Origin of the sequence: Litoreibacter sp., assembly GCF_039974535.1 — a bacterium.
Classification (GTDB): domain Bacteria; phylum Pseudomonadota; class Alphaproteobacteria; order Rhodobacterales; family Rhodobacteraceae; genus Litoreibacter.
In genome coordinates, this window is record NZ_JBDWIU010000005.1 from 1 (window position 1) to 109,518 (window position 109,518).

Here is a 109,518-nt window from a genome sequence, read left to right on the forward strand (position 1 = left end):
ATCATGACGGCTCATCCAATAATTGGGACACTAAATAGGGGTCAGCAGATCAGGCAACCCATCGAATGGCTCGCACAAAATTTGAGCGCAAAGTTGCTCGACGCTCCGAAACCGACGGCCAAATTGAGCCTTCAACCGCCCGGATGAAACAGTTTTGTAAAACTCGCAAAAATGCTGCTTCAGGTATCCTTCCCTTCCAATCTCTTGGCTGAGTGGTTTGAAGCACAGTTTTCTACGTGTCGCGCATTAAAACGGGTACCGGCGGTTCGACCCTCAATCCAAGCCGCACGCTTGAGCGCATCGAGCCGGACTAAGAGTTCCTCTTCCGGAAACTCGTTCCCAAAATTATGTCCCCTGCGAAAGAACACACAAAAGTTCGAACATGAGCGATGCGCCCAGCCAAGCCGTCGTTCCATTTGGATCAAATGGGGGGGATACTTCGACCAAATCGGCACCGATGAGATTGAGGCCAGCCAGTTCCCTGATGACCTGTTGGGCTTGATAGCTGGTCGGGCCGCCGATTTCTGGTGTGCCGGTTCCAGGGGCATATGCCGGGTCTACAAAATCAATATCGAACGTGCAGTAGGTCGGGTCAGCGCCGACAATCTCGCGTGCTTCGGTCATCACATCTTTTATACCACGGTCAAAGAACTCCTCGATCCGAATGATGCGAACGCCTTGCGCCTCGCCCCACTCGATATCCTCACTGTTGTAAGAGGTACCGCGAATGCCAATTTGAACCATGCGATTTGGATCAACTAGACCTTCTTCTATGGCGCGGCGAAATGGCGTTCCGTGAGTGAACTTGTTGCCATCGAAGTAGCTGTCAAACAGATCGGTATGTGAATCAAACTGGATGAGTCCAACGGGGTTGTCACGGGCTAGAGCACGCAAAACTGGCAAGCTAGAAAGGTGGTCACCACCAGCCGTCATTGGTGTGATGCCGTGGCTTTTCAAGACGTCATAGAAAGCTGTGATGCGAGCCATGCAATCGATAATATCAACCGGGTTTGGGGAAATGTCGCCAAGATCTGCACAATTTACGGCTTCGAACGGATTGACCCCTGTCACAGGGTTGCCTGACCGGATCATCGTGGACAGGTCTCGCAATTGGCGCGGACCATGACGCGGACCTGATCTGTTCGTCGTACCACTGTCCCACGGGATACCGACAATGCCAATCTGCACATCGGCGTACCGCGGATCAATTGGAGACAAATGAGGAAGGCGCATGAAGCTTGGAACGCCGGCAAAGCGCGGAAGGTCGATTCCGGAAACGGGTTGGAAAAATGGGTCGCTCATTTGGATACTCTCGATTTGGTTGCGGTATTTTCAGCGATCATCGAAATCATTTCGAACATGATAGCCGACGCGGTGAGCGCGGTTATCTGATTGGGGCTGTCTTTGGTCGGCATCATGCAGACGACGTCACCGCCGATAATGTTCATGCCACGCACCGCATGAAGCAACGCGATAGCTTCATCGATATCGAACCCTTTTTCACCTGCTTCGATGTTGGAAACCGCAGGTGCAATTGTAGGATCAAGGCAATCAAGATCAAACGTTATATAGATTGGACGCCCTTGCATCACGTGTTTGATCTGGGCTGCTACATCTTCGATACCGCGTTTGCGGAATTCACGCATGGTTACAACGTTATAGCCATAGTCGTACGACGGCTGTAGCCAATCCAGCGTCCGGGCGTGCCCGCGCAAACCGATTTGCATCGAGTGGGTTGGATCAACTTTGCCCTGATCTGCTAGGTACGCCCCCCAATGCGCCGCAGATTTTTGAGCGCCAAGAAAGTGGTCGACCTTGGTGAAGACATCCGTATGTGCATCAAGATGAAGGAAGCAAATAGGTTCACCCTCTGTGAGGTTTCCACATCCTAAGGCCTGCACAATGCCTCCCGTGATAGAATGATCGCCCCCTACAGAGACAGGGCGTGCTCCAGATTTATCGAGTTCTGTATAGAACCGCGTGATCTGCTCAATGCAGTCTTCATTGTCATTCGCTCGAGGAAACGGGACATCACCAATGTCTGCAATCTTTGCAGTTGTCCAAGGGTTCAGTTCAAATTGGCTGTGCACGCGGCGTGCGATTGCGGACACATTGCGCAGGGCACGTGGTCCAAGATGTTGGTCGCGCTCTGTCGTGCCATTGCCTGTTGAATGAGGGACGCCAACAAGTGCAATGTCCTTTCCTTCTGGCCCTTCGTTCGGGCATCGAAAGAAGGTCGGGATGCCCCACCAATATAGGTTGTCCATCATCGAATCTAGGTGTTCATTGGCCATTCTTTGCTCCTTTCGGTATCGCGTAGCCGCGCCGTCATGTTGGTTTTTAGAGGTCGTTAGCGCTGCTGTTGTGCGCTTTTGCGATAGGCGCCCTGTGCGATCCGGTCGATGACCATCGCACACAGCAGGATCGCCAAGCCGCCAAGAAGCCCCTGACCTTTTGCCGCGTATTGAAGCGCCTCAAGGATCAACGCACCAAGACCCTCAGCCCCGATTAGGGACGCGATGACGACCATGGAAAGTGACATCAGGATGGTTTGGTTGATGCCAGTCATGATGGATGGCAACGCAAGGGGGAGCTCCACGTTCGTCAATAATTGCCATGGCGAACAGCCAAAGGCGACCGCTGCTTCTTTGGTGGCGTCCGGCACGCCGCGCATGCCAAGGGCCGTCAGGCGGATAACGGGCGGCATTGCAAAAATTAATGTTGCTAAGACGCCCGGTGGCTTACCCGTGCCAAAAAATGCAATGATTGGGATCAGGTAAACAAATGCCGGCATGGTTTGCATGAAATCAAGAACTGGTTCCGCAAATTTATAGGCCCGTTTCGACTTTCCAAACCAAATGCCAAGCGGGATGCCTATGATTACACAAAGGAACGCTCCAGCCCCAATAAGTGCGACTGTTATCATGGAAAGTTCCCACAATCCCATACAGGCAAGATAGGCAAGCGACGCAGCTGTAAAGATCATCACGCGTAGGCCGGCCAAACGGTAGGCCATCACGATGATGACAAACATCACCACGGGCCATGGCGTTTGAATCAACAGGACTTCAAGCGCATCTAGGACCCAGCGGATTGTTGCGGTGACACCGTCAAAAACACCGCCAAACTTGATGGCAAGCCAATCAAACCCATCGTCCCCCTTGAGGGACAAGGCAGAAAAGTATTCCTTCCCAACCGGAAACTCCGTGATAGGAATCCGTTGCCCCAATAGCCCACCAGTCAGCCCAGCGACGACATTGTCGGGGTTTGCAACTGTGAAACGGATTAGTGTCAGCGGCCAAATCGCGAGAAGGCCAAGGACGCCAAACACGACACCGCTTCGTGTGACGCCGGATTGTTCACGGCCAGATGACCGCCAGCGCAGGAATTGGGCCTCATAGGCAATGTTTGCTGTGAACCCTTCGAGTAGCTTCAATAGGGCAAACAGGCCAAGACCTGCAATCAAAACCAGTGTCGCGAATTCATTCGCGGAATTGGCCTGTTCCAAAGCGATATCAGCCGCACCTCTTAGGTTTTCAGCAATTTGTAACTTTGCCATTGCACTTGTTGGATCACCTGCTGCGGTTAGATCGGCAGCCTGTTGTTCTCGTTGGGCAATATTTTCCAAAAGACGTTCGTAACGTTGAAGTTGATCTGCTCCAAGCTCGCCCCATAGACCACGCACGATCTGGACCAATGCAAAGAGTTCGAGAACGAGAAAGGTCCAGAAAAACCCCCAAACACCGCGAGATGCGGCCCACACCGGGCCAAAGATTGAAGCCCAGGTGTTCCAGGATCCTGAAAACCCCGTCTTGCATTGGATGCGTTTGAATTCGTAAATATAGTAGGGCGCGTTGACCCCAACAAAGTCTGAGATGGACTGATTTAGCGTATTCGCATCTGTTTTCGAACTCTGAACTGTCATGCTTTGCCCCCCTTGATGCCACGTAAAAGCGTCGACTTATCCACCACCCCGATGTCAGCCCCTTGATCATCCGTGATGACAACGGCGAATTCGGTTGTGGTCGAAATATCGATAAGTTTATCCAGATCGGTCCCGTGGTGCGCACGCGGGCTTTGGGACAGGTCTTCGCCCGGTGGGGGCACGTAATCCGCGATATCGATCATGACCGAATGGGCGAAAACGAGTTTCAGTTTGGAAATGCCGTCGACGAAGTCGCGCACATAATCGTCGGCGGGTTGGGTCACAATTTCTTCGGGTGTTCCAATTTGAACAATGCGTCCATCTTTCATGATAGCGATGCGGTGTCCGATACGGATCGCCTCGTCCAAATCATGCGTAATGAAAACGGTGGTTTTTTGTAGTTCAGCGGAAAGCGCCATGAACTGATCTTGCAGCTGGCGACGGATCAACGGGTCGAGCGCCGAGAACGGTTCGTCCATCAAAAGAACATCAGGATCTGACGCAAGCGCGCGGGCCAGACCGACACGTTGTTGCATTCCGCCTGACAATTCGGAAGGGAACCGATCTTCGTAGCCCGTTAGATTGACGCGATCCAAACAGGTTTGCGATATAGCCCAACGTATTCCTTTGGGTTCGCCGCGAATCTGAAGAGGAAAGGCCACATTGTCGCGCACGGTAAGATGCGGCAGCAGCGCCATATGTTGGAACACCATGCCAATGTTCTTGGATCTAATCTGGCGTAGCTCAGCCTTATCCAACGCCAGCACATCCTGTCCAAGTATCGAAATCCGACCCGCTGTAGGTTCGATTAGCCGGTTGAGGTGCCTGACCAAAGTCGATTTTCCTGACCCTGAAAGCCCCATAATGCAGAAGATTTCGCCTCGTTTTACGCAGAAAGAGCAATCCGCAATGCCTACAACACAGCCGAACTCGCTTAGCACATCGGATTTGCTTAATCCGCGCTCTTGAACAGCCGTCATAGCGGTATCTGCGTTGGCACCAAAAATTTTCCAAACGCTGTCCAGCTCGATCACTGTATCGTTCATGTTCATAACTTTCTTACGCGTCGCAGTTCGAACTGGCCGCCAGATGATGGAGAATGTGAAAAGCCTGCCAGCGTCGCGCAAACCACGCTGGCAGGGACGGGGTTACTGGAACCACGCGTCAACAAGGTCCGCGTTTGCATCAACCCAGGTTCGCGCAAATTCAGCCGGGTCTTGCCCCTCAACCGATAGGGCATAAACCATGCCGTTCACCTGTTCCGTGTTGAAAGAGACATTGGCGAGCATTTCGGCAGCCAGAGGCTGGGTGTTGGCAAGGGCAAGGGAGTAGAAGACGTGCAATTTGGTTGCATCCCAAGCCGTAGGGGCCGTTGAAAGTTCAAGCCAATTAGGATCATCCGTTGGTTGAATAACGTTCCATTGATCGGCGTCAAATTCTGGTTCGGTCAACGTTACAAGGTCATAAAGCGAAAACATGTGGTGAGGGGTGTAACAAAAGAACACGATGTTTTCGCCTTGGGCCGTCGCGTTGTCGACCTGCGCCATGGCCAGCGCTTCATCCATCTCAACAAGCTGCATGGTTTCATCATAGCCATAAGACTGTGCTCGGATTTTCTCTACGTTGGTTGAGGCCCAACCCGCACCACCGATCCAAACTTCGCCCATGCCATCGCCGTCTGTATCAAAATTGGCTGCCATCACGGGGTTGGACAAATCGCTGAGCGCTTCAATGCCTGTGCGTTCGGCGGTCTCGCGGGTCACGCACATGTTTTGGTCCGACAAAACGGTGTTCGGATTCATCGCCACTGTGCCCTTTTCGGTCACAAATGTGTCGTGTAGGTTCTGCTGGTTGGGCATCCAAACTTCAGGATGTACATGCATTGCGCCGGAATCCATCGCTTCGAAGATGATTGGATTTGTGCCGTTTTGCAGGGCGACTTCGAGGCCTAAATTATCTTCGATCGCGATTTTTAGAATGTTCGCAGTTGCACCAGCGGATGCCCAGTTCGGCACGCCAATGACGACGTCCTGAGCCATCGCAGTTGAGCTGAGTATCAATGTCGTTGCAGTGGCGAAAGGGATTACTGATTTGATCATATCGATCTCCTAGTTGGTTTTTCGTGTTGTTCTTGGGGCGAGGCTTCTGATGAACCTTTTTCCCGGACAATCAGTCACGGGCTGCACCAATACAGATCAAATCAGTTAGTTTCCTAAAACTACAAATTTCAGGAATTTACTTTGATGATGATACAAGTAATATTAGCTCAATGTTACCAAGCTATCTGTCCAAAGCGGATCTTCACCTGCTCTATGTCTTCATAGTGGTTGCTGACGCGCGTGGCTTTTCGGCGGCCCAAGTCGACTTGAACGTTTCGACGTCGACGATTTCGAGGCAGATTTCCGATATTGAGACGCGCCTTGGCATGCGTTTATGCTCTCGTGGTCGCGGGGGGTTTCAAATGACGGCTCAGGGGGACCTGGTCTATCATGCCGCAAAGAAACTGTTCCAATCGCTCGAAGAATTTGGAAACGAAGTAACAGGCGCCCGCGACAATATCGCTGGACATCTGTCAGTTGGTGTCGTCGACAATTGGATTTCAAACGGAACTTCAGCCATGGTGCGCGCGCTTTCAAAGTTTGCAAGAATGGCGCCTGATGTCAGCCTGGAGATTCATACGCTCGCCCCAGACGATCTTGAACTTGGGGTGCTCGATCGACGGATATCGTTCGGAATTGGCGTTTTCCATTCACATAAACCGGGGGTTGAATATGAGAAGATCAGTGAAGAACACGTTGATCTTTATTGTTCAACCGAACATCCGTTGTACAACTGTCGTAATCCGGCACGCCTCAGTGAAGGGATCGCCAATGCTGCTTTGGCCAAAAGATCTTATTTGAACGAAAGCCATGTTGCGCCAGTGACTCGCGGGATGAAATCTAATGCTGAGGCCCATCAAATAGAAGGGATCGCCACGTTGATTCTGACGGGGCATTATATCGGATACCTCCCGCAACCGTTCGCGGCCGATATGGTAAAGGACGGGCGCATACAAGCCATTTCGAACGGTGATTTTGCTTTGCCTGTTTCGATTGAACTGATCAATAAGCGTGGCCACGCGAGAAGCCTTGTAGAACGTACCTTTGTTGAGTGCTTAACTTATCAATCAACCTGACGCATTCGCGCCAGTTGTGCGGACCCCGTCTGATTGAAGGTTTCTTATTTAGATAAGATCATCGCCGCACTGCAACCTTAACACCGTAAAACTGGTTTTCGGCACGCTAGCGGTCGTGTTGAGTTCGACGTCCGCTGTTTGACCTTTAGGTTTGCGACGTCGCAAGTGCGGCGCAAGGCAACTTTGAACCGATGAAGTTTTTCTCTGTAAGCGTAACAAAGAGAAAGCAGCCACTGTCAGGAAAAGCCGCAAAGTCCGCTTCGTCCCTCAAAGCGGGCATTGATTTAGGTCGCGGGGAATGTCCGGTCTGGGTCAGAAATGCGCGACGTTTGGGGCAGTAGTTCGTGACCCGATCTATTGATTGGATTCAGAAGTTTGTCACGTTGAGGTGAACCTATCCAACGTTCTATACAACTAACGACGCGGCTTAGTCCGCGGCCCCGTCGCGGTACCACGCAACGATGATCTGGCGGTTCTTTGGTGTCATGGTTTCAATCGCATTTGGGGGCGGCATGGCGTTGGTGACCCCTGCATGCAGGAAGATGGATTCCGCGTGGCGCGTCACGTCGCCCACGGTTTCCAGCACCACGCCCTTTGGGGGCCAGTTGATCCCGTCCCAAGCCGGCTCGCGGGAATGGCACATGGAGCAATTGCCCAAGACCACATCAAACGCGTCTTCAAAGCCTTCGGCCTCCGCGAACTTCTGCTCATAGGGGGTAAGGGCGCGGGCCTCGGCGTCCTCATAGGTGTCGAGCATCGGGTTGGTGGACAGCCATGCGATGATGATCATCAAAATGACGGTCACGCCCCACGTCCAGTTTGGCCCCTTGCCGGTGGAGTGCATGGTGTTGAAGTAGTGCCGTATGGTGACGCCGGTGAGGAAAATCAGGCTGGCGATGATCCAGTTGTATTGCGTGGCGAAGGCCAGCGGGTAGTGGTTGCTCAGCATCAAGAAAATCACCGGCAACGTCAGGTAGTTATTATGGGTCGAGCGCAGCTTGGCGATCTTGCCATACTTGGGATCAGGCGTACGTCCGTTTTGCAGGTCCGCCACCACGATGCGCTGGTTCGGCATGATGATGAAAAACACGTTCGCCGTCATGATGGTGGCGGTGAAGGCCCCAAGGTGCAGCAAGGCCGCGCGGCCCGTGAATATCTGGTTGTAGCCCCAAGCCATCACCACAAGGATGACAAACAATAGCACCATCAACAGGGTGGGGGCCTCGCCCAGCTTGGACTTGCACATGAAGTCGTAGCACAGCCACCCGATGGTCAAGGACCCAGCCGAGATGGCAATGCCTTGCCACAGCAGCAGCTCGGCCTTGTTGGGGTCCAACAGGAACAACTCGCCGCCAACCCAATAGACGATCATCAGCAGGGCCGCACCCGATAGCCACGTCGAGTAGCTTTGCCATTTGTGCCAGATCAGGTGGTCGGGCATGTTTTCGGGGGCGACCATGTATTTTTGGATGTGGTAGAAGCCGCCCCCGTGAACTTGCCACTCCTCGCCCGTGGCCCCTGCGGGCATGTTCGGGGCCTTGCGCAGGCCGAGGTCCAGCGCGATGAAGTAGAACGACGCACCAATCCACGCCATGGCGGTGATCACATGGGTCCAGCGGACGGCGAACCCGATCCAGTCCCACATCACGGCAAAATCATACATGAGGCGTCTCTCCTTAGTGCGTCTTCTCCCCACACTAGTAGGGATTTTACTTTTCGGGTATTAGGGCTAATCGCCCAGCTGTGTCAAAAAAAGCAATAAAATGTCCTATCTCGATAATATCCGAACTTTCATCCGCGTCTATGAGTTGGGCAGCATGTCTGCCGCTGGTCGTGACATGAGGATTTCGCCCGCCGTGACCTCCTCGCGCATTGCGTCCCTAGAGGAACATCTTGGTGTGCGTCTGTTTCAACGCACCACCCGCAACCTGACACCAACCGAGCATGGAAAAACTTTCTATGACGGGGCGTGCCAAGTGCTGGAGTCCGTCGAGGCCGCAGAAGCGCAGGTCGTCAACATCACGGAGCAACCTCGCGGGTCATTATTTGTCGCGGCACCTTTGGGCATCGGGCGGCGTATCATCGCCCCGCAAGTGCCTGCGTTCTTGGATCTCTATCCAGACGTGAGCCTGCGGCTACGCCTCACGGATCGCAAGGTAGACCTGACGACAGAAGGCTTGGACTTGGCGATCTTCTTGGGCCAGCCGGAAAACAGCGACCTGCGGATGAAAAAGATCGCTGATGTGCCACGGGTTTTATGCGCCTCGCCCAGCTACATCGCGGCGCGCGGGCATCCATTTAGCGGTGCGCAGATCGTAGATGGGGGGCACGAATGCCTCAACCTGCGCTTCCCCGGGGCGGTTGATTTCCAATGGCCCTTGATTACCAAGAGCGGCGTAAAACGGTTCCGCGTCGGCGGGCGATTTGAATGCGACGACGGCGACACCCTAACTGATTGGGCGCTGGCAGGGCATGGCATCGCATTGAAGCCGGTGTTTGAGGTGGCTGATTACCTGAAGTCTGGCGCCCTTGTGGTCGTGGGGGAAGACACACCGCCAGAACCAATTCAGCTGGCTTGCCTCTTCACGCACCGCCGCCACCAAGACCCCAAAACGCGGTTGTTTATGGATTTCGTCTCTGAGCAGATCATATCGGTGATGAAGGGCTAGCTGCCCCGATAGGTGGAATAGCCAAACGGGCTAAGCAGCAGCGGCACGTGGTAGTGCTGCGCCTGCGACATGCCAAAGCGCAGCGGGATCACATCCAAGAAGCGCGGCTCCTCGGGTGGGGTGCCGATGCGGTCGAGATAGTCGCCGGCGTGAAAGACCAATTCATAGGTGCCGATTTCAAATTCAGCTTCGGGCAAAATTTGCGCGTCAGTGCGCCCGTCGTCATTTGTGGTGACGGTTTTTAGATGCGTGCGCTGCTCCCCTTCGATCCTGTAAAGATCGATGGTCATGCCGTTCGCAGGGCGGCCCTGAGCTGTGTCGAGGACGTGGGTGGTCAGAAAGCCGGACATGAAGTGCTCCTATCGTGTGTTTCGTGCACTGTCTCAACTGAGGCGCGGGAAAGCAAACCCTGTTAGGCGCAACAGACCTTCATCCTGAATTTGAAAAACCCACAAACCATTGACGCGGATGAGGGCTGCTGTAAGTGGGGTTCATGGCACAAATAGAAGTATTAACCGAAGACACCCGCTGGACTGACGCTGGCTTGCCCGCTTTGGCAGAAGTGGCTTGTACTGCGGCATTGGTCGAGCTGTCACTGGATGCGGACTATGAGATTAGCCTGCTGGCGTGCTCGGACGCGCGGGTGGCAGAGCTGAACACTGAATTTCGCGGCAAGCCGACGCCCACAAATGTGTTGTCTTGGCCCACGGAAGAACGCGGCGCGGCCATTCCCGGCATGATCCCGCAATTGCCCGACGGTGCCCCACATGAATTGGAATTGGGCGACATCGCCATTGCCTTTGAGACCTGTGTTCGGGAGGCTGAAGAGGCAGAGAAGCCATTTAACGACCATGTGACCCATCTTTTGGTGCATGGAACGCTTCATTTGTTGGGGTTTGATCACATAAATGATCCAGATGCCGCTTTGATGGAAGGTTTAGAGACCAGAATTCTTGCAAAACTAGGTATTGAAGACCCATATAGTACGTAGGGCTCCGCATTTGGGGCCAATTAATTGGAAAAGGACCGATGGGCGCAGAAATCGAAGGCTCGTCTACCGCAGCGCAAAGCGCGCAGGACATAGACCCTAACCAGACCGAAACCGCGATTGGCGGTGGGACGGAACCTGGACTTATATCACGAGTGATCGCCGCCTTCCGCGCGCCTGATCCTGTTGACACTTCTTCCCAAAGCAATGGAACAGTTCAAGCCCCCGTGCTTGGCCTTGGTAACCTGCGTGTAAAACGCGTGGAGGACGTCGCCGTCCCGCGCGTTGAAATCGTGTCGGCATCTAAGACCATTAGTTTGGAAGAACTTGTTGAGGTGTTTCGCGAAAGCGGACTGACCCGATTGCCGGTGTTCGAGGAAACTTTGGATACGCCCATTGGGATGATCCACCTCAAGGACTTGGCACTGCGCCACGGCTTCAACGGCAAAGGAACCAAGTTTGATCTGGAGGCGATGGTGCGGCCGGTGCTGTTCGTGCCGCCCTCCATGCCGATTGGTGTTCTGCTGGCGAATATGCAGACCACGCGTAAACACATGGCCTTGGTGATCGACGAATATGGCGGTGTGGACGGGTTGGTGACCATTGAGGATCTGATCGAACAGGTTTTGGGCGAGATCGAAGATGAACATGACATCGACGAAGCCGACCTGTGGAAGATGGAAAAACCGGGATGCTACTTGGTGCAAGCTCGCGCCCCTTTGGAGGAATTCGAGGCCGAGATCGGCCAACGCTTGTCTGACGACGAAATGGACGAGGAGATCGACACTCTCGGCGGATTGGTCTTCATGCTGTCGGGCCGCGTGCCGACGCGCGGCGAAGTGGTGGAACACCCATCGGGCGCCGAGTTCCAGATCATCGACGCTGACCCTCGCCGCATCAAGCGCCTTCGCGTCTTGGTGCCGCTTGCCAAGGCCGGTTAAGCCACATGATACGTCGCGCCTTCCGGCCTGAAGCAAGGCCAAGCTGGCGAACGCTTGGCTTAGCCGCGATTGCGGGGGCTTTGGGGGCTTTGGGGCAGGCGCCTTGGTCGCTTTGGCCCGTGGCTTTGTTGGGGTTTGCGGGGTTGTTTTGGCTGTACCGCGAAACGCTAAGCGCCCCGAAGGCTGCATGGATCGGCTGGGCGGGTGGTGCCGGATACTTCGCCATCGCGTTGTTTTGGCTGGTGGAGCCTTTCTTGGTCGACATCGCTCGTCATGGCTGGATGGCGCCATTCGCGCTGTTCTTTATGTCAGGGGGACTGGCGCTTATATGGGCCACGGCCTTTGGAGTGGCGCACCGAATAGGGGGCCTGATTGCCCTTGTTATCTTGTGGTGCGCCGCAGAAATGCTGCGCAGCGTTTTGTTCACGGGCTTTCCTTGGGCCACGGTTGGTCATATTTGGTCGGGCCACCCGATTTTGCAACTCGCAGCTCTTGGTGGCACACCAGTTTTAACTTGCGTCGCTTTGGCGATCTCGGCGGGACCGAGTTCTCGAAAACCCCTTGTGGGTATAGGCATGTCAGCGGCTCTTTTGGGCGGTAGCTGGCTATATGGTGCGCAAGTTCTCTCTACAAATGCTGCGCTATTCACCGATCAAACGGTGCGGTTGATCCAACCCAATGCTGCGCAGCATTTGAAGTGGGACCCAGAGCACAGCGGGCGATTTTTACAACGCGCAGTAGACCTGACGACGGAGCCTGCGGATGCCCCGCTTGACCTGATTGTCTGGCCTGAAACTTCAGTTCCCTATCCGCTCAACGGGGCCCCTGCGGTGCTGGAAGCCATCGCGAAAGCTGGGCGCGGAACGTCGGTAATCGTCGGGGGCAATGACCGGATTGAGGACGGCTGGCGTAACACGCTGACTTTGCTGGACCAGAACGGCCAGAGGACGCAGACCTATCACAAGTACCACCTTGTCCCCTTCGGTGAGTACATCCCGTTTGGTGAGGCTTTGTCGAAGCTTGGCATTCGTGGCTTGGCCTCGCGCGATGGCGGCGGTTTTTCTAAGGGCCCCGGTCCGCAATTGATGGATTTGCCAGGCATTGGACCCGCGCTGCCTTTGATCTGCTACGAGCTGATTTTTCCGCGCAGCTTTAGAGGGCTTGATCGCCCTAATTTGTTGCTGCAGATCACCAACGATGCGTGGTTTGGTAACATCTCCGGTCCTTACCAGCATTTGGCACAAGCACAGGTCCGCGCAGTGGAGCAGGGCTTGCCGCTGATCCGTGCTGCAAACACTGGCGTCTCGGCAGTGATTGACCCTTGGGGGCGTGTGTTGGCGCAGACGCAACTCAATGAGGTCGCGTTCTTGGATGCCAAGGTGCCAGCCCCAACAGATGCGACGTTATACAGCCGAGTTGATGATTGGCCGATGCGAGGGGGCTTGGCCGTGTTGCTGTTGTGGCTGATAATCGCTCGCCGGCGTGTTTCCATTGACCAGACAGCCCCACACAGGTAGGGCAGTGCGAACCTTCGCCGCCACAACGGCTTCCTGACGTGGCTGAGCACTTAAACCGGAGCAATTTCATGGCACGACAGAACTACCAATTTACCTCGGAATCCGTATCCGAAGGGCATCCTGATAAGGTGTGCGACCGCATTTCCGATGCCGTCCTAGACGCGTTTCTCGCTGAAGAGCCCGAAGCACGCGTGGCGGCTGAGACTTTCGCCACGACAAACCGTGTGGTCATCGGGGGCGAAGTTGGCCTGTCGGACCAAGACAAGCTGCATGACTACATGGAGCGGGTCGACGGCATCACCCGCGACTGTATTCGCGACATCGGTTACGAGCAGGATAAGTTCCACTGGAAGACTGTCGAAGTCACTAACCTGCTGCACGAACAATCCGCCCATATCGCCCAAGGTGTAGATGCGGCGAAGGACAAAGAAGAAGGTGCGGGCGACCAAGGCATCATGTTCGGCTACGCCTGCAACGAGACGCCAGAGCTGATGCCGGCCCCAATCCACTACGCCCACTCCATCCTGCGCCGCTTGGCCGAGGTGCGCAAAGACGGCACCGAGCCAACGCTCGGCCCAGACGCCAAATCGCAGCTGACTGTGCGCTATGTTGACGGCAAGCCGGTTGGCGTGTCTTCGGTTGTTTTGTCCACGCAGCACTTGGACGAAAGCATGACATCGCAGGACGTGCGTGCGGTGGTTGAACCCTACATCACCGAAGTTCTGCCAGAAGGCTGGTTGTCCGCTGACACCGAATGGTGGGTGAACCCAACGGGCAAATTCGTCATCGGTGGCCCTGATGGGGACGCGGGCCTGACAGGTCGCAAAATCATCGTGGATACTTACGGTGGCGCGGCCCCGCACGGCGGCGGCGCGTTCTCTGGTAAAGATCCGACCAAGGTTGACCGCTCGGCGGCTTATGCGTCGCGCTACTTGGCGAAAAACGTTGTTGCCTCAGGTCTTGCGCAGCGCTGCACGATCCAGCTGAGCTATGCGATTGGTGTGGCCAAGCCGTTGTCGATTTATTGCGACACCCATGGCACTGGCGAGGCGCCTGACGCAGCGATCGAAGCAGCGGTTGCGGGCCTCATGGACCTAACCCCGCGCGGCATCCGCGAGCATCTGGGCATGAACCGCCCGATCTATGCCCGCACCGCCGCCTACGGCCACTTTGGCCGCGCCCCAGAAGCCGACGGTGGTTTCTCGTGGGAGCGCACGGATTTGATTGAGGCGCTGAAAAAGGCGATTTAAGCAATCGCGTAATTTAAAGTTACCCAAAAAGGGCGGCCTTAACTGGTCGCCCTTTTTGGGTCTTAGGCGGGCTTTGAACAGCATCAAGAAGTTGCGTTGGATCGCGAGTCTTTGTGGTTGGGCTCCAATTGCGCCCGACTAGCTGCCACCATTCCAAAGATACCATGCCAACGTGATGCTCGCCGCGATGATGACGTAGGCGATTTTGGTCACTACGCCCTGCACCAAATCGTTGAAACTCGGCCTCAGCACGATTTCAGTGAGTGGCGCTTGTGATCCGCCTTTGGCAATTACGCGCTGCAGGGTTTTCGTGAAGCCGTCCCAAATGATCGGTTGCAGGCAGGCAAAGCCTACGCCGCCAAGCAAGGCAAATACCGCGAGTGTTGTCCGTCTGGCTAAGTCGCGATCCCCACCAAACAGACCAAGGGTCGCCTCGCCGATCACAGCGAGGACCACCAATACTGCAAAGCAAATGACGGATATGATCCACATGACGAAACCTTGAGCTAAAGAGGTTGGCAAACTTACTTTGCCGACTTTCTCGCAACTCAAGGTTCTGCGCCACCCAAAATGGGCCTTTCGTAAGCTACCTAACCCAGAAGCATAATATCTGATGACCCGGCGCCACGGCGGAGCGCATGCACATCGGCCAGTTCTGGGTCGTTGGCCCAACCAAGTGCGGATTCCTTGTCCGGAAAACTCAGCAACGCGGCCACGTTTGGCGGAGTAGGGTTGCCGTCCAGAGTGGTGAACTCACCTGTTGCGGTCTCAACCTTGCCGCCATGCTTCGCCAAGGCTGCGCCCGCGACTTCGCGGTATTGGGCCATGAGATCAGGGTCGGTGACGGTCAGATGGGCGATTGCATATATCATTGGTTTTTCCTGTGTGTTGAGATGTCTCGAACCTAACGCCAAAAGGATCAGGCAAAAACGCGTGTATTTGCAGTCTTCATGTGCGAAAATGCATGGATGGATATGGCTTGGGATGATCTGCGCACGGTGCTTGCATTGGTGCGCCACGGCTCGCTTGCGGGGGCGGGGGCGGCGCTTGGGGTGAATTACACAACCGTGGCCCGCCGCATTCGCCGCGCTGAAGGCACCTTAGGTGAGCCCTTGTTTGAGCGTTTGAGTGATGGCTACTCTCCTACGCAAGCGGCACAATTGATCGCTGAACATGCCCAAGACATGGAGCAGGCCGAACACGCTTTGATGCGCCGTATGAAAGGGGCGGAGACGCAGCTGTCTGGCCCCCTTGTTATCACGGCCTCGCAACTTCTGATCGCCAACTTTTTGACGCCAGTTCTGGATCAATTCACCAGTGCGTATCCGGCAGTGGAGCTGCGCATCCTCGCCACCAATGAAATGTTGGACCTGTCTCGACGTGAGGCCGACCTCGCGGTTCGGATCAGTCGATCCCCTGGTGATGAGCTGACAGGGTTGCGGCTCCTTAGTCAGGATACGGCCAGTTTTGCCACCGCGGATTGGGCGCAGCGTATATCCCAAGACCCAAATACGATGATCGATTGGGTTGTGTATGATGCAACTCCCGACTTGCCCAAGGGGGTAAGCCCTGATTACCCCAACATGCAGGTCAGGTTTCGTTTCGATGATATGGTGGCGTTAATCGGTGCCGCGCAAGCTGGCTTGGGCGTGTTGCGGATGCCGATGTTTCTAGGGCGGACGATTGCGGGCTTGGTGCAAGTGCCTGTCCTACCGCCGAGATCATACGCGGACATATGGGTGGTTGGTCACCCTGATGTGTGGCCGTCCGCCAAGGTGCGGGCGTTTCGGGAGGTGCTTGTTTCCCATTGCAAAGCCAACAAGGGGTTGTTCGTGGCGTAAGCTTTCGTTGCACAAGGCGTGCAGCACCGCTACACCGCCGCGCATGAGTATATCAGACACAGATTCCGCGACACCTCGGCGCAACTTTTATGGTCGCCTGAAGGGCAAGACCTTGAACGGGCGTCAACGCCAAGACTTCGACGAGGTCTTGCCAGACTTCCATCTGGAAAACATCAGCCGCGAAGACAACCCAGAGCGCGTGATGCTCGACACCGACGCTCTGCGCGCGGGCAAGCCCTTGTGGCTGGAGGTGGGCTTCGGCTCGGGCGAGCATATTTTGCACCAAGCCAAGGCCAACCCCGATGTGCAATTCATTGGTTGCGAAATCTACGTCAACGGCGTGGCGTCCCTGCTTGGCAAAATCCGCCGCGAGGGGGTGAATAACATCGTGATCCACCCCGGTGACGCGCGTGATTTGTTGGATGTCTTGCCGGAAAATAGCCTTGATAAGATGTTCTTGCTCTACCCCGATCCATGGCCCAAAGCCCGCCACCATCGTCGCCGCTTTGTGACGCCGGAGCATCTTGGCCCCTTGGCCGAAAAGCTGAAATCGGGCCATGAATTCCGCGTCGCCACCGATATCGTCGACTACGTGCGCCAAACCTTGGAAGAGGTCCCGCCTGCGGGCTTCAAGCTGACGCAAGACCCAGAGGACCTAAGCCAAGAATGGGACGACTGGTTCTCCACCCGCTACGAGCAAAAAGCCCTGCGAGAGGGCCGTACCCCGCATTACATGACGTTCATTCGCAACTAATACCCATAAGGATCACTTAGCCATGACTGCCAAAACCCGCATCGTTATTTCCAGTGACCACGCCGACATCGAGCTGCGCAAAGCCATTGCCGCTCATGTAGAGGGCCTTGGGTATGAGGTTGAAGACATCGGCCCGATGACGTCTGAGAGCACCCATTACCCCAAACACGGCGAAGCGGCGGCGCAGCGCGTGGCGTCGGGCGATTGCGATTTGGGCATTCTGTTGTGCGGCACGGGGCAGGGCATCATGATGGCGGCCAACAAGGTCAAAGGCATCCGCTGCGGTGTGTGCTCCGACACATTCTCGGCCCGCATGATCCGCGAGCACAACAACGCCAACATGCTGTCTATGGGTGCACGGGTGCTGGGTGATGCGCTGGCAATGGATGTTGTCGACGCCTTCTTGGGCGCCGAATTCGAGGGCGGTCGCCACGCCACGCGGGTAGATATGATCACGGCGATTGAGGGGTAGACGCTGCTTGAACTGGCTGCGGCCACCTCTATGAGCGGTGGGCGCAGCGAATGGCTGGTTTGAGCCCATGTTGACCGATGCCGCACCAAGAACAAGCGACCGCTTTTAATCATTCTGGCAAGTAGTCAACCGATATTCGGTTTGTTCAAAGCGCGCCCAGAAACTAACGTCAAGAGGCTGACGAGTGATAGTGCCAGTCCCAACGTGATCAGTCCGAATTTTAGAGCTGCAAAAGCGGAATACGGGATCGCGAGCCAGTCTGAAAAGGTGCTTGGATTCGCCAGCATGACAAAAGACCAGCCATTTTCAATCATGTCGCTTGTGCCACCAAAAACAAAAGCCAAGCCCGCCAAAACGCCAATTCTCCGTCCAATGCTCTCGGCGCGGTTGGATCGTGCAATGAGTGTGCAAACAAACAGACCGATCCCCAAAAAACCGAGAATAAAGCCGAAGTCGATCAGCTGCGTCTTAACATAGATGTCCAAGGTTCCGGCGTCGGTCATGGCGGCGTAATATTCTTTGACCGTTTCGCCGCTGAAGCTTGTTTGCCCGGTCATGTAATCGACAGGATGACGTGACGCGGCATAGCTGGCGTCCAACTTACCCTTCGCCCATTGGAACCAAACGACCGAAATAACGGCCAATGCCGCATGGATCAGAACAGGCATATCAATAATTTTCTTCATAACTTTCAACATCAAATTGATTCTCCATTTGTATTCCTGGGAATGTATATATATTCTTGAGAATGTAGTGCAAGGAGTTTTCTATGAGCGCATTAACGGGTCCCCTTATCGCCGAATGCTCAACTTGGCTTTCGATTGTGAGCAAACTTTTTAATACGCGCATGGGCGTATTACTTGCCCCTCATGATTTGACCCCCAGCCAATTCAGCATCTTGCACCACGTTACACGTCAACGCATAACGGGCGGCTGCAGCATTTCGCAGATCGCAGCTGCTGTCGAAGTTGAGCAACCAGCTGTTACAAAAACGATGGCTAAATTTCAGAATATGGGGCTTGTTAGGGTCGAACCCCATCCTTCTGACAATCGGTCCAAACTCGTTAGCGCAACACCTGAAGCAGACAGGCTATTGGGCACGATCTATCAAGATATGGGCCCTGACCTTTTCAAAGTATTTGGTAGCCTGAATGGTTCCGATATTGAGGCCTTTGCTGGAAACCTCAAAGCACTCGCTCAGTGGTTGGACGAGAACCGCCTTTGATATCGCTATATTGAGCCGCTTGGGACGAGATTAATCCGAGAAGGGAGAACAGACCTTGGCGCAACTGAAACGAAGGCCCTCTTAGTCCCGCACAACAGCCATTTATCCCACCACCGATACCCCAACACAAACGACGATGGACCCCCGCGCGCCACTGGGCTATCACGTCTGGGCTTTTGACTGACCAGAAAGAACTGCCCTATGTCCGGCCACGGTGACCCAATCCCAATGACTTCCCGCGCTGGTGGCGCATTATCTGGCGAGGCGCATGTGCCGGGGGATAAATCCATCTCGCACCGCTCCCTGATTTTTGGCGCGATGGCCGTTGGGGAAACCAAGGTCTCGGGTCTTTTGGAAGGGCAAGACGTCCTCGACACGGGCCGCGCGATGCAAGCCTTCGGCGCCGAAGTGATCAACCACGGCGACGGCAATTGGTCGGTGCACGGCGTGGGCGTGGGCGGCTTTGCTGAGCCGGAGCAAGTGATCGATTGCGGCAATTCGGGCACCGGCGTGCGGCTGATCATGGGCGCTATGGCGACCTCGCCAATCACTGCGACATTCACCGGCGATGCATCCTTGAACGGGCGCCCGATGGGACGGATCACCGACCCGCTGGCGCTATTTGGCACCCAAAGCTACGGGCGCAAAAACGGGCGGTTGCCGATGACGCTGATAGGGGCGGCAAACGCGGCCCCTGTGCGCTACACCGTGCCAATGCCATCGGCGCAGGTGAAATCTGCGGTGCTATTGGCGGGCTTGAATGCTGTGGGCGACACCGTGGTGATCGAGAAAGAAGCGACACGCGACCACTCAGAACGCATGCTTGTAGGCTTCGGCGCGAACCTGAGCGTTGACGAGACCAATGAGGGCCGCGTGATAACCCTGCAAGGCCAACCAGAACTGAAGCCGCAAACTATTACTGTGCCGCGCGACCCAAGCTCGGCGGCTTTCCCTGTTTGCGCGGGCATCGTGGCGCCGGGGTCAGACGTGTTGGTGCCGGGCATCGGCTTGAACCCAACTCGCGCGGGGCTGTTCACGACCTTGCAAGAAATGGGCGCGGAGCTGACATTCGAGAACATGCGCGAAGAAGGCGGGGAGCCTGTGGCAGACCTGCGGGCCAAGTTCTCTGACAACATGCAAGGCATCGAGGTGCCACCAGAGCGCGCGGCGTCAATGATCGATGAATACCCCGTTCTGTCCGTTGTCGCGGCCTTCGCAACTGGCAAAACAGTCATGCGCGGCGTCAAAGAGCTGCGCGTGAAGGAAAGCGACCGCATTGATGCGATGGCGCGGGGCCTAGAGGCCTGCGGCGTGACTATTGAGGAAGATGAAGATACGTTTATCGTGCACGGCATGGGCGCAGACGGCGTTCCGGGCGGCGGTACATGTGCGACGCATCTGGATCACCGCATTGCGATGTCGTTCATGGTGCTGGGGCTGGGCACACAAAAGCCGGTTCATATTGACGATGGGGGGCCGATTGCGACGTCCTTCCCGATTTTTGAAGGTTTGATGCGCGATTTGGGCGCGACTATTACAAGGGACTAAGGGATTATGCAGAAGTATTTTGCGAGTGTTGTGACCGCGGGCGAGGGTGAGTTGGACGCCAACTCGCGCATTTTCGTGGGTCATTCGGACAATGTGGCGCAGTTCTTGGCGACGCTGATGATGGCCTTTGACCAAGACGGAACGAAGCTGTTGCTGCTGCGCCGCGCGGCTTTGCTGGATGACTTCGAAGAGGCTGACTTTGACGCGCCGATCAACCTTGGCCCAGTGAAAGCGATGGACATGCAACCCGGCCGCCTGATTGCTGGCGATCCATACCCTGGTGCTTTGCCCGAGGCCTTGCCAGAAACGGGCTGCAAAATGGCGCTGGTTGAATTGGCCGTGCAAACGGGTGGCGGACAGGTGGCTTTGGTTGGCGTGAAGGCTGACAACTCGGTTCAAGGTTTGCGCATCATGCTCAGCGATGCGGAGCAGGGTGGCGCGACCATCACGTCCGTTGAAGGGCTGATGGATGCGGGCTTGCATGCGGATGATGCTTACGACTTCGACGCCAAGCCAACCGATCTAGCTGCGCGCGTGGCAGGTGGTGAGCATATCGCGATGAGTGATCCGATTGCCTTCGGCGCCTAAATCCTTGCTTTGGGCGTGGGCGGTTGTAACCGGCGCGCTTTATTGCGTTTTGGCCTACGGGTCCTACGTCACAATGCCCTCCCTCGCGGGGGGTATTGCGGGATTTGACATGCAGCCCTTTGGGATGAGCGGCGAGCAAGGGATTGCTTATCTTGCTGCCATGACCGAGGAGGGGCGGGACTACTACCTCAATTGGTTGAAGCCGGTTGATACGGCTTTCATTGCTGCATTGAGCGCTTTGCTGCTGTTGCTTGCCATAAGGATTAAGGGCTGGTCGGGGGGCATTACCGGACTGTCGGCATTGGCTTATGCAAGCTTTGACCTTGTGGAGAACCTGCTTGTATCCAGCCTGATCACCCATGGCACGAAATCGGACACGGCAGACTTTGTTGAAACCATTGCAATGTTTACAACCGCCAAGTTTCTAAGCTTGGGTGTTGTGGGGGTCGCATTGATTATCGGTTGGAGGCGCTCGAATGCCCAAAGGTAGCTGCCTATGTGGCTCAATCACCTACACGGTTAACGGCCCGTTGCGCCCTGTTGTTGCATGCCATTGTCAGCAATGTCGTAAAACCAGCGGCCATCATGTTGCAGCAACGTCGGCGTTGCGCGGTGACATTGAGATATCGGGAGAGGTAGCGTGGTACGCCTCCTCCCCCACCGCACGGCGCGGGTTTTGTGCCACTTGTGGCAGTCAGTTGTTCTGGGACGGGCCGGGGGTGAATATGTCGATATTTGCGGGCTCATTTGACGGGGATGCAGGTCTTCGACTTGCAGGCCATATCTTTTGCGCCGACAAAGGGGGGTATTACGATATCTCTAGCGATCTGCCATGTGCGGATACCGATGACCCAAAACTAACGACGCAGGTACTATGAAATTCACTGTAGCCATCGACGGTCCCGCAGCGGCGGGCAAGGGAACAATCTCTAAACGGGTTGCCGAGGAATTCGGGTTGGCCCATTTGGACACCGGCCTGCTTTACCGCGCCACCGGCGCGCGGGTGATTGCGGGGGAAGACGCGGTTGAGGCTGCGCAAAACCTAACGCCGGAAGATATGGCGCGCGATGATCTGCGCAACACCGACGTGGCGCAGGCCGCAAGCAAGGCCGCGGCCATTCCCGATGTTCGCGCAGCATTGGTCCAGTTCCAGCACGACTTCGCCCGACGCGAAGGCGGTGCGGTGCTGGATGGACGCGACATTGGCACGGTGATTTGCCCTGAAGCGGATGTGAAGCTGTTTATCACGGCCTCTGATGAGGTCCGAGCGGAGCGGCGCTATTTGGAGCTGGTCGTCAAAGGCGAGGACGTCACGCGCGAGTCTGTGCGAACAGCCATGGCCGAGCGGGACGCCCGCGATAGCGAGCGCGAAACGTCGCCCCTAGCGGCGGCACAAGATGCCATCGTGATCGATACCAGCCAAATGCTTATTCACGATGCGGTAGCCGCCGCAATTCGTAGGGTGCGACCACGTTTCAAGGACGCTGCTGGCTAAGCAGGGGTTAAGTGCATTTTCGCATTTCTTGCGAGATTTTAGCGATGAAATCCCGCTGCTCTTTCGTGTCTGGAACCTCGGCTCCTCTGGCGCGGGATACGGTGTCTATCGCGATTTCTGCCGATCCTAAAAATCCGGCGAGTGTGCAGCAGGTCAGCATGCCAGATCGGCCAATGCCTGCGCGGCAATGAACCGCGACGCCCTCGCCATTGCGCAATCGCTGTGAGATGTCACGCACGAGGGCCTTGAACCCTTCAGCTTCCGGCAGCCCGAAGTCCTCGATTGGGAAGTTGGTGAATCCCAATCGCTTGTCGGCGCAGATGCCGGCTTCGGCTTGAAGGTCCAGCTCTTCTACTTCCCCAACTGACAACATGGAAATGACTGTGTTCACCCCTTGTGCACGGTAATGCTCGATGCATGCTTCTAGATTGGTCGCTGACGGCATTGGCATGATGAACAACTGACCCGGGTAATGCGCGGCAATGGGGAATATTGAGGGCGTCATAAGCGATCTTTCAACGGGACGTCTGGGCAAAGAGGTATCTGCCCAAGGCATCATCCACCTAACATGTCTGCCTTTGGGGTTCCATGCACGTTGGGCCCGCACGGAATACCGGCGGGTCAGTCGTTATCTCTCATTGGGGATAGTTAGGCGGCCGCCCATTTCGGGCTGCGGTCGTCGTCATTGCGAGCGTCACCTCGCATCCCTTCGAGGGTGTTAGCCCCTATGTTGCCAGCAGTCGCGGGAGGCCCGTTAAAGGGGCCAAAGACCACAGATCGAATGCGACGCGTTGAGAGCGCCTCGCGTTTGGTTAACCAAGGGTGGGGTATAGAGGCGATGCGTTAAGGCTTGGTGGTGGCGGCGTTCGGTGGGTGCTAGTATCGCGCAGGGCAAAGGTATGAGGCGACATGCGAAACTTAGCGATATTCCTGGCCGGTATCTGTATCGTGGCCGCGTGGTCATTTGGGTGGCCAGCTTACCGCAACTATCAAGGTTATTGCGCTGATTTAGGGCGCCGGCTGGACAAGGTTGAGCTGCAAGCCGCAATGAAAATGGCTGCGTTTGAATTGTTTAAGGCGGATGTGCGTCGGGTCAAAAGGGAAACGGGCACCCCTGAGAAACTGACAGATATTGAAACGCAAGAGACGTTTTTCGCGCGACACGTGGATTGCTGCGAATTGGTCGATCCAGAGAGCCTGCGAGCGGAAGAAGCGATCGCCGCATATCCGCGAATGCGCGGCGACTTTCTGTCTTGGGTCCGTTTGGAAATCTATATGGTTGATGTGAGAGGTACTGAGCACCTGCAATCAAGAAAGCGGGCGATCAACAACTGTGGCCAACTCTCGTCTTATCCCTATTGAGCAACTCTTTGGGTATCAGACTTAGTTACATACCTTTTCACCGCAATGTGGGCAGAAAACCGATGCCGTGGCGGCCTGTGAGTTTTTTAGACTTTCTTTAACTTTGCTCGCGACGCGTTCCCTGACACCAAGCTCGCTGCGCAGCTCGTCGAATAGGCGTTCCTTTTCGCTGGCATCAATGTTGCGATCCCAAATGACCTGAAGCTTATCGGCGAACTCTTCTCGGGTGCGGTGAAGCCGGTCTGCCAAGCCACTGGCCAAAATCCCTGCAGGAAGAGCCGCCATACCGATCCCGATAACCGCGACGAGTGACCCAAAGATTTGCCCCGCAGGTGTGACTGGCGAGACGTCACCGTACCCCACGGTGGTCAATGTCGCGATGGCCCACCACATAGCAGCGGGGATGGAGCCGAATTTTTCGGGTTGGGCATCATGCTCCGCGAGATATGCGCCGCTGGAGGCAAGAACCAACAAGACGAATAGAATGAATAGCCCTGCGATAAGGGCCTCCGCTTCCTCCTTGAAGACATCAATCAGCATCGACATCGCCAGCGAGTACCGCGTCAGCTTCAAAATTCTCAAAAGCCGCAATACCCGCAGGAATCGCAGATCAATCTTTAGAATGAAACCAAGATAAAAGGGGGCGATTGTCAGCAGGTCAATGATCGCCATAGGCGAGCACATGTAGCTAAGTCTTGGATGCGGGCTGTTTTTGTATTTCGGATCTTCAGCGCAGGCCCAAACACGAACGATGTATTCCAAGCTGAATATTATCATCGAGACAACTTCAAGCACCAAGAAGCTCGTGCGGAACCGCGCATCCAAGCTATCAACCGTTTCCAAAATCACGGCAAGCACGTTGATCGCAATGAGGGCAATCAGGAACAAATCCAAGTACCGATCTTGCCAATCGGATTTTTGATCCGGGTCGAGCGCCTTATGCGCGATCTGACGAAACTGCTTCACGATATGCCCCTTTGGTGCGCCATTTCACGGGTATTTCACGACTGCTTTCGCAGCCCTCGCGTAGGATGGCCCCATTATTTTAGCAAAGGATAGATTGATGAAGGAAACATTTGAAGACTGGAAAATGCGCTTTCAACTCGCACTTTATGCTGTCTTGGCTTTTGTGGTGATCTCTTTGGTGGTGTACCCACCCTTTGTTGCCAAACGGGTCGGGGACACATTCAAGGCCTTGGCGGCAAATGGTTTAAATTTCCAGGTCGTGAATGGGAAGGTATCGATAGCGCAAAGTGAAGGGCAACTGGAGGCGATTGAAACAGCGGCGAAATTTGACGAGGTCAGGTTGAACGCGGTGTGCCTCGTTACGGAAGATTGCTCAGATGGTGAGCTTGAAACGATCATCCAAGGACTATCCATCAAAGGTGTTGCAAGTTACCAAACTGTGTCTGGGACATCTGCCGCAGGATTTCCAGAATGGGTTGTTGTGGTTGGGGCTGATAGAACTATCGAGGCCGCGCGCTACGAGCTACAAAAGATTTCAAATAAAAACGGCGTTGAAGATGCGGGGCTGGTACTGCGCGATGGTTGGTACCGCACAGTTGCATACTTCCACACCTCGGAGGCCGCGAAGTTGGCTTTGCCGGGATTGGAAGAAATTGTTGGGAATGAGGGGGCCTACATTCGGTCACTGACCTTGTGGTGCGAAGGCGAAATAGAGAAAAAGGATGCGGAGGTCGTGACCTGCGGATAGCCTTTAACGTCAATGCCCGCTTATCCAGCGCTCTTGCCCTTTCCCCCAAGTCGAGCTATACGCGCGCTTGTCTGAAGGGGCGAGAACAGTCTCAAGGCATTCATTCAAACGGGCAGGGTCGGTTTACCGGCCCTATTTGTTTTGAAAAATGCGCTTGGAATCGTTTTGTTGACGGCCCGACAGACCAACATGAAACCCAAAGACCGGCGGAGACAACCGCTCGGCCCGCATAAACATTAGATTAGGACACACACGCCTCATGGCTACAAACGCATCTATGGAGGAATTCGAAGCCCTCTTGAACGAAAGCTTCGAAATGGACACACCGGACGAAGGTTCGGTTGTCAAAGGTAAAGTCATCGCTATTGAAGCTGGCCAAGCCATCATCGACATCGGCTACAAAATGGAAGGCCGCGTCGAGCTTAAAGAATTCGCTGATCCAGGCGAATCCCCAAAAATCGAAGTGGGCGACGAAGTTGAGGTATACCTCGACCGCGTTGAGAACTCCCGCGGCGAAGCCTCCATCAGCCGCGACAAAGCGCGCCGCGAGGAAGCTTGGGACCGTCTGGAAAAAGCATACGCAGACGAAGAGCGCGTCGAAGGCGCAATCTTTGGTCGCGTCAAAGGTGGCTTCACCGTGGACCTGGGCGGCGCAGTTGCGTTCCTTCCTGGCTCCCAAGTCGACGTGCGCCCTGTGCGCGACGCTGGCCCATTGATGGGCATGAAGCAGCCGTTCCAAATCCTGAAAATGGACCGTCGTCGTGGCAACATCGTTGTGTCCCGTCGCGCCATTCTGGAAGAATCGCGTGCTGAACAGCGTGCAGAAGTCATCGGCAACCTTACTGAAGGTCAGGCTGTTGACGGTGTGGTCAAAAACATCACCGAGTACGGCGCATTTGTCGACCTTGGCGGCGTAGACGGCCTGCTGCACGTCACCGACATGGCATGGCGCCGCGTCAACGACCCTCGCGAGATCCTGACAATTGGCGAAACCGTCAAAGTTCAGGTCATCAAGATCAACAAAGAGACCCACCGTATCTCCCTCGGCATGAAACAGCTGCAGGATGATCCATGGGGCGAAGTTGCCGCGAAATACGCTTTGGACTCCACACACCAAGGTCGCGTTACCAACATCACTGACTACGGCGCATTCGTTGAGCTGGAGCCAGGCGTTGAAGGTCTTGTGCACGTCTCCGAGATGTCTTGGACCAAGAAGAACGTTCACCCGGGCAAAATCGTGTCTACTTCTCAAGAAGTCGAAGTCATGGTTCTGGAAATCGACAGCTCCAAGCGTCGCGTTTCCTTGGGTCTCAAGCAGACTCAGCGCAACCCATGGGAAGTGTTCGCAGAGAACAACCCTGTCGGCAAAGAGATCGAAGGCGAAGTCAAGAACATCACCGAATTCGGTCTGTTCGTTGGTCTCGACAACGACATCGACGGCATGGTTCACCTCTCCGACATCACTTGGGAAGGCCGTGGCGAAGACGCATTGGGCGACTTCCGCAAAGGCGACATGGTTAAAGCCGTTGTCACCGAAGTTGACGTTGAGAAAGAGCGCATCTCGCTCTCGATCAAAGCCCTCGACGGCTCGTTCGACACAGCAGTGGACGGCGTTAAGCGCGGTTCCATCATCACGGTTGAGGTTACCTCGATCGAAGAAGGTGGCATCGAAGTGGAATATGAGGGCGCTAAATCCTTCATCCGCCGCTCCGACCTGTCACGTGACCGTGCCGAGCAACGTCCAGAGCGCTTCGGCGTTGGCGACAAGCTTGACGTACGTGTAACCAACGTCGACGCAAAAACCCGCCGCTTGGGTCTGTCCATCAAGGCACGTGAGATTGCTGAAGAGAAAGAAGCAGTAGAGCAGTATGGCTCCTCTGACTCCGGCGCATCCTTGGGTGATATCCTTGGTGCGGCTCTGAAGCCCGGCGACGAGTAGTCGTAACTGACAAGAATTTTGGAACGGCCCCGCCAGAGATGGCGGGGCCGTTCCTGTTTTAGGGACCCCGAATCGGCGTGGATTGGCGGCCGTTGTTGTCCAAGCGCATCTGCGCTGGTTGCCCCATTTCTGGCCAAATGGGCGCAAGTGGATCATTTTTCACGCCCTTTTTCCTGCCAAGCATGGGCATGATCCGCTCTAAGCGCTTCCCTCAGTTGGATTATTCGGCCTATAGTTTGCTCAACAGCGGGCGCCACCCGCAGACAAACAAAATCCTGGGGAGGATATTTGATGATACGTTCTGAGCTGATCCAAAAGGTCGCCGATGAAAACCCGCACCTCTACCAACGGGATGTGGAGCGTATCGTGAACACCGTCTTTGAAGAAATCGTAGACGCCGTCGCCTCGGGAAACCGTGTCGAGCTGCGTGGTTTCGGTGCGTTCTCCGTCAAGAAACGGGATGCCCGTACCGGCCGTAACCCGCGCACCGGCGAGTCTGTGCAGGTCGATGAGAAGCATGTGCCTTTCTTCAAGACCGGCAAGCTGCTACGAGACCGGCTAAACGGAAACGAAAGCTGATCTAAATGCGCTACATTCGCTATGTCTTCTTGGCCGCCGTAGGCCTGTCCCTGATTTTGATCGCACTTGCCAACCGCGGCATGATCACCATCAAGCTGCTGCCCGAAGAGCTGGCCGCTTATTCGGGCCAACCGCTGTCCTATGAGTTGCCATTATTCGTGGTGATCTTTGGTGGGATCATCATGGGGCTGTTGATCGGCTTCGTTTGGGAATGGTTCCGCGAGCACAAGCATCGCGCTGATGGTCGTTTGCAAAAGCGTGAGAAAGAGAAGTTGGAGCGCGAGGTCAAAGGCCTCAAGCGTAAGTCCAACGAGGGCAAAGACGAAGTGCTTGCCCTGCTCGACGACACCACTGCCACGTCATAAAAGCCCCACATGTCCACACGCGTGAAAATATGCGGCCTTGGCCGGTCTAGTGACGTTGCTGCCTGCGCGGCTGCGGGCGCGTCTTATGTGGGCTTCGTCTTTTTTGAGAAATCCCCGCGCAACGTTAGCCTTGATGTGGCTCAAGCATTGGCCTTGGAGGTTCCGTTGGGTATCGCCAAGGTTGCGTTGACCGTAAATGCGGATGACGCGGCGCTCGATGCGTTGATGGACCGTGTGCCGCTCGATATGTTGCAGCTTCACGGCTCGGAAAGCCCTGAACGCGTGGCCGAAGTGCGCGACCGCTTTGGCCTGCCTGTGATGAAAGCCGTGGGCATCGCTGACGAAGGTGATTTGGCTGGGCTGAACGAGTACTTTCGCGCGGCGGACCAAATCCTGATCGACGCCAAACCGCCCAAAGGCGGGGACCTTCCTGGCGGCAACGGTTTATCCTTCGACTGGCGCCTGATTGCGGAGCGTCGTTGGGGCATTCCTTGGATGCTGGCTGGTGGTTTGACGCCGAGCAATGTGGCCGAGGCGATCCATTTGACCAAGGCCAAGCAGGTCGATGTCTCTTCCGGTGTGGAAGGTGAGCGTGGCGTGAAGGATGCCAAGCTCATTGAGCAGTTCATCACCGCAGCACAGGACAACACGCCGAAACTGTAGTTTCCGCGCCTCATCGCGGCCTTGCGCTTTACCCCGACCCGATCACGGGCTACATCAGCTGAGTTGCAATGGGAGTGTTCCAAAATGCCTGATGATCTGCTGAACAGCTTTAAAACCGGCCCCGATGAGAAAGGTCGCTTTGGCGATTTTGGCGGGCGCTTTGTCTCCGAGACACTGATGCCGCTGATCTTGGAGCTGGAAGAGCAGTACGAGCACGCCAAGACCGACAAATCCTTCTGGGACGAGATGGACTTCTTGTGGAAGCACTACGTTGGCCGCCCCTCCCCGATGTATCACGCCGAACGCCTGACGGAGCATTTGGGCGGCGCAAAAATCTACCTCAAGCGCGACGAGCTGAACCACACCGGCGCGCATAAGATTAACAACGTTTTGGGCCAGATCATCCTTGCTCGCCGCATGGGCAAAACCCGCATCATCGCGGAGACCGGCGCAGGCCAGCACGGTGTGGCAACAGCCACCGTGTGTGCAAAGTTTGGCCTGAAATGTGTCGTCTACATGGGCGCACATGATGTGGAACGCCAAGCCCCCAACGTCTTCCGCATGCGCCTTCTGGGTGCGGAAGTGGTTGCTGTGACCTCTGGCCGTGGCACCTTGAAAGACGCGATGAATGACGCGATGCGCGACTGGGTGACCAACGTGCGTGATACCTTCTACTGCATCGGTACCGTGGCTGGCCCACACCCATATCCTGCCATGGTGCGCGACTTCCAAGCGATCATCGGCAATGAAGCCAAAGAACAGTTGATGGAGGCCGAAGGCCGCTTGCCTGACACGATCATCGCTGCAATCGGTGGTGGCTCCAACGCGATGGGGCTGTTCTTCCCATTCCTTGACGACAAGGACGTGAACATCATCGGCGTAGAGGCTGGTGGCAAAGGCGTGAACAACAAGAATGAGCATTGCGCCTCGCTCACCGGTGGGCGTCCGGGCGTGCTGCATGGCAACCGCACGTACCTGCTGCAAGACGACGACGGGCAAATCCTTGAGGGCTTCTCGATCTCCGCTGGTTTGGACTACCCGGGCATCGGGCCGGAGCATTCGTGGCTGCACGAAATCGGCCGCGCTGAATATGTGGCGATCACAGATGTGGAGGCGCTTGAGGCGTTCCAGCTGTGTTGCGAGAAAGAGGGGATCATCCCCGCGTTGGAGCCATCTCACGCGTTGGCCCATGTGATGAAGATCGCGCCGACCCTGCCCAAAGATCACATCATCTGCATGAACATGTGTGGTCGCGGCGACAAAGATATCTTCACCGTCGCCCGCGCGTTGGACTTCGAGATGGGCGAGTTCGCCTGATTTCTTGAAATTTTGCGCAAGGCCAAAGGCTTTTAGAATGTTAAAAGGCGTCCCGTTACGGGGGCGCCTTTTGCATTTGTTGCGTACGAGCCGCAGCTGATAATCGTGCCCCAGAACCCGTGTGGTTTGAAATCCGGTCCCGTCCTAAACATCACCTCCCGATATTACTGTAACGGACCTTAGCGGATGTAGGTGATCACTGCTCCGGTGCACAGCGGGACAGACGGGTTGATGAACGACATCGCCCGTTTGCGTGACTAAAAACAGGGGCCGCCCGAGTGAATGCTCGGGCGGCTCTATTTGTATTAGGGGTTAATCCGCATCCAACGCATGTTTGACCAGTACGTCCAATGGAACGATGTCCAACGCGCGTTGATGGGTGGAGGCCAAGCGCACCTTGGGTGCTGCATCCTCATCAAAGGCCTGCAAGAAGCGATCGGCGCATAGGCACCATTGATCCCCTGGCTTCAACCCCTTGAAGCCGTATTCGGGGCGCGGGGTGGAGAGGTCGTTGCCTAGGTATTTGGAGAAGGCGAGGAACTCCGCCGTCATGACCGCGCAGACCGTGTGGCTGCCTTCATCCATTGGCCCCGTGTCGCAACACCCGTTGCGAAAGAAACCTGTGACGGGATCGTGCGAGCAGCTTTGCAGCTCGTCGCCCAATACATTGAGAGATGGGTCAGGTTTCGTCATTGCAGTACTCCAAATTTAAGCTGGCACATGTCATGTGGTGACCCCACTCAACATATTCGAGAACCTAAACGCCAGTTAACCCAACGCCCATGAAAATCGGCCCGTCCCAAGTCCAAAACGATCTCGCCCGGCCATAGCTTTAGGGTGAGCTTGGCCCCTTGTCCTCCCGCGCCATTGTCGGTCTCCATTGAGAACCATGCCAATGGAGCTGCGGATGTCGCGCGTTTTGCCGCCGCGAGGATGGCCCTTTCGCATCGGCTTTGTACTGCGTCGGGGAAGTATTGCCACGCTACAGAATGAAACAGAAAATGTGTGCTTCCACCGTAGGATCGAGACAAGCGATCCTCTAGCCAGTCGGCGGCATCTGCGCCGTCGATCGGTGGTAGCGGCAATGCGAGTGCCGCGTTGGTCAGGGTCAAACGTTCTGGCTGATCCGCCCACAGATAGGCGCGTAGGCGTTCGGCATCGCCAGCGCCGGTGAGCGGGTTTAGATCAACCCCGCGTCGTGTGCTGATGGATAGGGGCGCGTCGGGTGGTGGCGGGCCTGTCCAATCGGGCGTCAGGGTCAATGCTGGATTGGATGCACCGTAGCTATCCCCGTTGATGCGAACAGCGTAGCTGTCGAAGTTCAGGTTCAACCCCGCGCTTGCCCCCAGCTCTGACAGGGTCAGGGGCAGGCCGAAATGGTCGCTAACATGCAGGGCAGCAGGCAAGATGGCAGCGCTGCGACGGACCTCGTTGGTTTGAGGCGCGTTGTTGAGGAAGGCGTCGATGAACTCGGCCTCGCCCTTCAATGTGTCATTGATTGCCTCCCACAAGACGTCATCTTCTACGACGTGAGGTGGGTAGGCGTGGGCCAGCTTGCTGTCGGGGGACTTCAGCACATATGCGTGCAAGGCCCCTGCGAGGCGTAAGGGGACGGAATGCCCGCTTGGGCTTAGGTCACCCTCCCAACTGAACAGCCGTTCAGCTAAGGGCGCGTCGGGGCGCAGCCTGTCAGCGAGGAGCTGGAAGAGCCGCGCCATAAACGGCGAACCCAATGCCTCGCAATGAACGGCCTGATCAAGCAGGGCATCACGCAATCTCATAGAGCCGCCGCAATGGCGCGGAACATGGCCACGTTTTCATCCCCGACACCTGCGTTGCGGAAGTTGCGGTCCGCTGCATTGGTCGCGATGACCACACCCAAGGTGCGGTTGATGTAGATGTATTGGCCGTAAACGCCACGCGCCATGAACTCGCCCTCATCCGCGCCTTTGGGGATCCACCACTGGAAACCATACCCGATGGCATTCGGCGCGGTAGGGGCGGTGGCTTTCGTCGAGGCGTCCACCCAGTCGGCCGGGACAATTTGTTGCCCGTTGAGCTGGCCGCGTTGCAAGAACATCTGCCCCATACGGGCATAATCGCGAGTGATCATGTTTAGGCCACCAAGCACAAACGCCACACCGACGCCGTCGGTCAGGTAGTAAGGCGTGGTTTCCAACCCCATGGGGCCGATGATTTTCTCTCCCATAAGATCCGAGATGGGGCGACCCGTTGCACCGCGTATCACCATCGACAAGACATGGGTATCGATGGAGACGTATTTCCATGTCTCACCGGCTGGAGCGAAGGTGTCCGACAGGCTTTCCGCGAAACCGTCCATCGTGCCGCCCAGAGCCAAGACGCGGCCCATGCGGTTGATGTCGGAGGATTGGTCGAGATAATCCTCGTTGAATGTGACGCCGGACGACATGTTCAATACGTTGCGGATCGTGGCGCCGTCATAGGCTGTGCCAGTCAGGGATGGTGCGTATTTGGTGACGGGCTCGTCGATGGAGGCAATGTCGCCCTCCTTCAAGAGAATGCCCATCAATGCTGACAGATAGCTTTTCGCCACCGACCATGAGATGCGGCGGTCATCGGGACCAGTGCCCATGTGGTAGCTTTCATGCACGATCGTGCCGTTCTTCAGGGCGACCAATGCGGTGATATCGCGCGCATCAATCCAATCTTGGGTCTGAGGGGGAAGGGTAGCATCAGGCCCTTTTGGCAACGGGCTGGGCGCCGCATCTGGTAGGGGGATTTCCGTCGACAGGAACGCTTTGTTCATGTTGGAGAAGTTGTCCACGATCTTCTCGGCTGAGAACAGCGAATTCACGGCCATCAGGCGCGTCAACTCCTCGCGCTTCCAAATGCCGATGACCACCGCAACGACCGCCAGCAATACAACAAGGCGCAAGGCCCATTTCAGGAATAGTCGCATGAGGTGATCTCCGGTTGGGTATGGGTCAGTTGAAGCGGTCCATCAGCTTTTGCATCGCGCTGCGGGTGTCCGTTGGATCGAGGTCGGGGACCGTTTCGGTCTTTGGCTTGGGCTTTGGGTTGCTGGTCGAGGAGCGGGCGGGGGCTACGCGCAGCGCCACGGCGTTCAGAAACTTGGCAGTGTCACCTTCCGCCAGATGAGGCGCGCCGTCAGATATCCCGCGCATGACATCATCGAGCCAATCGGCCTCCGCCTTGGCAAAGTCGTTCAGCACGTATGAAGGTACCTTGTCCTTGTGGCCGGGGTGCCCGACCCCAAGGCGCACGCGGTCATAATGCGGGCTGATATGCTGATGGATGGAGCGCAACCCATTGTGCCCCGCGTGGCCGCCGCCGGATTTGCATTTGGTCTTGGCTGGGGCGAGGTCGATCTCGTCATGGAACACGGTCACATCGGTGCTGTCGAGCTTGAAGAAGCGCATGGCCTCACCCACGGATTGCCCCGATAGGTTCATGAAGGTGGTGGGTTTCAGGAGCATCACCTTCTCGTGGCCAAGGCGACCCTCGGACAGTTGCCCTTGGAACTTGGATTTCCACGGCGAGAACCCGTGATCTTCAGCAATGCGGTCCACGGCCATGAAGCCAATGTTGTGCCGGTTGTGACTGTATTTTGCGCCTGGATTTCCGAGGCCTACGAAGAGTTTCATCTGGGTGTTTTATCCTGCCTCAGGGCGCAGGGCCAGAGGGGGATAAATCACCAAGGGATACCGGCTCTGATTATGCCGAAACGGAAATAGACCCGTTGTCGATGTTCATGGAGGTCAAGGCCCTGCGTAACAAGGCGGCCTCATGTTTTTTCAACACGATCTCTGCTGTGTGACCAAAGTCTGCTTGGGCCGCGGCCAATTCCGGAAAAATTTCTTGTAATTCGCGTTGAGCATCATGATCCAAGCCAGATAATGCATTGATCGCCAAAAAGAAGCTTTCGCTCCAGCAACCGGCACCGAGGATGATTTGGTGTTTGTTGAAAAGTAGATGGTGATACGTGATTTCAGCAACATTTTCCTGTGTAATACCAGGCATCCCAACAAGGAGCTTTGCCGCGACCAAGGCAGAAGATGTGTCGCAAATAAGCTCGACCATCGGTCCTTCGACCATCATGCGATGCTCCGGCGATACCCATAAGGTTTCTGAATTTGATAAGGCACCAGTGGCGATACGGATCGGGGCAAATTTACCGCGACCTAAGACGCGGCGTTTTCCGGCCCAACGTATCGGTTGCGCGCCGTCATTGCGAGTGGTCACGAGATCGCCGGGCTTTAGGTTCTCGATTAATTTCGGGCCGTTCGGAGTGTCGATAAGGGTGCCTTTGGCAAAGCAGGTGACGAAGTCACCGTAAGTGCTGCTACCAAGGTTATTGCCGCCTGTTTTAACATAGGATGTTCCGCTGACTAACTCGGTGTCGCTGCTCAATCCCCAAACATCACTGAATGCGCCACCTTGCGAGAAGACCGTAATCGTAATGACGGGGCCTGTGGCGACGCCATTCGCATCCAGTGCTTGCAAAAAGATGAAAGATTCTGCTTCGACGGTTTGCCCATTAGCGACCAGATTGCCGCCATCAGTGATCACATGGCTTGCGGCAGAGTCATCTTCGAAAACAGCTACATCGCCGCCTGTGTCATCCAACGTGATGACTTCAGCACTGCCTCCAGAGTAGGCGAAAATGGTGCCATCGGGTGTGCTGGAGTTATTGATGACGCCGTTTCCAACAATCCCGGACGACGAGCTTGAAGTGACAACGAAGTTGTCGTTGTCGAAGGCAAGAAATGAAACTGCAACCATGATGTAAATCCGTGTCTAACTCGTTCAGAACCAGACAACAGGGTAGTTTTGGAGTTGGGGGAAGTTATGACTTCAAAAAGGTCAATTTAAGGCGTGAATCGAAAATATATAATACTTTCAATAGCCTATATTGTTCTTTATTCAGCATTAGGGAGGGGGTAGTGGTGCCTGACGCAAGGAACGTCAAAAAGTTGATATAAAAGAAAAACGCGCGGCCTTGTGAAAGACCGCGCGTAAAAATTTCAAACGCATGAAGCGTTGAGAAGATTACTCTTCTGCTGCCGCTTCTGCTTCCGGAGCTTCTTCGCCCTCGGCTGCATCGTCTTCATCGTCGCCGGAAGACTTCAGGCTGGATGGTGCAGACAATGTCGCGATCACGAAGTCACGGTCGATAGTGACCTTCGAGCCCTCAGGCAATTTCACCGAGGAGATGGTGACGTTTTCGCCAACTTCAGTCTCGGAGACGTCGATCGTGATGCTCTCAGGGATGTCGCCAGCAGTAACAACCAGCTCAACCTCAGGACGTACCAGCGTCAGAACGCCGCCTTTTTTCAGGCCAGGGGATACGTCTTCGCCAACAACTTCGACCGGAATGAACAGGGCGATTTTGGTGGTGCGGCGCAGGCGCATGAAGTCGATGTGTGTTGGCAGATCTTTAACCAGATCGCGTTGCACGTTACGGCAGATGACGCGGAAGTCGTCTTGGCCTTCGATTTTCATGTTTTGCAATGTGGACATGAAGCGTCCAGCGCGCAGCTGCTTGAGCAGCTTGTTGAACGAGATTTGGATCGCTTGTGGCTCTTCGCCACCGCCATACACGATACCTGGTACCATGCCATTACGACGTGCTTCGCGAGCGGCCCCCTTGCCCGTCCCCGCGCGTGTCTCAACTTCAAGATCAGGGATCTTACCAGCCATGACTATATTCCTTTATAAATGGGTGCGGCTGCCTCCAAGGGTGTCGGGCCGCGTGAAGAGTGCCGTATAGGAGGGAATCGCCCGCTTGGAAAGGGGTTTCCTGCGCTTTTGGCATTGCCTGCTTGCAGCTGTGTGACCGGTGCTTTGAACATCACTGCTACAGGCGCTCTTCGGATGCCGCAAACCCCTGCCTTCGCCTTCGCCGTTTTGGACCGCCCTTGTAGGCGGGAGAGGCTCTGCCACCCACGCTGCCCAGAGTGGCAACGGGGTGACAACATCGCGCACAAAGGCGCTTATCAGGCTAGGCCCAGTCCCCGTAGAAGTCGCGTGGCACCAGCAGGTTGTGCTTGCCCAAGTCTTGGACCTTCTGCTCGCCGCACAGCGCCATGGTGGTGTCCAGCTCGGTGTGGATGACGCGCAGGGCCTCCTCCACGCCGTGCTGACCCATAGCACCCAACCCATAGACGAACGCGCGCCCGATGTAGGTGCCTGTCGCGCCCATAGCCAAGGCTTTCAACACGTCTTGCCCAGAGCGGATGCCACTGTCGAGATGCACCTCTATCTTGTCGCCCACGGCGTCCATAATGGAGGGCAGCGCCTTGATCGATGACATGGCCCCATCCAGCTGACGCCCCCCGTGGTTCGACACGACAATCGCATCCGCGCCTACGTTCAACGCCATCTTCGCGTCGTCGGCGTCCAAGATGCCCTTGAGGATCAGCGGCCCGCCCCAAAGGTCTTTGATCTCTTTGACATAGTCCCAATCCAGCTTGGGGTCGAAGCTTTCGGCCGCCCAAGTCGACAAGGAACTCATGTCTGTTATCCCATCAATGTGGCCCACGATATTGCCAAAGCTGTGGCGCTTGGTTTGCAGCATCTGCAAGCCCCACCGCCATTTGGTCGCCAGATCGAAGATCGTGTGCGGGGCCAGCTTGATCGGGACCGACAGCCCGTTTTTGATGTCCTTGTGACGTTGCCCCAAGATTTGCAGGTCCAGCGTCAGCACCAAGGCGGAGCATTTGGCGTCCTTGGCCCGCTGGATCGCGCGTTTGGTGAACTCGCGGTCCTTCATAACGTAGAGCTGGAACCAAAACGGCGCGGTGGTGTTCTCGGCCACATCCTCGATGGAGCAGACGGACATGGTGGATAGCGTGAAAGGCACACCGAATTTTTCGGCGGCTTTGGCGGCTAAGATCTCGCCATCGGCATGCTGCATGCCGGTAGAGCCAACCGGGGCCAAGGCCACCGGCATGGCTACGTCTTGGCCGATCATCTGGCTGGAGGTGCTGCGCCCTGTCATATCAACCGCCACGCGTTGGCGCAGTTTGATCAGGTCAAAGTCGGAGGAGTTCTCGCGGAAGGTCTGCTCGGTCCAGCTGCCGCTTTCGCAATAGTCGTAAAACATCTTCGGCGTGCGCCGCTTGTAGATGCGTTTCAGGTCTTCAATTTCAGTTATTCTAGCCATCTCGCAGCCCTTAAAGTCAAAATTGGTTAAGTCTTATTACCAATTCAGGCGGTTTGGAGTCAATGCGGCGATGTGCGAATTGAATGTTTTAGAAACGACGCCCGCGCTGAGCGGCAAATACTTGCACAAAATAGGGACGCGTTTAAGTGTGACCCATCGCAAATAATCTTGAGAATTGAGGTTGCTTGAGGGGCTCGCGGTGGCAGGCGGCGCTCAGATCAAGTCACTGCTCTGGCTTGATGAGAAGGAGACCGCGCGGACGCGGACGTTGACGCAGTCGCAGAAGTTGCAAGAGCTGGCGTTTATGATGCCCAAAGATGTACTCACGGCACGCCTGACCGGCGGTGCCGATAGCGCCAACGTCATTTCCAACATTGCATCCGAGTTGCGGCACAGGCCGGCGTCGGTGCCGTCGCTCGCCTCGCGCTTGCTCCAGCTTGAGGTCCATGGACGTGACTACTTGAAAGTTGCCCAAGAGGAAGACAAGCAGCCTTTCTTGGTTCTACCTGCCTAAGCCCGGTGCGCGCCGTCGGCCAGTGACTTCACGAAGGCCAACACGTCAGCGGTGCTTTCGCCGTTCGCTATTTTGGACACGATGGCAGAGCCCACGACGGTGCCGTCTGCAACGCCTGCCACCGCTTCCGCCGTCTCTGGTGTCTTAACGCCGAAGCCCACGATGACGGGCAGATCGGTGCTTTCTTTGATGCGCGCGACCTCTGGGGCAACATCTGCCGCACTGGCCTCTGCGGCACCTGTGATGCCGGTGATCGAGACGTAATAGACAAAGCCAGAGGTATTTTGCAGCACCTTAGGCAAGCGCTTGGCATCTGTGGTCGGGGTGGCCAACCGGATGAAGTTCAGGCCTGCGGCTTGGGCGGGGATGCACAGCTCGTCGTCCTCCTCGGGCGGCAGGTCGACGATGATCATGCCGTCGATGCCTGCTTCCTTGGCCTCGGCCAGAAATTTGTCCACGCCGCGCGAATAGATAGGGTTGTAGTAGCCCATCATCACAATCGGGGTGGTGTTATCCTCGGCGCGGAAGTCGCGCACGAATTGCAGGAATTTTTCCAGTGTCATACCGGCTGCAAGGGCGCGTTGGCCAGCCAACTGAATGGTTTCGCCGTCGGCCATCGGATCGGTGAAGGGCAGGCCCAGCTCGATCACGTCCACACCTGCGGCGGGCAGGCCCTTGACGATCTCTAACGCGCGCGCCTCATCGGGGTCGCCAGCCATGACGTAGGTGACAAAAGCTTTTTTGCCCTCGGCCTTCAGCCGCGCGAATGTGTCGTCGATGCGTGTCATGTGGCGTCCCCTGACTTATAACTCACAGGGGTTTGCACCATGAAGAGGGGGGAGATCAACGGGCGTGGCGGAATTATTCTTCTTGCGAATGACCTTGATCACAAATCGACGTTTGAAATGAGCGTGGTGATAGTGCCTGCTGAAGACCACAGCCGAATGGAGGGCCTGATATGAATGTTCAAAGATTAGCCGCGTTTTCTGAATTGGGCGAAGGGGGCAACCCTGCGGGAGTTGTACTGGTGGATGTGCTTCCACCCGAAGAAAAGATGCAGCAGGTTGCCGCCGAAGTCGGGTACTCCGAGACGGTGTTTTCGGCTCCGGATGGTGATACTTGGCGCACGCGGTACTTTGCACCAGAAGCAGAGGTGCCGTTTTGTGGGCACGCGACCATCGCACTGGGCTCAGCCTTGAAGCAAGCCCACGGGGCAGGGGAATACGCCCTCACATTAAATGACGGCCAGATCAGTGTTGCCGCATCTGAGGACGGTGAAATCACGTTGGTTTCACCACCTACATCCTATGAAGAAGCCCCCGATAGCGTGATTGAGCAGGCGTTAGCTTTATTTGGCTGGAACAAAGATACGCTAAGCGCAGACGTGCAGCCTGCCATTGCTTATGCAGGGGAGGCTAAGTTCCTAGTCTTGCCCCTAGCACGAGAAGAGGATCTTCGCAGCATGGCTTACGTGCAAGCTGAGGGGGCTGCATTCATGCAATCGCATGGATTCATAACGTTGCATATATTCTGGCAGGAACGGGATGATCTTATTCACGCTCGGAATCCCTTCGCGGGTCATGGCGTTTATGAGGATCCAGCAACCGGTGCTTCGGCTTCTGCGGTAGCGGGATATTTGCGCGACGCATATGGAAAAACGAAGCCATACCAAGTGCTCCAAGGCGTCGATATGGGTGTGCCAAGCCGCTTGTTTGTCGCAGCGGAATCAGGGAAAGGGGCACCTATCCGCGTTGCAGGAGCAGCGCGGCCGATTACCGTCTAATATCCATATATGCTTGACCCGACCTGCTCCCAGCCCCTACATGCGCCCAACCAGATTTAGGAGAGTGTCATGGGTTTCAAGATGGGTATTGTCGGGCTGCCGAATGTTGGTAAGTCCACGTTGTTCAACGCGTTGACCCGCACGGCGGCGGCGCAGGCGGCGAACTTTCCGTTTTGCACCATCGAGCCCAACGTGGGCGAGGTCGCCGTGCCGGACGCGCGGCTTGATACTTTGGCGAAGATTGCAGAATCCAAGTCGATCATCCCGACCCGCATGACCTTCGTGGACATCGCCGGCTTGGTGAAGGGCGCGTCTCAGGGGGAAGGGTTGGGCAACCAGTTCCTAGCCAACATCCGTGAGACCGACGCCATCGCCCATGTGTTGCGCTGCTTTGAAGACGGGGACGTGACCCACGTGGACGGCCGCGTGGACCCTGTGGCGGATGCGGATGTGATCGAGACGGAATTGATGCTGTCCGACATGGAATCCATCGAGAAACGTTTGGTCAATATCGTGCGCAAAGTGCGGGGTGGCGACAAGGAGGCGGTCCAGCAGGAACGCCTTATGAAACAGGCCATGGAGGCGCTGGAGAGCGGCAAGCCTGCGCGGACTGTTGAGGTGGATGAGGACGACATCAAGCAGTGGAAAATGCTGCAACTCCTGACTGCTAAGCCGATCCTATATGTGTGCAACGTGGATGAGGCATCCTCGGCCACGGGCAATGAATTCTCGGAAAAGGTCGCTGTAATGGCGGCGGAGCAGGGGGCGGCGCATGTCGTGATCTCGGCGCAGATTGAGGAAGAGATTTCCCAGCTGGAAACCGACGAAGCCGAGATGTTCCTGAGCGAGATGGGACTGGAAGAAGCCGGTTTAGATCGTTTGATTAGAGCGGGTTACGAGCTTTTGCATCTGGAGACTTACTTTACCGTAGGCCCCAAAGAAGCACGGGCTTGGACGATTAAAGAGGGCACAATGGCCCCGCAAGCGGCGGGCGTGATCCACGGCGATTTCGAGAAGGGCTTCATCCGCGCCGAGACGATTGCTTATGACGATTTCGTCTCCCTTGGGGGGGAGCAGCCAGCCAAAGAAGCGGGCAAAATGCGCGCTGAGGGCAAGGGCTACACGGTCAAAGACGGCGACGTGCTGCACTTCCTATTTAACAATTAACGGATGGGCCGCCCGTGAGGTGACTCGCGGGCGGTGCGTCAGGTTAACAAGGGGTTTGGGGCCGAAATCCGGCATCTGCATTGCGTAGGCAACCCGTCTGCAAAACGTATGGCAACGATCTGCGGTCGTGCAGGGTTAACGCGGCGTGCGGTGAGGACTATTTAAGATCGACGGAATTGGATGGCGGCGATATTTTGGTCGATCATTATCACGTATTGGCTGGCCTGTGCCTCCACGAAAACCTCCCGTGCGGCGTTGGCGTAGCCCGCCGCACGATCAAGGTGGGCCGGATCGTTGGTGTTGTCGAAGAATGCCACTTCAACACCGGCAAGATTTCCTTGTGCCATGGCCCATTGCATCGAGTCGCGGTCGCGGGTGTTTTCCTTAAGGGCCTCTGTGTAGGCCACCACGGCCTGTGCAAAGTGGACTGAGCTGCTTTCACGCTCACCGAGTCTTGATAGCGCGTTGCCGAGGTTCAGCTTTGTCTGCGCCCATTGCATGGGAGCGCGGTCGCGGGTGATTTCCTTGAGGGCCTCGGTATAGGCCGCGACAGCCTGTTCAAGGCGACCTGTGCCGAGCTCACGCTCTCCTAGTTTTCGTAGCGCGTTGCCGAGGTTCATCTGTGTCATAGCCCATAGCATCGGGTCGCGGTCGCGAGTGTTTTCCTTGAGGGCTTCAGTATGGGCCGTAACGGCCTGTTCAAAGCGGCCTGTGCCGATCTCGCGTTCTCCGAGGCTTGCAAGCGCGTTGCCGAGGTTCATCTGCGTCATGGCCCAGTCCAACGGGACGCGGTCGCGGGTGCGTTCTTTTAGGGCCGCGGTGAAGGCTGTGACGGACTGCTCAAGGCGGTCTGTGCTGCTCTCTCGCTCTCCGAGGATTTTCAGTGAGCTGCCGAGGTTCATCTGTGTCATGGCCCAGTCCAACGGGACGCGGTCGCGGGTCCGTTCCTTTAGTGCCTGAGTGAAGGCTGTGATGGACTGCTCAAGGCGGATTGTGTTGCTTTTTCGCGCTCCGTAAACGGCTAGAGAATTGCCAAGGTTATTCCCCACAGCCCCGCGTTCTTCTGGAGTTTCGGCTCGGGCGAGGATCAGATGAGCGAGGTCTATGGCTAGGACGCTGTCGAGGTTGCTGCCCTTGTCGCGTCCGATCTCGTGATAGCGGTTTTGCAGGGCGTGGAGCGTTTTAAGCTCCGCTATGCCGCCTGCGTCAACGTCTGCCTTACACACCAGTAGGGCGGCGGCGGCGGCTGTGTCAGCGTCCAGCAAGGCGACCTCTGCGCCAGTGGCGAGAAGGCGGGATTTTTGCGCGTCGGCTTGAGCGAGGGCGTCGCGAATGGTGGCGCTCGCGCTGGTGTAATCACCGTCTTTGGCCAAATCCGCCACTTGGGCCAGCACGGTGTCGACAAAATCCCCGTGATTGGAGTGCTGCTTGCCCTCGGCCTGCACGCGGACGGCGATGTCCATGGCGTTTTGTAGCTGGAGCCATGCTTGGCCGACATCGTCCGTGTCACCGGCGATGCGCTGGGCGAGGGCAATAATCGCATTTTCCGTGATGCCAGCATCCACCAGTTTCTGAGCCACGTCAGATGACGGGACGAGTTCGAGCGTTTTGTCGGCAATGCGGTCTGCTGCGGTTTGCTCACCCTCTGGTGAGGTATCTGAATCGAGGAACTGGTCGATCCATGTTTCGTCAAGGTTGAGCGCATTGATCAGCTTCCCAACAGTGGGGCCACTGATGGAGCGTTTGCCCTTTTCAATGTCGGATAGGAAGGAAATTCCGCTGTTTCCGCGCATCTCTTGGGACAGCTCCTTGAGCTGCCACCCCTTCAAGGCCCGCGCACGTTTCACGGCCTCGCCGAACTTGGTCAAAACGCTCTGTGCAACTTTAGACAACTATCGACACCCCAATTTCACAAAAGGCAATTCTGTTTTGATGCAAGTCACCGTTTTAAATCCGAATATACCAATGTCGACAACGTCTTAACCCAAGGCGGGCCCGCCGCAATTTCAGAAGGATATCTGATTATGTGGCAACTTCAACCAATCCTTGAGTGGGTAGCAACCACGCAAGGCAGCAACCTAACCCTCGCCGTACTGTGCCTATTGGCCATATGCGGGGGGCCCAAGCGCGTGGTCATGGCGGTGACCCTTGTGGTGCATCTGTGCCTCGCGTTCATGTAGCGATGCTGCGTGCCCGTCGGGAGGGAAACCTTCCGGCGGTTTCCCATAACGCGGAGCCTCATGCGCCCCTAGATGTGGTGCAAAGGGGACCCGCAGTGACCGTGACACAGACCGCCGATTTTATGGATGCCGTTGACGGCGACGTGCTGTGGCAGCTGACTGGCAGCCGCTCTGGCCCGACGTTGTTGGTGACCGGGAGAATTGAGGAATTAACGCCCGCCGTGGCGCGCCTAACGATGCTTCCCTCGCTGGTTTACCTGCGCGGCGTGCTGGTGGTGGCTGGCGTTGAGGCGGCTTGTGAGGCCGATGACGTGCTGTCGCTTGATGGTTTGAGCGCGGACGATGTCTATTGGGGGATTTTGACCCGTGCGGCCGAGCTGGGCATGATCTCGAAGGCGCATTTTCCCGTCGGAATGCGCCGCGGCCTAGCCGACGGGGGCAAGCCACCCGAGGTTTGAACGAATCGTTCAATTTTTCGAGCAATATGCCCGTGTGTTTGCTATGCCAGTGTGTTCGCATTGAATTCACTACTTCCAATCTAGCAGGCATTCCCACGGCTGGCCCGAAACCTCGCCCCGATAACAGTCTCCGCTGCTTTGAAGCCGCAGGATACGCGTTCTGGAAGGCCATTGTGCAAGGGGTGTGGCCCACGGGCATGTCATCCTCGCCGGATGTTTGCCAGATTGACTAGAAGAAGGACATGTTTGCCTTGCAGGAAGTGAAAATGCACCCCGGCGATTACTCCGCTTCTTCGGAACCGTGTCTAAGAATGTGTACGGCGCGGGGTCTTCGATGGCCGGAGGCTGGTGGGTGGATTGCGACAATTTCCTGAAAGTTTGCGGCTTTGCTGAGAAAAACGACATGTCATCGGCGCGCGCGGTCCAAGCGCTGCTGGTTATTCCCAAGGATTGGCATGATTTTGGCTCGGTAGTACGCGCGCGGTTGAAGGCAACGATGAAGGCCTTGGTTGGGAAGGGAAAACCTGCAACCGGCTCCATCAGCCCAGACAGCCCGCAACGCGACAGGGAAACAACGTCGGTCATTATGGCGCCGGCGCAGTTGGAGCTTAAGCAGTACTTGGTGCTAGGAGAGAGACTTGCTGGGCAGCTGTTTCGAGTTGGTGAACATCCAACAGGTGATCCGCAAGGGCGCAAGTTTGCCTCATGCCTAAGGAATTTGAGTGGGAGGCCTATTTTCGGTTGCCGCCCCTCAAAGCTATCGCTAAACGGGTCGACGGAGACGTGGCCGAGTGGTCGAAGGCGCTCCCCTGCTAAGGGAGTAGGCCCGGAAGGGTCTCGAGGGTTCGAATCCCTTCGTCTCCGCCACAAATTCATATATTTTTCATTACTTTCAATGTATTATGTGTGTTTTGTGGGGGCTTGTCCCCCATTATGTGCCCCACCTCAAAAGGGCGGCTATCATTGATTAGTTCGAATTGGCTACCAATTAGAAACGCTGGGGCTTTATCTAGTTGGAGATTCCTTCTCAAGCTTTTCTGGGTGCCGCTCTGCCTCAGAGGCTAACTGAATGACCGCATCAACGGGCAGCATCCTGCAGTTTGGGCTCGAAGCGGGCTTTTGCCGCAATTCAGTAGAAAGCCGATTTTTATTCCCTCAGTAGACATGGGGTATATGAAAAACCCACACATAAATGCCGATCAAACTCAGCCCCCCAAACCCAGTTTTCGGCTAAGTTTTGACCCCAACGGCCCCGCCGACGCGCACGCTCGACCAAAGATCGATTATCTGACTGAGAACGAAGTCATGAAGTTAGTCGCAGGAGCGAAGCCGCCGTTCGGTGCACTTGCTGTCGCTGCGGGGGGCTTCCCCGAACCGGGTATTGGCGAGCAAGCCTAGTAATTCAGATGATTAAATGAATGGTATACGGACAACGCGGTCGTTAGCCTCAGCGAGGAAGTGCCAATGCTTTTCTCCACAAATTACGGCTTTATCGAAGCAAGTCCATTATAGTGGTTTGCGGATTGCCGGATTATCCCCTCCCACCCAATACGAGTACCGAGCTTTGCACTAGAGCCCGTCAATTACTTTGATGTCCATAGGGGGGGTATTGTACAGGCATTCCTTGCCATCGATTGACACAATTGGGAACGGTGCAAGGGAGAGGCGGTAGAGGCCTTCACGCATGGCATCAAGCGGAGCGATAGTAGCGAATGCTGCGTAAGAAATTTGACTGTAGAATACATCATCCTTTGCCGCGAATGCTACATCGCGCGGCGTAGGCTTGCCAGTGTGGTGCGGATCAATTTGGCCTTCGGTCAGATCATGAAACTTACCATCGCTACTCTGCAGGGAAATGTGAAAGAAAAACGCGAGAGGAGTTGGAGGCTGGAATTGAACTCTCTGACCCGCAGGACCACTCGCATTTATTATTTCAAACACAATACGGTACTGAAACGGATCAGCGTTGGTATCGCGAAAGTTTGCGAGGCTTGATTGCGGGGAGAAATAAGTGCTGACCTCCACTGGCCCACAGGTTTGGGTGTGATGTTTTTTCAGGCCTTCGATCATAGCAGAGTCTCCAGATTGTGGGGGCTGATCTGGCGGCATGCATGCCGCCAAGAATACGAAAAGGGTGGCGAGTAAATATTTAGTTGCTCTAGTCAATTTCCAACCCCGTCACGGTTATTCCATTGGTGGCGAAGATCGCGATGACAGCATAAGCGATGGTCAGACAGTATCTATCAGGTTGGGCGGTTTTTGTGCCCATGGTGCCCATCAGCTGTGTATTGCTAGCGTGGAGTGTTTTTGTGCCGTCAAAGAACTCGTACTGAACCCCGCCACGATCCAAGGCTACATCATGATACTCGTCTCGCAAGCCGATCATATGGCCATGCTCATGGGGTTCAAGCTCTGTTGTTCCACCATTTGTAGCAGATCGATTGTCGGCAAGGTTGAATTTCCCTTTGAACGAGCTGGGTAAAATGTACGAGCGCCCACTTTTGATGCCCTTGTAGTCGTCATTCGCGCCCATGTTGTTGGTTGCAGCATCGATAACATTCACGAAGTCGAGGCTGTAATGGTGCGAACTGGTAACCATCGGTGCATCAAATTTCACGGTGAAAGTGTTCTCGCCGCACTTTGAGTCCGTAACCTTTAACTTATACGGCTTTGCGTTCCACGCGCTCCGGATTGCGCCGGGGATTGCTGCGACCCTGTTTGCCAACACCTCATCGGTGAGTGTCGCGGTGTCTGGATAGCGCGCAGTATCAGCGGTTGCGTTGACTGCTTTTAGGCGTGTGACGACGTGAATTGTTTTTGGTGACCCGCCTTGGTCGATCAAGATTTCCGCCTTAAAGGCATTGTCTTTTGTGCCGTTGGGGGTGGTGCCGTCGGCTTTCATTTGGGCCAACTTTCCACTTGGGCCGTGGGTGCCATCCTTTCGGAAAACGCAGGTACAGCAACCCGCTGTAGCCGACGCGGCTTGATCACGCAGCCCCGTGAGCTCCTCTGGGCTGAGGGTCGGATCGGATGCTCCCTTACCCATGTGTTAGCCCCCCAGCATTGCGACTTGTCGCTTCAACCGTTTCAAGGCGTATTCCGTTAGTACCTTTACGCGTTTATCAGGGTCGTCTTGCTCGTCGGATTTTTCGCGTATCCAAGGATATAGCGGATCTTGATGCACCCCAAACCCAAGCCAATAACCAAGGCCCAAAGCAAGCGCCAAACCTTGCTGCCCCTGCAGTCCGAGGCCCGTAGCAACGGCGTTGGCACTTTGCACCATATTCGTGCGGGTCTTTGCATCTATTTTGTAGGCGCGTTCGCCGTGAGAGCGCAGTAACAGTGATACCATTTCATCCTCACCTAGGGTGTCGTTGTCGATGGCTGTTTCTAGCTCGTCTGTGAAGCGCGAGAGGTCCTCGCCATAGAACTCCATTTTGCGGCCTAGGAACATGTCAACGAAAGTCAAAAACCGTTCGCGGGCGCGTGTAATTCTGTTGTCGTAGCCCGGGGTTTGTTCTTGCAAGATATCGCTAATGTGTTGGTAGCGAAGGTCCATGTAGAAGTATGACCCAAGGTAGGTCATCAAAAACATGACGTATCCGATGTCGTTGATCGTATGAATTTTATGTGCATCGCAATATGTGATGGCATGTCGCATGAAGCGTTCGGTGTGGTCGGGGCCGAGGCCACGAAACCGCGTCGCATCGTGGCGCAACAGCATGCTGTGATAGGTTTCAAACAGAGTTTCGAAACGAATGTCCTGAATAACATTTTCTGTAAGAACAAGAGACATTACGCGGCCGTCTGTTTGCTAAAGATCCAAAAGCAATCGGACCCGTCAGCCGCAACATCTTGATGCATAAATTGGTGAGCCCCAATCAGATTGCGTGGTAATTCGTCTGAAAGGTTATTTTTTCGAATGTAGCGCAGGACGGGTACTTCCCAGAAGCGAAAAAATAGCCAGCGTCCGGTCTCGTCGCGTATACGTGTAAACTTACGAAAATGTGCACGAAGCTCGATAAGGGTAAACGCAGATTGCAGCAATAAGACCTTAGGTTTCCCCCAAATCTCCCATGGGGCGCGACCTTTGGTAAACAATGAGCGAGTGAAGTTGTTGTCTGATGATAGCTCAACAAGCCATGGGGCAACATCTTCTAACGCATCAGCGGTGTCGCTTTGGAACAAACACACATGAGGTAACCCGCTGGTTGATAACAGCCCTACGAGTCCTGGAATGGCCGCGGCATCGAGCACTGCATAGGTTTTAAATTCAGACGCGAACACGATGTCGCGCAATGCTTCTGGCACGCAGGTTTTCTTGATCTGACCGAATTGGGAGGTGAGCGGTTCTATTGGGCCATAACATTCCACGTCCAGTGAGAACTGGGGCGGTGACGCGACAGGAAGATCCGCGATGACGGTCTTTTGCATAAAAATAACTCTCAAAATATACCAACAGGCTAGTAGGTGAAGCTGGCTAACGTCAACAACTTTAGACTCAGCACTATCGTAACCATGCTTCGGCCTTGAGTGGATCTTCAGCCAGTTACATGATGCTGCGACGCGGCCCGTCAAACTGGAGTTTCGCTGTACTCCAAGAAGTGGAGGGTGGTTGAACTCACACACTGTGGACAAACGGGACTTGACGACGCTCGGGGCAATGGCCGCTTGCGGAAAGTACAGCTTCTGCCAGTGCTGATTTAGATGTTGTAAAAAACGATCGTTTTGGAGCAGGAACGCCAGCGGGTATTGGAACAGGAGTGGACGGCCGAGCGCGATAGGCCGACGCATGAGCGGTGATCACAGATCGCCAGAGCGTGCTTTCTGATCGAGCTTGGAGTCAACAGGGCCGATTTTGTCAACATCCTTTCGGAGGACCGCGATGAGTCCTTTGAGATCAAGTTTTTCCTTGCTCATATCGTAGCCTTTGCCGCCGCTCCCTTCCTCGCCGTTTGGGGTCGGTTGGGGTTGTACTAATCTCTGCATACGATAGCCTATGCGTATTACGTTACGTAGCATTTCATTGGTCAAAGCATTGAACACGAATACCGATCCAGATGATTGCTGGACCCAGCAATACAACGCTACGGAAGCGCCATCTGAGCATAGAGACTATCGAAGGCGTCAAGCCGCTGGATGCGCAGTTTGGGATTGCGGACCCCAAGACCGTGCCGGATGTGCTCTACAGGCCGTTGTTTGGCCAGCCAGAGTCGACAGATGCTGATCTAGAGCAGATCGGAGGTGACCCGAAGAAAGTACTGTCGCTGCACACCTACGCCATCCTCGATGCCGCCAAGATAACGGGACTGCCGGAACTGCTAGCCGCGTCAAGGCTGGAACACCGCTGTCTGTTCAAGGGCGACGCCTATGACGAGCTGAAGGATGTTGCCCCGTGGATTGTCCGCTTGAAAGATGGCGACGGCTTTACCCGCTATCTATTCACGCACTCGAATGCGGAATGGCACCTGTGGGACAAGGAACCGGGGATATATCGGCGCTCACGCGGAACGCTCGATGACATGTGGGGGCACTTCAGGAAGTTCACCAAAGTAAAAGACGAAGATGGGAAGTGGTACTATTTTAGGTTTTGGGAGTGTAGACCTGCTATAGAATACTTCACCCACGTTGCGGTCGACGCACCCAAGTCCCAGCTTTGGTTTCCGCACCATTTCGAGTATATGGCTGCAATAATTATCTTACCAAGATCAAAGACAGCATCCGTTTTCCACTCTGGAATCGGCGACGCGGAACACTCTTCAAAAGCAAGGTACTACTTGAGCCGATATGAGCAGCAGATACTATCTAAGCAACGGGAAATCGACTTTCGCACGCGACTAATTTCACATTTGGATAGAGTGTCTCAGAGCTTCCAGCTGCGTAATGATCTCCAAAAAGTGAAATACACTAAGAGTTTAATTCTGACGGCGAGGCGGTACGAAATTAGGATCGAACAGGCGGTAGCGGACTTCGCGGCAGCTGCGGTTCTGTTAGGTGGCCCAGTCGAGACCGACCCTGAATGCCTTGCAGTTCTTCAAAGCAAGAAGTTTGGGCAAGTTAAAAAAAGCCAACAAGCTTCTTGAAGCTGTTAGGATGCGCAAATGAGCTTAACGGAACCCACCTTTTCTGAATCGGCAGAAGTCGGCCAAATTGCCTGCAATTGCCATGAGTGCCGGGAGTTGTTCGAGGAAGCGACCGGCCCCATGCATAACGTTTTGGCCATGCGGGCGAATGAAGATTTGCTCCGTTGGTTGGAAAATGATGTCATCGGACTTTTCCCCGCTGACATGCGCGTTGGTATTGCCTTTCCCGAGGATCTTCAGAACGACGCAATTGTATATGGGGCCAAACTTGCCCGCATAAGACGGATTGCCGCCCACCATGGGCTTGCCTTTCGCAGGCTTGACGGTTTCGGCGTAACAATTCCATTTCTGGGAGTCGCGGCCTTTGCTGCCAATGTTGTGTACCATGAAACGAAACGGGCAATTCAAGGCTACTTGTTGGTCCGGCTGGTCAATGCCAACCCTCAGCTTGAAATAGCGTTGATCCCATTTCCCTACTTGTTCGTCCTATATACTGCCGGCCGCAGGGTGGGTGGGATCGCAGTGATACGGCCGATGAAACGCTGAAACCTATGATCGATGAGTATGTTTTCGAGAAATGCACACAAGATGTAGATCCATTAGAATAAAGTAATTAACCGACTTCCCTTATCGGTTTGGTATGTGGTCGCCACTCCCTATTTCAGCGGTTTCCGTGGGTTCTAAGGTCGAAGTGGTCCTGTTTGAGTTATTACAAAAGTTGGCGGCAGTTTGAACAGGGCCCATCTTTCACCTAGATCTCTCCTTTTCAACACGCACGCAAACCACCGCGATTAACGCTTCCCAAATCCCCGGTCAAAACCGAACCAGTTGTTGAAGGTTTTTGGCCCACGCATGATAGCAGACATCCACGCATCATGCAGCATCGGGGACTTTGGGCTCAAACCGGACCTTAGCTGTATCTGCGAACGATAATGGTTCAATTTCACAGGCCGAAGTCCGGTATACGGACAAACCCGACCTAGCGCATTTTTGAATGAACGGACGGTTTAGGCAGTTCGCAACTTCAGCTGAGTTGGGTTGTCACCGATTTACGATGTAACTCAGCCGCGATACACTGGTAAATGCGGCAGTTCGGTACAAATTGCAGCTTGAAAGGCCTTCAAATAACTGAACCGTGGGACTACAATTCTCCAACTTGGAGTTTAGGATGCGCTTACTCATGCGGTGACGTTCCCACCAAGCTCGAGCATTCACGGAGTTGGCCCATGTGACCTCAGCGAAATTGTGCACATCACTGGAAAAAATGGCGAAGTACGCGTGTCGGCCCTAGTGGAGCGTCAACATTTGCTGTTAATTTCCTTTGCGCCAGAGCAACGCTTGGTCGCCACCAAGCTTACTATGTTCCAATGGGCGGTAGCTATCCGCAAAGGTATCAAGCTCTGGGTTTGGTGAGAGTGTCAAATACGCTTCGATCCAAGCCAGTTGAAAACTGCGCAAATCCTGGGATCCGTCAAAATAGCTTTGCTGTTTGCCTGAATATGCTTCGCTGGCGCTGCCATCTGCCAAGTCGTTGAGAGCATATTCTACGATCCTGTCCAAGGCGTTGTCGCATACACCCAATATCGAGAAGCCTTGATCTTCTAACAAACGCGTTGTGAGCACCATTGGAGCGATGGCGTGCAGCTGATAGTGCAACGCGTATTTTCCGCGTCGCATCTCTTGGGGTAGGCTTCCATCTTCCAGTGCCTGACATTGTAGATACGTCATGGACCAAGCGGACCAGCGCAACGCGACGGGGTCATCGCGAATTTCGCCTGTCAGATTGATCGCAAGCGTTGCCCATGCCCTGAGGTTGCCGGTCTTGGCGCCAGCTGTTGCATCTTCTTCCCAGAAGGCCATCTGTTGCGTGGCACGTCGGCCGAGCCAGGCTTCGATTGTTGCGCGCGCAGCACTGTCGCTGGAGTAGGGGGCAACCTGACGGTAGACCATCGCGAAACCAGCCAGTCTCGCGCCGATGGCAAAGTTGGCTGTGATCGTGCCTAGATCAGAAAAGGCGTCAGCTTCGGCCCACACGTTCAATTGTTCAATGACGCAATCGGCTTGAGCGGCTTGATCCGCACCACCCGCAGTGACTTCATTTGCCATGGATGCAAGGTCGCGCAAGAACTGCTCGATCGGAGCGAGGGCTGCGTTTACGGCTGCATTACCTTCTTCGTCAATGTCGGATCGTGAGACACTTTCATCCTTATATCGGCTGCCAAAGTTCAACGAGACAACGGGTTCGACCGGAGTCTGGCAAGTCACTTCATCTTCTTGGGCCATTAAGGTTTGTCCGAGTGTTATCATGAGGCTCGTTGTTGTGAAGAGGATGATATTTCTCATTTAGATGTCCTCATTCAGGTTCAGCAAAGACGTGATGCTCGCGGCTTTTTCGGACCCTGCATCGGCGGCTTGTTCCAGCCAGTAGATCGCGTTGTCCAGATTGGCTTCGGTCCCCATGCCAAAGGCAAGGGCGTAGCCGTATTCGGTCATGGCCGTTACATCGCCACCTTCTGCGGCACGTCCAAACCACTGCGTGGACTCTGTCATGTCGGTTGGGGATGCTGCGTTGTCTCGACGGTAGATAGCGTAGGCCCGCATGGAAAATGCATCCCCAGATAACGCGCCAGTCAAAAGAATTGACGGGAAATCCAGTTCATCCTCGAGGGCGGCCTGAGCAAATTCATCTGCTGATCGAACACGGCTGAGAAGACGGGTTAAGACATCAGTGTTTTCAGTGTCTACCGCATCTAGGATCATCGTGGCTGCACGGGTGGGATCGTATACTGAGCTGGTCGAGTCCGTCAGTAGTTCAAACAGTGTTGTTTGTGCCATTGGATCACCCGTCAAGACGGCCTGCTCTAGGAGCGCTAGAGCTTCGGGTGCGCCTTCGTCGCCTAGCAAGTCTAGCTTAACGCGGGCGAGGTCGGTCTGGGCCCATGGGTTTTCGCCCGTCAAATGGGTGGCGATGTTTGCCCAATGTAGGGCACCTTCGGTATCGCCCAACTGTTGAAATGTGTTCGACAAAGACATGACGTTTTTATAGTTACACGGCACGATGCCAGCGGCGCGTTGCAAATATTCTGCCCGTGTCTGATCATCCACGAAAGGCACCGCAAATAGCAATGCGGCAAAGTCGCCGTTTGCGTCGATGGCGTCTGCATACTGGTTAAATGTGAGCTGCCCACCGGTTGCAGTATCGGTTAGGGACGCAAGAATACGAAGAGCGGAGCCAACTCCGCGGCTTGCAGGCTCTTGTAGCAATTCGATGACTTCATCGATGTTAGTGTTCGTTTCGTCAGCATAATCCAGCAAAGCACTGGCAAGCGACAGGGCTGCTTGTCCGCCAGATTGGGCATACTGATGACGTAGTAATTGGATCGCGAGTGCGCGGTCTTGCGGGTTTTGAGCGAGTTCGAGTTCGATCTCGGCTATGGCTTCAAGAACGAAGGCGTATTGATTGGAATACCCTTCCCAAAAGGCGAGGACTTCGGGGCCATAGCTGGTATCGATTTCAAGGTGTTTTAAGTAGTTCGCTAGGGCGGTTGGGCTCCCGTACAATGCGTGTGATTGTAGACGCGCAATTGTCAGCGGATCATCATTCCTGGACAATTGCCAGATGTCGCCCGCTTCAATCTCGACGTTGCGGGTGGCCATGGTTTCCTCGAGGGTGCTCCAGAACTGCGCCTCGGCGATCCGAGGGCTGTCAGTTGAGTGACACATGAACGCACCATATAGCAATTTCGCCGGTGTGGCGTTGCCGAGCAAAGCGACCGAGTTGGTTAAAATGCTTACGGCCCGTTCGAAATCGTGGGGGGTGTTGTTTTGCGCGATGAGGCCTGTTGCATATTGGATTGACCCATCTAAATCACCAAGAGTCGCTGCGCGTTCCAAGTATGTCATTGCTTGGTCACGTCCCGCCCATCGACCGTCCCGTTCGTAGATGTTGTTGGCAAGGCGCGTTAATACCCAGCCTGATACGTCATCTCGAGTGTTAAGCTGTTCTAGAACGCTTTGCTTTTCGGATTGAAGGTTTGGGTAGGTATCTTCATGTCTTTCAAGGAAGATCGCGAGCCGTGTGAGGGCGGGGCGCTCGCCAGCCGTCGCTGCGGCCCGATAGAGTGAGAGCGCTGTATCGAGGTCTTTGTCGACCAAGGCACCGCTTTCGTACAAGCGGCCCAATTCGATTTGAGCGTAAGGGAGTTGGGCATCAGCCGCTTGTGTAAGATAGTGCAGCAGCAGGTCGTTATCTTTTTCAAAGCCTTCAGCCTGAATGTGATATTCGGCGACCTTCCATGCGGAGTTACTGTCGCCTAAATCGGCAGCAAACCGAAACCAGTCGTGCGCAAGTTGAATGTTCGGTTCTACGATCTCGCCATTGCTATATTCCCGCGCAATGCGTGACGCGCGATCACAGATCGATGAATCCAGTTCACCAATCAATGCGCCGAACGCCATTGTGGTTGCCAAGTCAGGTGCCACGTCCCAGCCCGTTGGAGCTTCGCCTTCTAGCGTCATGTTGGTGAGGGATAGGAGGGCATCGGCGTTTCCTGCGTATGCTGCTTCTATCAACAAGTTGTTTGCAAACTCGATGTTCCGTTCTACGCCCACACCATCGCGATAATACCATGATAGCAAATTTTTAAAGCGAGGTGATAGGCTGTCAGATTGGGTTGCTAGTTGTGGGATCAATTGTAGGCTGCGCAATTCTTCGAATGCGCCGGCCGCTTCCATGGCCGAAATGCGTGAAATGAGCGCGTTGCTGCCCGCGAACCGCGGATCGACTTCTTCAAGGCGCGCAATCATTTGCTCGATTTTGGGGAGCCACGTAACCGCGTCTAGCTGCTTTAATCTCTTAATATCGCGGCGGACAATGTCTTGTGAGCCTTCTGGCAGGTGAAGCCCATCCCAGTTGCCCCACAGGGCGACAACTTCTGCATCCGGTGGGCGAGCAATGCAAATGTTTGTTGCATCAATTTGAGGAGGAACAAACTCAAGTGCGATGGTATCCGCGCGCGTAATGGACGGTACGCAGATGACTGGGACAACCAAAACCGCAAGCATCGAAAGAGCTTTTGATACATGAAACTTGGGGGCGATTTTCTGTCTGATCGAATTTGCGTAGCGAGCCATAAGACGTCTCCGTATTTTAACTTACTTGAAAAAGATGTTGGCTGTTGAAAGTGCGGTGAATCCATCTTCGCCATCCAGCAAGATGATCGACACACCGGCTTTACGCACGAGACTGATCTGTGGAATCTGCGCCAACACCTCCCCGTTTGCGTGGACTTCGAAGTCCAACGTAAGCGGTGCACGTACCGACACGGTTTGCGATTGGTTGGACGTAGTTTCGGCGATGGCCACCGCGTTTGCTGCAGGTACAAAAAGGTCAACGCTGTCGGCTGATGACAGATTATAGATAGAAATATCTGCCTTGGCTGGGCTGTTGGTAATTTCATCGTTGAAGACTGTCGGTTCTCCGGCATCATCAAATACAACTGTGTAATAAGTACTTGCGCCGACATTCAGGTCGATTGTGCCGTTGGGTAGGACGATATCAACATCACCAGGAAGCACATTTACGTAGGCTGAAATGCCGTTTTCCAGATCGCGCAGGGTATTGCCCTTGATGGAGGCCACTGTTTGGCCGAGTGCAATGACCCGTACATAGCTTGAGTTCGGGTCGGAGATATTTTCGTAAAGACCATCGTCTGCAGATGCGGCCGAGAGTGTGGACAACAAAATAACACAAGCACCAATGATTGAACGTTTCATGATTCATCCTTTGTAAATTTGGGGCATAAATAGACAGTTGGGGCGATAGGGAGGGGATGCTCTAGGTCGATACGCAGAGTCGCTGCACCATCATCCCAGAGCCCAGACAGAGGCATGTAGAACCGGCCTGTCCGGTCCAAACGTTCACCGCGTTCGATTGTTTTGACGCGCTCGAAACCTGTTGAAGAACCGAATGCAAACTCGGCGCGGGCATCAATGTTTCGCTGTGTGTCGATGAAAATTGTATCCTCGGCGGAGAGGTTATAGCCCGTCAGGTCAACCGCGACGGAAGCGCCTTCAACTTCCGTAGGCATTTCGATGAGGCAGGTGCGCCCCGCAGCGGCAATCAATTCACGCATGGGGGCGTCGCCGTATTGAGCTAAGTTGTTATAGATCGGGTTTTCCCAAACCAGAACTTTCGGTGGCGAGCTCTCGAATGCTGGAGAAGTGAGGTAGGATGTCATCGCCCCAAATTGGTTCCCACCGGTCATCGCGTAATTGATGACTTCGAGCTCGGAATATTCAGCTAAGAAACCAGGGAAATTATTGATGGGGCTGTCGGAAAATGAGGTTCCAAGAAGCGCGACTGGAATTGTATCAGTACCGCCACCAAACAAATCAAAACCACCTTCGCCGAGGTCTAATGACTGGTTTTGCGTCGTCTCGTAGGTGATGGAAACTGCTTCGGGTAGTGTCGTTAAACAGCTCTTTTGCAGAATGCGGCGCATTCCTGAAAATGCTACGCTCGTCTCTTGAGCGGTCGTTTCAAACTGCGATTTGGTCATGTCTGGGTAGTCTGGCAGAGCGCGAATTGTGTTTGCTATGGCGCGGGCTGTTTCGCGTGCGCCCGCCGCGGACCAGTGGAAGTCTGCTTTGAAAAAAGGCAGCTGACCTTCCGGCGTTTCCAGCATAGCAGCACGGGCATCAACAACAGTCACCCCAGCATTTGTAAGGCGTTGTAAAATATCCAAGTGAACATGTGTTGCTACGTCTAGATCAAAGCCATACAGGGCCGCGTTGTCCGGCAGGTGGTCTGGCATAGTCACACTTTTCGTCGGTATTGGGACAAAGATGAGTGTCGTTCCGTTAGCAGCCAAGGCCTTTGAAAGATCGGCCAAACTTTCAACGGTCTGGTCCGAAAAGGGGTGGTGCATTCGAAGGTCAGCATTGATGCGATAGAAAACGCCATCACGTCCTTCGATGGCGGACAGCTCGCCATTTTCTTGCAGGCCGCTACATCCGAAATTCGAGGTCGGTTGAGTAACTTGAGCGTGGGCTTCTACGGCCCAAAGAGAGGTGAATGCACAGGCGATTTGAACGGCGGAACGGATCATGGGGTCACCTCAAGTAGGTTGGTTGGGCGGATTTTAGGTGCGATTGATGTCAACGGTTGCGAAGCCAAAACGGCGCTTTGTTGCGTATTGAGCGCGTCTTCAAAGTCTGGGCGGGACTGCAAGTCTGCCTCAAGAAGTGGGGTGAGGTTTAGGGCGACGACCTTGGTTTCTAACGATGTCGCGGTACTGGCGACGGTCAGGTATCGCCGTGCACGCAAAAGTTCGGTTGTTGTGGGTGCTGGATCGCGCATGATTGTCACGGCCATCTGTAGGCCGAGTTGCGCGGCACCCTCGCCAGAGGCGCTTTCCATCAGGACGATCAAATCGCTGCTCAATTGGCCCAACGGATCCTCCGCAAGTTGGTACCGCATGACGGCGTCTAGCGCGTGGCTATTGCCTGCAAGCGCATAGGTGATCAAAATGTTCTTGAGCGTTTTGCGCCGACCTTCGGACAGGGTTTCTGGGTCGATGCTATCGAGTGTCCGGATCAGCCCCGTGATCGCGCCGCCACGCCCCGTGGCCGCTGCGATCCCGTAATAGTGCGCGGTATCTGCACGCAAGCTCTGGTTGTCACTTTGTGCAAGAGTTTGCGCGAAACGAAGTGCCGCGAAACCATCGCCTAGGTCTGCCAATTGACGAATGTTTGAAATGCTGATGTCATGACCAGCGGCCAAAGCCTGACGTGCATTTACCAGTGTTTGGCTTGGTAGCTGATGAGAGGAAGTGATACCGGAAACGACCTTCACGGTTATCCTTTCAGGGGAGACGTCTTGCGCTAGTGTGGCGTGGGGCAATAGCCCTGCCAACATAGTTCCGAAAATGAGGTTACGCATTTTCATCACCACTGTTGTTGAGTGTGTCTTTCAGCGAAGGATCGCTGAGATATCGGATGGGAAACTCCCAAATGACGACAGGTGGTGCATTGGCAGGGTCAAGCTTGTCGAGGAAGTCTTGCATTGGAGCAATTGGCCCTCGACCTTCCTGCGCGTAATTTACGATGTCTTGGGACAGCGAAAGCTTCAATGCTTCTAAAAAGCTCCAGTTCGGATTGGCCGAATAGCTGGTGCCAACCAAAACGGAAGGCGCCGCTGTATCGGCCCCGAATAGATCGAGCGACCCGGTCTGGGCATCAACGGATAGCGGGTTCGCGGCATATGGCGCCACGGTTTCGGCTGGCAGGCCAATGATCGGAGCCAGTCTTTCAGACGTAACAAAGGACACCAAGTCGCCTTCGAACGATAGGGGGGCGAGGGGGACGCGCTCGAACGAGTCAGAGCCCGACTGAACTAGCCCAGATTGAGAGAGGCTTTCAGCGACTGCTGCGGCGCCTTCGATGGTCCAGTGTGTATCTGTATGAAAAAATGCCAGTTCTGTAGACTCCAGTGCCGAACGTGTGTCGACTGTTTTGATGCCAGCTTGAATCGTATTCGAGACGAAGGTGTCGTAAGTTGCCGCAATTGCAGTGATCTGATCAGTATGGCTAGGCGTTTGGGAGAATTCGATCTTCGCTGGGATGGGGACCAAGACAAGCTCGGTCCCGTATGTTGCCAGATCCTGTTGGATCGTCACGATCCAATCCAAAGTTTCGGAAAGCCCCTGAAGCGCGATGTCTTGATCGCGGAATTCTTCGTCGGTAAACAGCCAGCCGCTTTCACCCGCGACCACGCCTTTTCGCCCCTCATTCAACGTGAGGTAACGCAGAGCCCCAACCAAACCAACTGCAGGCTCTCTGTGGGGGAGGTTGGCGCGATAAAGGCTATCAATCTCGCTCGTGAATTCGCCGTTCAGAAGCGCGTCAGGCACAGGTTTTTCAGCTTCGCCTGTAAACAAAGAGAGGTTGGCAAACGCGGCGTAGCCGAAGAACGTCAGCGGGACAGTTAATTTTGTAACAAGGCGAAACGACATCATACGCTCCGATCAGAATTGGAAATAAAGGAAAGGTGAGAAGCTTTGCTCGGCGAGCTTCAGGATCGTTACGGTCCCGATTATGAGGACGGCCACCGTCGCTGCGAACTGTAGCGATGTTACCAAAACAACGCTGCTGCCAGCCCCCGCGTGGGGCGATTGAGGGTGGGCTAGCTTGTCCATGAACCCATCAATTCGGGGTTCGATGTAGACGACACAGGCCGCAAGAAATGCGAGGGCGAGGCTTTCTCGTGTAACCGACATCCAAACGATTGGATCGCCGATGATACCGTTCATTCCAATCATGCCCGCATACACTTCGAAGGCTTCGCCGACATGCGTGGCTCGGAACATGACCCACCCAATCAGTACAAACACCATGGTCAGCGGTAGGGCATACCAGTAGGACTTGGCGTTGCGATCCCAGCCCGTGAACCGTTCCGCAGCGAGCAGCCCACCATGCCAGGCGCCCCACAATACGAACGTCCAATTTGCACCATGCCATAGGCCGCCAAGCAACATAACAAGCATCAGGTTCATGTATGTACGACTCGTACCTTTGCGGTTTCCACCCAGTGAAATGTACAGATAGTCGCGAAGCCAATTCGACAGCGAAATGTGCCAGCGGCGCCAAAATTCGGTGATTGATCGGCTAATATACGGAAAGCGGAAGTTTTCGAGGAAACGGAAGCCCATCATTTTCCCGAGGCCGATCGCCATGTCGCTGTAGCCTGAAAAATCGAAGTATAGTTGCAGCATGTAGGCGGCTGCACCTGCCCAGGCCAGCGCCATACCCGGATTGTCGGTTGCGAACGCAAGATCGGCCAGTGGCGCAACGGCGTCGGCTAGAATTACCTTCTTGCCGAGCCCGATCAAAAAACGTGCGAGGCCGTCGCAGAACATTTCTACAGAATGATCACGTTTGCGAAATTGGTCTTCCAAATCTTTGTACCGAAGGATGGGCCCCGCGATCAGTTGTGGGAAAAGTGCAATAAAAGCGGCGAAGTCGATGAATTTTGCATCGGCGGTGGCATCACCACGGTGGACGTCAATCAGATAGCTGAGCGCTTGGAAAATGTAGAACGAAATTCCGATTGGCAGTATCAGGCGCCAGTGAATGCCGAGGCCTGCGGTGTCTGTCCCCAAGAGGGCTGCAAAGCTGTCGAGAAAGAAGTTAAGGTATTTGAATATACCCAGTACGCCAAGGCAGCCGACCACACCAATGGTCAAGAACGTCTTGCCACGTTTTGTGCCTCGGTGTTTGGAAATTTGCTGGCCAATGACGTACGCAAAACAGGTGGTAAGAAACAGCAAACCTAAGAAGTCGACCCGCCACCACGCATAGAAAATATATGATCCTACGAGTATTGGATAAGACCGGAAACGAACGGGCGTTGCGTAATAAACGAGCAGAAAAAGCGGCAAAAACAGGAACAAAAAGGATTCTGATGAAAAGACCATGGATTAACCCTCCAACTGCGTAAGGCAGGCTAGGCGCGTGATGTTGAACAATTCAATTCCACCGGCCCGTAATTCGATTGCATCCGTACCGCGAAGATTGGTGACGATCCGCGATGTTTGGGAGGCCAGATCACCGTCGAGGAAGCGAGGGAACTGGTTTCGAAAATCGTTTTGGTTCAGCACCAGATGATCGGAAGAGGCTGAAGAAAGGCCCACCCTATTTCCAATGAATAGGTTGTCGTTCAGCCAGGTTGTCGTACCACTTGGTTGGGCACCAATAAACAAACCGGAACTGTGGTTGCCGAGCATTTGATTTGCAACAATTCGGGAATTTCTGCTCGTACGCAGTTCAATCCCTTTGCGAAGGTTATCTACGGCTACGTTTCCGGTGAGATCGACACAGTCTGAATGCATGACGGAGATGCCGCTGCCGCTTTTCCAGATAATGTTGTCCATTATCGTTGTTTCGTGACTTCCCTCGGTTACGAAGATACCGGGGCCTGACGCGCTGAAAATAATGTTTCGGAGGACAGTATTGTTCGTGGCGCCGCTCATGAATTTAAGGGCCGCTCCGGCTGCCCCGCCGAGAAAGACATTCGACGAAATGAGAGCGTTGTTTGTTGATCGTAAAATCAGCCCGCCAGCGGCTTCACCAACAAACACGTTCGATTTGATAATGGGGGATGTGCCGCCAGCAAATGTAGCACCTTGGACATCCCGCAATACTGTGTCGGTGAGGTAGGATTGTCCGATCGGGGCGTATAGCCCGCGATTGATGATGGAAACACCTGAATACAGGGCGGTGTCACCGAAACCCAGTCTTTCGAATACCGAATTCGAAATTTGCGCTTGTCCAATGCCTGCGGTTGCTACGAAAGGTACGAATTGTTCGGCGGTTTCGTTTGTATCTGCGGTGGCAGAGATGGCGGCGTCGTCCATAACGAGAACACCTAGGTTGGCGATAAATGCGCCGTCTTTGGTGCTGAGTTCCAGTTGATCACCGGATGTCATGTCAAATCGACCATTTTGAAACACTACAAGTGGCACGTGAAGAGTGTCATTATTCAGCAGTTTATTTGGATCGGGTTGGGCAGAAACCCAAGCGCGGAGTTCATCAAGATTTACCTGACCATCATTGATGACGATGGCCTGCGGTGTTGAGGTCGACTGTGCCCTTACGATCGAGAGTTGATCGTTGCTGCCAGCCGCGAAGGAGAGCTGTAGTAACACAAGCCTGAGATCGATGAGTTCAATGTCCGCCGCGCCCGTTGATGCACGCGGCAGCTCTGCTTCAAAGGTATGCTCATCATTTTGATCAAAGAGTCCTGCCACCAAATGGTCGACGCGGGACGGATGCTGCAAGGTGGCGCTTTGCTCACTTAGGCCTGTGTAAACATCAAAGAGCTGGGTGCGCAGTTCTTCATAGTCGTCCATTGTTTGCGCATCGCCTGTGCTTAGTGTTGCGCAAAGAAGCGCGAGGCCAAGCATAGTGCCACGTTTGAAGTGAGACTTACGCATTAACAACTCGTGGCTCGTCGTTGCCTGTGGAGATTTGTGACAATAGCGTTACGAGGATGACGTCGATCCTGTTCGGCGAGGAGTTGGTCAGCTTTGTCTGGTCAATGACATCCAGCGTTACACGTTCGCCTTTGCCAAGTGTTCTTCGGCTTAACCCGTCGAAAATAGAAAGCCCGCTGCTGCCTGCGATGATGTGACGGCCGGGCAGTGGATCGACAGAGATCGACGAGCCGGAATTGATGCGCAGTAGTGTCATGTCGTGGTCAGATGACGACGTGATGTGCTTGCTTTCGCCCCACTGATGTTCGCGCGTTAAGTGACGGTTTGCTTCCCGTCGGGTTTCCGCCTTGAGTGTTTCGACAACGGCTTTCACATCTTGGCATTTGCCACGTGCGGTTACCAAAACTGCATCTGGTGTGTCGACAACGATTACATCAGATAGGCCCACAACGGCGACCAATCGATCCTCCGAGCGTACGTAGGTGTTTTGGGAATTGATCGAGACAACGTCGCCGGAAAGGACGTTTCCGTCTGAGTTTGCGACGCCAATGGCGTGCATCGAAGTCCAGCAGCCGACATCGCTCCATTCCACATCAAGCGGTGCCATTGCGACTGAACGCGCCTTTTCGAAGATGATACGTTCTGTCGGTTCGTTGGTGGCTTTTCTAAAGCTGTCGGGATCCAACTGAAGGCAATTGCCATTCCATTCGCCTTGTTTGACGGCGGCAACTACGGCGCTGTGCGTTGGCGCATCCAATGTCTTGAACTCTTTGATGATCGTCTTGGCGGAATAAAGTGCTATACCGGACGCCCAATAGGCCAAGCCTGATGCGACTAACCCTGACGCTATTTTTAAAGGGGGCTTTTCGACGAATTCTGCAACGTTGTGCAAGCCGGAGTATGAGCTGAATTCGCCACCATCGGTAATGTAGCCATATCCGGTTTCCGGATAGGTCGGCTTGATCCCAAACGCTACGATCCGGCCGTCATTTGCCGCTTGGCGCATGGCTAAAATCGGAGTGTTCAAGTTGCCGACAATGACGTGATCCGCGGGGAGGACAAGCATCAGGGCATCGGGCGTTTCTTCAGCAAGCACTAGGGCTGCGGCCAAGACTGCCGGCCCCGTGTTGCGGGCCATTGGTTCGCAGATTACAGTCGCATCACACTGTATTTCTTGTAGTTGTTTAACAATGGTTCGGTAGTTTTGAGTGGCTGTCACGACCACTGGTTTGCCGAACCCTTTGGAACGGTGCCGTTGAATTGTTGCCTGAAAAAAGGTCGGGGACCCCGGGCCCGCAACGTTTTGGAATTGCTTGGGGCTTTGAGTACGTGACATCGGCCAAAGGCGTGTACCTGTACCACCACACAAAATAACTGGTCTAATATCTTCCATTTTGGCAATCCTTGCTATCTAAAACCGATAATTGCGAGCAATGTGGGCTGGCGACTGCTGTCGCTCAGATCCCGTTGGAAATTTCTTTGATCCGATTTACTAAAGCGTCTGGAACTATGTCGCGACGAAACCGTAACCGAGCGATGTCACCGACTTGGACTTGTGTTTCATCGATGTCTGAAAGCGTGAGTTTGGCCGCCATCATCTCATCTGTTTGACCGCCAGCTCCTAAAGATTGCTCGATCAGTGTGACCTCAACGGGCAGAACGTTGCCATTAGCCAGCTTGAGCTCTGCTGTGTCCCCTGAAATGATCCGTGCTGCGCCCTCTGGGCTGATGAATGTCTGGGCATCAATTCCGACATCGTCTGACACCAAACGGACAAGAGGGGTGCCAGCGAGGATCGTTGCACCTTCGTAATAGTCCGCCAGAGGCTGAATGTCGCAATCGCATGGCATCCGTACACTGAGAAGATCACCGGAATTCGCGCTGATTGAATAGATCACATCGCTTTGGCCGGCCTGATTGTTTGTGTAGGTAATTTGGCCTGCCGATGTCGCGCGGAGGATTTCACCACCTTGGCCAATTACAACTGGACGAGGTTCATAACTGAATACGAAACGATCATGGATGACGTTAGAGGCGATCGCAATAAGGCCCACGCTCGAGGCGGCAATGCAGAGTTTGCGCAATCCGCGACTGAACTTTTGCATCTTTGTCGGTGCGGTTGGCGGCGTTTTGTGTTTCGCTTTGGTTGGTCCGGTGTAACCCAAAAACCGATCCATCGTGACTAGGTCGCCTGCAAGATGGCTATTCAAGATATAGCGCAGCGGTGCAAGGTGGCTGGCTGATGGATCGCAGAACCGTAAGCAGTAATCGGGGTTGTCGCTATCTCCGATTTTCTCGATATCGGCGAGCAAGAAAAGGCTTAGCGTAAACCCTTCAAAGTCGAACTGTAGCGCAATTGTGTTTCCTTCTAGATTACTGTTCGGGGGAATTAGGCCAGAAACGTGAGCCTCGGTTACGGACAGCGACTTTCCCTCAAGCCGACGGCCCGTGATACGTGCTGAAAACGGCATTTGCAGCTGCGGGTGCTCACTTTCATAAACGAACCCTCCTGTAAGGTTCTCTTCTGAATGAGTTGCCCGTTGAGGTGAAGTTAATTCAGTCATGTTTTCGTCCCATGTTTATAAGTTTCAAACTATGCCAGTGAGATAGAGCACCCCAACCGTGAGCCATCCCATTGCCAGAAGATGAAGGTACGCAGAGCCAGCGGAGTTGATGCGTTTGCCAAGTGTTTGGCGTGTTGGCGTGCCAGATGCGGTGGTTTGTCTGGTCCATTTCTGCCGGTCCAAACGAAAGGCGACATATGACTTCACTAAGGCGCCAAAAAGCTGTCCAAAATACAAAAGAAAAGGATAGACGATGGGGAAGCTGTGCCCGCGGAACAGGCAAATTCCTGTGCAGAAAACATATCGGGTGGCCATGACCCATGAGATGTATATGGGCACAATCATTGGGTCGTAGAATATCGCCGCGATTATCATGCACAGGGGGCCTGCAAGTGTTGTCCACATTGAAATGCGTTGATCCAAGATCGACCACCACGTGAAATATCCGATATGTGACGCGGGCAGTTCCAAGGCGCGGCCGTTTGTGCGCAACATATTTCCGAACCAACGCACCATGAGGACTGTCGCACTGGCAAAGAATTTAGGTTTTGGCTGTGTCTCCATTGAGCTGGAGGCGACATCTGGCAGATAGGCCATTTGGTAGCCATTTTTCATGAGCCAAAACCAAGTGGATTTGTCATCGCCTGTCAAAAAGTTGACCCGCCCTAAGCGCCAATGATCGATGTAGTCAGCCTGAACCGAATTTACAAAGTCGGGGGTGGTTGCGAGGTCTGCGCGAAAGATTGACATACGCCCGGTTAGGGTCAGCACACGGTTGCTTAGACCCATTGAACACATCATGACCTGTCGTTGGTCAAACCGCAGTTTGAACCAGTCACGGAACAAGCCAGGTGTCGGGATTTCGACGTCTTCATCGGTTGTAAGGGCACCGATTTTTGGGTTCGTGAAGAACGGAGCGGATTGTGCGACGATGTCCTCTGGCACGCAGCTATCACCATCCACAAAAACAACGATGTCGTTTTGGGTCGGACATTGGCGCGCAATCAGGTTGAGGGATTTTGCCAACGCATCACGTTTGCCGGTTCCGGGAATTCGGTCAACGACGAGGTTCACCGAAGCCATACTCATCGGCATTGATGCGTAGATCTGTTGGATCAAACGGGCATCGGCGCCGTCAACGACAGAGGCAACGATTGTTGCGCCATTGCTGGCATTCGCGGCTGCTGTAAAGATGCTGCGGTAGACAGGGACAGTTACACTGCTTTCGATCATATAGGAGGTGACAAGAAAGAACGCGTGAGCGTCGACTGTCTTTTGATCGTACCGCGCCTGAGCACGGGCTTTTCGCCGAGGATAGGTGAAACGCCGGAAGATGACAGCGCGGGTGAAATTAATGGCAGCCCAACTGTACCGCCACATACCGAGAAAGCCTAAAACCAAGACGGTTTCCTTCACGTCCCCAAGCAGCCCTGCTGGAACCGTACTGGCCAATAGGATCGCGGTTGACAGAAACGCGAGGTGAGAGAGAACGTGAAGAACCAGTGTCATAGGACTTACCAGCAGATGCCGTCGTAGCTGTCGCCACTGACGCGGCTGCGGCTGATGCGGGTAAGGTCGATTAGCAGCTTGTCGTTTACTGCGTTCAGTTCTGGCAAAACATCTTTGTAAATATTGCCGACAACGATTGCGTCTGACCCGTTGATCACTGCCGTCAGGTCTGGATTTAGACGATCTTTCAAATCTGGAACAACATCGTTGCCACGGCCTGCCGTTGAGTTTTCGTTGGCATAGGCTTCATGGACGAATGGATCGAAAATCTCGACGCCGACACCGTTTTTGATCAGGCGCGCAGCAAGTTCTGCGAGAGGGCTTTCGCGCATATCATCGGTTCCAGGTTTGAAGCTGATTCCAACGAAGCCGACTTTCTTGGCTTGCGAAGATTTGACCATTGTTTCGGCTTTAACGATCTGCGCTTCGTTGGCTTCCAAAACTGCGTTGAGAAGTGGTGCTGGTGTTTCATTCACAGCGGCAAGGTGGCGCAACGCACGCACATCTTTAGGCAGGCAAGAGCCACCAAAGGCAAATCCGGGGCGCATGAAGTATGGTGACATGTTCACCTTCAAATCAGAGCACAGAATTTCCATGACTGATTGACCGTCAAGCCCGCAGGACTTTGCGATGTTTCCGATTTCGTTAGCGAATGTGACCTTAACAGCGCGCCATGTGTTGGACGTGTATTTTACCATTTCAGCTGTACGCAAATCGACGGTGTGGATTTTGCAGTTCAGGTTTTCGTTCAGTTCCGTGAGGATGTCCCGCGTAGGGTCGTCCATTGCGCCGAAGACGATCAGGCCGGGGTCATAGTAGTCTTCGATGGCGGTGCTTTCACGCAGGAACTCGGGGTAATAACCAACCCCAAATCCTTCACCAGGAACTTTGCCAGAAGCTTTGGCCAAAACAGGAATGCAGGTGTTTTCGCAGCTGCCTGGGACGATTGTCGAACGGATGATAACCGAATGAAAACCGTCTTTCTCTGCCAATGCCACACCGATATTGCGGCAGACGATTTCGACGTACTTCAATCCCACTGAGCCGTCAGCGGCGCTAGGGGTGCCGACGCAGACGAAAGATGCATCGGTGTTGTTGATCGCAAAAGAAACGTCATCAGTTGCGCTTAGTTTGCCCGCTGCCACTACGTCTTTTACAAGTTCGTCGAGGCCGTTCTCTACGATGGGAGATTGACCTGCGTTGATGGCATCAATTTTGCCTTGGTCAACATCGACTGCAATTACTTCGTGACCGTCTTTCGCCAAGCAGGCTGCTGCGACAACGCCGACGTAACCAATTCCAAAAATACTGATTCTAGCCATTTGAGCCTCTTAAAATGAATTTCGCGTTAACGATGCTGCAGTGCAGTAAAATGTGCCAGTCGGTGAAATCCCTACGTTGTAAGGAAATATACACTTTTTTGTGATATTTAGTCTAATCGTTTGAAATTTAATAATAAAATAAAAGTGCCTCGCCCTAATTTAGGGCGAGGCGGTATGAGTGAATACATAATTAGATATGCTGCAGATGCATCTTTTTCGGTTTGAAAGCAGTGCTTGGTGTATTGGGAAGACCCTAATCGAGCCAACCTTGCTCGTTAACGAATTCGACAATTTCCGCTCGGTCCATCAGCTTCAGTTTTTTGCTTGCACGGGACTTATAGGTGTCGACGGTCTTGTTACTGATATCGAGTTGTTGTGCGATCTGCTTGGAGCTTAACCCACGTGCGAGGGCGACAAGTACATCCTTTTCCCGGGCGCTTAGTCCGTGAAGGTCGGCCGGTTCTCCTAATGTTGGCCTTAGATGTGATCCAAAGCCTTGGTCGAGGAAAATACCGCCGCTTAGGACGGCTGAAAGGGCAATTTTCACACGATCAAAATCGGATCCTTTAGACACGCATCCTCGGAAGCCTGCATCAAGAACTGCACGCAGCATGTTATCCGTGACATTGAAGCTATATGCTAAAAGTTTAGTCTTGGGGCTTGCACTGCGAACAGCGCGGCAAAAGTCGATTAGATCAAAGTTTCCACTAAACTTAAGGTGCATGGGGTCTAGGAAGAGGACATCAGGCTTAAGCTTGCCAGAAGCCTGAATCAGGTCGCTACCGACTTCCTGAAAGCTACATCGCACGTTTCCTAATTCGTTCAGTTTCATAGCCAGCATGTCCGCGAGCACTGGGTTCTTATCAATTAAGTGTACAGTTTTTACGTCCTCATGGTTTGATGCAAAATGGATTTCATCATTTCTTTGAAGATTGGGCATGTGACCCTTCAATCATGGTGTCAAAAATAAGCGAAAATACGCTAGTCCGTTTGTATAATTGCTAAGTGGTTTTCGGTTGTCTAAATTCAACCTAAGGTAAACACTGTTGCTGCTTATGTGCGAACACACGGTGCGGTTGAGATCAACCAAAATTTAACATGTCGCATGTGATTTTCACCAATTGGACCAATTTTTTTATCTAAAAAAGCTTCGCGGTTGATAAATTCCATCATTTCGTCGAGCGGAGGTCATTTTTTGGGCGCAATTTAATAGTTGGTTAAATGAAACTCCCCGCGCGGCATCCCAGAATACACGCTTCACCAAATTCAACGAATCTCAAGCAGAGAGGAATGGTCTATGGCTATGAACGACATTTTTGTGACCTCCGATATGTCAGTGGCTCACATTCAAGGGCTTATCGATGATGCGGAAGGCGCGACAACAGTCCACCTTGGGGCTGGAACATATACCTTTAGTGACACGCTTGTGATTGACCGCAGCGATGTGTCTTTGTCTGGTGCCGGAGACGACCAAACACTCATTGTTGCGGACGCGTCGATGGCGTCCGATCCTGTCATCCAAGTTGGTCATGACGTGTTTTCACCGAACATTTTGGATGAATTCAAGATCGCCGCGCCAGCAGTCGCTGGGGACAGTTCTATCGAGCTGGAGGCTGATCATGAACTTAAAGCGGGCGACTATGTCTACGTCACTCAGGAAAATACAGATGAGTTTTTCGAGGAAATTGGCGATGAACTTTGGCAGAAGGACAGTGACCTTCGTACAATCTTATTGAAGGTCAGCGAAGTTGATGGAAATACGATTTCCTTCAACGGGGAACTGAACTTTGACTATGATCCGGATATTACCACGGTAGAACATCGCGAAATACTGGAGGGGAATGAGCTGTCTGGGTTCACAGTCCAAGGGAGTTGGGGCGAGGCTGATCCTGGCGAGTTTTCGAATACTTTAGGTACGGATAACGGAGCCACAGCAATTCTTTTGGCAGGGACGAGCAATGCGGAACTGTCCGAGATTAACATTCTAGATGCGGCATCACACGGGATCACCATCGCAGGGTCAACGGATGTTGTGCTAGAAGATATTCTAGTTGATGGATCTGCCGATAAAGGCGCTGGCGGGAATGGCTACGGCATTTGGATCCGGGATGTTTATGACAGTGATTTTTCCGATTTAACGATAACAGACGTGAGGCACGCTGTTGTTTTTGCCAGCTACACGTCGGCATCCGGCAATGTGATTGAACTGGATTACACGAATCGCGACATCAATTTCCACGGCGGTTTAGATACAGACAACATCGTTACTGTTAACGCGTCGATCCGGACAGGCGAAGAAACATCCTATATGTCGCCGACTGTGTTCTTCAATTCAGGAACGACGTATGGTGCCCCGACCAATGCAGATGCAAATACGGTTGTCTTTGGCACGGTTGTCGGGACGGTCCGTGGAGACATAGCAACATCTAGTGAAAGCGGTTCATACATCGAGTTGTTGGGGGGAAGTGACATCGCGGTTACGGGAGATGGTGATGACTATGTAGATATGGGATCCGGGCAAGATACCGTTTTTGCATCTGAGGGTCACGATACACTCATTGGTGGATCATCATATGACCGTGTTTATTTCGAAAATGATGAAGAGACTTACAGTACCCAGTTGGACGGTGACAACTTGATCGTTTCTTGGGGCGACAATTCAACAAGTTTGTCTTTGTTCGAGGAAGTCCATTTTGCCGACAATTCTTACGACTTTGTGGCCGTGCCTGAAAATACTGAAATTGGAGGGCTTCAGTGGGAAGAAGGTAACGGTGAACAAAGTAGCGTTGTTTCTGGTGGTGCTTCTTGGGAGCGTGAAGCGGTTAGTTCGTCTTCCAAAATGGGTGAGGACCTGAATGGTTTGCTGCTACAGGGCGCCGAAGATTTAGATGTCTTTGGGAACGATCTAGATAACAGTATTCTCGCGAACAAAGGTGACAACTGGCTGCAAGGGGACAGTGGCAATGATCGCATCTTTGCGCGAGCCGGTGATGATGTCCTATTCGGTGGAGACGGGGACGATCTTATCCATGGCCAAGCCGGCGACGATGTTCTCATTGGGGGCAATGGAACAGATACCTTGATTGGCGGTAGGGGTGCCGATGTGTTCGTTTTCAGCGAAGGCCGCAATATTATCTCGGATTTCAATGCTGCTGAGGGCGACACAATTCAATCCAACACCACATTTGATGAAGACCCTTTTACTGAATCGTTGAATGTATTCATTAATACTGGGGAAAGTTCGGAAGATTACCGATTCGATTTCACGAGCGACGGGTTGGAAATTTATTATGATGACGATGGCAGCATGCTTGTGAAAGACACTAATTTGTACGATTTTCTGCTGTAGTTTTACATTCCTGCCTTTCGTTCTAACCGACTTGGTTGGCTCTCAATATCGACGCGTGGTGGTCCGTTATGACGCGTGTCGTCGGATATGCATGAGGCCAGTCGCACCTTGAACTGAGCGGGCGGCAATTGAGTTTCTTCCATCGGATCATCGTCGTTTATGAGGTGCCCTTAGTTTCCTAGGGTCAGGACTCATAACCAGAATATGACGGTTGCTGCGAGTGCGATTGCGGAGAGGAATACGGTTGGCGATCTGTCATAGCGGGTTGCGATGCGCCGTCAATCCTTGAACGTGCCGAACATTCTCTCGATGCGATTACGTCGTTTGTAGCGGCGCTTGTCATACTTGACGGTTTTCTTGCGCGACTTGCGGCCAGGAATGCAGGGCTTTGTGCCCTTGTTTACAAGGGCTTCACGGAATCGATCAGCATAGTAACCCCTGTCAGAGAGGAGCCATACAGCCACAGGGAGGCCGTTCATCAAAGCCGCAGCGCGAGTATAATCGCTTAGGCGACGGCGCGTTTGCGATGATGAGCGAATTTGGTGTGTTGGACCAAAACGATCAGGCGTCATTCAACCGCTAGTGGTCCTTCGCGATGCTGGGTCTAAGTTTGGCTGGCAGCGGTGTATTGGGCTACGCAAAAAATATTACTCAAGCCAATCGGGCTGGATTGGTCGGGCATAACCTCGATTTCATTGCCGAGGCTCCAACCCGCGCGCTCGCCACCGCGCGCCAAGCTATCGTGGGTGTCAGAAATGCCCACTTTGGCCAACTAACCGTTAGTTATGCTCCACAGCCTTCAGGCAGGATTGCGATGAACATTCAGGGTGTCGGCCGCGTTGTAGCGCCACACTGGGAAAGCCTTCCTCGGCTATGACTGCGGATGAATACGGCTACACGGGAAGCCATCAGCGAAGCTCAAGAGTCGCAACCTCGGAGCGGGAGATGCTGGCTTCGTGTCTATTCGGGGTGGCGTGGCAAACAATAATCAAGCACGCAAAATTGCTTATGAAAGTGCGGCTCAGGCCGGCCTTCGAGGACCGGACCTAGACCGCTTGTTTCCCGGAGGTATTTTTATTGGAAAGCAGGGCGAAAGCAGCGCCCTAATTCGCGCTAACCTCTCGCTTCGCGTAGCTCCACTTGCAGCCACATCAGAATGAACTCAGCCAACATCCACTAGCTTGATAATCAACTACACGGTCCCTTAGGCCATGCATAGAAACCGCTGAAATGGCACAGCCAGCACGCGGCACATCGACCGGACAGAAAACTTTGCGCGGTGAGCCTCAATAAACGCGCACCTCACTGAGGCCATAGGTTGAATCCGTCCGAGGTAAGGGGAAACACGTCCATCACCCGATTTGTGCAACAAAACCATGCCGGGAGATTCAACACAGCACAAACGCCACATTAGACGATGAACGCAAAAGTCTCAGTTCAACTATTCCGAACAACAATGAACGACTAGAATTTCATTTCAAACGCCAGGCTCAGACCTTGGCTTTGGTAGTCAGACCCAATGCCATCAAAGAACCCACTAATATTAAAGTCCCCACCATTTGGAGTTTCATAGTTTAAGCCCAAATGAGCCCTCCCACGGAAACCTTCAAAATCAGCATCGCCACCACTGGTTGAGCTGTAGATAGTCGAAAAGCCACCATTGACGTTTAAGACCTCGCCTGAATCCAAGGGAACTGGTGTTCTAAAGTCCATTCCCGCAGTAACTTGAGTCAGTGAGATCTTTTGTTCACCAATCAAGTTGCCCAAACTGTCGGTGTAAGCCCGTTGAGTGTCATCAGTATATGTCATGTCAAGCAAAGGCATGAAACTCGTGGCTTTGTAGTGATACTCACCAGTTGCACGCACCTGCACCAAGAACCGTTCCGTATGAAAGTCGTCAGTGAAGGTCCCTAGCGGCGAAATCTCGTTACTCGTCTGGCCATACAGCAATCGGCCCTCCAAATAGAGCGGCTGATCCGCAGCTTTAACCGCAAAATAGGGTCCGACCAACCAACCGGTACCGGCGACATTATTGTTGTTATCCTCTGCGTGATCAAACTGTAGCATAGCTCCTACAATAAAGTTCTCGCTTACAAAGCTATGCGCGCCAAATGTAGCCAAGGTGTAGGATGATCCGTCCGACCACGCGGAAGTAAAGCTAGCCCATACTTCCCCGCTAGAGACACAGCCGCTCGCTGACCCTGATCCCCCAGTGGCATTTACATTAAAGTTCCCACACCCCGAACCTTGCAAGAAGCCAACCAATCCGTGCTGATTAGAGGCAAGATTGTTGGCGCGATCCAACATGAATTCGGAAATCGCCAACTGTGTGTCCGCTGCGATAGTGCTGCCAACGGTGACTGTATTTGAAGCTGCATTGCCATTCGACGCAGAATCTTGTGCCGCGTTGGCGACAACAGTGATCGCAACATCCCCCCCGCCTGTTGGTGCAATCGTCAAAGTATATGCCGAAGGACCGTCAGAGATGGCCGTCACAGACCCGTTAGTGACAATCACGTCATTCGCGAGATCATCGAAACCTGACACATCCTCTGAAAACGTCGCTGTAACTGAGAAAGGGTTAGTATTTGAAAATGTCGTAGGTGCACCGGACAATGTTACCGTTGGTCCGGCATCAATGGTGATCGTCACCGTGTCGGGCGCAGTCGATGCAAGCCCGAGGTTGTCTGTCACGATCAACGAGAACACCAGATCAACGCTCATGTCCCCTGCGTTCAAAACAGGCGCGGTGAAGCTTGGCGTCGCGGTTGTGGCCCCGGTCAATGTCGTGCCAGCCGGTGCCGTCCACGCATAGGTCAGGGTTTGACCCGCGTCAGGATCCGTGGAACCCGAGCCGTCCAGCGTCACAGGTGTCGTCCCCGAGGCCACCGTTTGCGCAGGCCCGGCGTTGGCTGTTGGTGCCACGTTGGCTGGCGGATCAATGGTGATCGTCACCGTGTCAGGCGCAGTCGAGGCAAGTCCGAGGTTGTCTGTCACGATCAAGGAGAACACCAGATCAACGCTCATGTCCCCTGCGTTCAAAACAGGCGCGGTGAAGCTTGGCGTCGCGGTTGTGGCTCCCGTCAATGTCGTGCCAGCCGGTGCCGTCCACGCATAGGTCAGGGTTTGACCCGCGTCAGGATCCGTGGAACCCGAGCCGTCCAGCGTCACAGGTGTCGTCCCCGAGGCCACCGTTTGCGCAGGCCCCGCTTCAGCTGTGGGTGCAACGTTGGCCGGTGCATCAACAGTGATCGTCACCGTGTCAGGCGCAGTCGATGGAAGCCCGAGGTTGTCCGTCACGGTCAAGGAAAACACCAGATCAACGCTGGCATCCCCTGCGTTCAAAACAGGCGCGGTAAAGCTCGGCGTCGCGGTTGTGGCCCCGGTCAAGGTTGTGCCAGCCGGTGCCGTCCACGCATAGGTCAGGGTTTGACCCGCGTCAGGATCCGAGGAACCCGAGCCGTCCAGCGTCACAGGCGCAGTCCCCGACGCCACCGTTTGCGCAGGCCCGGCGTTGGCTGTTGGTGCCACGTTCATAGGTACCGTGACGGCATCTGTTGAGCTAGAATTAGAAGCCGTATCGGTCGCAGCGCCAGTCAGGGCGCTGATCACAACATCACCTGTCCCGCTCGGAGTTATATCCGCTGTATATACGTCACCGCTACCAGAGAAATTGGACGCGGTTGCGTTGGTTAATCCAGCTGTCACATCGGACAACGAGAAACCAGTTACATCCTCTGAAAACGTAAATGTTGCCGTAAAGGGTGTCCCAGCCACTGCAAAGGTTGGTGTGCCAGAGATAGTCACTGTCGGTGGATTATCGATAATTTGGAAGGAATGAGTGCCGGCTGCTAACCCACCAGAAGCCGTACCAAGGGTAAACGAAAAACCAATTAAATCATCCGTTGCAAAAGTTCCGTTTGCTCCGTCTCGAGTAATATTCGTAATTTGGCCAGTGGTCGTACCCAAACAATTAGAAATATCCCGACGCCGGACATTCTCATTAACGAGGGTGAGTACCCCATTATTCCACCAACGGCGGTTCACATAACGGAGTGCAACTTCCCCCGGTGCCGGGGGGATTAAAAGAAACATATACGCTGTTTCTTGGGCTTCGTTTATTTCGGTGTTGAGCGTGCACGTCCCGAAGGCCTGAGAGGTTGGCGGAATTGCATCTCCAGGTCCAAACGCGAGTGCTGATGACGGAATTCCTAAAATGCAAAAGAGAGCGCAGAGCAAGTTACGCAAGAGATCACCCCATCTGAAAGAATTGTGCAAACCCGACTTCATCGGGCGCGTGTTAACTAAATATTAACTAATGATAATTGTGGCATTTCTAGGGGGAACTTATGAAAACCGGCATCATGTGACCCAAAACCTGTTGTTTTCGAAAAAGCCGCCATGATCGCCGACGCCGCAGGCCGTCGATCGAAGGATATCTCGGTTGGCTGGAGTGGATTGCCTTGACTCAATAGGGCTTCGCTTGATCTTCGCGCTCTACCTGATGGCTTCAGCTTTTGCCTGCTGCGACCGTGCCCCTCACCGCAACTTGTTGATTGATATGAGGTCTGACGCCAGTGGTGATGACTGGACCGTATCGATGGTCTTCAAAGTCAAAACAGATGCGCTGGAACTGCCTGAATTTCGGGCATTTGGTGATGGGTGCGACAGGGGGTTAATCGACCTTATGGCGACGCGCGCCCAATTCGTCACCGGAAATAGGCGGGACTTAGTAGATATGGAGCGATCAACGGACGAAAGTTTTTAACCAAGATCGGACCTTCATTGCAGATAAGGTGAAGGTCCGGAAGGCGAACAAACCCGACCTTGGCGAAATGCAATCGAAGGTCCGCTTCTTCACCTATGTGTTTGACGCACCGTGAGCGTCACTATAAAATTGAGCCACCGGGGGCGCCGCGAGGCTGAGATGTACCCTTTGAACCTGAACCAGATAATGCTGGCGGAGGGAGGGTAGATGTTCTGAACGTGTGCGAATGTCATCTTCTTTTCAGCCAGAAAAGGAGACATGATGGCCCCACAAGACCTTCTGAGCACGCTGCGTACCAATAACCCTCTTGTGCACTGCATCACCAACTACGTCGCGATGAACGTAGCCGCAAACGTGGTGCTGGCTGCAGGGGCCTCACCCGCGATGGTGCATGCTGAAGAAGAAATCGCTGAATTCACCCCGATTTGTGGGGCGCTGACGATCAATATCGGCACGCTGTCGGCCCCTTGGGCTGCCAGCATGACCGCTGCCGCCCGCACCGCCAATGACGCGGGCATTCCGTGGGTGTTAGACCCAGTCGCACATTTTATTTCTGGATACCGGAAAGGCGTCGCGCAGGATTTATTGGCTTTGCGTCCGACGATATTGCGCGGCAATGCCTCTGAAATCATGGCCATGGCAGGCGAGTCTGGCGCCGGAAAAGGTGCAGATAGTGGCGATAGCGTTGATGCAGCTGAAGGTGCCGCGCGTGCTTTGGCCCAATCCCATGGTTGCGTGGTGGCGATCACTGGCCCCATTGATTTCGTTACAAATGGCACGCGATCAGCCAAGGTGACTGGCGGGTCGGAGATCATGCCAATGGTCACCGCTTTGGGGTGTTCGCAAACCGCGCTGATGGGGGCCTATGCTGCCAGTGGCCCGGCGTTTGAAGCCGCTCTGGCCACGCTTGCACATTTCAAGGTTGCTGGTTCAAAGGCCGCCGCGCAAGCCAAAGGCCCGGGTAGTTTCCAAGTACATTTCCTCGATGCGTTGGCCGCAACGCAGCCCGACGATTTGGCCAGCGTCATCCTTTCATGACCGGCATTCGTCAACAATTGCGCCTGTATCTTGTGACCGATACGAGCCTGTGCGGCGATTTTGGGCTGGTCGAAACGGTGCAGCAGGCGGTTGCTGGTGGCGTCACGATGGTCCAACTGCGCGCCAAGAATTCCACTACGCCTGCGCGGATCGAGATGGCGGTGGCTCTAAAGAAAGCCCTTGCGGGCACGGGTGTGCCTTTGATCGTCAATGACGATCTAGATGCGGCGATTGCGGCGGATGCTGACGGCGCGCATATCGGCCAAGGGGATATGTTGCCCTCACAGGCGCGCGCGCTGCTTGGGGCTGGCAAAATCCTTGGTCTGTCATGCGAAACAGAGCACACCGTCGCAGCGGCGGACCCTGACGTTGTCGACTATCTGGGTCTGGGGCCGGTTTTTGGCACGGCCACCAAGGCCGATCATGAACTGCCTATTGGTTTTGATGGGCTGGCTCGGCTTGTTGCTCTGACTTCAATGCCCACGGTAGCCATTGGCGGGCTCAAGGCCGCGCACCAGCGAGATGTTTTGGCCAGCGGTGCAGATGGGCAAGCCGTGGTGTCTGCAATCTGTGGACAAATCGACCCCAAAGCCGCGGCACTGAAATTCACGAAAACGGAGGCACAGTCATGATCCCCAACGTCCTGAGCATCGCGGGGTCGGACCCGTCCGGCGGCGCAGGTATCCAAGCCGATCTTAAGGCGATTTCGGCGAATGGCGCATTTGCGATGGCGGCAGTGACCGCATTAACCGCGCAGAACACGCAAGGGGTCAGCGGTATTCACCTTGTGCCGCCCGCCTTTGTGCAAAGCCAGATCGACAGTGTGTTCGATGATATCCAAGTAGATGCCGTGAAAATCGGGATGATCGCAGACGCCGAGATTGCGCAGGCCGTGGCACGCACCTTGGCTCGGCGGGACGTCCCAATTATTCTTGATCCCGTAATGATCGCCAAAGGCGGCGCTGCCTTATTGCAGCCCGACGCAGTTGCGGTGCTGCGGGATGCGCTGTTGCCGACGGCGCATGTGCTGACCCCAAACCTGCCGGAAGCCGCGCATTTGCTAGAGGCCGACGTGGCCGCGACGCGCGACGAAATGGCCAGCCAAGGTCAGGCGCTTTGTGCGCTCGGACCTAGGGCTGTGTTGATGAAGGGCGGACATCTAAGTGGGCCTGACAGCCCTGATTGCCTTGTTACTGATGATGTCGTCACGTGGTTTGAAGGCCCCCGGATGCCTACACAAAATACGCATGGCACGGGCTGCACCTTGTCCTCTGCGCTGGCTGCGCAACTGGTAAAAACCAATGATATTCAAGCCGCTGTCGCTGCGGCCAAATCCTATGTGGCTTCGGCCATTGCCCATGCGGATCAACTAAATGTTGGATCAGGCCATGGGCCCACACATCATTTTGCTAGCCTATATGCTTCACACAAGGAAACTTCCTCATGAAATCCTTCTTCCTCGCCTCCGCCATTTCCCTTTGTGCGGCCCCGCTTTGGGCACAAGATCAAATGACACTTTTGCTCGATTGGTTCGTAAATCCCGACCACGGCCCAGTGATAATTGCACAAGAAAAAGGGTTCTTCGCCGATGTCGACCTTGAGGTTGAGGTGATCGCACCTGCTGACCCGTCTGATCCACCAAAGCTGGTTGCGGCAGGCAAGGCGGATCTGGCCATTTCGTATCAACCGCAGCTACATTTGCAAATCCACGAAGGCCTGCCGTTGCAACGGGTCGGCACGTTGGTTGCCACACCTTTGAACTGCCTGCTGGTCTTGAAGGATGGGCCAATTGCTTCTCCCGCTGATCTTAAAGGTGGCAAGGTCGGCTTTTCCGTTGGCGGCGTTGAAGAAGCGGTGCTGGGTCATGTGTTGAATACTCACGGATTGACGCTGGATGATGTTGAGTTGATCAACGTGAACTGGTCGCTCTCCCCGTCGTTGATGTCGGGTCAGGTTGATGCCGTGATCGGAGCGTTTCGAAATTTCGAGTTGAACCAGATGGATATCGAAGGCGTGCCGGGACGATGTTTCTACGTGGAGGAAGAAGGCCTGCCGCCTTATGACGAGCTGATTTACGTCGCCAACCCAGACACCATGGATGCCGATATGATCCGCCGCTTCTTGGCTGCAACAGAAAAAGCCACGCAGTACATCATCAACCATCCGCAAGACGCATGGGAGATTTTTTCCGGCACCGCGCCAGAGCTTAACGACGAGTTGAATGGCCGCGCTTGGGCGGACACGCTTCCGCGTTTTGCCCTACGGCCTGCGGCAATGGATGTCGGGCGGTACGCGGAGTTTGAGACATTCTTGCACGAGGCTGGCCTGATCCCGTCGGTGAACTCTGTTGCGAAAATTGCCATCGATGTGACGGCACCATGAGCAACCAACCTTATGGCAGCACCTTCGCGCTATGGCGCGCAGGTTGCCCTGACGCATGGTTGGCTTACGCGCATCATCCCTTTGTCACAGGTCTGGGCGACGGGACTTTGCCCCGTGCTGCGTTCGTGCATTACCTAATCCAAGATTATGTGTTTTTGGTTCATTTCGCGCGGGCGTGGTCCTTTGGTGTGGTCAAAGCGGAAACGCTGGATGAAATGAAAGTCTGCGCCGCGACAGTGGATGCTTTGGTCAACCACGAGATGGCGTTGCATGTCCAAACCTGCGCTGCCGAAGGGATTGATGAGGCGGCTTTGTTCACTGCGACCGAAGAGTTCGAGAACCTTGCCTACACGCGGTATGTGATGGATGTGGGCCTACAAGGCGATTTTCTTGATTTGATGGCAGCCCTTGCACCCTGTTGCTTTGGCTATGGTGAAATCGGGTTGCGCCTAGAGCAAGAGGCTGCCCGCGACACATCTTACAGCGATTGGATCAAGACCTACGCGGACAGCGAATATCAAAGCGTGATGGCCAATGTGGGGGCGATGATCGACGCTGCCATAAAGCGTCGCATGGGTGACTACCCTGCCGCTTCTGCCCGGTGGCCGCAACTGCAACAGCGCTTTACTACAGCCACAAAATTGGAAGCCGCATTCTGGGATATGGGTTTACGCGGCGCATGATGCAAGCGCCTGCCATCCAGTTTTCAGGTCGTTACGACATAGCGGGACAGCGCTTGTTTGCACCCTTTGACCTGACCTTGCCCGCGGGACAATGGACCTGTGTATTGGGGCGTTCGGGTGTGGGCAAGTCGACACTGTTGCGGCTGATTGCAGGGCTAGACACGGCTGGTGAGTTCACCGGCCAAATCCGTACGTCGGACAACGAACCTGTTGAGGGGCGCACCAGTTTGATGGCGCAGTCGGATTTGTTGCTGCCTTGGCTGAGTGTTTTGGAAAATACTGTTCTTGGCGCTCGTTTGCGTGGCACGACCCCGGATATGGCGCGCGCGAATGATCTACTGGATCGTGTTGGCCTTGGTGCATGGCGCGATAAAAAACCCGCGGCCTTATCTGGTGGCATGCGTCAAAGGACGGCTTTGGCGCGTACCTTGATGGAGGACCGGCCCATCGCCTTGTTGGACGAGCCGTTTTCAGCCCTTGATGCCAGTACGCGCGCGGCCATGCAGGAATTGTCGGCGCAGATGCTTATTGGCAAAACCGTTTTGATCGTGACCCATGACCCGGCAGAGGCGGTACGGCTTGGTCATCAAATTGTGGTGCTGACCCCTGAGGGGGCGACCCTTTGGGACACGCCAAAGACCGACCCCATACGCGATCAATATGCGCCAGAGACGACGGCGTACCAAGCAGCTCTGTTGGCGCATTTAAGGGGACTAAAATGAGCGGTGCGCGCTACGCCCTTGGTGTCACCGTATTTGGCGTGTTGCTGTGGCAAGCTGCGGTTTGGGTCACCGGCGTCCCGCAGTTCATTTTACCGTGCCCATGGCGCGTCGCACAGGCCGCATGGCAAAATCGCCTTCTGATCGGCGAACACGCGTTAGTCACCTTAAGCGAGGTCGCCTTGGGCCTTTTAATCGGGTCACTGCTCGGGATGGCATCGGCTGTTCAATTGGCGAGTTCAGAGCGTTTACACCGATTGGTGATGCCACTGCTCGTCTTTACGCAAGCGGTGCCGGTGTTTGCCCTTGCACCCATTTTGACCCTTTGGTTTGGATATGGGATCGCGTCTAAAGTCATGATGGCGGTGCTGATCATCTATTTCCCAGTGACCAGCGCGTTCTATGACGGTTTGAACCGGATCCCACAGAGCATGCTGGATATGGCGCAGACGATGGGTGGTACAAAGGCCGGGATCATGCGCCGGATCAGAATACCACATGCGATGCCATCTCTTGGAACAGGCCTGAAACTGGCCGCTGTTTATGCGCCGATCGGCGCGGTTATCGGCGAATGGGTTGGGGCATCTAAAGGGCTGGGCTACCTAATGCTGCTAGCCAACGGGCGTGTCAAAACTGATTTGATGTTCGCCAGCCTTATCACACTGGCCGCAATGACAGTTGCGTTGTACATCGCGGCAAACAAAGCCGCCGCCTATTTGCAGCGCGACTGAAGCAGGGTTTCTTCCACACTTTGTGCTTGGCTGCTATCTCTTGCGCGGCTCTATCTTCCCTTGGATACGTCTTAGCGCGCTGTCCAGTTTTGATGGGCCAATTCAGATAGAAACTTGTTAGTGCGTTCAAAGTCGGGCAATAGTTCCACAGCAACATATCGATCGAGAAATATTAGTATATTATTCCAGGTTACTCTTACTGGGCGAACAGAAAATTGCACTCGACTAGTAGGAGACTGAAATGAGATTTTTTTGCCTAATATTGGCGCTTGCAGCATCAATAGCGTTCCCGACCGTGGCTGCAGATTTCTCAATTCCTACCAACAAAGCAGCCGATGCTTTTGATATCAAGTTCAAGAAGCTTAGGATCGAGACGTCTTGCGGTAGGCATCCTGGCTCGCACTCGATGAAGAAGCGCCGAGGCACATATATTTTCACCATGGCGCATGGCGATATCGGAAACTGCCCGACGGATAAGGACAGCGGATACTCCAGTGTACCCATCCCCTATTCTGAACGAGCAGAGGTTCTGAGCCAGTCTTTCAAGCAGGGAGGGCGCTACATTTTCAAGGCCGACTTGAGTTTAGATCCCAAATTTTCGACAGCCCCGACAACGACGATTTTTCAGGTCCACCAATGGGTAACAGCAACCTGCAAATGCGGGCCATATATAATGATTTTCCTCGATAAGAAGGGAGACCTTTATGCCCGAGTTTTGAGATCCCACCACAGACATAGTACGCGTCGGCTTGGAAATTTCACCAGACGGGACTTTGAAGGCAAATGGGTCGAGATTGCGGTGGATATTGACACCGATAAAAATGACCCTGAGGTGTCCATATATGTAGGTGGCAAGCTCGCGCATAAGGAACACGTCTTGGTCCAAGATCGCGGCGCGGTCTTCTTTAAGACAGGAATTTACCGGTTTGGGCGTCTCGCTCCAAAGTTGCCGACGGACCGCTTGTATGTCAGGGATATTGGCTACGCTAAAGTCAAGTGAACCGGACCTTCTGGGATTTTTCCTACGCTAGGCAGAAGTCCAAACGCGATAGAGAGGCCGCGGTCCATCGCAGAAAATTTGGCAACTTGACCGAGATCGGCAAGAGGATAATCTTGATTGTATGACCCAAAATGAGCGCGCAAGCTTAACACAAGAACTCCCCACACCTTTACCGTTGGATTTGCAATTTGGCACGGACGCTCCGTTGGATTTACCCGCCGAACTGGGCCCTTGGATATTTGGTGACGTGGAGACGCGTGTTGGCCATACACGAACTTTTGCGGTGCTTGACGCCGCAAAAGTTGAGGGACTTCGAGAGCAGCTTGACGCGTCAAGTCTGACCCATAAGTGCTTATTTCAAGGTGCGGCCGAGGAGGAGCTGGGGGAGGTGGCGCCATGGCTCGTCGAACTTCAGCCGGGTAACACGTTTACTCGCAACCTGTTCACTAAGCATCCGGACGCCGCGACCAGCTGGCATCTGTGGGATAGTGATGCCGCTGTGTTTTTGCGCAGCAGTTCAGACCTACAGGCGGTTCGTAAGCACTTGCGCAGATTTACCCGAGCGCAGGACCGAGCCGGAAAATGGTACTTTGTACGTTTCTACGATCCGGCAGTTTTGCCGGGCTTCATAAAGAGCTTACCTGATGAAAAACGAACGGAGTTCTTTGGACCAATCGACGCGTGGATCGCGCCAGGTGCACGTCACTGGCTTCGCCTTGCAAAGGCGTAGTCAGGTATCTTCGTTACCATTTTGGTCTTCATCGTCATCAACCGATGGACCTCGAAACGGGTCAAAATCGGGATAACCGAACGCGTTCTTGAAACGGGCCACAAAATCTTTCTCCAATGCGGATCGCGCGCCCGGAGCGGACAAGTCGGCGCGGGCAAACTCTCGCAGAATTTCAAAGCTCGCGATGAGTTGGGGCCTAGAGATATCGCTGATAATCTCCAGCCGATCTAACGGCGCATCGTCGTCCGGACCCGGTTGCGACTCCGACAAAAAGAACAGCCCGCCCTCGTCGTCATGGCTCACGTGCACAATTCGCGAGAGCCCAAGGTGAACGACTGAATAGACTTTGGAGTCTGGATCTTGCTTGATCTCATTCGCGGCCACAAATTCCAGCGCAACCTTTCCGGCCGCTGCCTTAAAGATATCATCCCAAAGATTGATGAGCGCGTAAAACGACACTGGGTTTTCAACCCAGTCGTGAAATGGGAAGCTGGGCGCCTTTTTGTACTTTTCAAGCAGCGTGTCGATGAAGGGGTGCGGCGTCATGACATGAAAGCGTTTACAGTGCCGAAGACATTAATGTCGTAGCGTATTTGCCCGCTGTAGCGGTTAAGACTGCCGGGCCGATTGTCGCGCGAATTGAATGCAAGACCTGTTGGTGGCTGGCGCTGGATGAATGCGATCGTCTTGGCAAGCACGGCAAAGCGTTCAATGTCGCGGAAGTCGCGTCGGGAGGCTATGCCACGCGCGAATTCATGGGTCAGCCCAGCGATCATAATCCCCTCGCGGACAAACACGGTCCGGCCTTCGACCAAATAGGGTCCGATGCCTTGGGGCGCTGTTCGGTCGCGCTGATCGACAAAGCTACCCTGAGCCTGCATGTTGACCATGCACCAGATGCAGCTTTCGCAATCTTGTAAACGCCGCTCATCGGCCTTCGAGCGATCTCCGGCCTGCGCCTGAATAGCATCAACCTCGCTTTCGGTGGCCGGCGTGTCGAGGTAGTCGTCGAGCAAGTCTACCACCACCACCCCGCCAATAAGCAGCGCTGCGCCGCCTAGCACGGCCATTTCCGTCGCGGTCAACCCGACGGCAGCGGTTGTCCCTACGGCGGCGGTGCCGCCAGCCGCGGTTGCACCGGCTGGCACCAGCGGAGCGAGAATTGGCATCAGTACCCCTCTTTCATCAAATATCGCGTCACATCATAGACCACCCGCACACGCGTGTTAATCCCGATCCGAGGGTTTCGCAGCGTGGCTTGCAGGTCCGGGCCCTCCATCGTCTCGATCCCGCGTATGAAGTACAGGATCATCATCAGCACATAGCTATCGTAGCTTGCCGTGGGGTGGTCCTTTAAGAAATCCTGGGTTCGATCAAACAGAGAATTGCCGATGACCTCGAATTGATCCCGGGACAAGGGGGGCTCCAACTGCGTCTTTTCAAAGCAATGCTGCACCACGCGCGCACGAAACCGGTTCACGGCATCGTCTGACAGCGCTTCGCGCTCACTATCCTCAATAATCCAAATAATAGAATCCGTTTAAAAATGTGATAGAGTATGACCCGCCATATAAATCGGGCGCGTCATGCTCTATTTAATTATCGACGAAGCCACCATCGGTGTAAAGAGCATTTGCCCCACTGAGATAGAGGAGCCTTTCCATGAAAATCCTCAATGCAGCATGTCCGAGAATGGGTCAGCGGCGGCAATGGGATGTTACCGCCGATGCGGAGCGATACGTTGATGTCGGCTTAGAAACATTCATACAAAAACAGCTGCAATCACCAAGCGGCTTGATAAATTTCCAAGGCGTCTGCCTCGGTTACCTCCCGAGGGTTGTTAACCAACAGCCGGGACTGGTTCATGGCATCACTCGCGAGTTTCGGTAGAAAATCCAAAGGGATTTTCATTTCGCGCAACGTCTGTTGAAGGCCGCATCGCTTTGACAAAGCGGCCATTGCCTCACAGAAACCTTCCGCGCGATCCTTTTCATGATCGATGGCGGCAAGCTCGGGAAACACATGGGCTGCAATCTCTGCGTAAGGTTTCGGAGCAACTTCGGCGTTGAACCGCAGCACATGAGGCAAAACGAGAGCATTTGAGAGACCGTGTGGTACGTGAAAATGACCGCCAATCGGATAAGCCAATGCATGCACTGCTGCGACAGGTGAATTTGCGAAGGCTTGCCCCGCCATCATGGACCCCAAGAGAAGGTCAGATCGCGCTTTGAGGTCTCCGCCCGAGTGAACCGCGGCCTCCAACGATGCCCCCATCAATCGCAGTGCTTGCGTTGCAAGATTGCGAGAGAGCGGATTGTTGTTTGTGTTGGCTGATGCGTAGGCTTCGATCGCATGTACCATTGCATCAATGCCCGTCGCGGCCGTGATATGGGGTGGCAAGCCAAGCGTTAGCTCCGGATCGAGCAGCGCAATGTCTGGCAAAATCACCGGTGAAACGACGCCCATCTTTTCGCTTTTGCCTGTTGTTACGATTGAGATTGGCGTCACTTCAGACCCCGTACCCGACGTTGTGGGTACTAGAATTAGGGGTAGACGCGGACCCTTCGCATTCCCGACGCCATAAACGCTATTGAGGTCTTCTTCGCCGCCAGCAAGAAGAGCGGCAAGCTTGGCCACGTCCAAAGACGACCCGCCACCTAAACCGATAACGCCTTGCGCATCAGCATTGATGGCCGCGTTTGCGCAGGTCATAACAACAGACTCCGGAGGATCAGCCTTAACATCTTGATAGACGGTGGCCGTGACGCCCGCATCTTTCAGAAAACCTAGAGCACGATCAACAATACCAGTCGCCAACATTCCCGGATCGGTCACAAGCAGGACGCGCGATCCTATCTCTTTCCGCACGATCTCGCCAATTTGAGACAGAACGCCAGCCCCGAACCGAATGCTTGGAGATGTGTTGAAAATGAAGGGGGTCATGATCGAATTCCTCAATGTGTCATACCAGAAGTCCAGATCACCCAGCGGTTGTCGTTGACGCGCCGATCCAGTTGCTCAACGCCTGCGTCTTTGGAAAATTCCGTGTCCGTTGAGCGCGTTGTCGATGACTGGCAACTCAACACATATTCTACACAAATTCAAATTGGCTTCCCTGATTAAAAGCAGTCGTCAGTTCAATCCCTGCGTATGGTGGCTTCGTCTGCAGATCACGATCTGGCGGACCTTCCCAGCGTTGAGTTTTCAACAATGCGGCAGTTGCTTCTGGCGCAGGTCAAATCTGGGGTTCTTTTCCTATGCCGAAAGGGGACAGGTTGGTTGCCATGTGGTCATGAGGAGGAATTTTAGGTAAACTCGATTTAGTTTAGTTTAATTCAGGAACTCTTAAGTTGGCAATCAAGATCGACATGCTCAGATGCTTTACGACAGTTGCTACCCACGGCAGCCTGTCCGAGGCGGCCGACGCGCTTGGGCGTACCCCATCTGCTGTTTCTATGATGTTGAAACAGTTTGAAGAGCATGTTGGCTCTGCACTTTTCGAAACAGCTCGGAAATCCCGTCTAACACCGCTCGGAGACCTCATTCTGGCCGAGGCGCGCCGCGAAGTGGCCCATTTCGAGAACACAGTGTCAGTGATCGAGGGGCTATCGCGTTCTGAGCTTGGTTATCTGAGGCTGGCTGTGACGCCATCAGTGGCAACGACTATACTGCCTCCTGTGATTTTCAGGTTTGCGCAGAAGTACCCGAAAGTACAGATCGACCTGCGTGATATGGACTCGGTGGCCATCGCGCGTGAACTGGACCGCGAACGGGCCGATATCGGGATTGGCTCGCTTTCCAAGGTCGAAGGGATGCGCCGGACAGAACTGTTTAGCGATGTCTTTGGGCTGGTTTGCCGCAAAGACGATCCGTTGGCCAAAGACTGGGATAAGCTGTCATGGCGCACGTTGGGGGATCATCCGATCATCGCGAATGGTTTGTGTGAACAGATCTCAGACCCGGATTTTACGCCCATTCTTGCCCGCTCACGACTGATGGTTCCCAATACAGCGTCCCTTTTAGGTTTGGTGCGGCAGGGCGTTGGGATAACGGTGTTGCCGCGGCTGGCGGTTGCCAATGTCCTTGATGAATTTGCGTTCTTGCCGCTTGCCGATATGGCCGAGCGCAGGACTGTGCATCTGATGTCGCGGCCCAACAATCTATTGATGCCGGCAGCGCGGGAGTTTCTCAAGCTAATCACCGAGATGAAACGAGATGGCAGTTTGATCATGGATACATAAATTCAGAGAACCTGAAATAAACTACACTTTTTTCTAAATGCCTGAATCAGTTGGGCAAGGTACCCTACACGTGCGCGGACCTACGCGCGCACTTGAAAGGATACATCATGCACGACACCAATTTGAACTACATCGCCGGAGAATGGGTGGCGGGTGCATCCGAAATTGAAAACCGCAATCCGTCTGATCTGAGCGATCTGATTGGGATGTTCGCACAGGCCAGCCCTGACCAACTGGATGCAACGTTGGATCAAGCACAGCGTGCGCAAGTCGAATGGGCCGCCTACGGGATCGAACGAAAATACAACGTTCTGATGGCGATTGGCACCGAAATGATCGCACGCGCCGAAGAGCTGGGCACATTGTTGGCCCGCGAAGAGGGCAAGCCACTGGCCGAGGGCAAGGGCGAGGTGTACCGCGCCGGACAGTTCTTTACCTATTACGCCGCTGAAACGCTTCGCCAGATGGGCGACACTGCAGATTCTGTGCGCGACGGGATTGAGATTGACGTGCGCCGCGAGGCGGTCGGCGTTGTCGCGGTGATCTCTCCATGGAACTTCCCAACGGCAACCGCTTCTTGGAAGATCGCGCCTGCACTTTGCTATGGCAATGCCGTGGTCTGGAAGCCTGCGAATGTGACGCCTGCCTCTGCTGTGGCTTTGGTTGAGATTATCGCGCGCCAAGATGTTCCCAAAGGACTAGTTTCACTGGTGATGGGCGCGGGCAGTGCGATTGGCCAGCGGCTTGTTGAAAGCCCAAAGGTAGGCGCGATCAGCTTCACCGGCTCGGTTCCCGTGGGCAAAGGTATCGCCGCGAGTGCCATTCAGAACCTGACGCGTGTGCAGATGGAAATGGGATCAAAGAACGCGTTGGCCGTGATGGATGACGCGGACATGGATTTGGCCGTCTCATTGGCGTTGGGCGGAGCATTTGGTGGCTCGGGTCAGAAATGCACGGCGTCGTCGCGATTGGTTGTCCACCGTTCGGTGCATGATCAATTCGTGGAAAAACTGGTTGCAGGTGCAAAGGCGATGAAGGTGGGGCATGCGTTGGAAGCCGGCACACAAATGGGGCCCGTTGTGTCCGAACAGCAGTTGAAAGAGAACCTCGCCTATGTCGAGCTTGCAGCATCTGAGGGGGCAGAACTGTTGTGCGGTGGTCAGCGGCTAGAGATGGCAACGGAAGGCTATTACATGTCGCCGGGCATCTTTGTGGGCACCAACAATGACATGCGCATTAACCGCGAAGAGATGTTTGCACCCTTGGCTTGTGTCATCCCCGTGGGCAGCTACGACGAGGCGTTGCATGTGGTCAACGACACCAACTTTGGTTTGACTGCTGGAATTGTGACCACCAATCTTGCGCGTGCAACGCATTTCCGTCGCCACGCGCAATCGGGCTGTGTGATGGTCAATTTGCCCACTGCTGGCACCGATTACCACGTGCCTTTCGGTGGGCGCGGCGACAGCTCTTACGGGCCGCGCGAACAGGGGCAAACAGCGCGTGACTTCTATACCATCGTGAAAACCGCCTATATCGCCTCGGGCACACCGCAATGATGCGCATTGATAACCTTCAATACGCCAACTGGTCGGAAAAGATCTTTCGCCAGATGCGTGAGGGTGGCGTTGATGCGGTTCATGTGACCATCGCCTACCACGAGAACTTCCGCGAGACGGTTTTGAACTTTGAGCAATGGAACCGTTGGTTTGAGCAATACCCTGACCTGATCATGAAGGGCCAATGGGCCAGCGACGTGGACCGTGCCAAGTCCGAGGGGAAGACCGCAATCTTCTTTGGGTTCCAGAACCCTAGCCCCATTGAGGACGACATTGGGTTGGTCGAAATCGTGCATACGTTGGGTGCGCGTTTCATGCAATTGACGTACAACAACCAGTCTCTACTGGCGACGGGGTGTTATGAGGCTGAGGACACTGGCATCACCCGCATGGGGCGTCAGGTGATCAAGGAGATGAACCGCGTCGGGCTTGTCGTTGACATGAGTCATTCGGCGGATCGCTCTACCATTGAAGCCGCAGACATTTCCGAGCGGCCGATCGCGATCACCCATGCCAACCCCTATGATTGGTCCCCCGCGCTACGCAACAAAAAGGATGATGTAATTCGCGCGGTGACGGAAAATGGCGGGATGATGGGGTTCTCGGTTTATCCGCACCATTTGAAGGGTAAATCCGACTGCACGCTGGAAAGCTTTTGCGAGATGATTGCCCGCACGGCCGAGAAATTTGGGTCGCAAAACCTCGGGATTGGGACGGATCTGTGCCAAGATCACCCAGACGCTGTTGTAGAATGGATGCGAGTTGGCCGCTGGAGCAAAGAGATCGACTACGGCGAAGGCTCTGCCGCAGCACCGGGCTTTCCGTCCATGCCAAGCTGGTTCAATGACAATCGCGACTTTGGAAACATAGAGGCGGGTTTGCGTACCACGGGGTTTAGCGAGGGGGAGGTCGCGGGCATCATGGGGGATAACTGGCACAGATTTTACGCGGAAAATTTCACACCATTGACCTAGGGAGGGGGTAGGCCATGCAAAGTCAGACAGAAACATCGCAGACCATTGCAAAACGCGACCCTGCACTGGTCATGCGGCTATCACGCCTTGGCTCCTTTCACCAATCCCGCCTGTCATTCATGCGCGTTTTGGTCCGCCGGATGACCCGCGAAAACTGGACCTTTTCCAGACCCATTTTTGAATTTGACGACAAGGGCGTGGGCCATGCCGTCTACTCTGCGCATACCCCTGAGCGTACCTATTCCTTGATTGCATTTGGCCATGATCTGCCTGCTGAGCAACGTTCGGATCGGGTGATTGCACAGGCTTGGGACAGCACGTTTACCCTGTTTGACGGTGTGCCCGATGCGGCTGACATTGCACGTCTACGCCGAAACATCCCCCTGCAAGAAGCAGGCCGCGTGAGCGAAACAGAACTGTCCGTGTCACGCGCCAACCGCTCTGTGCGATTGTGGGATCATGTGGTCTCGGCTCTTGCAATGGGTCAGCAACCGGACCCAAGCGAGATTGCCAAGGTGGGTTACCTGATGCGCACCACGGCCGTTTACGGGTCGGGCAAACTTGGCGCGGCGGATCATGAGATGATCGCAGACCGCCCTGAATGCGCCGCCCCGTTTCAGATTGAAATGCTGTCGGTCTTTCTGACCCGAACCTTTGTGCGCGATCTGGTGCAACATGTTGCGGGCCTTAAGGGTGGGACAGACACTGTCACGTTGGACCCGACCATCGCGCGCAGCCTCGGGGTTGGCAACTCCACTGGGCTTGGCATGGCGCCGTTTCTGGTCAACCATCCGATGCTGTTCAACAATTGGATTGCCGCGAGGGAACAGGCGATTGCCATTGTTCGCAACCTGCCCGTCGCCACAGATGCAGAGGTGAAGGTGTTTCGCACGCTCCTAGAGCGCTCGCGGGTCTCTGCCGACATCTGGCACTCTGCGCACGAGGTGCAGATCGAGAAGCTAAAGCAGCTGCGTTGCGATTTGAGTAAATTGGCAGACCACGTCAATGGGGCCGATTTGCAAACGGCACACCCTTGGGATCGGCTTTACAAATGGACCGAGGACACCTTGGGCGAGGATGCGCAGGAATGTCTGGCTTCCTTGCTGCTGGAACCTTATGGCGTGCTCGTTGACCCGTTGGCAGATCAAATGTCTGATCAAAACACGCAGTCCTTTCGTATTGACGGCACCATGCGTGTGGGCGAATTGCGCACGATTCTCGAACGCGCCTATGGCTGGGCGTTGGACATTGATTGGTCTGCACAGCGGCAATGTGCTCGCGCGTGGTATGTCTCTGCCGAAAAACTCGAGCCGCGTCTGGGGGAGCGTTTTGACGAACCAATTGCAGCCTACGAGCAGCCGTTGGCACCCAGCCGGGACGCGTCTTCGCTCTTTCATGACCTGAAGAGCGAAGACACAGATGCAACTTTGGCTACGTTCTTGCTTACCCATCCCCAGCATCGGCACAGCGTCAGGCGTGCCCAAATCGTCGCAAGAGCCCCCTATGCAGAAATTCGGGACAACACGATTGGGTCGGACCTGATGCCCATTGATATGCTGCGGTGCAAGCTGTCGTTCTTTGGTGCGACCCATTTTGACCCGCGCTCAGATCGCTGGGTGCGGATTTGCATGTTCGGTAACGCACCTTACCCCGAAGAATTGGCTACGTCTGATGAGTTCTGGCCTTACCCCACCACGGCATACCCATGACGTATTCGTTGAACGAGATTGAGGTGCATGCCAAAAAAGCAGCACGGGGCGGCGGCTACGATTGGGGCGTGGCGGAAGAGGCCGGCAAGGCCGTGCGCTGGCTCGCCTCTCATGGTTTGCCAGGTGCTGCGGCTTTGGCTGCGCACTTGGACCTGCATGCCCACGACGGCCCGCCCCAAACCTTGGACGGAGACTGGTCCAGCGCGACCGGTATTTTGTGCCCTTTGACTGCTGGCGTGACGTTGAATGATTGCGCAGATCTGCTGATTGGCGCGCGCGTGCAAATCATGTTAAATGTCACGCAACCCTTGTTGGTTGTCCCTTTCGTCGCATGGGCAGCCTTGCACCGCAAATACCCACTAACCGTCGTTTGGGGCAACGTCCGCGCAACAACGAACGGGTATGATCTGCACATCGAAGGAACCGAAGACGACCTGAGCACACCACAAACTGATGCTTTGAAGTGCTTTGTCGCACAAGGCAGCCACGCTTTTGCAGCGCCCGCTTTGCGCGGAAATATATGCCCGGATGTTTGGGGAAAACTGAACACATTTGCGCAACGTACCTACGCGCCTGCGACCGAAGCCTCCCGTTTACTGGGAGCAGGTGCAGGCGCAACCGACAATGATTGAGACACCACAAACAAGCCCACAGTCAAAGCGCCATCCGGCTGCGGGACATCATTAAACGGCGCAACAATAGAAACAGGGAACCTGAAATGTCTATAAAACCACCCTTTACCGAGTTGGAGATCGGAAAAGCTCCATCCGGATTTTACGAAGGCTACAGCCTTCCTATCGCGTTAATCAGTAAATTGATTATGGTCGCGCTGGTTGTCTGGGCGCTTGTCTGGCCTGGCAATGCCAGCAGTGTTCTGTCTGCCGTGAACGGAACCTTATTGAATGGCTTCAACAGTTTTTACGTCGTGTCTGTTGGTATCTTTGCGTTCTTCTTGTTTGTCTTGGCTCTATTGCCAGCAACTGGCAGCAAGAAGCTCGGGACCGCAGATACGGTGCCAGAATTTTCGAACTTCTCTTGGTTTTCCATGATGTTTGGTGCGGGTCTGGGTGTCGGGTTGATGGTCTTTGCGACCGCCGAACCGCTTGGCCTTTGGGGCTCCAACCCTGTCGTGCTCTCGGGTGAAGTGGCGGCAAACTCTGAGGAGGCCGTGCAGTCCGCTTATCGCTACACGTTCCTGCATTATGGTTTCCACGCTTGGGCTATCTACGTGCTGACAGGTCTGTCATTGGCCTACTACGCCTATACCCGTGACATGCCATTGACGATCCGATCTGCTTTGACGCCCCTTCTGGGGAAGGCTGCGAACGGCTTTCTGGGCCACTTGGTTGACGTTCTTGGTGTTGTAGCCACAATCCTTGGCGTGTCTGTCACCATCGGCTTTGGTGTCAGCCAGTTCGTTGACGGCGTCTACGCTGTGTCTGGTATGGAATGGCTAATGAATGGCGATGCTGAAGCGCCTAAGCCAAGCACAGTGGGGTTGATTGCGGCCTTGTTGATTATCATGGGCCTGTCCATTCTGTCGGCAGTGTCTGGCGTGGGCCGGGGGATCAAATACCTGTCGAACCTTAATCTGGTTTTGTCGGTTATCTTGCTTTTGACCTTTGTGTTCTTTGGATCGTTCTTCTTTGCGATGACAAAGTTTGGCGCAGGATTGGTCGACTACCTTCTGCACTTTGTTCAGATGTCCTTTGGGGCCTATGGTCCACAATCTGCAGAGGCATTTGCATCCGCACTTCCTGAAGCAGCACAGGCGTTGCCTGCAGAAGATGCAGCGGCGATCTATGGCGCGGCCACGTCCCCTTGGGGTTCGCTTTCGGGCTTTACCGAAGGCCTGCCAGCTACCGCCGCCGATTTGGACGCAGAGGCGATTTATGCCGCTGGTGAGCAGGGTCGTCAGTTTGGTTGGCAAGCCGGATGGACCACGTTCTACTGGGCGTGGTGGATTGCGTTCTCGCCCTTTGTTGGCTTGTTCCTTGCGCGCATCTCGAAGGGCCGTACCGTACGAGAGTTCATCTTTGGTTGCGTCATCGCACCCGCGATTGTGTGCTTCTTGTGGATGACCATTCTTGGCGGAACAGCGATTGATTTGGAGCTGAACGGCGATGCTGCCGGGGCTCTGATCGGTGCCACCAACACAGCCAAATTATTTGCGACACTTGAGCAAATGATCTCTGGCGGGTTCCTTTCAGCCATCACCATCATGTGTGTCGTTCTGATTATGACCTTCCTTGTAACGTCGGCAGACTCTGGCATCCTCGTGATGAACACGATCATGTCCGGTGGCGAACAAGAAACGGGCATCAAGCACCGCATCATCTGGGGTCTGATCCTGACGGCCGTGATTGGGGCCTTGATCATTGCAGGTAATAGTGGTGCCGCAGCAAACCCCTTCGGAGCGCTTCAAAATGCGATGATCATCGGGGCGTTGCCGTTCACGATCGTCATGGTGTTCATGATGATTTCCCTGGTCAAAGCGCTGTATCGTGACAGTGTCCGCGCCAAGCTAGGCTAGGTTGCGAAAAAATAGGCCGCGGAGCATTCGCGGCCTATTTCATCGAGACTATTATGAAATGATTGCAGTACCATCTTTCCCCGTCGGCGCGGCATGATCACTTGTCCGGCACGGCATTGGAGAGCCCTTTGGTTTTGCTACACTGGGGAACAAAGCCCCTACATTGTGACCACGCGCCTTGAACCATTGCTTTCCGGCCCCATGCCGATTGAATTTGCCACTGACATATGCGCGTGCTTGCGACGGATATTTTGCTCTGTCGCAGCGTCGGAACGGTGTGGGTAATCCTTTATTTGCGCGTAATAGGTTGCAAGATCACCCGAGAACCCAACAGAGATGCCCTCAATGCTGCTGCCATAGGCATCCAAAGGCACGTCATTTGCCGTCGCTTGATCAAACATGATTTTAAGGGCGACGAATTGCAGGCCATGTTGGGCTTGCCACCTGAAGCTGTTCCAATTGGAAGCGCCATATTGGGAATAAGTTTGAAGTTGCGAAAGGCTGTCCCCATTCGTTGTTTGGGTGCTTCGGCTTCTAGACCCCATGGAGGTTTGCCAATCCCCGTAGCTCAGCCCCCACTTTTGAGCGATCGTATCGAAGAAGGGATCGTTGCTGCCAGCCTGATAGGAAATACTACCGTTATTGGTGCCCGGCGCGTAACCGCCGCCAATGTCGGAGTGCACGCCAACCATCTCGATGCGCTTGCCACGGGCAAGGGTGAGTGGGAAGTTTTCGCGCAACTCATCCTTAGCGGTGATATGGATGATTGTCTCGGCGGTGCGACGTGCTCGGGTGTTGATGCGCACGCCTTCTTTGTCCCAATTTCCCGTGTTGCCGCCATTGCCGATGGAGGAAACAGTGTCCCATAGTCCCAAGAATTTCACCTCGGCGGTGATGTCGCCTGATGTGATGACGCCGTCCTTGATGTCATTGGCAAAGTCCCGCGCCACGCAAGCCCCACGAGAGAAGCCAAAGGCGTCGAGCCAAATAAAACAAGGTTCCAGCCCACCCATACTCTCGCGGATTTTCGTTCGTGCGGCTTCAAGACCTTCACGGGTACGTGCGGCGACACCTTCAGGCCCAGTGCCCCAAGCCAGACCACGCGGTATCCCCCATTGCTGATTGCCGCCACCCTCTTCGATGCCAACGCCGCGTATGTATGCGCTTGCGAAACGTGCCTTCATGGTGCTGCCATTGACGGTTGCGGTTTCAGGGGCGCTGCTGTTTTTGTACTGCCGCTCCAAAAGGTCAACATTCGAATGCCATGAATCAATGTTCGAGGTGCCGACATGGTCGCGCGAGTTGCCAGTTCCGTCGAAGAACAGACCGACACGGATTAAGTCGCAAGCAACGGTGGTGCTGTCAGCAGCACCAGCACCTGCTTCTGCGCCTGCAGCAGCGCTGGTGCTAAGGGCGTCTCCAGGTGTTCCCATTATGTGTCTCCTTGCGAGCAGCGGGATTGGGGAGCCGCGTTTTGAGCCAGCCAATTGTCGTTCTGGCTTTTGGCGGCTTCCATGGATGATGCGTCGCCCATCACGCGCATCAATATGCCGTCGCGCGATGGATCGCTGTCGCGCGGCTCTGCGCATAGCTCCAGCAAGGTCACAGGCACATCCATCTCGGGGGTGATGTCATCCATTTTATTCAACCCCATAAGCCGCAGTGCTTCGGGATGAGGAGTGGTCACCGTGACATCCGCGCCGGGACCTGCCACGATCTTGAGAGAGGCATGAATGCCTTCTTCGCCAAAGGTAGAGAGATTATAGGCGTCAACCTCGAAGCTAGACGCATAAAACTGCTTAGCTGCTACATCGAACCACATTACATCGAATGACATCGCCGCACCAAACCTACTTTGGTAGTTGAAGCCGCCCGTCTGCGAGCGCCCTCGGAGCGATGAGTCCACGAGCATTAAGTCGTTGCCGATGACATGCAGCGCGGCAATTTGAGATGGATGAGGTCGCACGTCGAGGGACAGCCTATCTGGCCGTTTTTTCATGAATCCAAACATCGTTGCACCTCCGATGGCCAACACCACAGCCGCAACAACAACGAGCTTGCCAATAAGTTTCACGTTATTCCACGCCCTCTAAATCCAACGCCCGTTAAATGTCTTCCGCCTCTTGGCGACGGATTTCTTGGGCTTCCAAAAAGAATTCAATATTCATAATTGCCTCGTAAGGCGCTTTTGCTGACAAGATTATAGCTTTCACTGTGCCACTTGCATAGTGCTCTATGAATTCCGGACCGAGCAGCACCTCCCAGACCATCAATTTGACGAGATGATCGCGCTGCCAAAAACCTGCGTCGAAGAAGCCGTCGCGCTTGAGGCGCAACATGCTGTGGATGTCATCGTCGCTTAGGTCTGTGCTGCCTTTGACGTGGCGGAGTGTTATGTCGATTAGCTCTTCGTATTGTTGCACCCTGCGCACTTGCCGGATGGTTCGATGTGCGGCTGTTGTCATGGTTGGGCGTACAATTGGTGGAACCGTGCCCGGGACCCGTTTGAGTTTTGCATTCAGGTCCGAGTTCAGCAAGACAACCTCAAACTCCGGATCATCTTTTGGAAAGAAGGGGCTAACCATTTGGGTCAACTCTGGACGGTTGCCGAGGGCCATGACGCGTGTGCTAACGGGGGCGGACCAGTAGCGGTAGTATAACCAGTTGCCTGTTTCGTCCTCGATGCGGGTAAATTTTCGAAGGTGGCTCCATAGTTTGTCAAAACTCAGTGCGGATTTGACAAAAATGCCCAACTCTTTCTCCCAGAGCCCTCCGGGACTTTTTTCCGTGCTCATTAGCTGTCGGGTGAATGAGCCGTTTGGTGTGAGCTCTACCAACCATGGTGCCGCGTCAGCGTTGTCTTTCAGTGCCTTGCCACGGAATAGACATTTGTGGCGGTTGCCGGATGTCTCGAGAAGGTCAGGTAGGAATGAATAGATGGCCGCATCCACAACCGCAAAAGTGCCTCGTTGCGCAGGCTTTTGGTCTGCGTCGTCGAACAGCACTGGCTCAAGCCCCTCAGGCACGAATGTACCTGAGGTTAATGTTGCAGGCCCTTCCAAAGGTTCGAAGTCGGGCAGAACTTGCACGTCGAGCCAACGATCAGCGCCTTCGGCCATCGCGCCAATACGCAATCTATCTTTGGTGGGAGGGTTGCTCATCCTCAAGAGGTTAACGGCAAAATGTTTAGACGCCAACATTTATCAATTTGGCGGCGATGGTCAGGTGCTGTTCGTTAACCGGTGAGGTTAATCTGATTAGAACTTCATCTTCTTGAAGATCGGTTCTGGGACGTGGCAAATCACCGACATCAGCACACGCCAGCGCAGGTCATAGTAGACCAACTTGCCCGCTTGCTGCGCTTTGACGACACGCTCTGCAAAAGCATCGGCGTCGGTGGTCAGTGGGGCAGGGGTTTCCATGCCGGCGGTCATTGCTGTGCGCACGAAACCCGGCTTCACGGTCATGATCTGCAGGGTACTGTCCACATATTTTTGGCGCATCCCAGACAGATAGGCCGCGAAGCCCGCTTTGGCGGATCCGTAGATGTAATTCTTGCCGCGCCCACGATCGCCCGCAACAGAACCGATGCCCACGATGGCAGTCGCATCGGGCAACTCCACCATTTTTGCGGCTAGCTTTTCAAGCAATAAGGCAGGGCCCACAAAGTTGGTGTCAAACACCTGATTGGTGGCCTTGATGTCGCCGGCATCGGCGTCCTGATCGCCTAGAACGCCGACGGCGCAAACGGCGATTGCGGGCAGAGCGGGCAAGCCCTCGATGAAGGCATCATGAGACGCGGTGTCGGTCACATCGCATTCATGGGCGGTGACGTCGACGTTGTAGCGAATTTTGAAGTCCGCGACGTCACGCTCCAACGTGTCGTGGTTTCTGGCCGCCAATTGCAGCGGGTGGCCTAGCTTTGCGTATTGTGCGGCAATGCCACGCGCCATGTCGGAGCGGGCGCCAATAATCAGAACGGGTGCTTTTGGTGTGGTCACAGTCCAAGCCTCTTTGAAAGGAGAGAAGAAAATGCGCGGTCTGCGCCGGTTTCAGTTCTTATAGCGCGAAACTGGTCCAATGCAGGGCCATAACCCGCCTCAAATGTGGCTTGTGTCATTCGGCTGTCTTTTGCCAAATAAAGACGGCCCTCACGAGCCACCACGATTTCATCCAAACGGTCCAGCAAGGTCAGCGATTGCGGAGACAATGCGAAGTCTAACGCCAATGTGTAGCCTTCCATCGGGAACGACAGCGGACGATCCGGCGCGCCTTTGCCGAAACGTTTTAACACCGCCAAGAAAGAACCCATCCCAGCATCTGATATTTCTTGCAGCAATGCCGACAGCCCATCGCGGGCCGTGTCTAGGGGCAGGGCGCATTGGTATTGGGCAAAGCCGCGCGCGCCATACAAGCGGTTCCAATCGTCAATGGCATCGAGCGGGTAGAAGTAGCTGTCGTAATCCACAACCTCGCGCGGCGGGGCCTTTTTGCCGGAGCGGTAGTAAAGCGCGTTGAAGGCGCGAATGGTCCATTTGTTCAGCGCCCAAGATGGGGCGTCGAGAGGCATGCGTTTTTTCTTGTTGGGAGGCAGCGTCAAAGGCGCAGATTTTTGCTCGGCGCTTAGGTCTGCCATGGTGGCGTGCTCGCCCAACATAACAAGGGAGCGGCCTTGTGCCTCGCCGGTGGCCAAGCAATCGATCCATGCAACTGAATAGGTGGCGTCTTGGCTCATCTCGAAGATTTCTAGCGCCTCATCCAAATTGGCCGCGGGCTTGGTTTCTTGCACGATCCACGCGCTTTCTACGGGCAATAGCCGTAAAGCCACGGTCAGGATGTGGCCTGTCAGCCCCACGCCGCCTATGGTCGCGCGAAACAGACCGGCGTTCTGGTCAGGAGCGCATCGCCGCGTTTCGCCATCTGCGCAAAGCAGATCAAGCCACAGCACGTGGTCGCCAAAGCTGCCGTGCCCGTGGTGGTTCTTGCCATGGGCATCTGCCGCCACCAAACCGCCAAGGGTCACGAATTTTGTGCCAGGCGTGACCGGCGGGAACCATCCGCGTGGAACGAAAGCTTCTAAGATGTCTTGCAAGGTGACGCCGGCCTCGGCCACCAATTCACCGGTTTCGGCGTCGAAGCTTGTGATGCGATTGCGCGCAGTGCCCATCAGGGTCAAATCTGGGTTTAGGGCTGCGTCGCCATAGGATCTGCCCATGCCGCGTGTAAGGCCAGTGTCCGTGCCAGCTAGGGGCAGGGCTGTTTGGGGATCAAGCGTATCTGTGTGGCAGTCACGCTTGGGCCAGCGACCCCAACCGGATAGTGTTTTGATGGACGTCATGTGTTGGCTCCGGACAGGCCTGCGTCGTTTGTGAAGACGAACCGCCGGTCGAGGTTGTATTTCGTTACATATCCAATCGCGAGGCCGATGATCGCACCGAGTTCTCGCATGAGGTCGGTGCCCCATATAGACCAAAATCCGTACTCAAATCCCCAGAAGATAAGCGTCGTGGCAACGCCCATCAGGGAGTATAGCCCGAAGCGCTTGCCGTGATTGGCAACGCCTGAACTTGTGTCATGGAAGATCCAGCGCTTGTCCAAGATGTATTTGACAACCAAGCCTACGAGTGTGCCAAAGAAGATCGCAACGGCAAGCCCGCCAAATCCGGCGAGCAGCACCCGTTGCGTTGCCAGATTGGCGAAGGTGGCCAGCACGGCAAAGATGCCGTAGCGTAGGACAAGGGACGTCATCATATGTTTGCGCTCAAAATAATCAGCAAGGTTGCAAGTCCGAACACGACTTGGCTGACGCGGTCCTTCAGTGCAAAGACAATCGGGTCGTCATCCATCTCGCCACGGTAAGAAATGATCGTCGCGCGGCTGATCCAATAGAGCAGCAGCGGGCACACCAGCCAGAACAGACGGGGCTCGCTATATAGACCCGTGGAGGTCGCGCTGGACACATATAGCGCCAAGATCAGCACCGAGCAGTAGCCCGCCGACAGGACGACACCAAGCAAGATCGGCAAATCGCTGACGCGGTACCCGCGCCCGTCCGATTCCTCCAAGCCTCGCCGCTTTAGGTCGGCAAGTTCTGATTGACGCTTCACGGCCGCTAAGGACAAAAACACGAACATTGAGAAAGCCAAAAGCCATTCCGACAGCGGAATACCGGTGGCGGCCCCGCCTGCAATAATTCGGATCGTGTAAAGCGCGCCAAGGGTCCAGATGTCGATCATCAACTTGCGTTTTAAGACCAATGAATAAGCGAAGGTTAAAAGGACATAGCCGGCCAGAACCAGCAAGAACGCCAGTTGCGCGAATAGCCCCAAGGCAAGTGCTGCGATGAGCAACGCGAGAGATAAAATCACGCCGCTTTTTACAGGAATTGCCCCCGAGGCGAAGGGGCGCTTGCACTTGCGCGGGTGTCTGCGGTCGATCTCGAGGTCAAGCATGTCATTGATCATGTAGATGCTTGAGGCCGCCATACAGAAAGACAAGAATGCAAATAAAGTGGGCCAGAAGGCGCTAAAGTTATGTGCCGCCAGCATGGGGACGAAGACCAACAGGTTTTTCAACCATTGATGCGGGCGCATGCCCTTCAGGTAGACCTGAAAAGTGGCGCTTGGGAAAAGGGCGCTGTCTAATTCGGTGATGTTGGTGTGACTTGCGGCCAGCTTGCTGCGCACGGATGCTGTGGCGCCCACGCAGATGGCTTCGCGGGCATTGGGCCAGACTTTTAAGTCAGCGGCAGAGTCGCCCACATAGTCAAACCCCTGTGCGCCGAAGCGATCAACAAGCCATTCCGCCTTTGCCGTCCCGCCAAGATTGCGAACCCCGTCGGAGCCAACAGCCTCATCAAATTTGCAGAGGTGGTTTGCGACTTCATCCACCTGCTTTTGGTGCGAGGCAGAGACCAGAAAAACTTGACGCCCGTCTGCGCGCGCGCGCTCGATAAGATCAAGGACCTCTTGGCGAAAGGGTAAGACCGTGATGTCGAGGTCGGTTTCATTTACGACATTGGCCTTGAACGCAGCTTTGCCATCCTTGAGCCATGTCACAACCTTGAACAATCGAGCAGGGTCGCGTGCGATGAGCCGGAGCAGTGCCTCGTGCAATGTGTCTGATGAGGTCAGCGTGCCGTCGAGGTCGACGATAAGCGGAACATTAGTGTCGGATGCAGATGCCGCCGGATCGGTTGGTTCCGGTTTTGAATTCGCTTTGGTCAACGGGCCTGCTCCATTTCGTTGAAAGCCAGTTCTTAGTCAGAAAGGCTAACATAACAATTTTCGGCAGATATTATCCCATTCCATCAGTTTTGCACGGCGTTTAGTCGATGGATCGCAAAGTGGCGCAAGAGGGTATCATGAGCGTCACAGCTAGGGCGCAGGGTGCGGGCCAATAGAACGGGTGTAATCGTCAATTTGGGGGGAGTTGGTTGCACTTTGTCGGCATGCTTAACCGTGGTCGCTTTGACGTCCGATCGGACATTCCGCGAAATGATGGACCCGGCGGATTAAGCCGCCGGGTCCAAGGTCGCTCTTTTTAGAAGTGTGCGGACATTGTGCCTGGAGCTTTTTGGATGGGTGGGGCGAACTTGGTAAGATCGATCCCTTCCACCGAGGTTTTGTACTCTTCCAGTGTCGGTGTGCGGCCCAAAATCGCGGACAAGACAACCACAGGTGTGGAGGCCAGCAGGGATTCACCCAGCTTGCCGTCTGCATCCTCAACCACACGACCTTTGAACAGGCGTGTGGATGTGGCCAGAACAGTGTCACCTTTGGCGGCTTTTTCTTGGTTGCCCATGCACAGGTTACAACCCGGACGCTCGAGGTAGAGAATGTTCTCATACTCGGTGCGCGCTGTTTGCTTTGGTGCGACGTCGTCGAACTCAAAGCCGGAGTACTTCTGCAATACGGCCCAGTCGCCTTCTTCCTTCAACTCGTCGATGATGTTGTAGGTCGGGGCGGCTACAACCAGAGGCGCGTTGAACTCGACCTTGCCGTCTTGCGCTTCGAGGTTGCGCAGCATTTGGGCGACGATCTTCATATCACCCTTGTGCACCATGCAGGAGCCAACAAACCCAAGATCAACCTTCTTCTCGGCGCCGTAGTGCGAGATTGGGCGGATTGTGTCGTGTGTGTAGCGCTTGGAGACGTCGGCGTTGTTCACGTCAGGGTCGGCGATCATAGGCTCGTTGATGGCATCCAGATCAACTACAACGTCTGCGAAATATGCAGCATTGTCATCAGGACGCAGCGCAGGTTTTTCGCCTGAGCGGATTTCAGAGATGCGCTTGTCCGCAATGTTGATCAGGTTTTGCAGCATGCCGTTTTCATGCTCCATGCCTTTGTCGATCATGATCTTGATGCGGGATTTGGCGATTTCCAGCGATTCAATCAGCGTATCATCTTCGGAGATGCAGATCGACGCCTTGGCCTTCATCTCGGCCGTCCAGTCGGTGAAGGTGAACGCTTGGTCCGCCAGCAGAGTTCCGATGTGCACTTCGATGATACGGCCTTGGAAGACGTTGTCGCCGAATTGCTCTAGCATTTGCGCCTGAGTGGCGTGAACCACATCGCGGAAGTCCATGTGGTCGGCCATCTGGCCCTTAAAGGTCACCTTGACGGATTCTGGAATTGGCATGGAGGCCTCACCAGTTGCCAAGGCCAAAGCCACTGTGCCGGAGTCCGCGCCGAAGGCTACGCCTTTGGACATACGTGTGTGGCTGTCGCCGCCGATGATGATCGCCCAGTCGTCCACCGTGATGTCGTTCAACACCTTGTGGATCACGTCGGTCATCGCGTGGTACTGGCCTTTGGGGTCGCGGCCGGTGACCAAGCCGAACTTGTTCATAAAGGACATCAGGCGCGGGGTGTTTTCTTGTGCTTTGAAATCCCAAACGGATGCCGTGTGGCAGCCTGATTGGTATGCGCCATCAACGGAAGGAGACAGAACCATCGCGGCCATAGCTTCCAGCTCTTGGCTGGTCATCAGGCCCGTGGTGTCTTGCGAACCCACGATGTTGACCTTTACCCGTACGTCCGATCCGGAGTGCAGCACTTTACCCGGCGTGTTACCGCGTGCGTTTGCGTTGAAGATCTTCTCAACCGCAGTAAGGCCTTGGCCATCGTTAGAGATTTCTTTGGATGGTGCGAAGGCGGATTTAACCTCGATGCCGAGGGCTTCACAGGCGAATGTCTGCAGCTTCTTGCCAAATACGATCGCGTAGGAGCCGCCAGCCTTCATGAACTCCACTTTTTGCGGAGTGAAGGAGGAAGACATATCCACAAGCTCTTCGTCGCCTGCTTCGTTGTACAGCTTCTTTTCTTTGGTATTGATCTTCAACACTGTGCCGGTTTCCACCGAGTAGAGCTGCTCCAGCACTGGGTTGCCATCGTTGTTGAGGATCGGCTTGCCGTTCTCGTCCAACTTTTTGACCCAGTTTTTAAGGTCGACACCGATGCCACCCGTCACGCCGACAGTCGTCAAGAAAATTGGCGAAATGCCATTGGTGCCAGCAACCACAGGGGCGATGTTTACGAATGGCACATAAGGGCTGGCCTTCTTGCCGGTCCAAAGTGCCACGTTGTTCACGCCGGACATCCGCGATGAGCCAACGCCCATCGTGCCTTTTTCCGCGATCAGCATGACGCGCTTGTCGGGGTGCTGCAGCTTAAGGGCTTCGATTTCCTTTTGCGCGGCTTCAGAGATCAAGCACTTGCCGTGCAGCTCACGATCAGAGCGAGAGTGGGCTTGGTTACCAGGGGACAACAAGTCGGTCGAGATGTCGCCTTCGCCAGCCACGTAAGTGACAACTTGAACTTCTTCGTCAACATCGGGAAGCTTGGTGAAGAATTCGGCCTCAGCATAGCTTTCCAAGATGTCGCGGGCCACGGCACTGCCCGCGTCCAATGCCGCCTTCAGGCGATCAGTGTCTGCATCATAGAGGAAGACTTGCGTCTTCAGTACTTCAGCGGCCTGCGCCGCGATACCTGCATCGTCGCCCAAGGCAAGGTCCAGCAGAACCTCAACGGAGGGTCCACCTTTCATGTGCGACAGCAACTCAAAGGCAAATTCGGATGTGATCTCATCAACTTTGGTCTCGCCAGACGCGATCCCTTTGAGGAAGTGAGCTTTCACGCCAGCAGCGCTCGTGGTGCCGGGCAGGGTGTTGTAAATAAAGAAGTTCAGCGCTTCATCTCGGTGTGCGTTGCCAGCGTCTTGAATGATCTCAATGATCTCACCTGTGAGGGCCCCGTCGTCGATTGGCTTCGGGTTCAATCCTTGCTCTTTACGAGCCTCGATTTCGCTACGGTATTCAGTGTAAAGCCCCATGACGGTCTCCTAGGCATAAAGTCTTATGAAGTTCGGGCATCGATAAGCCATCATGGCCTGTAGGATCAATACGCCGTATTTGTATGCAGTTGTATACAATGAGGTGAGAGATCGCAACTGTGTTCTGAATTGGTGTTTTGAGCTAAATCAAGGCGCGGGTACCTATGGAACGCCTCAAAGTGTGTTCGTTCAGCTGAGTGGGGATGGCTTGGGTCACTGGCTTGTCACGAATTAAGTCTGCCAATCTGGAATCCGCACTCATATCTGGGGCTGCAGCCCCTAAGGTTGAATCTGGCCGATGTCATGGGTTCCTGTCCATCGGATTGGATACAGCTTTAGTGTCAACTTCCCGACACACTTTTGTGTGGAGCTTACAAAATAGCAGCGTAGTGACGCTTTGGTGTGCTTTTTCTCCCTTAGCTGCTGAGTGAAAATTCGAATATGTAAAATTAAGGTGAACGAAGTCAAATCTTTGTGATTTGGATGGTTTTGAGTTTGATAGGTGCTGTGGTCGGCAGTGTGGGCGCACCAAGGAGTATGCAGGCTTTTGTCGTCAAAGTGCGCAAGGGGAAAAATATGAAGGGTATCTTCTGAATGCGGGAGTTGAATTTTCGAATCCTAGGTCTTCGGTTTTCAACTTTGAGATTTCGGGGTTTGTATTTTACTGCCTAAAAAAGTTGCTAAAATCTTAAAGCCTTTTTTTCACGCCATGTTTTTGACGCATTTCCTCACCTAACCGAGGAGTATTTGCAACAAATACTGGTAATGGTTTTTTGCCTGTCTCCCCCCCCTTTTATCTTTGTGTCGCCTTGGTGTTAACGTTGCATCACGAATGTTCACGATTACTCACGATTGCGTTACCAATGATATCGACCTTTAAGAGTTGAAGGTTTAATCCCTTTAATAACAATGGGATACGCTCGGGAATCCAAATTCCCTACGTCATTAAATCAGGTTGGTTCTGGGTGTCTCGGGCGGGCTTGGTTTTGTTGGGGTGGTGGCGAATTGATCGTGTCTAGTGAGCAATCGGCTGCTGGAACGAGGTGCCAAACACTTTGAGCACCTCTCTTAGAACTTTGAAGAAGACGTGAAGGACGAAAATGAAGGTTAATTTTTTGAAGACAGAGAATGCCGTATCAACCTCTGCAATGTCCTCAATCAATTTCAAGGTGCTGCAAGCATACTTAATTTACGTCTTTCGTTCCCTTTTATTTTTGTTTGCGATCGGTTTTGGCGCCACAGTGGCGCAGGCCCAGACATTTTCAGTCGGCGACTATGATGTCTATATTAATGATCGTTCTGCTTTTGATTCCGCGGGCGTGCCTAATGCGGCCGAAAGCCCAACCGGCGGGGGAACGACTTATGCCGGCGGTGTTACCATTTCGTCCACATATGCGATCTCTGCGGGCAGTGGCCCCTTCGCTGTAAGTGGGTCCTCTACACGGTTTGATCCAACTTCAGGTAGTCAGGACGGGAACACAATCCTGACGGATAGTTCCCCGCAGCTGGGACTTGGCTTTAATGTTGTCGACATTTTTGACCATGGCCCGTCGGGGGCGTTCAGCGATATACTGACATTTTCAGTGGATGGAACAGCTTTGTTCACTTTATCCGACGGTCTATTGATCGCTTCGGGCCAGACAGGCCCTGTTGATGTGAGATCACCTAGTGGAACCTTGCTAACAACAATTACACAAGGGCAGGGAGCGGCAACATTTGTTGGTGTCATTAATACAGCCGGAACCGTCTCTTCATTTCGCGTAGATTATGACTACGATCAAGTCGTAGGCGGGTTTGATCGTGGGTCCGATCTTCACGGTATTGATCAGATCGTAGCACTGACTCCTAGACCCGCACAGCTGACTAAGACTTTCGGGGCATCGTCCTTGGTGGGGCTACCGGTCGATCTAACCTTTACGATAGAAAATAACGCTGATCTGTTTGCTAGACCTGACATGGCCTTCACTGACAGTTTGCCGTCGGGCTTAACTGTGTTTCCTGGATTTACTCCCACCACGACCTGTGGGGACGGAACTATTTCGGCAAGCGGGTCTACGATTTCGGTCCAGGGAATGGACCTCGCCAAAAATGAAGCATCCTGTACGATTATGGTGCAGGTTGTGGCGTCCTCTGCCGGTACGTTTTCTAATGGCGCTAGTCAGATTTCAGGGCTGGATGGCGTTGACGCACCAACGACACCTGCCGTTCTTTCTATTGCCGCCCCAGCACCTGAGCTGTCGATGGACAAAGTTGCCAGCAAGACGGTCGGAGTAGAGGTAGGCGAAGAGGTGACCTACACCTATACCGTTAGGAATATCGGTAACGTAGATATCAATGACGTTTCCGTTTCAGACGCTCATAATGGCCTTGGCCCATTGAGCGATATCATTGTCGGTACACTGACAAACACAAGCACGTTGAGCTCCGATGACGGTGCCGATGATGATGTTGATGTATTGGCCATTGGGGATTCCGTCACGTTTACATCAACCTATCGCGTTCGTGCGATCGATTTGCAGGCGGGCAGTACATTGTCCAACACCGCCACTGCAACGGGTACGCCGTCTTTGGGAACGTTGGTAGATCCGACAGCAACTGAGACAGTGTCGTTAACGGGCACCCCGCTGGCCACGTTAGTACCCGGCCAGTGTGGGGGGTTCTTGCACGAAATATTCCTGATCGACCCAGGTTCACCATCGACTGAACGTAATGCGGATTTTGGGTCAGGTGTGCCCGGTGTACCGCAGACGGCTGTGGATCATGACCCATATGTGTGGGCAGGGAATTTCTCTCGCGATTCCGGTACGGGGGTTGTCAGTTTCTTTGGTGGGTCCGCGAGTCCAACCGCGAGTGGGTCTTTCCTGTCTAACGGCGTTGCTCTTTCCAACAGTTCCGGGCAAACGTCGACATTAGGGAATGACCCAAATCCCATCTCAGAGATTTTCCGAGTTGCTGCTCGTGTTGAAGGTGACCCTGGGACCACGGAAACACTGACAATTCTAACCGGCGGCGCGCACGAACACTCCGCCTATTGGCAAACGAATGTCAGTGGCGGGATCATCAATACTAATTCAAGCTCTAATGCAGGCAATGACGATGGCTGGATATTTGGAGCGGTAGCTGCGGCATCTAATCCGCGTGCGGACGGAATTTCCTATACAATCGATGTTACATACCCTGCGGACGGAATTGTTATCCTCCAGTTCGCTGTTCTGGACTCGACCGGTGGCTTCGGTGGCGTAGATTTTGAGACTTATGCTTGCCCAACAGCTGATCTGGAAACCACAAAATCCGCAACGGTTGGTCCTTTGCAAGCGGATGGCACAGTTGATGTAACCTACGCCATCGAAGTCGAAAATACGGGCTCTTTGACGCTTGATACGCTGACATTGAGCGATGATCTGGCCAGCCAGTTTGGCGCGGCTGCGGTTGGCGCGGTTACGAACTACTCGGTGACAGGTGCGACTGCTACGGGATCAACTGTGCCTGCAGATGCTTCACCCGCATATGACGGGGCTAACGGCTTGATTGGCACTGGCGGCGTGCTGGCATCCGGCGACAGCTTTACCGTGAATTTTACAGTAAACCTGAACGCGAATGCGACAGGGGCGATTACCCCGTTCGAGAACTCGGCAGAGGCCTCGGGAACCCCGCGTGCAACGGGCGCAACTGCGGTTACCGATAACTCTCAGAACAGTTCCGACGCAGGAAATGAGGGTACGGACGGGACAGTGGATACGTCTGATCCAACCGATACAAGTGTCGCGACAATCATAACGCCGCCGACAGATACGGGCGCGATTGAGATCGTGAAATCCGCGACTTTGAACGCAGGCGTGGTAGGCGGCCCAGAGGTGAATGAAGGCGATACGATTACCTACACCTACACAGTGACGAATACGGCGACAGTCTTGAACGCGCTGAATGTCGATGTGGACGAAACGGTTGCGGGTGGCTTCACGGGGACAGGCACACTTCCGAATCCAGTATTGGGCGCGGGTGGCACGGATATTGACGGCGCAGGTGGCGCGAATGACCTTGCGGCTGGCGACAGCGTGACCTTCACGGCCAGCTATACGCTGACGCAGGCAGATATTGATGCAGGCAAGGTGGACAACCAAGCCGAGGCTTCTGCGACAGACCCATTTGGCAACTCCTTGAACGATGTGTCCGATAATGGGGTTGGCGCGAACGGCGTGGACGGGGTGGATGGCACTGTAGGTGGCACCGGCAACACGAGTGGCGACAACAACCCAACGTCTATTGTTCTGACGCCTGTGACTGGGCTCGCGATGGAGAAGACGCTGGTTAGCCCTCCGGGGTCCTTTACGAATGTGGCCCCAAACAATATGTTGTCTTACGAATTTGCGGTTACGAACACCGGCAACGTCTCTATTCCATCTACGGATACATTGACGATCTCGGACAATATTATTGCGCCGGCGAATATCTCTTGCCCAGCCATTCCGGCGGCTGGCTTGCCCCCGATTGACCCCGATGGAGACGGGACGCCGGATGCCATTGTTGATGGTGTGAACCAGCTGACCTGTACGGGGACTTATACGATTGGTGCCGCCGACATTCAGGTGGGCTCGGTGACCAATGTGGCCACGGCCAATACGACGACAACGGGGGACAGCCCGGTTGATGACGCGATCTTCCCTGCGAATGCAGAGCCGGCTTTGGATGTTGCGAAAACAGCCATTGCGGGATTGAACTTCACAGCTGTAGACAACACCATCACCTATCAATATGTGGTCACCAACACCGGCGGGGCGGCCTTTGCGGAGCCGATCACATTGACGGATGACAAGGACCTGATCGTTGTCACCACCGTGAATGGCACGGCGGCGAGCACTGCGGTTACCGCTGGCACGCCGTTTACCTGTTGGGCTCCGACCGCTGGGACTGATCCGACATTCACTCCGGATCCGGCTTTTGTGGCAACGCCAGTAGGGGCGACAGTGCCCAATGGGCCGTTCGTTGGCGAAACTGCAACTTGTACTGCCACCTATGCGGTGACGCAGGCGGACTTGGACCTTGGTCAGGTGGATAACGTTGTTCTTGCGCAAACGGAGTTCCCAGCAGGTGGTGTGCCGGTTACAAGTCAACCTGCAACCGAGACGGTTGTGGCGGATCAAACGCCTGACATTGAGGTTGTGAAATCTGCGAGTGTAGGTGCTCTGCGGCCTGACGGCACAGTCGATGTGGCCTATACACTGGTGACGAGGAACAGCGGCAATGTGACGCTGGATAACCTGACACTGACAGATGACTTGATCACGCAGTTTGGTGCTGGTGTTGTGGTGTCTGTGGTCAGCCAACCCGTCGTGACGGTTCAGCCGACCCTTGCGGGCTCTGTCACGGTGTCGAACACGGGTGCGCCCTATGCGGGCGGTGCTACGGCGTTGATCGGCGCGACTGGTCGCCTGGCGGTGCAGGACAGCTACACTGTAGCCTTTACAGTTAGATTGAACGCGTTTGCTACGAGTAGCTTTGAGAACATAGCGACTGCGGGGGGGACACCTCCTGTGACGGCTTTGACCCCGGTTCCGGTTGCGATCTCTGACGCCTCTGAGAACAGCGCTGATGCTGGCAATGAGGGCACGGATGGGACGGCTGGGACTGACCCGAGCGACACGTCTGTTGGCACGGTTGTGACGCCGCCGACAGATACGGGCGCGATTGCGCTTGTGAAG

General features: G+C 54.5%; 99 protein-coding genes, 1 tRNA gene, 1 pseudogene and 2 riboswitches. Of the genes and pseudogenes, 49 read left to right on the forward strand and 52 right to left on the reverse strand.

Going from position 1 to position 109,518, the window contains the following annotated elements; all coding sequences use genetic code 11:
• Window positions 1-345: 345 nt before the first annotated feature.
• From speB to ABJN86_RS03365, 5 genes are all read right to left on the reverse strand, one after another.
• Window positions 346-1,302, reverse strand: a complete 957-nt coding sequence (speB, locus tag ABJN86_RS03345) for an agmatinase (protein WP_348377621.1) — start codon at window positions 1,300-1,302, stop codon at window positions 346-348.
• The gene (locus tag ABJN86_RS03350) at window positions 1,299-2,294 is read right to left on the reverse strand and encodes an arginase family protein (RefSeq protein WP_348377622.1); all 996 of its coding nucleotides are present in this window, start codon (window positions 2,292-2,294) and stop codon (window positions 1,299-1,301) included. The genes speB and ABJN86_RS03350 overlap by 4 nt, the downstream gene beginning before the upstream one ends.
• 56 nt (window positions 2,295-2,350) lie before the next feature.
• Entirely contained in the window at window positions 2,351-3,925 is a 1,575-nt protein-coding gene (locus tag ABJN86_RS03355; protein WP_348377623.1) for an ABC transporter permease subunit, read from the reverse strand.
• Window positions 3,922-4,971: a betaine/proline/choline family ABC transporter ATP-binding protein gene (locus ABJN86_RS03360; protein ID WP_348377624.1), complete on the reverse strand. Its 1,050-nt coding sequence runs from the start codon at window positions 4,969-4,971 to the stop codon at window positions 3,922-3,924. The genes ABJN86_RS03355 and ABJN86_RS03360 overlap by 4 nt, the downstream gene beginning before the upstream one ends.
• Before the next feature lie 102 nt (window positions 4,972-5,073).
• Window positions 5,074-6,024 (reverse strand): glycine betaine ABC transporter substrate-binding protein, encoded by a 951-nt coding sequence (locus ABJN86_RS03365; protein ID WP_348377625.1) that lies wholly within the window; start codon window positions 6,022-6,024, stop codon window positions 5,074-5,076.
• A 170-nt stretch (window positions 6,025-6,194) separates the two neighbouring features.
• Here ABJN86_RS03365 and ABJN86_RS03370 point away from each other — a divergent pair, with 170 nt between their 5' ends.
• A complete protein-coding gene (locus ABJN86_RS03370; protein WP_348377626.1) occupies window positions 6,195-7,100 on the forward strand; it encodes a LysR family transcriptional regulator in 906 nt (301 codons plus the stop codon).
• A 427-nt stretch (window positions 7,101-7,527) separates the two neighbouring features.
• On the opposite strand, the gene ABJN86_RS03375 is transcribed toward ABJN86_RS03370, so the two are convergent.
• Window positions 7,528-8,763 (reverse strand): urate hydroxylase PuuD, encoded by a 1,236-nt coding sequence (locus ABJN86_RS03375; protein WP_348377627.1) that lies wholly within the window; start codon window positions 8,761-8,763, stop codon window positions 7,528-7,530.
• Between the two features lie 100 nt (window positions 8,764-8,863).
• Here ABJN86_RS03375 and ABJN86_RS03380 point away from each other — a divergent pair, with 100 nt between their 5' ends.
• Window positions 8,864-9,769 carry a LysR family transcriptional regulator gene (locus ABJN86_RS03380; protein ID WP_348377628.1) on the forward strand — a complete coding sequence of 302 codons (906 nt, stop codon included), beginning with the start codon at window positions 8,864-8,866 and terminating at the stop codon, window positions 9,767-9,769.
• Here the strand turns inward: ABJN86_RS03380 and uraH are convergent.
• The gene (uraH, locus tag ABJN86_RS03385) at window positions 9,766-10,119 is read right to left on the reverse strand and encodes a hydroxyisourate hydrolase (protein ID WP_348377629.1); all 354 of its coding nucleotides are present in this window, start codon (window positions 10,117-10,119) and stop codon (window positions 9,766-9,768) included. The genes ABJN86_RS03380 and uraH overlap by 4 nt on opposite strands.
• 143 nt (window positions 10,120-10,262) lie before the next feature.
• On the opposite strand from uraH, the gene ybeY reads away from it, so the two are divergent.
• From ybeY to metK, 4 genes are all read left to right on the forward strand, one after another.
• Window positions 10,263-10,760 (forward strand): rRNA maturation RNase YbeY, encoded by a 498-nt coding sequence (gene ybeY, locus ABJN86_RS03390; RefSeq protein WP_348377630.1) that lies wholly within the window; start codon window positions 10,263-10,265, stop codon window positions 10,758-10,760.
• A gap of 38 nt (window positions 10,761-10,798) precedes the next feature.
• Window positions 10,799-11,698: a hemolysin family protein gene (locus ABJN86_RS03395; RefSeq protein WP_348377631.1), complete on the forward strand. Its 900-nt coding sequence runs from the start codon at window positions 10,799-10,801 to the stop codon at window positions 11,696-11,698.
• Window positions 11,699-11,703: 5 nt separating this feature from the next.
• Window positions 11,704-13,215, forward strand: coding sequence for an apolipoprotein N-acyltransferase (lnt, locus tag ABJN86_RS03400; RefSeq protein WP_348377632.1), 1,512 nt, complete (start codon window positions 11,704-11,706; stop codon window positions 13,213-13,215).
• 14 nt (window positions 13,216-13,229) lie between these two features.
• Window positions 13,230-13,278: riboswitch (SAM-SAH riboswitch) on the forward strand.
• A gap of 5 nt (window positions 13,279-13,283) precedes the next feature.
• Window positions 13,284-14,465 (forward strand): methionine adenosyltransferase, encoded by a 1,182-nt coding sequence (gene metK, locus ABJN86_RS03405; protein ID WP_348367682.1) that lies wholly within the window; start codon window positions 13,284-13,286, stop codon window positions 14,463-14,465.
• A 138-nt stretch (window positions 14,466-14,603) separates the two neighbouring features.
• On the opposite strand, the gene ABJN86_RS03410 is transcribed toward metK, so the two are convergent.
• Both ABJN86_RS03410 and ABJN86_RS03415 read right to left on the reverse strand, forming a co-directional pair.
• Window positions 14,604-14,957 (reverse strand): hypothetical protein, encoded by a 354-nt coding sequence (locus ABJN86_RS03410; RefSeq protein WP_348367683.1) that lies wholly within the window; start codon window positions 14,955-14,957, stop codon window positions 14,604-14,606.
• Between the two features lie 98 nt (window positions 14,958-15,055).
• Entirely contained in the window at window positions 15,056-15,337 is a 282-nt protein-coding gene (locus ABJN86_RS03415) for a DUF1330 domain-containing protein (RefSeq protein WP_348367684.1), read from the reverse strand.
• A 78-nt stretch (window positions 15,338-15,415) separates the two neighbouring features.
• Here ABJN86_RS03415 and ABJN86_RS03420 point away from each other — a divergent pair, with 78 nt between their 5' ends.
• From ABJN86_RS03420 to rpiB, 3 genes are read left to right on the forward strand one after another with little or no spacing between them, the layout of a single operon-like run.
• Window positions 15,416-16,306, forward strand: a complete 891-nt coding sequence (locus ABJN86_RS03420; protein ID WP_348367685.1) for a LysR family transcriptional regulator — start codon at window positions 15,416-15,418, stop codon at window positions 16,304-16,306.
• 43 nt (window positions 16,307-16,349) lie between these two features.
• Window positions 16,350-17,060, forward strand: coding sequence for a tRNA (guanosine(46)-N7)-methyltransferase TrmB (gene trmB, locus ABJN86_RS03425; protein WP_348367686.1), 711 nt, complete (start codon window positions 16,350-16,352; stop codon window positions 17,058-17,060).
• A gap of 22 nt (window positions 17,061-17,082) precedes the next feature.
• A complete protein-coding gene (rpiB, locus tag ABJN86_RS03430) occupies window positions 17,083-17,532 on the forward strand; it encodes a ribose 5-phosphate isomerase B (protein ID WP_348367687.1) in 450 nt (149 codons plus the stop codon).
• Between the two features lie 125 nt (window positions 17,533-17,657).
• Here the strand turns inward: rpiB and ABJN86_RS03435 are convergent, their stop codons facing one another.
• Window positions 17,658-18,230 carry a hypothetical protein gene (locus tag ABJN86_RS03435; RefSeq protein WP_348367688.1) on the reverse strand — a complete coding sequence of 191 codons (573 nt, stop codon included), beginning with the start codon at window positions 18,228-18,230 and terminating at the stop codon, window positions 17,658-17,660.
• Between the two features lie 71 nt (window positions 18,231-18,301).
• On the opposite strand from ABJN86_RS03435, the gene ABJN86_RS03440 reads away from it, so the two are divergent.
• The 6 genes from ABJN86_RS03440 to ABJN86_RS03465 all read left to right on the forward strand — a co-directional run bounded on the left by ABJN86_RS03440 (window position 18,302) and on the right by ABJN86_RS03465 (window position 22,388).
• Window positions 18,302-18,757: a MarR family transcriptional regulator gene (locus tag ABJN86_RS03440; protein ID WP_348367689.1), complete on the forward strand. Its 456-nt coding sequence runs from the start codon at window positions 18,302-18,304 to the stop codon at window positions 18,755-18,757.
• Between the two features lie 201 nt (window positions 18,758-18,958).
• Window positions 18,959-20,305 carry a 3-phosphoshikimate 1-carboxyvinyltransferase gene (gene aroA / locus ABJN86_RS03445; RefSeq protein ID WP_348367690.1) on the forward strand — a complete coding sequence of 449 codons (1,347 nt, stop codon included), beginning with the start codon at window positions 18,959-18,961 and terminating at the stop codon, window positions 20,303-20,305.
• A 6-nt stretch (window positions 20,306-20,311) separates the two neighbouring features.
• Window positions 20,312-20,893 (forward strand): hypothetical protein, encoded by a 582-nt coding sequence (locus tag ABJN86_RS03450; RefSeq protein WP_348367691.1) that lies wholly within the window; start codon window positions 20,312-20,314, stop codon window positions 20,891-20,893.
• Window positions 20,868-21,383 carry a hypothetical protein gene (locus ABJN86_RS03455; RefSeq protein ID WP_348367692.1) on the forward strand — a complete coding sequence of 172 codons (516 nt, stop codon included), beginning with the start codon at window positions 20,868-20,870 and terminating at the stop codon, window positions 21,381-21,383. The genes ABJN86_RS03450 and ABJN86_RS03455 overlap by 26 nt, the downstream gene beginning before the upstream one ends.
• Complete coding sequence (locus ABJN86_RS03460) at window positions 21,370-21,771, forward strand: GFA family protein (protein ID WP_348367693.1); 402 nt, start codon at window positions 21,370-21,372, stop codon at window positions 21,769-21,771. Before ABJN86_RS03455 ends, ABJN86_RS03460 begins: the two co-directional genes overlap by 14 nt.
• Entirely contained in the window at window positions 21,768-22,388 is a 621-nt protein-coding gene (locus tag ABJN86_RS03465) for a (d)CMP kinase (protein ID WP_348367694.1), read from the forward strand. Before ABJN86_RS03460 ends, ABJN86_RS03465 begins: the two co-directional genes overlap by 4 nt.
• Window positions 22,389-22,395: 7 nt before the next feature.
• Here ABJN86_RS03465 and ABJN86_RS03470 read toward each other — a convergent pair whose 3' ends face one another.
• On the reverse strand, window positions 22,396-22,893 hold the full coding sequence (locus ABJN86_RS03470) for a hypothetical protein (protein ID WP_348367695.1): 498 nt from the start codon (window positions 22,891-22,893) through the stop codon (window positions 22,396-22,398).
• A 404-nt stretch (window positions 22,894-23,297) separates the two neighbouring features.
• On the opposite strand from ABJN86_RS03470, the gene ABJN86_RS03475 reads away from it, so the two are divergent.
• A complete protein-coding gene (locus tag ABJN86_RS03475; RefSeq protein WP_348367696.1) occupies window positions 23,298-23,750 on the forward strand; it encodes a hypothetical protein in 453 nt (150 codons plus the stop codon).
• 21 nt (window positions 23,751-23,771) lie between these two features.
• Here the strand turns inward: ABJN86_RS03475 and ABJN86_RS03480 are convergent, their stop codons facing one another.
• On the reverse strand, window positions 23,772-24,716 hold the full coding sequence (locus ABJN86_RS03480; RefSeq protein ID WP_348367697.1) for an ion transporter: 945 nt from the start codon (window positions 24,714-24,716) through the stop codon (window positions 23,772-23,774).
• 97 nt (window positions 24,717-24,813) lie between these two features.
• Here ABJN86_RS03480 and ABJN86_RS03485 point away from each other — a divergent pair, with 97 nt between their 5' ends.
• The 6 genes from ABJN86_RS03485 (at window position 24,814) to trpB (ending at window position 30,327) form a co-directional block, all read left to right on the forward strand.
• Complete coding sequence (locus ABJN86_RS03485; RefSeq protein ID WP_348367698.1) at window positions 24,814-25,464, forward strand: hypothetical protein; 651 nt, start codon at window positions 24,814-24,816, stop codon at window positions 25,462-25,464.
• A 259-nt stretch (window positions 25,465-25,723) separates the two neighbouring features.
• Window positions 25,724-27,403, forward strand: a complete 1,680-nt coding sequence (rpsA, locus tag ABJN86_RS03490; RefSeq protein WP_348367699.1) for a 30S ribosomal protein S1 — start codon at window positions 25,724-25,726, stop codon at window positions 27,401-27,403.
• 291 nt (window positions 27,404-27,694) lie between these two features.
• Window positions 27,695-27,982 (forward strand): integration host factor subunit beta, encoded by a 288-nt coding sequence (gene ihfB / locus ABJN86_RS03495; RefSeq protein WP_348367700.1) that lies wholly within the window; start codon window positions 27,695-27,697, stop codon window positions 27,980-27,982.
• Between the two features lie 5 nt (window positions 27,983-27,987).
• Entirely contained in the window at window positions 27,988-28,347 is a 360-nt protein-coding gene (locus tag ABJN86_RS03500) for a LapA family protein (RefSeq protein WP_348367701.1), read from the forward strand.
• A gap of 9 nt (window positions 28,348-28,356) precedes the next feature.
• The gene (locus tag ABJN86_RS03505) at window positions 28,357-29,010 is read left to right on the forward strand and encodes a phosphoribosylanthranilate isomerase (RefSeq protein WP_348367702.1); all 654 of its coding nucleotides are present in this window, start codon (window positions 28,357-28,359) and stop codon (window positions 29,008-29,010) included.
• 84 nt (window positions 29,011-29,094) lie between these two features.
• Window positions 29,095-30,327, forward strand: coding sequence for a tryptophan synthase subunit beta (gene trpB / locus ABJN86_RS03510; RefSeq protein WP_348367703.1), 1,233 nt, complete (start codon window positions 29,095-29,097; stop codon window positions 30,325-30,327).
• Window positions 30,328-30,639: 312 nt separating this feature from the next.
• Here trpB and ABJN86_RS03515 read toward each other — a convergent pair whose 3' ends face one another.
• The 7 genes from ABJN86_RS03515 to ABJN86_RS03545 form a co-directional block, all read right to left on the reverse strand.
• On the reverse strand, window positions 30,640-31,020 hold the full coding sequence (locus ABJN86_RS03515) for a DUF2237 domain-containing protein (protein WP_348367704.1): 381 nt from the start codon (window positions 31,018-31,020) through the stop codon (window positions 30,640-30,642).
• A 47-nt stretch (window positions 31,021-31,067) separates the two neighbouring features.
• A complete protein-coding gene (locus tag ABJN86_RS03520; protein ID WP_348367705.1) occupies window positions 31,068-32,108 on the reverse strand; it encodes a DUF2332 family protein in 1,041 nt (346 codons plus the stop codon).
• The gene (locus ABJN86_RS03525) at window positions 32,105-33,268 is read right to left on the reverse strand and encodes a serine hydrolase (protein WP_348367706.1); all 1,164 of its coding nucleotides are present in this window, start codon (window positions 33,266-33,268) and stop codon (window positions 32,105-32,107) included. Before ABJN86_RS03525 ends, ABJN86_RS03520 begins: the two co-directional genes overlap by 4 nt.
• A 25-nt stretch (window positions 33,269-33,293) precedes the next feature.
• Window positions 33,294-33,974: an aminoacyl-tRNA hydrolase gene (pth, locus tag ABJN86_RS03530; protein ID WP_348367707.1), complete on the reverse strand. Its 681-nt coding sequence runs from the start codon at window positions 33,972-33,974 to the stop codon at window positions 33,294-33,296.
• A 70-nt stretch (window positions 33,975-34,044) separates the two neighbouring features.
• The gene (locus ABJN86_RS03535) at window positions 34,045-35,112 is read right to left on the reverse strand and encodes a Hint domain-containing protein (RefSeq protein WP_348367708.1); all 1,068 of its coding nucleotides are present in this window, start codon (window positions 35,110-35,112) and stop codon (window positions 34,045-34,047) included.
• Window positions 35,113-35,379: 267 nt separating this feature from the next.
• Window positions 35,380-36,030 carry a 50S ribosomal protein L25/general stress protein Ctc gene (locus ABJN86_RS03540; RefSeq protein ID WP_348367709.1) on the reverse strand — a complete coding sequence of 217 codons (651 nt, stop codon included), beginning with the start codon at window positions 36,028-36,030 and terminating at the stop codon, window positions 35,380-35,382.
• 301 nt (window positions 36,031-36,331) lie between these two features.
• Complete coding sequence (locus ABJN86_RS03545; protein WP_348367710.1) at window positions 36,332-37,495, reverse strand: alpha-hydroxy acid oxidase; 1,164 nt, start codon at window positions 37,493-37,495, stop codon at window positions 36,332-36,334.
• A 199-nt stretch (window positions 37,496-37,694) separates the two neighbouring features.
• Here ABJN86_RS03545 and ABJN86_RS03550 point away from each other — a divergent pair, with 199 nt between their 5' ends.
• Window positions 37,695-38,009 (forward strand): hypothetical protein, encoded by a 315-nt coding sequence (locus ABJN86_RS03550; protein ID WP_348367711.1) that lies wholly within the window; start codon window positions 37,695-37,697, stop codon window positions 38,007-38,009.
• On the opposite strand, the gene trpA is transcribed toward ABJN86_RS03550, so the two are convergent.
• Window positions 38,006-38,797 (reverse strand): tryptophan synthase subunit alpha, encoded by a 792-nt coding sequence (gene trpA, locus ABJN86_RS03555; protein ID WP_348367712.1) that lies wholly within the window; start codon window positions 38,795-38,797, stop codon window positions 38,006-38,008. The two genes, ABJN86_RS03550 and trpA, sit on opposite strands and share 4 nt — an antisense overlap.
• Before the next feature lie 170 nt (window positions 38,798-38,967).
• Between trpA and ABJN86_RS03560 the strand changes: the two genes are divergently transcribed.
• Together ABJN86_RS03560 and ychF are read left to right on the forward strand one after the other, a co-directional pair.
• Window positions 38,968-39,792 carry a PhzF family phenazine biosynthesis protein gene (locus tag ABJN86_RS03560; protein ID WP_348367713.1) on the forward strand — a complete coding sequence of 275 codons (825 nt, stop codon included), beginning with the start codon at window positions 38,968-38,970 and terminating at the stop codon, window positions 39,790-39,792.
• A 69-nt stretch (window positions 39,793-39,861) separates the two neighbouring features.
• Window positions 39,862-40,959: a redox-regulated ATPase YchF gene (ychF, locus tag ABJN86_RS03565; protein WP_348367714.1), complete on the forward strand. Its 1,098-nt coding sequence runs from the start codon at window positions 39,862-39,864 to the stop codon at window positions 40,957-40,959.
• A 161-nt stretch (window positions 40,960-41,120) separates the two neighbouring features.
• Here ychF and ABJN86_RS03570 read toward each other — a convergent pair whose 3' ends face one another.
• Window positions 41,121-42,851 carry a helix-turn-helix transcriptional regulator gene (locus ABJN86_RS03570; RefSeq protein ID WP_348367715.1) on the reverse strand — a complete coding sequence of 577 codons (1,731 nt, stop codon included), beginning with the start codon at window positions 42,849-42,851 and terminating at the stop codon, window positions 41,121-41,123.
• A 132-nt stretch (window positions 42,852-42,983) separates the two neighbouring features.
• Between ABJN86_RS03570 and ABJN86_RS03575 the strand changes: the two genes are divergently transcribed.
• The 4 genes from ABJN86_RS03575 to ABJN86_RS03590 all read left to right on the forward strand — a co-directional run bounded on the left by ABJN86_RS03575 (window position 42,984) and on the right by ABJN86_RS03590 (window position 44,995).
• Window positions 42,984-43,139 carry a hypothetical protein gene (locus ABJN86_RS03575; protein WP_348367716.1) on the forward strand — a complete coding sequence of 52 codons (156 nt, stop codon included), beginning with the start codon at window positions 42,984-42,986 and terminating at the stop codon, window positions 43,137-43,139.
• 95 nt (window positions 43,140-43,234) lie between these two features.
• Window positions 43,235-43,597, forward strand: coding sequence for a hypothetical protein (locus ABJN86_RS03580; protein ID WP_348367717.1), 363 nt, complete (start codon window positions 43,235-43,237; stop codon window positions 43,595-43,597).
• A gap of 777 nt (window positions 43,598-44,374) precedes the next feature.
• Window positions 44,375-44,464 (forward strand) — tRNA-Ser (locus tag ABJN86_RS03585).
• Window positions 44,465-44,770: 306 nt separating this feature from the next.
• Complete coding sequence (locus ABJN86_RS03590; protein ID WP_348367718.1) at window positions 44,771-44,995, forward strand: hypothetical protein; 225 nt, start codon at window positions 44,771-44,773, stop codon at window positions 44,993-44,995.
• A gap of 171 nt (window positions 44,996-45,166) precedes the next feature.
• Here the strand turns inward: ABJN86_RS03590 and ABJN86_RS03595 are convergent, their stop codons facing one another.
• The 4 genes from ABJN86_RS03595 to ABJN86_RS03610 form a co-directional block, all read right to left on the reverse strand.
• Window positions 45,167-45,667, reverse strand: a complete 501-nt coding sequence (locus ABJN86_RS03595; protein WP_348367719.1) for a hypothetical protein — start codon at window positions 45,665-45,667, stop codon at window positions 45,167-45,169.
• An 88-nt stretch (window positions 45,668-45,755) separates the two neighbouring features.
• On the reverse strand, window positions 45,756-46,643 hold the full coding sequence (locus ABJN86_RS03600) for a hypothetical protein (protein ID WP_348367720.1): 888 nt from the start codon (window positions 46,641-46,643) through the stop codon (window positions 45,756-45,758).
• Between the two features lie 3 nt (window positions 46,644-46,646).
• A complete protein-coding gene (locus ABJN86_RS03605) occupies window positions 46,647-47,393 on the reverse strand; it encodes a hypothetical protein (RefSeq protein WP_348367721.1) in 747 nt (248 codons plus the stop codon).
• Window positions 47,393-48,391: a DUF4123 domain-containing protein gene (locus tag ABJN86_RS03610; RefSeq protein WP_348367722.1), complete on the reverse strand. Its 999-nt coding sequence runs from the start codon at window positions 48,389-48,391 to the stop codon at window positions 47,393-47,395. Before ABJN86_RS03610 ends, ABJN86_RS03605 begins: the two co-directional genes overlap by 1 nt.
• 266 nt (window positions 48,392-48,657) lie before the next feature.
• On the opposite strand from ABJN86_RS03610, the gene ABJN86_RS03615 reads away from it, so the two are divergent.
• Both ABJN86_RS03615 and ABJN86_RS03620 read left to right on the forward strand, forming a co-directional pair.
• Window positions 48,658-49,680: a DUF4123 domain-containing protein gene (locus ABJN86_RS03615; protein WP_348367723.1), complete on the forward strand. Its 1,023-nt coding sequence runs from the start codon at window positions 48,658-48,660 to the stop codon at window positions 49,678-49,680.
• Between the two features lie 18 nt (window positions 49,681-49,698).
• Window positions 49,699-50,226 carry a hypothetical protein gene (locus ABJN86_RS03620; RefSeq protein WP_348367724.1) on the forward strand — a complete coding sequence of 176 codons (528 nt, stop codon included), beginning with the start codon at window positions 49,699-49,701 and terminating at the stop codon, window positions 50,224-50,226.
• Between the two features lie 765 nt (window positions 50,227-50,991).
• Here the strand turns inward: ABJN86_RS03620 and ABJN86_RS03625 are convergent.
• The 13 genes from ABJN86_RS03625 to ABJN86_RS03685 all read right to left on the reverse strand — a co-directional run bounded on the left by ABJN86_RS03625 (window position 50,992) and on the right by ABJN86_RS03685 (window position 68,008).
• Window positions 50,992-51,963 carry an alginate lyase family protein gene (locus tag ABJN86_RS03625; RefSeq protein WP_348367725.1) on the reverse strand — a complete coding sequence of 324 codons (972 nt, stop codon included), beginning with the start codon at window positions 51,961-51,963 and terminating at the stop codon, window positions 50,992-50,994.
• 60 nt (window positions 51,964-52,023) lie between these two features.
• Window positions 52,024-54,813 carry a hypothetical protein gene (locus ABJN86_RS03630; RefSeq protein WP_348367726.1) on the reverse strand — a complete coding sequence of 930 codons (2,790 nt, stop codon included), beginning with the start codon at window positions 54,811-54,813 and terminating at the stop codon, window positions 52,024-52,026.
• Between the two features lie 21 nt (window positions 54,814-54,834).
• Window positions 54,835-55,455 carry an alginate O-acetyltransferase AlgF gene (locus tag ABJN86_RS03635; protein WP_348367727.1) on the reverse strand — a complete coding sequence of 207 codons (621 nt, stop codon included), beginning with the start codon at window positions 55,453-55,455 and terminating at the stop codon, window positions 54,835-54,837.
• The gene (locus ABJN86_RS03640; RefSeq protein ID WP_348367728.1) at window positions 55,452-56,789 is read right to left on the reverse strand and encodes a hypothetical protein; all 1,338 of its coding nucleotides are present in this window, start codon (window positions 56,787-56,789) and stop codon (window positions 55,452-55,454) included. The genes ABJN86_RS03635 and ABJN86_RS03640 overlap by 4 nt, the downstream gene beginning before the upstream one ends.
• The gene (locus tag ABJN86_RS03645; protein ID WP_348367729.1) at window positions 56,786-57,622 is read right to left on the reverse strand and encodes a hypothetical protein; all 837 of its coding nucleotides are present in this window, start codon (window positions 57,620-57,622) and stop codon (window positions 56,786-56,788) included. Before ABJN86_RS03645 ends, ABJN86_RS03640 begins: the two co-directional genes overlap by 4 nt.
• The gene (locus tag ABJN86_RS03650; RefSeq protein WP_348367730.1) at window positions 57,615-58,694 is read right to left on the reverse strand and encodes a hypothetical protein; all 1,080 of its coding nucleotides are present in this window, start codon (window positions 58,692-58,694) and stop codon (window positions 57,615-57,617) included. The genes ABJN86_RS03645 and ABJN86_RS03650 overlap by 8 nt, the downstream gene beginning before the upstream one ends.
• 12 nt (window positions 58,695-58,706) lie before the next feature.
• Complete coding sequence (locus tag ABJN86_RS03655; protein WP_348367731.1) at window positions 58,707-60,131, reverse strand: MBOAT family protein; 1,425 nt, start codon at window positions 60,129-60,131, stop codon at window positions 58,707-58,709.
• 27 nt (window positions 60,132-60,158) lie between these two features.
• On the reverse strand, window positions 60,159-61,589 hold the full coding sequence (locus ABJN86_RS03660; RefSeq protein ID WP_348367732.1) for a NosD domain-containing protein: 1,431 nt from the start codon (window positions 61,587-61,589) through the stop codon (window positions 60,159-60,161).
• Between the two features lie 76 nt (window positions 61,590-61,665).
• Entirely contained in the window at window positions 61,666-63,066 is a 1,401-nt protein-coding gene (locus tag ABJN86_RS03665) for a sugar phosphate nucleotidyltransferase (protein ID WP_348367733.1), read from the reverse strand.
• A gap of 64 nt (window positions 63,067-63,130) precedes the next feature.
• Entirely contained in the window at window positions 63,131-64,237 is a 1,107-nt protein-coding gene (locus ABJN86_RS03670) for a hypothetical protein (protein ID WP_348367734.1), read from the reverse strand.
• Between the two features lie 24 nt (window positions 64,238-64,261).
• Entirely contained in the window at window positions 64,262-65,746 is a 1,485-nt protein-coding gene (locus tag ABJN86_RS03675; protein ID WP_348367735.1) for a glycosyltransferase, read from the reverse strand.
• 5 nt (window positions 65,747-65,751) lie between these two features.
• A complete protein-coding gene (locus tag ABJN86_RS03680) occupies window positions 65,752-67,068 on the reverse strand; it encodes a nucleotide sugar dehydrogenase (protein WP_348367736.1) in 1,317 nt (438 codons plus the stop codon).
• A 253-nt stretch (window positions 67,069-67,321) separates the two neighbouring features.
• Entirely contained in the window at window positions 67,322-68,008 is a 687-nt protein-coding gene (locus tag ABJN86_RS03685; RefSeq protein ID WP_348367737.1) for a response regulator transcription factor, read from the reverse strand.
• Between the two features lie 357 nt (window positions 68,009-68,365).
• Here ABJN86_RS03685 and ABJN86_RS03690 point away from each other — a divergent pair, with 357 nt between their 5' ends.
• The gene (locus ABJN86_RS03690; protein ID WP_348367738.1) at window positions 68,366-70,417 is read left to right on the forward strand and encodes a hypothetical protein; all 2,052 of its coding nucleotides are present in this window, start codon (window positions 68,366-68,368) and stop codon (window positions 70,415-70,417) included.
• A 191-nt stretch (window positions 70,418-70,608) separates the two neighbouring features.
• Here the strand turns inward: ABJN86_RS03690 and ABJN86_RS03695 are convergent.
• A pseudogene (locus tag ABJN86_RS03695) lies at window positions 70,609-70,929 on the reverse strand (transposase); the annotation flags it as partial.
• 952 nt (window positions 70,930-71,881) lie between these two features.
• Window positions 71,882-74,386 carry an Ig-like domain-containing protein gene (locus ABJN86_RS03700; RefSeq protein WP_348432013.1) on the reverse strand — a complete coding sequence of 835 codons (2,505 nt, stop codon included), beginning with the start codon at window positions 74,384-74,386 and terminating at the stop codon, window positions 71,882-71,884.
• Window positions 74,387-74,900: 514 nt separating this feature from the next.
• Here ABJN86_RS03700 and ABJN86_RS03705 point away from each other — a divergent pair.
• The 10 genes from ABJN86_RS03705 to ABJN86_RS03750 all read left to right on the forward strand — a co-directional run bounded on the left by ABJN86_RS03705 (window position 74,901) and on the right by ABJN86_RS03750 (window position 82,468).
• Window positions 74,901-75,185, forward strand: a complete 285-nt coding sequence (locus ABJN86_RS03705; protein ID WP_348362662.1) for a hypothetical protein — start codon at window positions 74,901-74,903, stop codon at window positions 75,183-75,185.
• A 129-nt stretch (window positions 75,186-75,314) separates the two neighbouring features.
• A riboswitch (TPP riboswitch) is annotated at window positions 75,315-75,404 on the forward strand.
• 42 nt (window positions 75,405-75,446) lie between these two features.
• A complete protein-coding gene (thiM, locus tag ABJN86_RS03710; RefSeq protein WP_348362666.1) occupies window positions 75,447-76,223 on the forward strand; it encodes a hydroxyethylthiazole kinase in 777 nt (258 codons plus the stop codon).
• Window positions 76,220-76,855, forward strand: coding sequence for a thiamine phosphate synthase (thiE, locus tag ABJN86_RS03715; protein WP_348362661.1), 636 nt, complete (start codon window positions 76,220-76,222; stop codon window positions 76,853-76,855). The genes thiM and thiE overlap by 4 nt, the downstream gene beginning before the upstream one ends.
• The gene (gene thiD / locus ABJN86_RS03720; RefSeq protein ID WP_348362659.1) at window positions 76,852-77,670 is read left to right on the forward strand and encodes a bifunctional hydroxymethylpyrimidine kinase/phosphomethylpyrimidine kinase; all 819 of its coding nucleotides are present in this window, start codon (window positions 76,852-76,854) and stop codon (window positions 77,668-77,670) included. Before thiE ends, thiD begins: the two co-directional genes overlap by 4 nt.
• On the forward strand, window positions 77,667-78,605 hold the full coding sequence (locus ABJN86_RS03725; protein WP_348362658.1) for an ABC transporter substrate-binding protein: 939 nt from the start codon (window positions 77,667-77,669) through the stop codon (window positions 78,603-78,605). Before thiD ends, ABJN86_RS03725 begins: the two co-directional genes overlap by 4 nt.
• Window positions 78,602-79,288: a thiaminase II gene (gene tenA / locus ABJN86_RS03730; protein WP_348362657.1), complete on the forward strand. Its 687-nt coding sequence runs from the start codon at window positions 78,602-78,604 to the stop codon at window positions 79,286-79,288. Before ABJN86_RS03725 ends, tenA begins: the two co-directional genes overlap by 4 nt.
• Window positions 79,285-80,010, forward strand: a complete 726-nt coding sequence (locus ABJN86_RS03735) for an ABC transporter ATP-binding protein (protein ID WP_348362656.1) — start codon at window positions 79,285-79,287, stop codon at window positions 80,008-80,010. Before tenA ends, ABJN86_RS03735 begins: the two co-directional genes overlap by 4 nt.
• Window positions 80,007-80,738, forward strand: coding sequence for an ABC transporter permease (locus ABJN86_RS03740; protein ID WP_348362654.1), 732 nt, complete (start codon window positions 80,007-80,009; stop codon window positions 80,736-80,738). The genes ABJN86_RS03735 and ABJN86_RS03740 overlap by 4 nt, the downstream gene beginning before the upstream one ends.
• A gap of 241 nt (window positions 80,739-80,979) precedes the next feature.
• Window positions 80,980-81,738, forward strand: a complete 759-nt coding sequence (locus ABJN86_RS03745; protein ID WP_348362652.1) for a heparin lyase I family protein — start codon at window positions 80,980-80,982, stop codon at window positions 81,736-81,738.
• 121 nt (window positions 81,739-81,859) lie between these two features.
• Window positions 81,860-82,468 (forward strand): DUF4123 domain-containing protein, encoded by a 609-nt coding sequence (locus ABJN86_RS03750; protein ID WP_348362651.1) that lies wholly within the window; start codon window positions 81,860-81,862, stop codon window positions 82,466-82,468.
• Here ABJN86_RS03750 and ABJN86_RS03755 read toward each other — a convergent pair whose 3' ends face one another.
• From ABJN86_RS03755 to ABJN86_RS03770, 4 genes are all read right to left on the reverse strand, one after another.
• Window positions 82,469-83,014, reverse strand: coding sequence for a hypothetical protein (locus tag ABJN86_RS03755; protein ID WP_348362650.1), 546 nt, complete (start codon window positions 83,012-83,014; stop codon window positions 82,469-82,471).
• Window positions 83,011-83,637 carry a hypothetical protein gene (locus ABJN86_RS03760; protein ID WP_348362648.1) on the reverse strand — a complete coding sequence of 209 codons (627 nt, stop codon included), beginning with the start codon at window positions 83,635-83,637 and terminating at the stop codon, window positions 83,011-83,013. The genes ABJN86_RS03755 and ABJN86_RS03760 overlap by 4 nt, the downstream gene beginning before the upstream one ends.
• On the reverse strand, window positions 83,637-83,885 hold the full coding sequence (locus ABJN86_RS03765; RefSeq protein WP_348362647.1) for a hypothetical protein: 249 nt from the start codon (window positions 83,883-83,885) through the stop codon (window positions 83,637-83,639). Before ABJN86_RS03765 ends, ABJN86_RS03760 begins: the two co-directional genes overlap by 1 nt.
• Window positions 83,886-84,250: 365 nt before the next feature.
• Window positions 84,251-85,411, reverse strand: a complete 1,161-nt coding sequence (locus tag ABJN86_RS03770) for an iron-containing alcohol dehydrogenase (protein WP_348362645.1) — start codon at window positions 85,409-85,411, stop codon at window positions 84,251-84,253.
• A gap of 407 nt (window positions 85,412-85,818) precedes the next feature.
• Here ABJN86_RS03770 and ABJN86_RS03775 point away from each other — a divergent pair, with 407 nt between their 5' ends.
• The 6 genes from ABJN86_RS03775 to ABJN86_RS03800 all read left to right on the forward strand — a co-directional run bounded on the left by ABJN86_RS03775 (window position 85,819) and on the right by ABJN86_RS03800 (window position 93,484).
• Window positions 85,819-86,709 carry a LysR family transcriptional regulator gene (locus ABJN86_RS03775; protein WP_348362643.1) on the forward strand — a complete coding sequence of 297 codons (891 nt, stop codon included), beginning with the start codon at window positions 85,819-85,821 and terminating at the stop codon, window positions 86,707-86,709.
• 107 nt (window positions 86,710-86,816) lie between these two features.
• Window positions 86,817-88,268, forward strand: coding sequence for an aldehyde dehydrogenase family protein (locus ABJN86_RS03780; protein ID WP_348362642.1), 1,452 nt, complete (start codon window positions 86,817-86,819; stop codon window positions 88,266-88,268).
• A complete protein-coding gene (locus ABJN86_RS03785) occupies window positions 88,268-89,242 on the forward strand; it encodes a membrane dipeptidase (RefSeq protein WP_348362665.1) in 975 nt (324 codons plus the stop codon). Before ABJN86_RS03780 ends, ABJN86_RS03785 begins: the two co-directional genes overlap by 1 nt.
• Window positions 89,243-89,256: 14 nt before the next feature.
• The gene (locus ABJN86_RS03790; RefSeq protein ID WP_348362640.1) at window positions 89,257-90,951 is read left to right on the forward strand and encodes a hypothetical protein; all 1,695 of its coding nucleotides are present in this window, start codon (window positions 89,257-89,259) and stop codon (window positions 90,949-90,951) included.
• Complete coding sequence (locus tag ABJN86_RS03795) at window positions 90,948-91,583, forward strand: DUF3726 domain-containing protein (protein WP_348362638.1); 636 nt, start codon at window positions 90,948-90,950, stop codon at window positions 91,581-91,583. The genes ABJN86_RS03790 and ABJN86_RS03795 overlap by 4 nt, the downstream gene beginning before the upstream one ends.
• An 86-nt stretch (window positions 91,584-91,669) precedes the next feature.
• Entirely contained in the window at window positions 91,670-93,484 is a 1,815-nt protein-coding gene (locus tag ABJN86_RS03800; RefSeq protein WP_348362636.1) for a BCCT family transporter, read from the forward strand.
• Between the two features lie 158 nt (window positions 93,485-93,642).
• Here the strand turns inward: ABJN86_RS03800 and ABJN86_RS03805 are convergent, their stop codons facing one another.
• The 8 genes from ABJN86_RS03805 to ABJN86_RS03840 form a co-directional block, all read right to left on the reverse strand.
• A complete protein-coding gene (locus ABJN86_RS03805; RefSeq protein WP_348362635.1) occupies window positions 93,643-94,917 on the reverse strand; it encodes a DUF2235 domain-containing protein in 1,275 nt (424 codons plus the stop codon).
• Window positions 94,917-95,558, reverse strand: coding sequence for a hypothetical protein (locus tag ABJN86_RS03810; RefSeq protein WP_348362633.1), 642 nt, complete (start codon window positions 95,556-95,558; stop codon window positions 94,917-94,919). Before ABJN86_RS03810 ends, ABJN86_RS03805 begins: the two co-directional genes overlap by 1 nt.
• 31 nt (window positions 95,559-95,589) lie before the next feature.
• On the reverse strand, window positions 95,590-96,645 hold the full coding sequence (locus ABJN86_RS03815; RefSeq protein ID WP_348362631.1) for a DUF4123 domain-containing protein: 1,056 nt from the start codon (window positions 96,643-96,645) through the stop codon (window positions 95,590-95,592).
• 96 nt (window positions 96,646-96,741) lie between these two features.
• Window positions 96,742-97,485, reverse strand: a complete 744-nt coding sequence (locus ABJN86_RS03820; protein WP_348362630.1) for an SDR family oxidoreductase — start codon at window positions 97,483-97,485, stop codon at window positions 96,742-96,744.
• Window positions 97,482-98,822, reverse strand: a complete 1,341-nt coding sequence (locus ABJN86_RS03825) for an FAD-binding oxidoreductase (RefSeq protein ID WP_348362628.1) — start codon at window positions 98,820-98,822, stop codon at window positions 97,482-97,484. Before ABJN86_RS03825 ends, ABJN86_RS03820 begins: the two co-directional genes overlap by 4 nt.
• On the reverse strand, window positions 98,819-99,235 hold the full coding sequence (locus tag ABJN86_RS03830; protein ID WP_348362627.1) for a GtrA family protein: 417 nt from the start codon (window positions 99,233-99,235) through the stop codon (window positions 98,819-98,821). The genes ABJN86_RS03825 and ABJN86_RS03830 overlap by 4 nt, the downstream gene beginning before the upstream one ends.
• Window positions 99,232-100,710, reverse strand: a complete 1,479-nt coding sequence (locus tag ABJN86_RS03835; RefSeq protein ID WP_348362625.1) for a UbiA family prenyltransferase — start codon at window positions 100,708-100,710, stop codon at window positions 99,232-99,234. The genes ABJN86_RS03830 and ABJN86_RS03835 overlap by 4 nt, the downstream gene beginning before the upstream one ends.
• A 316-nt stretch (window positions 100,711-101,026) precedes the next feature.
• The gene (locus ABJN86_RS03840) at window positions 101,027-103,819 is read right to left on the reverse strand and encodes a bifunctional aconitate hydratase 2/2-methylisocitrate dehydratase (protein ID WP_348362624.1); all 2,793 of its coding nucleotides are present in this window, start codon (window positions 103,817-103,819) and stop codon (window positions 101,027-101,029) included.
• A 1,319-nt stretch (window positions 103,820-105,138) separates the two neighbouring features.
• On the opposite strand from ABJN86_RS03840, the gene ABJN86_RS03845 reads away from it, so the two are divergent.
• The coding region (locus ABJN86_RS03845; protein ID WP_348362623.1) for a hypothetical protein at window positions 105,139-109,518 on the forward strand (4,380 nt) is incomplete at its 3' end.

Excerpts from the sequence above, each read along its gene's own strand:
- speB (WP_348377621.1), bottom strand. The coding sequence starts at position 1,302 with ATGAGCGACCCATTTTTCCAACCCGTTTCCGGAATCGACCTTCCGCGC.
- ABJN86_RS03350 (WP_348377622.1), bottom strand. The coding sequence starts at position 2,294 with ATGGCCAATGAACACCTAGATTCGATGATGGACAACCTATATTGGTGG.
- ABJN86_RS03355 (WP_348377623.1), bottom strand. The coding sequence starts at position 3,925 with ATGACAGTTCAGAGTTCGAAAACAGATGCGAATACGCTAAATCAGTCC.
- ABJN86_RS03360 (WP_348377624.1), bottom strand. The coding sequence starts at position 4,971 with ATGAACGATACAGTGATCGAGCTGGACAGCGTTTGGAAAATTTTTGGT.
- ABJN86_RS03365 (WP_348377625.1), bottom strand. The coding sequence starts at position 6,024 with ATGATCAAATCAGTAATCCCTTTCGCCACTGCAACGACATTGATACTC.
- ABJN86_RS03370 (WP_348377626.1), top strand. The coding sequence starts at position 6,195 with ATGTTACCAAGCTATCTGTCCAAAGCGGATCTTCACCTGCTCTATGTC.
- ABJN86_RS03375 (WP_348377627.1), bottom strand. The coding sequence starts at position 8,763 with ATGTATGATTTTGCCGTGATGTGGGACTGGATCGGGTTCGCCGTCCGC.
- ABJN86_RS03380 (WP_348377628.1), top strand. The coding sequence starts at position 8,864 with ATGTCCTATCTCGATAATATCCGAACTTTCATCCGCGTCTATGAGTTG.
- uraH (WP_348377629.1), bottom strand. The coding sequence starts at position 10,119 with ATGTCCGGCTTTCTGACCACCCACGTCCTCGACACAGCTCAGGGCCGC.
- ybeY (WP_348377630.1), top strand. The coding sequence starts at position 10,263 with ATGGCACAAATAGAAGTATTAACCGAAGACACCCGCTGGACTGACGCT.
- ABJN86_RS03395 (WP_348377631.1), top strand. The coding sequence starts at position 10,799 with ATGGGCGCAGAAATCGAAGGCTCGTCTACCGCAGCGCAAAGCGCGCAG.
- lnt (WP_348377632.1), top strand. The coding sequence starts at position 11,704 with ATGATACGTCGCGCCTTCCGGCCTGAAGCAAGGCCAAGCTGGCGAACG.
- metK (WP_348367682.1), top strand. The coding sequence starts at position 13,284 with ATGGCACGACAGAACTACCAATTTACCTCGGAATCCGTATCCGAAGGG.
- ABJN86_RS03410 (WP_348367683.1), bottom strand. The coding sequence starts at position 14,957 with ATGTGGATCATATCCGTCATTTGCTTTGCAGTATTGGTGGTCCTCGCT.
- ABJN86_RS03415 (WP_348367684.1), bottom strand. The coding sequence starts at position 15,337 with ATGATATATGCAATCGCCCATCTGACCGTCACCGACCCTGATCTCATG.
- ABJN86_RS03420 (WP_348367685.1), top strand. The coding sequence starts at position 15,416 with ATGTGCGAAAATGCATGGATGGATATGGCTTGGGATGATCTGCGCACG.
- trmB (WP_348367686.1), top strand. The coding sequence starts at position 16,350 with ATGAGTATATCAGACACAGATTCCGCGACACCTCGGCGCAACTTTTAT.
- rpiB (WP_348367687.1), top strand. The coding sequence starts at position 17,083 with ATGACTGCCAAAACCCGCATCGTTATTTCCAGTGACCACGCCGACATC.
- ABJN86_RS03435 (WP_348367688.1), bottom strand. The coding sequence starts at position 18,230 with ATGTTGAAAGTTATGAAGAAAATTATTGATATGCCTGTTCTGATCCAT.
- ABJN86_RS03440 (WP_348367689.1), top strand. The coding sequence starts at position 18,302 with ATGAGCGCATTAACGGGTCCCCTTATCGCCGAATGCTCAACTTGGCTT.
- aroA (WP_348367690.1), top strand. The coding sequence starts at position 18,959 with ATGTCCGGCCACGGTGACCCAATCCCAATGACTTCCCGCGCTGGTGGC.
- ABJN86_RS03450 (WP_348367691.1), top strand. The coding sequence starts at position 20,312 with ATGCAGAAGTATTTTGCGAGTGTTGTGACCGCGGGCGAGGGTGAGTTG.
- ABJN86_RS03460 (WP_348367693.1), top strand. The coding sequence starts at position 21,370 with ATGCCCAAAGGTAGCTGCCTATGTGGCTCAATCACCTACACGGTTAAC.
- ABJN86_RS03465 (WP_348367694.1), top strand. The coding sequence starts at position 21,768 with ATGAAATTCACTGTAGCCATCGACGGTCCCGCAGCGGCGGGCAAGGGA.
- ABJN86_RS03470 (WP_348367695.1), bottom strand. The coding sequence starts at position 22,893 with ATGACGCCCTCAATATTCCCCATTGCCGCGCATTACCCGGGTCAGTTG.
- ABJN86_RS03475 (WP_348367696.1), top strand. The coding sequence starts at position 23,298 with ATGCGAAACTTAGCGATATTCCTGGCCGGTATCTGTATCGTGGCCGCG.
- ABJN86_RS03485 (WP_348367698.1), top strand. The coding sequence starts at position 24,814 with ATGAAGGAAACATTTGAAGACTGGAAAATGCGCTTTCAACTCGCACTT.
- rpsA (WP_348367699.1), top strand. The coding sequence starts at position 25,724 with ATGGCTACAAACGCATCTATGGAGGAATTCGAAGCCCTCTTGAACGAA.
- ihfB (WP_348367700.1), top strand. The coding sequence starts at position 27,695 with ATGATACGTTCTGAGCTGATCCAAAAGGTCGCCGATGAAAACCCGCAC.
- ABJN86_RS03500 (WP_348367701.1), top strand. The coding sequence starts at position 27,988 with ATGCGCTACATTCGCTATGTCTTCTTGGCCGCCGTAGGCCTGTCCCTG.
- ABJN86_RS03505 (WP_348367702.1), top strand. The coding sequence starts at position 28,357 with ATGTCCACACGCGTGAAAATATGCGGCCTTGGCCGGTCTAGTGACGTT.
- trpB (WP_348367703.1), top strand. The coding sequence starts at position 29,095 with ATGCCTGATGATCTGCTGAACAGCTTTAAAACCGGCCCCGATGAGAAA.
- ABJN86_RS03515 (WP_348367704.1), bottom strand. The coding sequence starts at position 31,020 with ATGACGAAACCTGACCCATCTCTCAATGTATTGGGCGACGAGCTGCAA.
- ABJN86_RS03520 (WP_348367705.1), bottom strand. The coding sequence starts at position 32,108 with ATGAGATTGCGTGATGCCCTGCTTGATCAGGCCGTTCATTGCGAGGCA.
- ABJN86_RS03525 (WP_348367706.1), bottom strand. The coding sequence starts at position 33,268 with ATGCGACTATTCCTGAAATGGGCCTTGCGCCTTGTTGTATTGCTGGCG.
- pth (WP_348367707.1), bottom strand. The coding sequence starts at position 33,974 with ATGAAACTCTTCGTAGGCCTCGGAAATCCAGGCGCAAAATACAGTCAC.
- ABJN86_RS03535 (WP_348367708.1), bottom strand. The coding sequence starts at position 35,112 with ATGGTTGCAGTTTCATTTCTTGCCTTCGACAACGACAACTTCGTTGTC.
- ABJN86_RS03540 (WP_348367709.1), bottom strand. The coding sequence starts at position 36,030 with ATGGCTGGTAAGATCCCTGATCTTGAAGTTGAGACACGCGCGGGGACG.
- ABJN86_RS03545 (WP_348367710.1), bottom strand. The coding sequence starts at position 37,495 with ATGGCTAGAATAACTGAAATTGAAGACCTGAAACGCATCTACAAGCGG.
- trpA (WP_348367712.1), bottom strand. The coding sequence starts at position 38,797 with ATGACACGCATCGACGACACATTCGCGCGGCTGAAGGCCGAGGGCAAA.
- ABJN86_RS03560 (WP_348367713.1), top strand. The coding sequence starts at position 38,968 with ATGAATGTTCAAAGATTAGCCGCGTTTTCTGAATTGGGCGAAGGGGGC.
- ychF (WP_348367714.1), top strand. The coding sequence starts at position 39,862 with ATGGGTTTCAAGATGGGTATTGTCGGGCTGCCGAATGTTGGTAAGTCC.
- ABJN86_RS03575 (WP_348367716.1), top strand. The coding sequence starts at position 42,984 with ATGTGGCAACTTCAACCAATCCTTGAGTGGGTAGCAACCACGCAAGGC.
- ABJN86_RS03590 (WP_348367718.1), top strand. The coding sequence starts at position 44,771 with ATGAAAAACCCACACATAAATGCCGATCAAACTCAGCCCCCCAAACCC.
- ABJN86_RS03595 (WP_348367719.1), bottom strand. The coding sequence starts at position 45,667 with ATGATCGAAGGCCTGAAAAAACATCACACCCAAACCTGTGGGCCAGTG.
- ABJN86_RS03600 (WP_348367720.1), bottom strand. The coding sequence starts at position 46,643 with ATGGGTAAGGGAGCATCCGATCCGACCCTCAGCCCAGAGGAGCTCACG.
- ABJN86_RS03605 (WP_348367721.1), bottom strand. The coding sequence starts at position 47,393 with ATGTCTCTTGTTCTTACAGAAAATGTTATTCAGGACATTCGTTTCGAA.
- ABJN86_RS03610 (WP_348367722.1), bottom strand. The coding sequence starts at position 48,391 with ATGCGTCGGCCTATCGCGCTCGGCCGTCCACTCCTGTTCCAATACCCG.
- ABJN86_RS03615 (WP_348367723.1), top strand. The coding sequence starts at position 48,658 with ATGATTGCTGGACCCAGCAATACAACGCTACGGAAGCGCCATCTGAGC.
- ABJN86_RS03620 (WP_348367724.1), top strand. The coding sequence starts at position 49,699 with ATGAGCTTAACGGAACCCACCTTTTCTGAATCGGCAGAAGTCGGCCAA.
- ABJN86_RS03625 (WP_348367725.1), bottom strand. The coding sequence starts at position 51,963 with ATGGCCCAAGAAGATGAAGTGACTTGCCAGACTCCGGTCGAACCCGTT.
- ABJN86_RS03630 (WP_348367726.1), bottom strand. The coding sequence starts at position 54,813 with ATGGCTCGCTACGCAAATTCGATCAGACAGAAAATCGCCCCCAAGTTT.
- ABJN86_RS03635 (WP_348367727.1), bottom strand. The coding sequence starts at position 55,455 with ATGAAACGTTCAATCATTGGTGCTTGTGTTATTTTGTTGTCCACACTC.
- ABJN86_RS03640 (WP_348367728.1), bottom strand. The coding sequence starts at position 56,789 with ATGATCCGTTCCGCCGTTCAAATCGCCTGTGCATTCACCTCTCTTTGG.
- ABJN86_RS03645 (WP_348367729.1), bottom strand. The coding sequence starts at position 57,622 with ATGCGTAACCTCATTTTCGGAACTATGTTGGCAGGGCTATTGCCCCAC.
- ABJN86_RS03650 (WP_348367730.1), bottom strand. The coding sequence starts at position 58,694 with ATGTCGTTTCGCCTTGTTACAAAATTAACTGTCCCGCTGACGTTCTTC.
- ABJN86_RS03660 (WP_348367732.1), bottom strand. The coding sequence starts at position 61,589 with ATGGACGACTATGAAGAACTGCGCACCCAGCTCTTTGATGTTTACACA.
- ABJN86_RS03665 (WP_348367733.1), bottom strand. The coding sequence starts at position 63,066 with ATGGAAGATATTAGACCAGTTATTTTGTGTGGTGGTACAGGTACACGC.
- ABJN86_RS03670 (WP_348367734.1), bottom strand. The coding sequence starts at position 64,237 with ATGACTGAATTAACTTCACCTCAACGGGCAACTCATTCAGAAGAGAAC.
- ABJN86_RS03675 (WP_348367735.1), bottom strand. The coding sequence starts at position 65,746 with ATGACACTGGTTCTTCACGTTCTCTCTCACCTCGCGTTTCTGTCAACC.
- ABJN86_RS03680 (WP_348367736.1), bottom strand. The coding sequence starts at position 67,068 with ATGGCTAGAATCAGTATTTTTGGAATTGGTTACGTCGGCGTTGTCGCA.
- ABJN86_RS03685 (WP_348367737.1), bottom strand. The coding sequence starts at position 68,008 with ATGCCCAATCTTCAAAGAAATGATGAAATCCATTTTGCATCAAACCAT.
- ABJN86_RS03690 (WP_348367738.1), top strand. The coding sequence starts at position 68,366 with ATGGCTATGAACGACATTTTTGTGACCTCCGATATGTCAGTGGCTCAC.
- thiM (WP_348362666.1), top strand. The coding sequence starts at position 75,447 with ATGGCCCCACAAGACCTTCTGAGCACGCTGCGTACCAATAACCCTCTT.
- thiE (WP_348362661.1), top strand. The coding sequence starts at position 76,220 with ATGACCGGCATTCGTCAACAATTGCGCCTGTATCTTGTGACCGATACG.
- thiD (WP_348362659.1), top strand. The coding sequence starts at position 76,852 with ATGATCCCCAACGTCCTGAGCATCGCGGGGTCGGACCCGTCCGGCGGC.
- ABJN86_RS03725 (WP_348362658.1), top strand. The coding sequence starts at position 77,667 with ATGAAATCCTTCTTCCTCGCCTCCGCCATTTCCCTTTGTGCGGCCCCG.
- tenA (WP_348362657.1), top strand. The coding sequence starts at position 78,602 with ATGAGCAACCAACCTTATGGCAGCACCTTCGCGCTATGGCGCGCAGGT.
- ABJN86_RS03735 (WP_348362656.1), top strand. The coding sequence starts at position 79,285 with ATGATGCAAGCGCCTGCCATCCAGTTTTCAGGTCGTTACGACATAGCG.
- ABJN86_RS03740 (WP_348362654.1), top strand. The coding sequence starts at position 80,007 with ATGAGCGGTGCGCGCTACGCCCTTGGTGTCACCGTATTTGGCGTGTTG.
- ABJN86_RS03745 (WP_348362652.1), top strand. The coding sequence starts at position 80,980 with ATGAGATTTTTTTGCCTAATATTGGCGCTTGCAGCATCAATAGCGTTC.
- ABJN86_RS03750 (WP_348362651.1), top strand. The coding sequence starts at position 81,860 with ATGACCCAAAATGAGCGCGCAAGCTTAACACAAGAACTCCCCACACCT.
- ABJN86_RS03755 (WP_348362650.1), bottom strand. The coding sequence starts at position 83,014 with ATGACGCCGCACCCCTTCATCGACACGCTGCTTGAAAAGTACAAAAAG.
- ABJN86_RS03760 (WP_348362648.1), bottom strand. The coding sequence starts at position 83,637 with ATGCCAATTCTCGCTCCGCTGGTGCCAGCCGGTGCAACCGCGGCTGGC.
- ABJN86_RS03770 (WP_348362645.1), bottom strand. The coding sequence starts at position 85,411 with ATGACCCCCTTCATTTTCAACACATCTCCAAGCATTCGGTTCGGGGCT.
- ABJN86_RS03780 (WP_348362642.1), top strand. The coding sequence starts at position 86,817 with ATGCACGACACCAATTTGAACTACATCGCCGGAGAATGGGTGGCGGGT.
- ABJN86_RS03785 (WP_348362665.1), top strand. The coding sequence starts at position 88,268 with ATGCGCATTGATAACCTTCAATACGCCAACTGGTCGGAAAAGATCTTT.
- ABJN86_RS03790 (WP_348362640.1), top strand. The coding sequence starts at position 89,257 with ATGCAAAGTCAGACAGAAACATCGCAGACCATTGCAAAACGCGACCCT.
- ABJN86_RS03795 (WP_348362638.1), top strand. The coding sequence starts at position 90,948 with ATGACGTATTCGTTGAACGAGATTGAGGTGCATGCCAAAAAAGCAGCA.
- ABJN86_RS03800 (WP_348362636.1), top strand. The coding sequence starts at position 91,670 with ATGTCTATAAAACCACCCTTTACCGAGTTGGAGATCGGAAAAGCTCCA.
- ABJN86_RS03805 (WP_348362635.1), bottom strand. The coding sequence starts at position 94,917 with ATGGGAACACCTGGAGACGCCCTTAGCACCAGCGCTGCTGCAGGCGCA.
- ABJN86_RS03815 (WP_348362631.1), bottom strand. The coding sequence starts at position 96,645 with ATGAGCAACCCTCCCACCAAAGATAGATTGCGTATTGGCGCGATGGCC.
- ABJN86_RS03825 (WP_348362628.1), bottom strand. The coding sequence starts at position 98,822 with ATGACGTCCATCAAAACACTATCCGGTTGGGGTCGCTGGCCCAAGCGT.
- ABJN86_RS03830 (WP_348362627.1), bottom strand. The coding sequence starts at position 99,235 with ATGATGACGTCCCTTGTCCTACGCTACGGCATCTTTGCCGTGCTGGCC.
- ABJN86_RS03840 (WP_348362624.1), bottom strand. The coding sequence starts at position 103,819 with ATGGGGCTTTACACTGAATACCGTAGCGAAATCGAGGCTCGTAAAGAG.